Raw genomic sequence first — 115,343 nt, 5'->3', positions numbered from 1 at the left:
CGATTTACCGGTGGGATCCCCTATACGGGCGGTAAAGTCACCCAATATTATAATGACCTGATGTCCTAGCTCCTGGAACTGTCGCATTTTATGCAAAACCACGGTGTGTCCCAGATGTATGTCCGGGGCTGTGGGGTCCAGACCTAATTTTATCTTTAAAGGTTTACCGGTGGACACAGAACGTTTAAGCTTTTCCACCAGTTCCTCCTCAGGCACAATTTCCACCGCGCCCCGCCGGATTATTTCCATTTGCCTTTCCACGCCAACCATTTATTGTATCCCCTTTCAATAAATCCAGTACATTATACCAAGGGCGGCAGCGGGTGACAAGAGCGCTCAAAAACAGCTCATCCGGGCTAAACAGCCCTCCGGTGCGGCGTATTGACTTTTTCGATGTGCCGTTAAAATATTATGTTATAATGTTTATTATACCTTTTTTAAGGGGGACAGAATATTGGCGGCAACACGGAGACGAAAGAAGTTAAGGCCCGGCAGATTTGTCTTGTTTATAATACTGCTTTTCACTTTTATATGCGGCGCGGCCGCGCTGGGACTGCTGGCGGTCAGCGTTAAGGATTTACCGGCCTGGGATGAAAGCGGATTATTGTCCTCAAACTCAACTCTTATATATGACAAGGACAATAAACTGATAACCAAAGTGGGAATTGAAAACAGAGTCCCCATATCCTTAAGCGACATACCGGAAAATGTACAGGAAGCTTTTCTGGCCGCCGAAGACCGCCGTTTTTACCAGCACTTCGGGGTTGACCTGCAAGGCATAATCAGGGCGGTTTTTGTGGATCTGACCAAGGGAGGATTGCACCAGGGAGCCAGCACCATTACCCAGCAGTTAATCAGAATGTCCTTCCTGACTCCTGATAAGACCATAAAAAGAAAAATCCAGGAAATAATACTGGCGGTTCAGGTGGAGCGCCACTATTCCAAAGAAGAAATTCTTGAAATGTACTTAAACAAAATATATTTCGGAGAAGGCGCGTACGGTATACAATCAGCCGCCCAGACATACTTTGACAAAGGTGTTTCCGATCTGACGGTGGCCGACGCCGCCCTGCTTGCCAGCATTGTGCGCGCCCCCAGTATTTATTCCCCTTACAGGGACGAAAAGACCGCTTTAAACAGACGTGACACCATTATATCCCAAATGGCTGAATATGGTTTCATCAGCCCCCAGGAGGCATCCGGCGCGGAATCCGAACCAATTAATATTAAGGAAGGCTCGCCGGCCGGAAGGCAATATCCCTATCCTTACTTTGTGGACTACGTTACAGAGCAATTGATAGAAAAATACGGCCCGGAAAAAGTGTATAAGCAGGGATTAAAGGTTTATACCACAATTGATCCGGAAATTCAGGAAAATGCCGAAAAGATAATGGCCAATGACCGCAATTTCCCGCCGGCCATCGGAAACGAAAAGCCCCAGGGAGCGGCTGTTGTTCTTGATCCCCGCAATGGAGAGATTAGAGCCCTGGTGGGAGGCAGGCAGCATACCAATAAACTGGGCTGGAACAGGGCAACCCGGGAACCGGGACGGCAGCCCGGCTCATCCTTTAAACCAATTATCGCCTATGCCCCGGCCATTGAATTAAAAGGTATGGGACCGGCTTCGGTTATAGACGACGCTCCTGTAAAATACGGCAACTACGAACCGCACAACGACAGCCGTTCATACAGGGGACTTATTACCCTGCGAACCGCCATAACCTATTCGGTTAATATTGCCGCGGTGAAACTGCTGGTAGACCATGTCACCATACCCGAGGCCATTAATTTTGCCCACCGGTTGAATATAGACATCGACCGCAATTCGGTCGGCGCCAGCTTGGCCCTGGGAACCGAAGAAATAACTCCGCTAAAGCTGGCGGCAGCTTACGCGGCTTTTGCCAACCAGGGCATATACACGGAACCGACGGCCATATTAAAAGTGGAAGAACCGGACGGAACGGTGCTGGAGGAGCACACGCCCAAACAGAAACAGGTCATGAAGCCCACCACGGCCTATTTAATAACCGATATGTTAAAATCAGCCGTGCAGTCCGGCACTGGCACCGGGGCCAAAATCAGCCGGCCGGCCGCGGGCAAAACCGGAACCACCGATCAGGGCAAGGATATCTGGTTTGCCGGCTATACCCACGAGTTGGTGGGAGTGGTATGGATTGGTTTCGACGACCCCAAGCCAATGCCCAGGAGTTACGGTGGTGTTTACCCCGCCCCCATCTGGCGTCAAATAATCGGCAAGGCGCTGGAGGGCAAGCCGGTAAGCAACTTTGAAAGACCCCCGGGAATAGTTTCCGCCAAGGTGGACAGCAAGTCAGGGCTGCTGCCGGGACCCAATACCCCTCCGGAGCATATGGTAACGGACCTTTTTGCCAGCGGAACGGTTCCCACCAAGATGGACGACACCCATGTACCTGTGGAGGTATGCGCAACCAGCGGCAAACTTCCCACCGAGTACTGCCCGGACAGGGTAATCAGGACTATGATTAAACTTCAATACAACGTTCCTGATAACGTGGCCGATTACAATGAAAGGATGCCTACGGACTTCTGCACCATTCACTCTCCCGGCGCCGGCGGGCAGATACTTCCGCCGGACAGTCAGACTGTGAAGCCAAACCAGGAAATCCCCTGGAATATTCCAGGCCAAACCGAAACCGGCACCCAGTAGCTAAACCGCGCCGGCGGCGATAATAATTCCAAAGGCATGCAACCAACAAAAAAGACCCCTGATTTATCCAGGGGTCTTTTCTTACCTTGGCGCGGTCTTAAAAGACACGGCTGTAAGCGAGATTCTGTTTTTCAAGCAGTTATCTATCTAAGAAAGGGTTCTTTTATATAAGAATCCTTCCTTCCCCCTATTAAGGGGGTGCCCCTACCCGTGACTTAAAGTCACCTATTTGGGTTGCACGCCGGCGGAGTTTACCCTTGCACTCACCGGTCGCCCGGTGACATGGTTTCTGTGGCACTTTACAGCTACCGGAAACTTTCATGAGTTCCTTTCGCCGTCGTCAGGTCGCCCTGCCCCGGCTTGCGCCGGGCACCGTTTTACATATTTGAATATGTGCGTGTCTCGACTTTCCTCTGCTCCCTATGGGAACAGCAACTGCTCACCGTACTTTTAAAGCGCAAAGAGAATTATAATATATTATTGAATAGAATTCAACAGGCAATTACAGGCACCATTAACCCCCGCAATTATCCCTGAGTTCCGGCTGTGAACTCCCTGGCCACAACATCTCCGCGCTGGCCGAGAACGCCTATATCCTCTCCGTTGAAATTAACATTAACATCACCCGCATTACCCAGTTTAACCCATATTCTCTCCTGGCCATGAAAACTTTTACTCTGGCCCGGGGCCACTTCACCCGTAAACTGTGTTTGACCGTCCACAACCACCAGCATCCAGCTGGCCCTATCCGTTACATTAAGGGTGATGTCAACTCCCTCCGGCTGCACCTCGGCGGAAGGCGCCTGATTTTCGGACTCACCGGGAATATTTTCTTTATTCCCGTTTGGAGCCGGAGTCTGTTCCTTTTCAGCCACATAATTTTCCTGCCGCCCGGACTGTCCCGGTTCTTTTTCCTGCAAGGACGGGAGTATGGCAAAAACACCCACGACAAGAACCACTCCGGCCAGCAACAATCCCAGGACAAGCCGTTTGCCGTTCCCACTCTTCACAGGTGGCGGCGCTTCTATTACATCAGGCTCAGGTTCTTCCTCCACCCTTTGCTCATTTAGATAAGCCGCAATAACTTCATTGGGGTTCAACCCCAGATACTGCGCATAATTTTTTAAAAAACCTTTTTCATAGGCCTTTCCCGGGAGAACTCCATAATCTTCGTTCTCCAGGGCCTCAAGGTATTTAAGGCGAATTTTGATATCAGCCTCCACATCGTTAAGCGAAAGACCCCTGGCTTCCCTGGCTGCCTTCAGGGCTTTCCCTATTTCCAACCCTAACACCTCCATTCACCGGAATACCATATTCGGGTAAGCCGGCAACAAATTCTGCGACAACATCCACCGCCCTGTTAATATTACCCGTATCAACTGACAGATGGTAGCTGGAATCAGGTCCATTGGGATACTTGTACAATGGATCATAATAATCCAACAGCAATATTTCAACCGCATCTTCATATTTCTTTTCCCGCAGGAGGTTAACCAGTTTATCCGCCTTTGCGTTCCCCAGATATCTGGTGATGGATTGTATCGCTTCCACCAGGGACTGCATATTGGCGTCGGACCCGCTGACATATTCCTTCACGGAGCGGTGTATTCTTTCCTGAATTGAGGCATAGAGAAGTATATTATAGCCCATTTTCATTGAATTTATGACCGATTGCGGCACCAGCAGCCTGCCCAGTCTTTTGCTTTCGCATTCAACCACAAAAACGCCCTGTTTTGCCGAGGCAACAAAATTCTTCACAATCATGCTCTCAAATTTTTTTTGGGAAGGGGAGAGCGGCATTCCTATCTTGCCGAACACTGAACCCCTGTGGCAAGCCAGCCCTTCCAGATCGAGGACCGGAAGGCCCCTGGCTTCAAGGCCTTTTAATACCTCAGTCTTGCCCACGCCGGTAAGACCGTGTATTACCACGGCCCTATGGGGCAACTCCCTCTCCAGATAGCTATTAATATACTTTCTATAGGATTTATAGCCCCCCGCGACCCGGTATACGTTAAAACCCATCAAATCCAGCATATAGGTTACGAACTGGCTGCGGAGCCCCCCCCGCCAGCAAAACAATACAACATCCCTGCCATTTGAGGCTTTCTGCTCATATTCCCGCAGCATCGCCGGCAATCTCGGGGAAATCAGATTCAATCCCAGCCGCCTGGCCTTTACGGGATTTTCTCTCTTGTATACCGTCCCCACCATGGCTCTTTCTTCATTGTTTAAAAGAGGTATGTTAACAGCTCCGGGAATTGTGTCTTCATTATATTCATTCTCAGAGCGGACATCCACCAGAGTAGCTCCCGGCATATTAAAAGCGTCTTCAATTTTTATGTCTTTAGCCATTAATGTCAACAACTCCAAACAACGGGTAAACCAATCAACCCCGCCAAACGGAAAATAAACCGTCTCCGGGGTTTAAAAAGTATTCGGATTCAGTATTTATTACACGTTAATTTTAGCATATCCTCAATGATAATACAAAATTCCCGCCAGGTTCTAGTAAAATATTATGGTTTTGGCTTTATCTGCAATTGTCCTTCGACAGAAAAAATAAAATTCCTTTAGTTTCCTGAAATATTTTTATTTCCAACTTTATTGAAGGTCTGTTCGTACTGCTCCATGGTCATCAGAACCGCTCTGGGTTTGCTTCCCTCGAATGAGCCGACAATACCTTTCCTTTCCATAATGTCTATAATCCTGGCGGCCCGGGCATAACCTATGTGCAGCCGGCGCTGCAGCATGGATATTGAGGCGTGGCCTGTTTCAATAAAAATCTCCACCGCCCGGGGAAGCAGTTCATCCTCCGGTTCATACGCCGCCGCCGCTTCCGGCTCACCGGCGGTAAGGCTTTCGAGATAAACCGGAACGGCCTGTTTTTTCCAAAAGGATACAAGCTGTTCAACTTCCCTGTCGGACAGATAGGCCCCCTGAATTCTTACGGGCTTGGCGGCGCCCACCGGAAAGAAAAGCATGTCTCCCTTACCCAGCAGCTTTTCCGCTCCCCCCATGTCCAGTATGGTGCGGGAATCAATCTGGGACGACACGGCAAAGGAAATCCTTGAAGGAATGTTGGCTTTTATCAACCCCGTAATAACATCCACGGAAGGGCGCTGGGTGGCAATCATCAGATGGATGCCCGCCGCCCTGGCCATTTGGGCCAGCCTGCAAACGGAATCCTCCACATCGGCGGGAGCCACCATCATCAAATCAGCCAGTTCGTCGATAATTACAACTATGTAGGGCAACGGGCTCCGGGACGGTTCCCGGCCGGTTGAAGAATTGTTGTAGCGGGTGATATCCCTCACCCCCGCGGAGGCAAACAGCTCGTAACGGTATTCCATTTCTTTAACCGCCCAGCGCAGGGACGTGGCTGCTTTTTTAGGATCGGTAACCACCGGGGAAATAAGGTGGGGTATTCCGTTATAAGTTGCCAGCTCAACCATTTTGGGATCGATGATTAAAAATTTAAGCTGTTCCGGAGTGGCTTTAAAAAGCATGCTGGCGATTAAAGTATTCAGGCAAACACTTTTACCGGAACCTGTGGCTCCGGCTATAAGCAGGTGCGGCATCAAAGCCAGATCCGCCACCACCGGGGTTCCCGCAATATCTTTGCCCAGGGACACCGTCAGCCGGGAGGGAGCCTTCTGAAACTCATCGGTTTCCAGCAGTTCCCTCAGATGAACAGTGGAAATTTCCCTGTTGGGCACTTCTATGCCCACAGCCGCCTTGCCGGGTATGGGAGCTTCTATACGCACATCCGGCGCCGCCATGGAAAGAGCCACATCATCGGCCAGGCTGACAATCCTGCTGACCTTTATCCCCGGCGGAGGCTGTATCTCATATCTGGTAATAGCCGGCCCCCGGGAAACCTGGGTGACTTTCGCTTTAACCCCGAAGCTTTCAAGGGTCTCCTCCAGTATACGGATATTATCGGTAATATCCTTGCTGGCCTTGACATTCCTGGCAGTGGAAGGTCTTGACAAAAGCGACATGGGGGGAAGATGATATTCCGCTCCCCGGGCCGGATTTCTCTCCTCAGGCTCGTAATAGCCTTCGGAAAACTGCTGGTTCCAGCGACTGTCCGGCGTCTTCACCAGGCGCAATACCGGTCCGCCGTTAACAGGCTTAACCGCCCCGGAGCCGGTTTTTTCGCCGGAGGATTCTTCCCCCCGGTGCTCCCCAGACGATGCTTCTCTTGTCTCCACCTGCTCATCCCCGCAAAAATCAATTATTATGGGATGAGGGCCTTTTTCCTCCTCCGGCTCCTCAACAAATAAAAAATTGATTAAAAAAGTCTTTATCCCGTTAAACAAGGTTTGCAATCTGTTTTTTATCCTGATATACAGATCATTTAAACGCCAGTTGAAAACCAGCATAATCCCTATCAGGGCAAAGGCGGTTAATATGATTACCGTCCCCGCCAGCCCGAAGGAGCGCCACAGCAGCATTGAAATCAACGCGCCCAGCAGTCCTCCCCCCTCGCCCCGGAGTCCGCTCCCCCAGCTCTTGCCTCCGGGAACGAAAAGGTGTATTACCGTTAAGGACACCATGAACAGCACTATGCCCCCGTATACCTGCTGGGGAGTGCCTTCCCGGGGGGATTTTTGGATCAGCCTTACACCCAGATAGGCCAGCAGCACGGGAAAAAGGAAACGCCCCTCACCGGTGGATATTCTCAATAGTTTTTCAACGTAATAAGTAACCAGGCCGACTTTGGGGTTAAAGAGACAGACCACCCCCAAAAGAGCCAGGGAAAACATAACGATACCGGCAATTTCAGAATTAAATCTCCTGTTAAAAGGCTTTGGTCCGCTCACTATAATTACCTCCTTTGGTAAATTATAGCACAGCGGACCGTTAATTATTTGTCATAAATTTGAAAAACCAAAATTAAACAGCTTTTTTTAATAATTTTTACGTACCCGCCCCTGAAAAAGAAAAACCCCTATAACCCTGAAGTAAACCCCGGGAATAAACCTTTTTCGGGAAGCTATGGAGATGGTTCAGGGAAGCCTTGGGACGATTCAAACATCCTCGAAGGGTAACAAAGGACCGGAAGGAAGACGATGGAACCGTCGATGGCGCGTGCGTGGCACGGCGCCTGGCACCGGAAACGTCCCCGTGGCGACCCCCGTGGCGACCCCCGTGGCGACCCCCGTGGCGACCCCGTGGCGGAGGTGTCTCCCGGCGAGGTGTGGTTTTAGAAATAAAAATATATTAATACAAGCAAGCCCAATATTATTCTATAGTAGCCAAAAGGTTTGAAGTCCTTACTGGAAATAAAATTCATGAAGCCCGCTATTACCAATAATGCCACTATAAAAGAAACAACAAACCCAACAATCAATACTTGCAATTGAGACGAAGTTAAGGCAAAGCCAATTTTAAGAAGGGAATAAGAGGTGGCTGCGAACATTGTGGGAATAGCCAGGAAAAATGAATATTCAGCGGCCACAACCCGCGAGACTCCCAATAGCATTGCGCCGATTATAGTGGCGGCGGACCTGGACGTTCCGGGAATCATTGCCAGGCATTGAATAAATCCTATTATAAAAGCAGTTTTATAATCCAATAAATGGATATCCCTAATGCGAATGCGCTTTCTCCTGTTTTCAATGAAAATCAAAACAAAACCGCCTATTAGCAATGCAATTGATACGGTAACAGGGTTAAAAAGCTTTTCCTCAATATGGTCTCCTAAAGCCGCGCCGATTAATAGCGCCGGTAAAACCCCCACAATGGTTTTTTTCCAAATTGCAAATACCTTTCTTTTCTCTGTTACGCTTGATTTGCTAAAAGGAAAAAGCTTATGCCTGAAATAAACCACAACAGATAGTATTGCTCCCAATTGTATTGCCACATCAAACATATGCGCAAAATTTCCTGTAAAGCCTACAAACTCGTTAACCAATATTAAATGACCGGTGGATGATATTGGTAAAAACTCGGTAATCCCTTCCACTATACCAAGTATTACAGCTTTGAAAATATCAATCATTTGACTGGTTTCCTTTCACTGTTTACTAAGTCCCACAAAATAACCCCGGAAGCCGGCCCGGCGCCGCGGCTACCCCCAATGACCTTTTATAAAAACAAAACAATTATAGCATACGGACTATATAAATGCATTAACGTCCTTGGGTGATACTTCAGGCAGGTATGGCAAAAAACAACACGAAATATTAAAGAATGTTGAAAAATACGTGATGAACCCGGGGGATAACCATGACAGATATAAACCAGGAAGAAAAGCAAAACTTAAGAGGATTTATTTTTGTAATCGCTGCCGCGGCGATGTGGGGCGTATCCGGCACCGCGGCCAAATTCATGTTTAATAATAATGTCAGCCCCTTCGATCTGGTACAGCTCCGTCTCGCTTTTTCTTTTTTAATACTGTTTGCCTATCTGCTGGTTGCCGATAGAAAATCCCTTTATGTCCCCAGGCGGCACTGGCCCTACATGGCCGTATTCGGTTTTTTCGGGGTAGCCGCCGTTCAGTTCACATATCTTTTTACCATTAGCCAAACCAATGTGGCCACAGCCATATTTTTACAATACCTGGCGCCTGCCTTTGTACTTATTTACGGATTGCTGAGGGGCCGGGAAAAGCTGGCGGTGTTTAACGGTTCGGCTCTGGTACTGGCCCTGTCCGGCGGCTTTCTCATAGTTCGCGGCAGCATGGGCGGAGGACTGGCGGTAAACTCCTGGGGACTGGCCAGCGGCATAGCTTCCGCTTTGTCATTCGCCTTTTATACGGTATATGGAAAACGGGGCCTGGAAACTTACAAGCCATGGACATTACTGACATGGGGCTTCGGCGTGGGCGCGCTGGTCTGGGGATTTTATAAAGCGCCCTGGTTAACCCTGATGAACTACAACTGGCAGACATGGTTGTTTTTTTTGTATATTGCGATTTTTGCAACCATTCTGCCCTTTGGTTTTTTCTTCAAGGGCTTAAATTATCTTTCACCCGTCAAAACCGGCATAACCAGCACCTTGGAGCCGGTGGTGGCGGCCTTGGCCGCATTTATTTGTCTTGGTGAGATACTTACATCTGTTCAGATCATTGGCTGCATATTGATACTGGCCGCTGTAATCCTGATTCAGCTAAAAACTGAAAATAATCCACCGGAAAAAGAAGCAAAATTATATTAACAGTGTAAAAAAGTTGTCTTGTCTATAATGGGTCAAAATATTTGACGAAACTGTAAAATAAAAAAGTTGATGTTAAAATTGCAAATAAATGTTTACCTATACTTTATTATTGGTTATAATACAAAAAAAATAAAAGGAGTGTACCGCATTGGCTTTTGAAATTTATAAACCCAGGGGAGAAAAACAAGAGAAAGCACCTATCGTGTCTTTATCTAAAACTTCTGTTGTTTTAAACAATATTGCAAGGGAAAAGCTGGCCGCCGATAGAATTGAACTGGCTTATGATAAAGACACCAGAACCATCCGGATCAGAGCGGTGGATGACGGCGGCATGGAAATCAGAAAAACAAAGGTGTTTGGTAAGGGATTCTTCAACCAGTTTGGAATTACCCAAAAAGGAAAGTTCGAAGCAAAATACAATCCTGATGAAAAAGCTTTATATGTACAGATATCCTAACCCGCTATGAAGGCGGGTTTTTTTTATCCCTCAAAATCTCCGGTATAATGGAGGGGATTTTGAATATTATTTAAAGAGCATGAAGTAGCCTGTGGGAGATATCCGGATATACAATTACTAATAGTCACCACCTGAAGATTTTTGATTTTTTTCAACCGTTTTTCCTAGTTTACTTTTTGTTCATAATCTGCTAGAGTATCTTTAAAGGGGGGAGACTATACTCCGTGGACTCTGAAATAGGTTTGTTGATACTGGGTACGGTGCCTTTGGTTATCGTGGTAGCAACATTCAAAATGATTTTTGGAAAAGGAAGAATCTGGTCAGATATTGGTTGAATATAAAAATAGAGGCTTTTATATCCCCGTTAATTGCTAACGGGGATTATTTTTTTGTCATCCTGTTTACCAATAAAAGGAAAATAATTATCGGTGTAGAATGTTAAATACTGGTATTAAAAAATGAGGAGGGAGTACCTTATGGAGTATTTCGCGCGTTACAAAAATATTGTGGAAAATATACAACAACTGGCAGGCAATATTACGGCCCTGAAACAGAAAGAATGGGAGGAACTCAACCGGCTTAACGAAGAAAGAGCCCAATTAAACAACATCATTATCAATGAGGTGGAGGCAAGGGCCGGGGAACTGGAAGAAGCTCTGGCCCAACTGGCGGATTATGTGGAAAAAGCCAAAAAAGCGGTTGCGCACACCGCCGGCCCCGACAGCACCACCGAAGACATATTGGCCCTTGAACCGGTACTGTTTAACTTTCAGTCCCTGCTGGATGTCGCTTCCCCCCAAATGACGCTTTCCTTTACCGGGGCAGAATCTCCATCACCCGCAGCCAGAGGCGACACTGAAACCGCCGGGGACCTCCAAACCCCGCAGGAAACCTCCCGGGCAGGCCTGTGCCACAGCGAAGCCCTGGAGGCGGAAGCCGCGGCGGCTATAGACCCGGCCCCGGTGGAAAAAGGCGAAACCCCGCCGCCAATTGAAAAAAAATTCCCGCCGAAAAAAACACATCAAAATAATCCGGCGGCTAATAAGCCGGTATTATCGAATAAAAAGAAACAAAAAGCAAAAAACAACAAACCCGTAAAAGAACCTGCTAAAAATCATTCCCTCACCATAATCCCCACCAAGATAGTACCATACGAAAAAGGGGATATTTTACTGGAAGAAATAAAGCGTAATGTGGAGGCCATAAAACAGGGCAAACGATGAGCACATTCAAGCCATAATACCCCATACCGCGAAACTCCCCGAATAGTGTATAATATTTTGGGGTGTTGACATCTAAGTCAGCTATGAACTGGAAGAAATAAGAATAAGCAATTCTTCCTCCCTGGCTCACCGGGAATTAAAAAATTCCCGGCTCAGGGAAGATTTTAATACCCAGCTGCTGGCGCTTTTAAGAAACGACGTGATAATAGCCAATCCGGAGCCCGGGGAGATAATTCAGCCGGAAGACATACTGATAGTGTTCGGCAGGGAGGATAAACTGCGGGAACTGGAAAAAGAAGCAGCGGGAATGGTAAAATTATAATTACTCCACTAAATGGCCGGGGGAGGTAAAATTGTTGGTCAAAAGAATATTTTTCTGCATTTTTACATTATTCGCATTTATCATGGCCGTGACCCCGGCCGTAGCCCGGGAGGGCATGAATCTGGAATGGGAGAAGTATTTCGGCTCCCCCAAAATAGACATGGCTTACGCGGCCTGCCAGACCTCCGACGGAGGATACATAGTAACCGGCAAATCCCTCCCGGCGAATAATTCCGAAGCATCATACTATAACGCGGCACTCCTGAAGCTGGACTCCCTGGGGCTTTTGCAATGGCAAAAAATTTACGGCGGCGCCGGGGACGACTGCGGCTCGGCGGTGCTGCAAACCTCCGACGGCGGTTACCTGATAGCCGGAGAGACACCCAAGCCCTACTCCGTCCTGGCCAATACGGATGTATACCTGGTAAAAACCGATGCCTCGGGCAACAAGCTGTGGGAAAGAAATTACGGCGGAGATAACGACGACACGGCCGCCTGCATCAGTAAGACCCGGGAAGGGGACTACGTCATAACCGGCGAAACCGGCTCCCCGGAAAATGGCAATGTTGATGTATATCTGATAAAAATAAATAAAGACGGCAATAAAATATGGGAAAGGGCTTTCGGAGGACCTGACACCGACTCCGGGGCCTGGGTCAGCCAAACCGGGGACGGGGGCTATATAGTGGCCGGCAAAACCTTTTCGGCGGCAGGCGGCTATAACGCCTATCTGCTAAAAACAGATCCTGAAGGCAATAAACTCTGGGAAAAAAACTACGGCGGCCCGGGCTGGGATACCGCCGGCATGGTGGAGCAGACTTCCGATGGGGGCTTCATTGTGACCGGACAAACATCATCTTTCAGCAACGGCAACTTTGACCTCTACCTGCTTAAAACCGATCAGTTGGGCAATAAACTGTGGGAAAGAAACCTGGTCATAAATGACTGGAGCACAGGCAAATGGGTCCGGCAAACCCCTGAAGGCGAATACCTGGCAGCCGGCTGGAGCACTTCCGCAAATTCCCCAAACCCCTCCTTTTTACTGGTCAGGATAAGCGCCGGCGGGGAAAAGCTCAAGGAATATACCCTGGAAAACCGTAAATTTAACGAGAACTTCCCGGTGCGGCAAACCGCGGACGGCGGATTCATCATAGCCGGCTGGTGGGCGGATACCCTGAAAAGCAGCGAAACCAGCAATGATGACTTTCAATATTACCTGGCAAAGCTGGCGGCAAAAAACTGACCCGGGCAGAATTGCGCGTGAGTTCCCGAGGAAAAAATTATAAAGATTGTATAGCGGCTATTTTGATTTTTTTTGACATTGTTTCCATTTGGATATATACTATGGTATATATCTTATATATTTTAGGGGGGTTTTTATGGACATTGCTAAAATATTTGAGAATGGCCGGAGCCAGGCTGTACGATTACCAAAAGAATACCGCTTTAAGGATTCCGAGGTATTTGTTAGAAGAATTAACGATATAGTACTGTTGATCCCCAAAGATAGCGCGTGGAAGAATCTTGAGTCCAGTTTAAAAAATTTCTCAGACGACTTCTTATCTGATAGAAAGCAACCAATCACACAAGGACGGGATGATCTTTAATTGAGATATATGCTTGATACAAACATATGTATTTATATAATCAAGAAGAAACCCATCAAAGTAGTAGAAACTTTAAAAAGGCTGGACATAGGGGATGTATGTATTTCTACAATTACACTGGCTGAACTTGAATACGGGGTTGAAAAAAGTCAACACAGGGAAAAAAATAAAATTGCTTTAACCAGCTTTTTATCACCCTTAGAAATACTGCCCTTCTCCGAAAAAGCTGCTGCTATTTCCGGGGAAATTCGCGCGACGCTTGAGAAAAAAGGGCAGATTATTGGGGCTTATGATTTATTAATTGCCGCGCATGCGCTTTCTGAAAGTCTGATTTTAGTAACCAATAATACTAATGAATTTAAAAGAATACCCAGTTTAACACTGCAAAACTGGGTTGATTAGATACTTATTATTATCTGTTGAAACTGGTCCTTAAAAAATATCGCGCTTAAAAGCCTGCTATTATTTTATTGTGGTCATGAATTCATCGGCTTTGGGCGGACGCCTTGAAAAGCAGTGTAACCGGCAATGATGATTTTCAATATTGCCTGGCCGGACTTTCGGCAAAAAATTGACGCAGGCAAAATTGCGCCTGCGCCCCTACGGCTCTGCGTCATCAAAACCAAAGATGACAGCCTTGCCCGTGCTGTTTTCGTCCCCGAAATCCTTTACAATAGGTCCGTAATCTTCAATGTTCTTTTGTATCTCCGAACTTATTTCGTAAGTTTGTTCGCCGTCAATATGTCCCCTCACGTTATACGATAGAAAAAATTCATCTAATTCATTAAAATCTATTTCTAATCTTACGTTGTCAGAAATGTTTCCAAAATTCGTAGCGGTTCCATCCTTATAGTATATTAAAGAGCCATCTTCTACATAGATAGCTTGGTCATAGTTCTGGTCAAGCTGGCCTATAACATTGGAATCATCCTCCAAAATTTTCATATAATCCGCGAAATGGGCCTTATCCTTAATAAGTTCTGTGGCCATCCGAACTTTGAGCTGTAGCTCCGTCTGACTGGAAGCAACGGTATAGGATTTGCTCACATAATAGTCGAAGGAGTATCCCACGGCCAGCACTATAACCAATATTGCCATAGTAATCATCAATTCGACCAAGGTGATTCCCTTTTCTTCTTTAAGAAATGAAGATATTATTTATGTCCCCCCTTCGATAAAAGAAGTCATGGTCACATGACGCTCTCCATTTTTATAAAAGACCACCACCGTTACTTTGTATCCCTGTATTTCACCGTCTACATAGGTCACTTGGTCAACAGAAAAATTTCTGTCCCGGTTTGGGTTTTTTGTAAGTACATTCTCACTGCTCACATACTCCGGGTCGCTGTCATAATCATCCATGGAATGGTGCAGTCTTTCCAGTTTTTTCTCCGCCTCGGCAGTAGCTTTGCTTTTCTGTCCGCTTTCAGAGATACTTGTAATGTTCTGCCCGAAGAATGCCGTAAAAGCAATAGTAAGTATAACAAGCACCGACATGGCCACCAATAATTCCACCAGTGTAAGGCCCTTGTTATTATGAAGCCATTTCATATCCTAAAATCACTTCGCTTTTGTCATAGTGTTTGATTTTTCCGCTTCAAACCGCCTGCCTGGCACAATGACACTTAAACTTTTGTTACTTTGCATAAAGCACAAAAATCAAAATGGACCCGCCTTTTTCCTATCTTGGCGCACCATCCCTGATACGCTATATTTTTATCCACTTGCCTCTGTCCCGCCAGGTTGTATCTGACGGCTCCCGGGGCGGTTCCGGTTCATTTAAGAATAATGAGGGAGGGCCATCCGGACCCCAGAGCAGCGAATTTAAAAAAGCCGTATCGGCGGAAGTACCGGCTGTTATCCGGGAAGCGCCATCCATAGTGCATTTTTTAACCACAGCAGTACCCTTAATCTTTCCACTTCCTGAAACCGTCAGGCTGGCATTTGGCGAATATAACAGCATGGGATTGGCATCCGCCGCTCCGGTCACTGATACAGCGGAACCGCCTGTTACAATACTGCCGTCTATATTATTGCTCCCGGCAATAGAAACACTGGCGTTTTTCGCATAGATTGAGCCTACAAACCGTGTGGCTCCCGCAAAATTTAAAGTGCCGCCGCCATTGAAAAACATGATTAAAGAATTATGATCGCCATCGAGGTTTAATTTACTACTCCCATTTAAGTTGAAGGTTTCTTCAACGTACAATATAAGCTTTCCATCTCCGACCAATACAATTTTCCCCTGTTGAATATCCAGTTTTTTCACCCGGAGTATCCGTGTCCCGCCTTGCAAATTAATACTCAGCATTCTATCACCAGTAACCGCAATGGTGTCGTAATAACCGTCTTCATCTATTTCCCAGCTCCAGGGCAGCCCGGTGTCCATCTGGACCTGGGAAGAAGAACCGCCGGGATTTTCAGTTGCTTCAAAATTCACATCGCTTGCCGGCCCGGTCACCTTTCGGAACGGCGGATTAAAAGTATAGCCCTCCTTGGCGGGGGTGACAATCACCGTTCCCTGCTGGTCTCCTGTATACACAGCCCACGTCCCGTGACCGGCCGTCCACGAGGGATTATTAACTGTCTCAACGCTGGTTTTCGCCTTATCGCCGGGAATGCTGGGGCTCAAGTAAATGGTTACCTCACCCACTCCTTTGCCGGTACTGTCCTGAACCCGGCCTGAAATACTTCCCGGTTCTGTTCTCAGGGTGCCTTTGGAGGTCAAATTGTCCGGATAGCCAGGAAAAGCAGGAAGAGGATAATTACGGTATGACGGAAGGTTAATAATCTCGCCATCCGGTATGTTTGTATCCGGTCCCCGCTCCCACCCGTCAAATTTTACAACCTGATGCCAATCGGCTCCGGGTCCAATATATAGATTACCGTTATTGATATAACAGCTATATGCGAAATTCACACTATTGGACGCTGTGGCGTTTGTCGCCACATTTCCAATTATACCGGCACTTCCATTTAAGGTTATCAATTCATTGGAAAACAGCGCCCATAATTTATCACCTTCACCGCCCCCGGCATCACCGCCGCCTCCATCGGAATCATCGATTTCATTCCTGGGAATGGCATATTTTAATTCGTTCTGTGCTTCTGCGGCCCCGGCTACTCCATTTCTTACAATGCCGATGGAGTCAATAATAAATCTGTCAGCATCATCCAGTTCGATTCCAAATTTAATGTTATAATCATCCGTTAATTCCTCGCTAAAGGAACCGTCAAGCTGCCCATAAAATTCCACCTTGTCTTCCGGCTCCATATCATTACAATGACCGCTTTTAATAAGGCTTATGGCCATTTCAACACCTGAGCGCGCGAAGAAATAGGCCTGCGTGTTATTTTCATCACTTTTAGCGTGCGAAGTATCCCTGGTGCTGGCGTACCATACGGTAGTACCCAGCAGGGACGCCACAGTGATAAAAATTAAAACTGAAACCAGGGCTATTCCTCTTTGATTATTAATATTAAAATTCAATTTATACACCTCCATTACCGAAGGTTAAAAATTAACATTAAAGGCATTTTCCCAATTGCGCCGGCAGACCCGGGCGGAACTTCCACGTTTGCTGAATAATGGCCCTGAATTATTTTCAATGGTTTCCAAAGTCCGAAAACTATTTTCTTCTGTCCTGTTTTTTGCGCTATCAAAGCGGAATGAATTCCCGCTCTCCAGTGTGTGATTCCGGCAGAACCCTTTGGCGCGTAGATTCCCGTAAGAATTATCGGTACCGTCAAATCACGTCCCAGCCTTACGGCCCCGACTATTTTGGAGCTTTTGGCGTACAAGTAAGTGGTTTTAAAAGGGCCTCTTTCTAAAAACGCCCCCTGCCGTCTTTTTCGGTAGGAGGCGCTCTTTTGACACTTATTTCATTTTAAACATTCCGTCAAGTAGGCTGAGTAAGTTAAAGGATATGATTTCCAGTCAATTTTCCAACCGGAATTTTAGACGGCAGCAGGGGAAGCCGGCTCCATTCGGCATAAGGTGGTCGGCACCATCCCTTCCACCGTCTTGGCCAGACAGGAGAACCGTCCCCTTGTCTTTCCCTTGTCTTTTTCCCGTCTCTTCAAAATTAGTGACCGTCAGCCGTGATCGATGCAAATGTATCACCAGTTGCAAGATCCGTGGGTGCTCCGGTACCAATTGCTGTAATCTCTGCTACACCGGAATCATTAACACCATACGTATAATCGGCAGCAGGCGAGCCATCGGGCCATTGTGTTAATATTTCCTTCGCATCATCTGTTTCAACATCAGCTATTGCTACATTATGCAATGCTGCATACTGAGCCACTGCGCTGTCAATATTCTTTAGATTTGCTTTTACAGCGGCATATGTGGCAGCATCCTTAGCCCCCGTAAACTGCGGAATTGCAATCGCCGCCAAGATACCAATAACGACTACAACCACCATCAGTTCCACCAAAGTGAAGCCTTTACGGTTTTTCAGTTTATTGCTCATGTTTTTGAACATTAAATTCACCCCCTCGCTAAAATTTTCTAAAAGCGAATATTCTTTGCCATAACTTACTATAATTGTTATACCGTCGATAAATTATTTTAGACGGCTATAAAAAATTTTTTCATAAAACAATAATTAAGTCATATTTATGGTAATTATCAGGGATATTTCTTTATACCAAAGCAGCATATTGTTTTTTATCACAATTTTATTCCCCTTCCCCGCCCCCTTCCTCCAACTTCATTTGCTCAAACATATCCTTGAGCATCTGCACCTTGTCCGGGGTTTCCTCCGCCCACAATATGTAAATTGGGTTGTTTTTATCCCCCGACAAATTGCTAGAAATGCCCATGTTGCCCACCGACACTCCGCTTAACTGGCTTAGCAGGCTGCGCAGGGAGCTGGCGGCCTGGTTGGCCCGGTCGCCCTTGATGATTGCAATGGGCGCCTTTATCTTCAGCCGGGTCTGGTCTATGGCGGCCAGGGCGGAGCGCACTTCCTTTTCCACGGCGGGAGGGCAGATAATCATAATCTCCCGGCTTAGTTCCGGGTTTTGGTAGGGGATTGTTTTTATTTCCTTGCCGAAATCAAATTTTTTCAGTCTCTCCTCGGCATCCCTGGCCGCCACGTTCTTTAACTGGTAGACAAAGGTTTTTTCCCTGGCCGCCTGGGGTAAATCCACCTGTTTCAGAAACCCCTCCACCTGGTCCCAGTGGCTGAATAATTCCCGGTCAAACACCAGCAGCCTGTTATCCAGCTCTATGTAACGGTTCAGTTTAAAGCCGGCTTTTTCCAGCAGTTCCGCCGCCCTGACCGGCGATATCCAGCTTAAGGTGGCGGACCTGTAATCCAGGGAGGGAACATTATCCTCGGTGTCCACGGTGTAAATCAGCTCACTCACTTTTTTAAGGGTCTGGGCCGTGCCCTCCACCAGTATAAAGTTGGGGTTGGCCTTGCTGATGATGCTTTTATGCGGATAGCCAAGCTCTTCCAGGGCTTTCTGAATTTCCTCCCCGGGCATGTACAGGGTATCATAACGGGTGTAGATCATCTGGCTGAAGAAATTTTTCTGAAGGCTGCCGATATCTCCAACCACGATAATACCGCCTTCCTCCAGATAATCCATACCCTTGCTGTTAATGATGATTTCCATGGCCTGCCTGGGGGTGACGTCTTTTAGCTGAATGGTCACCTGCTGGTTCTCATCCCCGGCGATTATTATATTCACACCCATTTGAATGGCCAGGGCGGAAAGGGCGTCCTTCAAATCCACCCCGCGCAGATCAACGGAAACGGGATTTCCATCGTAGGCGGCCAGGGTTGCCGGGTCCTCACCGGAATACTGGGAAAAATCAGCATCAGGGTAGGCCGCGGCACCGGCAATATCGGCAAAAGCACCGCCGGCCTCCTCCGGAATATAACTGGCATCCGCGCCGGCGGGGGTGGCGCAAAAACCAAAGGCCGAGGATAGAAGCAGGCTGATGGCCAGTGTAATCCTTAAGGCTGTGAGCATCATTCAACACCTCCGCCTTCCCCGGTGGCGGACTGGCTTTTATCCTCCTCCGCCGCCTGTCCGGAGGCGGAGCCTGCTGTTTCTTTTGGCCCGGACTGGTTATCCCCGGTATTGGCCGCTGGTTTGACATCGATATTTTTCACCCTGCCGTTGAAATCCAGGCGGATTTTCCTGTCCCCGGCCTTTAAATACACAGCGTCGCTTTTAATGCTGTCCACCGTCCAGCCGCCTGCCACCACGGCGCCTTTCCGGGCAACATAGGATATATTCCCAGCCTCGATAATGGCCACGTTATCTTCCCCTTCGCCCGTTATCACTCCCTTTAGCGCCAGGGCGCCGGTAAAAGGGTCCCGCACCCCGGCCCGCTCCCCGGTAACCCTGGTGTTTTCCGGCAGATACGAGTAGACGGGCTGCTGGGAGGCCGCCGGATCATTATTCGCCGGGGTATCTTTTCCGGGATTCATTGTCAAAAAAATTATTAGGGCAATGATGACCACAGCCAATCCGGCCCCGGAGACAGCCACAATTCTTTTATTTTTAACAATAAAATCTTTTATTTGTTTGGTGTCGAGCTTTATTTCCTTCTGCAGCAATCCGCGCACCTTGTTTCTCTCCCCCTGCGGGTGACACTCCGGGTAACGCCGCCTGCCCGCTTCTTGATGTTATTTATTTCTGTAATAGGTTTTGCAGGTTATATCCGCCCTGAGATTGGGCAATTCATCCTGGCCCTTGCCGATCTTCAATTGGTCTATGGTGATGATCCTTCCCCCGTACTGCAATTCTCCCAGAAGATCCACCAGCCCCTGGTATCGTCCCTGAAAGGATACCGTGAAGGGCATCTCCGTATAGCCCTCTTTGGAAGACCGTTCTCCAAAGGTTAACTGTATGAACCCGGAACCGGTGTTATCGGCGATCCTCTGCATATATTCAATCAGTTCATCCTCGCCGGCCCCGGTGGGTATTGCCTGCTCCAGGGCCTGCAGTTGCAGTTGCAACAGGGCGGCGTGGTCCCTGGTGTTTTCCAGCTGCCGCAGGTGCTGCCTGGTCCGCTCCAGGGTCTGCCCTTCGGCGGCCCTTTCCTGCCGGGCGGCCTGCAGCAATCCCAACTGGTGATAAAGCAGAAATAACATCGCCGCCGCCCCTATGATCCCCAGCACGGCCCAGGGAAAACTCACAGCACTTTTTTTAACCGCCACCGGTCAGTCACCCGCCTTTCCGGAGGCCGTGGAACCCTGCCCTTCAGGCCGCAGCCCGGCCTTAATTTCAAAATCAATAAAGGTTTGCTCACCTTCAGCCTTCTCGGTGCTGGACTTGCAATAAACCTCCCCAAAAGCCTTAATATTCTTCATTGCGTCTATGAACAAAGACACCGAGGGCTGATCGTAGGCTTGTCCCTTAATGGTAACTTCACCTGCGACGGCACCTTTGGCACTGGTTTTAGACTGACTTGAGGACGGGGCTTTAGCCCCTGTCTGACTGGAGCCGGCAGCCTGGGAAATCCCGCCCACGGCTTTGTCCGCGGCCTGGGCCGCTGCTTCAAAGGGGGTGGGCTGCTTCTGGTTTTTCCCCGGCTCCTCGCTGTAAAAAAAATCAATAATCCAAACATCCGCCGGGAGATAAGCCCCCATTTCCCACAGCACCCCCGACCAGTCCACTGGATTGCCCCGCACTTTTTGCGCCAGTTTCCCCGCTTCGGCGGCGCCGGCCTGCAGGTCCGCAAAATATTTCAAATTTGTTATACCCGCCTCCAGGGTTCCGCGCTCCTCCCGCAGCTTTTCGGCCCCGGCCCTGGCGTACAGGGTGAACGCAAACAGCGTGCCGTAAACAAAAATAAACAGACCAATAACCGCCAGACTGATCAGCATCAATCGCTGCTTATGGCGTTTTTGTTCCTGGGCGGCCTTAAGTTCCGGAAGCAGCAGGTTGATTCTAATGTCCACGAATTATGCCTCCAATCCCCGCAGGGCCAGGCCCGTGCAAAGGGTAAAGTGCCGTATATCCGGCTCCGGGGCTATACCCCGCAGCCGCTCCAGGCCATCGCTCCTGTCCCCGGGTGAAAGCGGCTCCACCGGAAGCTCCAGCATTTCTTGCAACATGGCGGCCAGCCCGGGTACCCGGGAACCCCTGCCGCTTAAAAATACCGACTCCACGGCCTCCGCTCCGGGTTGGATCTGATAGTAACCGATGGAGGAACGCAGCTCGTTGGCCAGCACGATTCCCCACTGCCCGGGTAATACCCCTCCCTCAGGCCCGTCCCGGCGGTCATCATCCCCCGAGGTGGCGGCCACCAGTTCACTGGTCTCCGGCAGTCCCGCCAGGGTCAAGTCCATTTCCCTGGCCAGGGTTTGCAGGGAGTGGGACAGCACCCGGGAAAAACGGGGCACCCCTCCGGAGGACAGCACCAGGGTGGTAAGACCGTTGGAAATATCGGCCAGCAGCACCGTGCGGGATAAATATTCCCCCGGCAGCATGCGCACCAGGGCTAGGGCGGAGGCATCCACCACCCTGGGCTCCAGCCCGGCCTGCACCACCGCCCCTATATTCCTTTCCAGCATATCCCGCCGGGCGGCTATCAGCAGCACCTCCAACTCCGGGCCGCTCTGCCCGGCAGTTTCGCCTATTATAGAAAAATCCAGCACCATCTGCTCCATGGGCAGGGGGAAATAATCCCCCGCCTGGTAATGCAGGGTCTGGGAAAGTTTTTTCTCCAGTATTTTGGGAAAGGTGGCCAGGCGCATGAGCACGCCCTGGTTGGAAACTCCCAGCACCACCTCCCTGGTGCTAATGCCGGCCTTTGCCCACAGCCGGGACAGAGCCCCGGCCACAGCCCCACCGTCAGCCACAACCCCTTCCGCCACGGCTTCCGCAGGTATTTCCAACTGGGCGGCGGCCACTGGAGAAGCGTTGCGGGCCGTACCCTTTAGCTCCACCACCCGGATAACACCGGTATCCAGCTCCAGACCCACTCCTCCGGCAGATTTGAGCAATGTCATTTATGTACACCATCTCCTTACTAGATAAGGGGACACGCTTTCCGGTTACCTTAATTTCCTGCTTTATTAATACAATTGGCCCGGGAATGTGCCCGGCCCGTGCCGCAACACGGACAGCCGGATATAATCCCCGCGGTCCTGTCAGGATAGAATTTGCTTTAACTTTTTCAGCGCCCCGGCCAGTACCCTGGATACCCTGCGCTGGCTTAAGCCCAGCTCGTCGGCTGCCTGGGACTGGGTCATATCCCGGTAATACAGTAACGTCACCACCCTGCGCTGCAATTCCGAGAGCTTATCCAGGGCCATGGCCAGGGCAATACGGTCCTCAACGGGCAGTTTAAAGGTTTCATACCTGAGGCTGTGCACCTTGGATATATCAATTTCGTCCAGGGAAACCAGTCCGCAGCGCATTATTTCAAGCACGCCCTGCTCCCGGATGTTCATGGCGCCGGCAATCTGGCCGATGGTGGGGACATCGCCGCTCTCCCGGAAGTATTCCTCCATTACCAGGCTCACCCGCTTCTGCAAAGCCGCCGCCCAGACGGGCCGCCAATAAGACGCCTCCTTGCGGAGATAATGGCGTATTTCACCCATTATGCAGTGGCCGGCATAGGTTGCAAAGGACACCCCCCGGGCCGGATCGTAGCGGCCGGCAGCCTTCAGCAGCCCCTCAAACCCGGCCTGCACCGCGTCCTCCCGGGGGCCGCAGGGGATATAAAAAGAAGCGAAATGCTGAACAAGCCCGGCGCCGGACCGCACCACCTCCAGCAGGCGCTCCTGATCCCTGCAGGACAGGTAAGAGGCCATGGCCGTCTCCAGAGGAATTCCGCCGGATATTTTTAATTTTGCCACTTCCTGCACGGCATCACTTCCCCATCGATGTAACCGTGGTGAAAATAGGCAGATATATAGCTATAACGATAAGGCCTATCACCAATCCGACACCTATAATCATCAGCGGCTCCAGCAGGGAGGCAAGGGCTTTGCTCATGGTGGACACTTCCTCCTCGAAAAAATCCGCCACCCTGCCCAGCAGGTAAGCCAGTTGGCCGGTTTCCTCCCCCACGGCCACCATGCTGGTCAATATGGGAGGGAAAAATCCGCTTTTTTCCAGGGGCACAAAAATATTCTTTCCTTCCTGTATGCCTTCCCCGGTCTCCTTGATGATATCCGCCATCAGCTTGCTGCCCGAGGCCGGTCCCGCCGCCTCCAGGGCCTGGATGACCGGTATGCCGCCGGCCAGCAGGGTGGCAAAGGTCCGGGCAAAACGGGCCACGGCCACTTTTTTTAAAAGGACGCCGAATACCGGCAGGCGAAATTTATAAAAATCCCATATTGAGCGGCCCCTCCGGCTGCGGGTAAAGGAATAAACGCCCAGCCAGGCCAGCACCAGCCCCAGCATGTATAGATATGAGTAGCCCCGGACAGTGTCGCTTAAAAACATAACCATCTTTGTGGGCAGTGGAATAGGCGTGCCCTCCGGTATAAAACCTTTAAATATGGGCACTACCACCACCAGCAGGGCTGTCACAATAATTACCGCAAAAATTAGTATCACCGACGGGTAAATGGTGGCGGACCGGACGCTGTCCTGTAAATTTTTATCCCGCTCCAGCTGGGTGGACAGGCGTTCCAGCATTTCTTCCATGGCCCCGCCCACCTCGCCGGCCCTGATCATATCCACAAACATATCGGAAAAAACATCGGGGTAAGCCCGCAGGGATTCCGAAAAACTTACGCCCCCCTCGATACTGCGGGCCACCTCCCCGGCAATCATGCCCAGCAGGGGATTTTCCTGCTCCCTGCTTAAGGTGTACAAACTGCGGGTAAGGGGTATTCCGGAGGACAGCATGGCCGCCAGCTGCCTGGTAAAAAAACTCAAATGGCTCAGCTTTACCTTGCGGCGGCCCCCGAAAAGGCTGTTTAAGGCCGACTCCCTAACCTCGGAGACCTCCAGCACCAGGTAGCCCATGCTGCGCAGCTTGCTGACCGCCGTCCACTCCTGGTCCGCGGTTATTTTGCCTGTAAGGGTGGTCTGGGTCTTGTCCATAACCTGGTATGAATATAAAGGCATGGAATACTCCTTTCAACGGGAATAATCCGGCTTTAGAAAAAACCCCTTTTCATGTAACGATCCATTTCAATCCTGTCCACGCAGCGCTCCACAGCCACATCCATGGAGATTCTGCCCCTCATGACCAGTTCCGCCAGGGCCTGGTCCATGGTCTGCATACCCGCTTCCTTGCCGGTCTGCATCGCCGTATATAGCTGGTGCTCCTTCCCCTCCCGGATCAGATTCCGGACCGCGGGATTTGTAAGCAATATCTCCACGGCGGCCATCCTGCCGCCGCCGTCGGCCCTGGGCAGCAATTGCTGGGCCACCACGGCCTGCAGGGAGTCCGCCAGCTGTTGCCTGATCTGGTTGCGGGACGCGTCCGGAAATACGTCAATGATCCGGTGCAGGGCCAGGGGCGCCGTCTGGGTGTGCAGGGTGGAAAACACCAGGTGACCTGTTTCCGCCGCGGTGAGGGCAATGGATATGGTCTCCATGTCCCTCATTTCACCCACCAGTATCACGTCCGGATCGTGGCGCAGCACATGTTTTAAGGCGTTGGCGAAGGAATGGGTGTCTATGCCCACCTCCCGCTGCTTGATAATGCTCTTCTGGTGACTGTGCAAAAATTCAATGGGATTCTCAATGGTGACTATATTCAGGGCTCTTTGCTCGTTAATCAACCGGATAATGGCCGCCAGGGTGGTGGATTTGCCGCTGCCCGTGGGTCCGGTGACCAGCACCAGCCCCCGGGGCAGATAGGCGAGCTCCCTCACCGCCGGAGGCAGCCCCAGGCTTTCCAGGGTCGGTATATCCATGGTGACCACCCGGAAATTTACCCCCAGGGAGCCCCGCTGCCACATGATGTTGCCCCGGAAACGGCTCAGGCCCGGAACTGACAGGGAAAAATCCAGCTCCAGCTCGCTTTTGAGGCGTTCCACCTGGCTCTGGTCCAGCAGCGGCAAAACCAGTTCCTCTATATCCCGGGGCATCAGTTTTTGCTCGCTCATGGGGGTTAACTGGCCGTAGACCCTGACCACCGGCGGCATGCCCGCCGCCAGGTGCACGTCCGAGCCGTTCATCTGCACCGCATCCGTAAGTATTTCCTTTATTGTTGAATATTTTTTTTCGCTCACAATACCACCCTCAGCATCTCTTCCAGTGAAGTAACGCCCCGCATGACTTTTAGCAGGCCGTTTTTACGCAGTGTGGTCATTCCGCCCTCCACCGCCGCATCTTTTATTTCCTGGGCTGATTTTCTCTCCAGGGTCATGCGGTATATTTTTTCATCCGCAAATAAAAATTCATAAACCCCGAACCGCCCCCGGTAGCCGGTATTGCTGCAGCGAAAGCAGCCTTTGGGACGGTAAAGCAGCGCCTTACCCTCCCCCTGGGGCAGGGGGAAGTCGGGTATCTTTTCCAGTTCACTGCGGGACAATTCGTAAGGTTCCTTGCAATTTGGACAGAGTGTCCTGGCCAGGCGCTGGGCCACCACACAGCTAAGTGAAGAGGCTATTAAAAAGGGCTCCACACCCATTTCCAGCAAACGGCTGATGGCGCCGGGGGCATCATTGGTATGCAAAGTGGAAAAAACCAGGTGGCCGGTCATGGCCGCTTCAATGGCCGTGCGGGCGGTCTCCATGTCCCGGATCTCCCCCACCATGATTATGTCCGGATCATTACGCAATATGGAACGCAGTCCGGAGGCAAAGGTAAGCCCGGCCTTGGGGTTGAGCTGAACCTGGTTCATACCGTCCAGCCGGTATTCCACCGGGTCCTCCACGGTAATGACATTTTTCCCCACCCTGTCCACCTCGTCCAGACTGGCGTAAAGGGTGCTGGTCTTGCCGCTTCCCGTGGGGCCGGTAACCAGCACCAGGCCGTAGGGGCGCCTGATCAGGGACCGGTATTTTTCCAGCATATCCGGCTCCAGTCCCAAATCCACCAGGGAGAGCATTTTACCCGAGCGGTCCAGCAGCCGCATGGTAATCCTCTCACCAAAGGTGGCGGGCAGCGAGGCTACCCGGATATCAATCATCCTGCCCTCTATCTTTAAAGACATCCTGCCGTCCTGGGGTATCCGCCGCTCTGCAATATCCAGGTTGGCCATTACCTTTAACCTTGAAACCAGGGAAGCGTGCATGCGGCGGGGCGGTTCCATGATGTCATGGAGAACGCCGTCTATTCTAAAGCGCACCCGCATGTATTTTTCATAAAGTTCTATATGCACGTCACTGGCCCCGGCGGTTACCGCCTGGGTCATGATCATATTTACCAGCTGTACGGCGGGTCTTTCCGAGGAAGTCACATTATCGGCGTTAAAGTCTTCGGGAAGCTGGCTTTCCTCTTCCCCCGGCTCCACCACCATGCTCTCCCGGCTGTATTTTTCTATGGCCGCCTCCAGTTCCGTATCCGGCACCACCACCGGGGATATATCATAGCCGGTCATGATGCGCAAATCATCCATGACCATGATATCCGAGGGCTTCTGCATGGCCACTATTAATTTATCCCCGTCGAAGGCCACCGGCAGCGCCTTGTAGCGCCTGGTGGCCTCGGCGGAAAGGGTGGCCACCGCGGCAGGGTCTACCTGAAATGATTCCATTGATATAAAGGGTACACCGGCCCGGCTGGCCAGCACCCTGGTAATATCGTCCTCGGAACAGTAGCCCAGCTGCACCAGCGTTTTGCCTATCATTCCGCCCTTGATACTCTGTTGCTGCAGCGCCTTCTCCAACTGCTCCCGGGTTATAACCTTTTCATTCACCAGCATAGAACCGAGAAAGTTCTGTTTATTATTGCATTTCATGTTTTCAAGTCATCCCGCCCCGGTGAAAGTTATGTACATAAGCACTTTATCGAACAACCTGATATGCTTTTTGCTGCTCCCATCCTCATTAACCGGCTGTTTATTGGGTCTTTAGGCCCGTTCCCTGGCAGGTCTGGTACTTTTGTCCTATATTAACTGACTTAATTATAATACCATAAATTTAAATTTCAATGATATATTGACAATCTTAAGGCAAAATTTACACGTATTAAATTATTGTTTAAAAATCATGTCTTTTTATATCGAATTAAGTTAATCCGGCGGTCATATTGAAAAAAGAACTGAATTAAAATATACTGTTTTCAGCACAAATTGAATCAGGCATTACTACTATTTATTACCATGGGGGCAGGTTGATACGATAATGTCGGGTTATGACGGTATCATTTTGTTTTTCACGGGAATGCTCGGCTTAATTGCCGGCAGCTTTATAAATGTGTGCATTTACCGTATTCCCCTGAAGGAATCAATATTGTTTCCCCCTTCCCATTGCCCCAATTGTCAAAAAAAAATAAAAATATACGATCTGCTCCCGGTGATCAGCTATCTGTTATTGAGAGGACGTTGCCGTTTCTGCGGGGAAAGAATTGGCATACGTTACCCGTTGGTGGAAATCATCACCGGAATGCTGTTTATGGCACTGCTGCTAAAATTTGCTCTTACCCCGGTATTACTGAAATATGCGGTATTAACCTGTATATTGGTTATTGTGACCTTTATCGACCTGGAGCATTATATTATTCCCAACGGGGTGGTGCTGGCGGGGCTGGCCGCCGGGATTTTGCTTCATTATCCGGCAGGCGACGTTACGTTAATGTCCTCTCTTTACGGAATACTATCCTCCGCGGGATTTCTACTGTTTGTTTATATACTCAGCCTGCTGATATTTAAACAGGAAGGCATGGGTCTGGGCGACGTGAAGCTTTCGCTGGTAATGGGCCTTTTCCTGGGCTGGCCCCTTTCAATTATGGCGATTTTTTTGGCCTGCTGCTTTGCCGGCGGGCTGGGTATCTTTCTTTTGCTGCTAAAGAAAAAAGCCCGGGGCGACATCATACCCTTCGGACCGTTTCTTGCCATGGGCGCCTTAACGTCCCTGATGTGGGGAAAACAAATAATTGAATGGTACGCAAAAACAATATTGCATATTAGTTAAATAAAAAGGCCGCTGATTGACAAAACTCATCAGCGGCCTTTTAACATCTAACCCCCGGGAGGGGCGAACTCCACAATAACCGTGCTTTTCTTGTTCAATTTAGTGCCGGGAGAAGGGCTCTGTTTCACCGCCAGTCCGCTGCCCTGGGGATTCAGCACCAATCCCACTTCCTCAAGCAACATCCCGGCCTTTTTAACGGACATGCCCTTTAGATCGGGTACCATCACCTGGTCCCGGGAGGCGGTGGGCGCCACGGCCGAAACCTTTATCTGCACCGCGCTGCCCCGCCCCAGCGGGGTTCCGCCTGGCGGCTTCTGTTCAAACACGTAGCCCTGTTTCCCTTCCACCCTGGCGTATAATCCGGCGGCCTTCAGCGCCTGGACCGCGTCATCCAGGGGAAATCCCACAACATTGGGCGCTGATTGTTTGGTTGGGGTTTCCTGCCGGGGAGTCCCGGCTGCTTCACTCTTTTGATAACCCTTGGGCACCGGAAGACTGGGGTCTTCGGGAATACGCAGATAGCGAAGGGTATCCCTGGCCACGGCCTGGAAAACCGGGGCCGCCACTTCACTGCCGTAATACTTGCCTCCCTTGGGCTCAGCCACCATTACCAGCACAGCTATCCGCGGGTCGTCGGCGGGAGCGTAGCCGGCAAAGGAGGATACATATTTGCCCTGGGCGTAACCCCCATGTGCGCCGGGAACCTCGGCGGTGCCGGTTTTTCCCGCCACCCGGTACCCCTCCACGAAAGCAGCCTTGCCCGTGCCTTCCGTAATCACGTTTTGCAGCAATCCGGACAACTGCCCGGCGGTGGCGGCGGATATAACCTGGCGGACCGGCTCGGGCTCAAAGGTCTTTACGGCCTTCCCCTCACCGTTTTCAACCGATTTGATCAGATGCAGCTTCATCAATTGCCCGCCATTGGCCACCGCGCATAAGGCCCTGAGTACCTGAACCGGGGTCACGGCCAGGGACTGGCCGATGGAAATGGTGGCCAGATCCAGCTCGGTGGCCTTCTCCTTGGGTATAATGACCCCTTTTTCCTCCCCCGGCAGTTCTATGCCCGTGGGTTGTCCGAAGCCGAATCCGTTAATATATTTGTAGAGTTTATCTTTTCCGGTTCTGAGGCCCACCTGAATGTACACGGGATTGCAGGAGTTCATCACTCCCTCGGCAAAGGTCTCGTCCTTGTGTCCGGACCTGTCCCAACAGTAAATCCTGATTCCCTTAACCGTTATATACCCGGGGTCGTAAAACCGGTCCCCCGGTCTTACGGTGCCCTCTTCCAGGGCGGCGGCCGCGGTTATAATTTTGAATGTGGAACCGGGCTCGTAGTTATAGAGTGTGGCGGGGTTTTTATCCCATACCGACTGGGGGTATTTGCTCCAGTTTTCCGGGTCGAAGGTAGGCCTGGTGCCCATGGCCAGAATCTCACCGGTTTTGGGGTCCGCAATCAGTATCACCGCCCTGGAGGGCTGGTATTGCTGCACCACCTTGTCCAGTTCCCTCTCCACAAAAAACTGTATGGCCTGGTCCAGGGTAAGCACCAGGTTATCCCCCTGCACCGGCTGAATGCGCCTGTAGGCCGTCTGGGGAAGCTGGCGTCCCGCAGCGTCCGTCTCTATAAGAAGCTTGCCCTGAACCCCCCGAAGATAGCTGTCAAAGCTTTTTTCAATACCGTTCAGCCCCGTATTGTCGTCACCCACAAAACCCAGCAGGTGAGCGGCCATCCCCGGCTGCCGGTATGATCTGCGGCTTTCCGGCTCAAAGCTGATGCCGTTTATTTCAAGCTCTTTTATTTTTTCCGTGGTTTCCGCATCCACGTTTCTCTTCAGCAATACATAATGACCTTCTGTTTTTAGCTTTTTCAGCACCTCTTCCTGGGCCATCCCCAGCAGGGCGGCCAATTTGGGCGCTTCCTCCTCCGGGTGCTCAAGCAAGGTCGGGTCCAGCGCCACGGAATTAACCGGAACACTGGTCACCAGCTCGTTATGATTGCGGTCGTAAATATTTCCCCGGACCGGTTCCAGAATTTCTTCCTTAAGCCTCCTGCTGGACGCCATCTCGCTGAGCTCGTCCCCCCGGACCAGTTGAATCCAGCAAAGGCGCCCCAGGAGAGCGGCGAAACAAAGCACTGCCAGGACCAGAACCACAAAAAGCCTGTATCTTTCTGAATTAGAATTCATTCTGTTATCACCAAAATAGTATTATTCCCAGCGGAACCCGGGCAGCAAATCGTTTTCCAGATGGGCGCGGTCGTTAAGCAAAACCAGAATGGCCTTTTCCCATTCGGGAAAATCGATAATGTTCAGAGCCGCGTTGTCCTGCCTTATCCGCCAGTTCTGGTTCAAATCCATTCCCAGCACGGTGGCCACCAGTGCCCTGATGGGGCCGCCGTGGCAAACCACAGCCACCTGCTGATTTACATGGGAAGATGTAATCTGCTTTAACTCCCCGGTAACCCTTTCCACCAGGTCGGACATGCACTCCCCCTCCGGCGGCCTGGTGCCAAGGGGGTTTTCCCACCATTTCTTCAGCAGCCCGGGATAATCCTTTTTAATTTCCTTAAAGGTCATCCCCTCCCAGCGGCCGAAATTAATCTCCCGCAGGCCGGGCAGGGCTTTTACCTTCAAACCTCTGGACTGCGCGATTTCCCCGGCGGTCTGGATGGCCCTTCCCAAATCACTGGAATATACAGCGGATATTTCCTGTTTATTTAATCTTTCGGCCAATGCCCTGGCCTGCTTTATTCCATTATCGCTCAGGGGAACATCCCTGTGCCCCTGGAATTTCATTGCCGCGTTCCAGACAGTTTCACCGTGCCTTATCAGCAAAACCCTGCAATTCATCAATTACCTCCCATAATTTCCCTCAAGGCCGCAATCAGCCTGTCGTTTTCCTCCCTGGAGCGCACAGCCGTCCTGATATGGCATCCATCAAGGCCGTAAAAGTTGGAGCAATCCCGGACAAGCAGCCCCCTGCGGCCCAGGTCAATAATTATCTCCTGTACGTTTTTGCCGGAGCGGGACAAATCCAGCAGCAAAAAATTAGCCGCCCCGGGCAACGGCCTCACTCCGGGGATGCCGGAAAGAGCAGCGGTTAAATATTCCCTTTCCGTCCGCACCACATCCAGGGTGGCCGCCATATGCCCTTTATCGGCCAGGGCCGCCTCAGCCGCCACCTGGGCCAGGGCGTTAACCCGCCAGGGATCCCTCTTGCGGTTCAGTTCCGCGGCCAACTCCGGTTGAGCCACCAGTGCCCCCAGCCGCAGGCCGGGGATGCCGAAGAATTTGGTCAGGGAATAAAGGACCACCAGATTGCGGCTGCCAACTGCCCTGGGCATCAGGGTGAAGTCCCGCCGCCGGGCGACGAAATCCATGAAGGCCTCGTCCACCACCAGCATGGTCCCGGTTTTCGAAGCCGCCTCAAGCAGGGGGGAAAGTTCATCGTGCCGGAACAGCCTGCCGGTGGGGTTATTGGGATTGCAGATGAAAACCGCCTGATAACCAGCCATTTTATCAGCCAGTTCGGTTAAATGGGAATAAATTTCCCCTTCCACCGGCAGGCGGAAGTACTCTGTTTCCCCGCCCGCCGCCCGGATGGCGGCGGAATATTCGCTGAATGTGGGGGCCACCACCAGGGCACTGGTAACTTTCAGGGCGGTGGGCAGCATGTAAATAAGTTCCGCTCCCCCGTTGCCCGGCACAATGCACTCCGGCGGCACTCCCAGGTACTCTCCCAGCAGGTTGAGAAAAACCCGGCAGTCCGGGTCGGGGTAATGGCGTATTCTCCACAGGTTTTCGGCAATGGCCCGGAAAACCCCCGGAGAAGGCCCCAAAGGATTAATACTGGCGCTGAAATCTATAAGTTCCCGTTCGGGCAGCCCGTACTCCCTGGCCGCCCGGGCCAGATTTCCACCGTGCTGGTGTTGTTTTAAAAGCATATTTATTCACCCGGACCCTTTCAGGTTACATTAATATTAAAATATAGGCCATAAAAAGTTCAAACCTAATTTATACACGGGGAAAAACATAAACAGCACCGCCACTTCCACAATTTCGTTGGTTGCGCCGTAGGTATCCCCGGTTAAACCGCCAAGCTGGCCCACCAGGCGCCGGCACAGTAATTGGGTGAGCAGGCCCCCCAGGGCGAACAGAACAATTCCCCCCGGGCCCCCGGCGGCGCCGGAAAATATCAATGCTGTCAGGGAGGCCACCCATAACTCGGTCTTACCGGAAAAATTGGCGTGGCTTTTACCAAGGCCTTCCGGCCGGGCATATGGAAATCCCGTCACGGCACAGGCCATTGACCACCGGCTGATGACAGGCGCTATTATAAGCAGTCGCGGTACAAGTTCCCCGGGCAGGGACAGCACCAGTGAAAATTTAAGGAGCAGCAGGCAGACCGCCCCAAGGGCGCCAAAAGCCCCTACCCGGCTATCCTTCATGATCTCCAGCTTTCTTTCCCGGGGGCGCCCGCTGAGCACCCCGTCCATGGTATCCATAAAACCGTCCAGATGCAAACCGCCGGTTGCAATCACCAGCGCCAGCACGGCAATAGCCGCCGTGGCCGGAGGAGGAAAGACAAGGGCGGATAAAAAATACACTCCCGCCGAAAGCCCCCCCAGCAAAAGTCCCACCAGGGGAAAGAACATTACCGATTGCCCCGCTGCTTTTTCATCGTAAGGAACTTCCCTGACATGAATTCTGGTGAGCATCTGCAGGGCAAGGAGAAATTTATTCATGGATTGTCAGCGCTCCATTTAATACGTTATTCCGGAACATAAATACCATAAATTATTGTGTTTTTCCATTTTTATAGGCGGAGCATTTCCCGATAAACCTTGCCGCGGCCTCCGGGTGACCGGCAAAATGTATGTGCAGATAGGAGGCAAGAACATTGTCCTGCGCATACCCGTCCACACCATCGCCCTCCATACCTTCTTTCACAAGACGGTAAGCTCCGGAGCAGCGGCAATCCATCGACAATGTGGAATAATGAAATTCATGCCCCTTCAATACCCCTCCCACTGCCGACAGTATGCTGTCTTTCAGGGCAGTGGCGGTTACATAACCCAGTCCCGCGCGTCTTTTTTGCATCCGGCACTCCCCGGGCACAATCCCCGCCATGGGATAGCTGTTACCCTGGAAGTCCGTTACTCCCCGGGACAGGTACATCAACCCCCCGCACTCGGCGTATATGGGCATGCCCCTGGCCCAGGCCTCCCGCAGCCCCCGGATGAAATCCAGGTTGGCGGACAGTTCCCGGGCGAACATTTCCGGGAAACCTCCCCCTATGTAAAGGCCGTCAATTTCCCTGGGAAAGCCGCCCTCCAGGGCGGAACAGTACACCAGTTCCGCGCCCATTGAGGCAAGCAGGTCCAGTCCGTCCCGGTAGTAAAAATTAAAGGCGCTGTCCATTACCACTCCCAGCCGCACCTTGCCGGACCCGGGGGGGGAGGAAAATATTTTTTTCTCCGGCCGATAAACAGGCCGGACACCCCGGGCCAGCTCCAATATGCCGGCCGTGTCGAGCCCCTCCAGTATCCTGGCCGCCATGCCGTCCAGCAGCTGGCGCAAATTATCCCTCTCCGCGGTGGGTAGCAGGCCCAGGTGTCTTTCCGGCAGCTCCAGCCCCTCCCAGCGGCCGGCCCAGCCTGTCACCGGCAACCCGCAGCATTCCTCAATGGCTTCCCTGAGAAGCTTGTGGTGCCTGGCTCCCCCCACCCGGTTTAAAAATACCCCGGCCAGATTGACCTCCGGGTCAAAATTTTTATATCCCAGCACCAGGGCGGCGGCGCTCCGGGCCATGGACCTGGCGTCAAGCACTAAAATAACCGGGGCGTCCAATATTTTAGCCACATGGGCGGTGGACCCCTCCGCTCCGGAACCCCTGCCGTCGAACATGCCCATTACGCCCTCAATGACCGATATGTCGGCATCCCCGGAGGAGCGTGCGAACATTTCCTTAATTCCTTCCTCGCCCAGAAACCAGGCATCCAGGTTTCGGCTCACCCTGCCGGTGGCTGCGGTATGGTAGCCGGGGTCGATATAGTCCGGGCCCACCTTGAAGGGCTGGACCTTCAGGCCCATCCCCGCCAGGGCGGCCATCACCGCCGTGGCGACGGTGGTTTTGCCCACGCCGCTGTGCACCCCGGCAATAACCAGCCGGGGACAGTTATTCATAGGAACTACTCCTTTTAATGTTAATCTCTGCCGGGATTCCTTTTACTTAATAATAGCATAGTTCTTGTGTTTATTATGCGCCCTTTGCCCGTGGGCGGGGTATCGCCCCGGCCCCCGTGAGCCCCGGCGGCATTTTTACGCGGAACTTATAACCTGCAGCACAAGAATGCCGCACAATAGCGCCAAAAGGCTTGAAAGATACATCAAATCCACCGCGGCCCGGATGTGAAAGGGCTGTAGCGGCTGAACCGGCTCGCCCATGTGGTGGCGAAACGACTCCCGGCCCCTGTATATGTTCAGTCCTCCCAAACGGACCCCCAGCGCGCCGGCCACGGCGGATTCCGGAATGCCGCTGTTGGGGCTGGGATGCTTTCCGGCATCCCGGAATACCGCCCGGATGGCTCCGGCCGGGTTTCTTCCGCTAAGCCAGGCCGCCGCCACCAGCAGGAGCCCGGCCAGCCGGGCGGGGATGTAATTGGCCAAATCGTCCAGCCTGGCGGAAAACCTGCCGAAGTACAGATAACGCTCATCCCGGTAGCCCACCATGGAATCCAGGGTATTCACAGCCTTATAGGCCATGGCCAGGGGCGCGCCCCCTATAAGCGCGTAAAACAGGGGGGACACCACGCCATCCACTATGTTTTCCGCCACGGTTTCCACCGCCGCCCTGGTCACCCCCGCCGGGTCCATTTTATCCGTATCCCTGCCCACAATCCTGCCCACCATGTCCCGGGCCGCGGACAGGTTTCCCTCTCTCAGGGGCTTTAAAACATCCCCCGCCGCCCCGGCCAGACTCCGGGCGGCCAGGGTGGTGGATATAAGCCATATTTCAGCCGCGGCTCCCAGCCATGGATGAATTGCGTATACCAGCCGCAGCAACAGGAATGTAGCCGCAAAACTGACACCCACCACCGCCGCCCCCATAAGGGCGCCGGAACACAAAGCGGCGCCAGGACTTTTGAACCTGGGCCGCAAAACCCTGTCCGCCAGGGATATAAGCCTTCCGATGAAGACCACCGGGTGAGGCAGGCGGGGAGGATCTCCCACCAGAAGATCGATTATATAGGCTGCAGATACCGCAATAGCCAGATTCATGTAATATAACACCCAACCTTGTCATCTGGGAGGCAGGCCCAAAAGAGAGTATATTTTCTCCATGTCCAGACTTCCCCGCACAACTTCACCCAGCCGGTCATAATCCCGCTGCCTCTGTTCCCAGGCGGACAGGGAGGCGGTTTCATCCAGCGGGGGAAGTCCCTTGCGCTGACGCAGGGAATTAATTATACTGCGCCGGAAGGAAGCCGTGTCAAAAACACCGTGAATGTAGGTTCCCCATGCCAGGCCGTCCGGCCTGGCCGCTCCGTCCCAAAGGCTCACTTCTTCTCCCAGTCTTTTAATCACCTCAAAGGCCGGAACGACCTCGCTCCCCGTCCTGGTTACCCCCATGTGTATCTCGTATCCCGTCACCGTCAAATCCCGGGCCCGCTCCAGTAAATGTCCCGGCCCGCAGGCTCTGGCCTCCACCTGGGTGGTTATTTTTTCCCGGGCGAAGGTGGTGGATATATCCAAAAGGCCCAGCCCCTCCAGATGAGGTATACTGGACTCGGTGTGCAGGGGATCGTTAAGCTCCCTGCCCAGTATCTGAAAACCGCCGCAGATGCCGACAACCGGAACCCCTTCCCGGGACAGGGCGCATATCCTCTCCGCCAGTCCCGACCTCTTTAAATAAGCCAGATCTTCAATGGTATTCTTGCTCCCGGGGACAATTACCAGGTCAGGCCTGCCCAGGGGCGTTCCCCGTCCTACATAGCGGAGGTGCACGTCAGGCTCGTCCTCCAGGGGATCAAAATCGGTAAAATTGGAGATGTGCGGCAGATGTATCACCGCTATTTCCACATCCCTGTCAGCCTCCCCGGAAGAGCGCCGCATGGTTTCTTCGGAAACCGTGTCCTCCTCCTGTACCCTGAAACCCTGGAAATAAGGCACCACTCCCAGCACCGGCTTGCTGATTTTGGCCTCCAGGAAATCAACCGCCGGCTGAAAAAGTTTCAGGTCACCCCGGAATTTGTTGATAATAACTCCCGCTACCCGATCCCTGTCCCGGGGGGAAATCAGTTCCAGGGTTCCAACCACCGAGGCCAGCGCCCCTCCCTTGTCAATATCCGCGGCAAGCAGCACCGGTGCCTGGGCCTGCCTGGCCACCCTCATATTGACAATTTCCGTTTCCTGTAAATTAACTTCCGCCGGGCTGCCGGCTCCTTCTATTACCACGATGTCGTTTTCCGCCCTGAGGCGCTCCAGGGCCTCACAGGCCTTAATCCAAGCCTCCTGGGCATATTCCCGGTGATATTCCTGGGCGCACTTGTTGCCCACCGGCCTGCCCAGCACTATCACCTGGGACGAGGCGTGCCCGGTGGGTTTAAGCAGTATGGGATTCATATCCACACTGGGCTCGCGGCCTGATGCCTCGGCCTGCACTACCTGGGCCCTGCCCATTTCACCGCCGTCCCTGGTGACGAAGGAGTTAAGGGCCATATTTTGTGATTTATAGGGCGCCACCCTGTACCCGTCCCGGTAGAAAATCCTGCACAGAGCGGCTACCAGCACGCTTTTGCCCACATGAGAAGCGGTACCCTGAACCATAATGGTCTTGGCAGTCATATTTTAACCTCCTATAAAGGTAGGGGGACACACCTTCCCGGTTACTTGCATTTCCCTACCTTTTTAACTATTTCGAAAGGAATGTCCCCAATTGTTTACCGCTTTTGATTTAATCTCCATGGCCAGCCCGGCCGTCACCAGATAGACCTGGTCAGCCCTGGCGGCCAGGCTGCGATTGGCTCTTCCGGCCACGTCCCGGAAAAGCCGGCCCAGCGGGTAAGCGGGAACAATGCCCAGCCCCACTTCATTGGCCACCATGATTACATGGGCCTTGCCGGCCGCAGTAAAAGCCGCCAGTTCCTCCACCCGGCCCTGGATGTATTCCTCCTTTTCAGGCTCCCCCGCCCCGGCAAAGGGAATATTATCATCCAGCAAAAGATTGGTAAGCCATACCGTCAGGCAATCTATCAGCAAAACTCCCGGCTCCGCGCCATGCCTTTGCACTGCCTCCGGCAGCAGCAGCGGCTCCTCCACCGTATTCCACCGTGCCGGGCGCCTTGAACGGTGTTTCTCAATACGCCTGCTCATTTCTTCGTCTCCCGCCGCCGCGGTGGCCACATATGTCACCGGCATCCCCAGCTGAAAAGCCAGGCTTTCAGCGAATTCACTCTTACCGCTGCGGGCTCCGCCCAGAACAAGTATGAATTTTCCTCTGTTCAACCCGTAATTCTCCTTTAAAAAATAAACCCCGGCCTTTTCGGACCGGAGTCATCTCCATCACCAAAAATAAGCCATCCCCCATACTCGCGTGGAGTCTACCGGCTTCCACAGGCAGGTGCTCTGGCTTTACGGACCGCTTCCTCCCGCACAATCCGCGGAAACAAGGCCAATCCGTTCACAGTGGCGGAGACCGCTCAGGCTTTGCACCTGATTCCCCTATTAAGCCCCAAAGGGCGCCTGTGGAAAAAAGTAAAGTTTATTAATTTCATCCGCTTAAATTTCAGTCATATCATTTTAACGATTTATTCAACATCCACTATTGAAATCCTCCCTGTGCAGCACAATATAAATAATAATTCCGGGGGACCTCAAAAAGATATATTACTTTAACTCGCCCCCGGGGGCGGATGGAAAAAGCCCGCCACTGCGTAAAATAGCAGGCGGGCCGGCATTATGCATCTTCAAGGTTCTCCAGGTAGTCCTTAATTCGCCGGACCAGTTCATCGATCAGGTGCGGCAGGGGCTCGGACTTTAAGCCCACCATTTCAATCCCGCTCCTGTTAAGGGGTATCAAAAATTTCCGCGCAGGGCTGGAAGCGAGGGCTTCCGCCATCCTGGGAGTAAGTTCTCCCAGCATGCCATGGGGGAATAAAATGCTCACAGGCCCGGTAATTATATCAACCCTGGCAGCATTGTATGCAACCGCCCCCTCACCGGTGGCGCCTTCATTGGCCCCTGCCCTGAGCATAATGGATGTGGCCAGGGCATTGGTGCCCAGGGCTAGAAATTCAACATTTTCAGGCAACTCCCGGCGCAATTTCTCCACAATATGTTTTCCGATACCCCCGCCCTGGCCGTCAACCACTGCAATTTTCATCATCATCGCCTCGGTACAACATTATAACACTTCAGTTATTCCAACAAAAGCCTACAACATATTATGTTGCAACAACAATATCGGCACAAAAAAATGTTGACTTATACTGTATGTTGTAAATTAACAAAACAATACTAATATAAATTGATTTTTTGCGTCGCAACATTAAATAAGGCCATTATCCCCAACATGTGCATATAGTTGTGGATAATTTATTAATTTGCGGAATCCTGCTTGATATTACCCCTAAGTTTCATCTCCAGCTCAACAATTTGACTGTTTTTCCGGAGCAGCCAGCGGGCATACCGGTAATTGGCGCAGTGCAGTTTCTTATTTTCCTTTTCCAGCCTGCTGGTAAGATTGGCCTTTTCTTTTTCCAGTTTTTCTATTAGATTCATCAGCACTCTTCTGCTCAAACGCAGCTGTTCCACCTTTTCTTCCAGTTCCCTGGCCCTTTTCTGCCAGTAATCGGTTTCATAAAATTCGTTCATAATTCAACCACCCCTGAAATCCCGTGTATGTTCATAATATATGCTTTCAGGGCGTAGGTTAGACTTTTGCGGCTTGCGGCGGGGCGATGGTTAATGTTTACCTGCCCCTGAAGTTAAATGCATTTGCCATGCGTTTAACCGCTTCTTCAAGAATGGCTTCCTCCTGCACCAGGGCTATCCTGACATACCCTTCCCCGTTGTCCCCGAAGGCCACCCCCGGGATAAATATCACACCGGCCTTGTCCAGCATCTCCAGGCAGAACTTCCAGGAAGAATCATATCCAGGAGGCAGCGGGGCCCATACAAACATGGACGCCTGGGGCTTGGGCATATTCCAGCCCAGTCCGGCCAGACCGTCCACCAATATATCCCTTCTCCTCTGGTAGGTCCTGGCATTTTCCTCCACGCAATCCTGGGGTCCCTCCAGCGCTGCGATGCCCGCCTCCTGCACCACCCGGAAAACGCCGTAATCTATATTGCTCTTAACCCTTCCCAGAGCCTCCAGCACCGTGCTGTTGCCCACCGCGAAACCTATTCTGCAACCGGCCATGTTGTATGTTTTGGACAGGGAATAAAACTCTATTCCCACCTCCCTGGCCCCGGGCACCTCCAGAAAACTCATGGGTTTGAAGCCGTCGTAGGCCAATTCCGAATAAGCCACATCGTGGCAGACAAGTATGTCATATTTCCTGCCGAAGGCCACCGCCTTTTCAAAAAAATTCCTGTCCGCGTTGGCCGCCACGGGATTGTTGGGGTAGTTCAGCCAGATCAATTTCGCCCGCCGGGCCACATCCTCCGGAACAGCCTCCAGATCCGGCAAAAAAGAGTTTTTCTCCAGAAGCGGCAGGGGATATACCTCCCCCCCGGCAAGCCTTATCCCGCAGGAGTATATGGGATAACCCGGGTCCGGGATCAGGGCGATGTCCCCGGGATTAATATATGCCATGGCCAGGTGGGCCAGCCCGTCCTGGGACCCCATCAGCACCAGAACCTCGCTGTCCGGATTCAGCTGAACCCCGAACCTCCTGTGGTACCAGCCGGCCAGGGCGCGGTAAAGCTCGGGCATGCCCTCCAGGGGGTAAACGTAATTCCGGGGATTGTCCAGGGCCCTGTGCATGGCCTCAATTATATGCGGAGCCGGAGGCCGGTCCGGGGTTCCCACCCCCAGATTAATAACCGTAATCCCCCGTGACTCCACCTTCTTTTTCAACACTTCCATTTCGTTAAATATGGCCGAACCCAGCCCGTCAACGCGATCCGCGGTGCGCATGCCTTACTCCCCCTTGACAATTAATTAAAGGTCTAATTATAACGTCTGAAAATATAAGCGAGCCTTATCCCCTGCCTTTAAGGACGGGGTCTTACAGGCTGTTAGCGATATAAAAACGGTAAATTTCAGCGGCAGGCAGCCGGCCTTTTGCTCCTGATAATTATCAGAACCGGCCCGCCAATTTTTTTAGTTCAAGGACAACATTATAATCAACGGTTGCCTCACCCAGCATATTGTGCTCCCGGTGGCTGCTTCCGTGGTAATCCGATCCCCCGGTGGCCAGCAGTCCCCACTGCCGGCAAATCCTGGCGTAATGCTCACTGACCGCGCTGTCGTGGGCCGGATGGTATACTTCCAGGCCCTGCAGCCCTTCCTTGGCCAGGGAAGGAATAATCTGATCACAGCCGGCCATCCCCGGGTGGGCAAAAACCGCCACTCCCCCGGCACTGCGAATGATGCGCACCGCCTCGGAGGGGGAACATTTATATCTGGGCTCAAAAGCCGGCTTTCCGTTGCCTATGTATTTTTCAAAGGCCTGCCCCATTGATTCCACCGCTCCGGCCTCCAGAAGAGCCCTGGCTATGTGCGGCCTTCCCACGGAGCCCTGGCCCGCTATCTCCAGGACCCTTTCAAGTTTCAGGTCAATCCCCAGCCGCTGCAGCTTTTCCACCATTCTAAACGCCCTTTTCAGGCGGGAATCGCGAAAAAAAGACAGGCGGTCCAAAAACTCCTTATGGCCGGTATCTACCAGATAGCCAAGCATGTGAACCTCCCTGTCTCCAAGCTGGCTTCCCAGTTCAATTGCCGGCAGCACCTCCACACCGTGCCTGGCGCCGGCCAAAATAGCCTCCTCCACTCCTTCCAGGGTATCGTGATCGGCTATGGCCAGAGCCGCCAGGCCAAGGGCGGCAGCCTTAACAACCACTGTTTCCGGAGCGTCGGAACCGTCGGAAGCAGTGGTGTGAACGTGTAAATCCGCTATCAACCTAGGCACTTCCGCATTTCACCGCCTTATTATCGTAGCTGCACCTTTAGTATTTAGAGTAAATTTTCGACGAAAAACAGACTGTTCCTTTATATTTGCCAACTTTGCTTAATATTCCCCGGAATCGGCCAAAAGTCCGCTCCCGTCACAAAACAGCCCTTTCACAGTAGGGAATATGCATAAAATTATCCTGCCCGCCAAAAAATATCCAGAGCCACCATGTAATTCCCGCTTATAGCTTCCGGCGGCTTGACAAAACCACCGAGCGGATGCCGCATTGACTAATATCAACGACGGCGTTTATCTGCACTATAAAAAATATTATCTCACGGAAGGATAAGACATTAATATGGCGTATAAAATGCATATTGGCAAAAAAGGAATGTAATGGTATTTGCAAACAAAATAGACAGGGGGAGAGTATATGCAGGTTAATGCAAATATATTCAGAGAATATGACATCCGGGGAGAAGCCGATCGTGATCTGACAAATGAAACCGTTATTTTGTTGGGAAAGGCCTTTGGTACCACCGTGCGCAGAAAAGGGCTAACGGATGTTCTGGTAGGCATGGACAACCGCCGGAGCTCCCCCAGGCTCAGTGAAAGCATTACCGTAGGACTGCTCTCCACCGGGTGCAATGTTATCAATATCGGCACAGTGGTAACGCCCATATTTTATTACGCCAGGGTAAAATACGAAATTGAAGCGGGAGTGATGATCACCGGCAGCCATAACCCCTCGGAGGATAACGGCTTTAAAATAGCACTGGGGCCCGCCACTATCCATGGGGAGGAAATACAGAGCCTGCGCCGGCTGATCGAAACCGGTGATTTTGAAACCGGGACCGGCCAAATTTCCTCCAGGGATCCGGTACCGGATTACAAACAAATGCTCCAGGAAAAAATCTCGCTGGGGAATAAAAAACTCAAAGTTGTGCTTGACTGCGGCAACGGCACGGCCTCCTACTTTGCCCAGGATATAGTAAAATCCTGGTATTGTGACGTGGTGCCTCTTTTCTGCGAGCCTGACCCGGATTTTCCAAATCACCATCCGGACCCGGTAAAAAGGAAAAATTTGCAGGGACTCATTAAAACAGTGCTGTCGGAAAAGGCGGATGTGGGAGTGGCCTTCGACGGGGACGCTGACCGCATAGGGGTTGTGGATGATACGGGAGAGGTCATCTGGGGGGATCAGTTTATGGCGTTGATGTGGCCGGAAATACTTTCCAAACACCCCGGAGCCCCGGCAATCATAGAAGTAAAGTGCTCCCAGACCCTGGTGGACGAGGTCCGGCGCCTAGGCGGAAAACCTGTTTTCTATAAAACCGGGCATTCACTAATCAAGGCCAAAATGAAAGAGTTAAACGCCCCGTTCACCGGAGAAATGTCGGGCCACATGTTCTTTGCCGACGAGTATTACGGATACGACGACGCGTTCTATGCCACCGGCAGACTCCTGAGAATGATGTCCAACTCCAGCCGCCCCCTGTCAGCCAGTGTCAAAGACCTGCCCAAATACTACTCCACTGCGGAAACCAGGGTGCCCTGCCCGGACGGCGTTAAATTTAACGTGGTTAAACGGCTGCAGGACTATTTCCGGGACAAGTACGAAGTGATTGACGTAGATGGTGTGAGGGTTCTTTTCGGAGACGGTTGGGGACTGGTGCGAGCCTCAAATACCCAACCCGTGCTGGTGGCCCGCTGTGAAGCCAAAACCCCCGCCCGGCTGGAGGAAATATCCGGGATAATGAAGGACGCCATGGCAGGCCAGCCGGAAGTGGGACAATTTGAATGGGAATATTGAAGCTGTCTTAAAATGAAAATCCTTGCACCAGGTGCAAGGATTTTCTATTATTAACATAATATTAAACTATTGTATTGTTAACTAAATAGCGCCTTAACCAGGTGTCCCCCGATATATAAGGCAGTCAGGGAAAAAAACGAATAGCAGGCGGCCTTTACAGTGGAAGAATCTTCTTTTTCCAGCCAGCGCACAGCTTTGTCCGCCGCGGTTGAGGAATAAACCGCCGCCCGGCTTTGCCTTTCGCGCCATGCTTGTTTTTGAACGGCCTCCGGCAAATATACGTTTTGCAACAATATCCCGGCTCTGCCCCGCTTTGCGGCGGAATTGGGATAAAGGTTGAAGGACCACCTTATTTTAAAATCACCGCTGAATATTTTTGTCTGGCTTGCCGTAGACATTTTTACCACCCTTCCCTTCCGCACATATGTTCTATCGTTATAATAGCAGAACATCTGTTCCAGGTCAATGGCTTCTGAGGATTTTTTATATTTGGCCGTACCACGCAGGAAGGACCGGCCGGCCGTCGAACAATAAATATTATGCATGACGGGAGGTATATTATTTGTTTCCGCAAACCCACGTTTACTTTGCCGAGAGGGTGCTGGGAAAGTTAAATGACGCTGTCGCCCTGGGCAGCATCTTCCCGGATATGGCTATCGGCGCAGGGGTTAACCGAGACATCTCCCACAGCAGCGGCAGGGAATTGCTGGACTTTATGCGCCACGATGCTGTCATGATTGACTTCGCCAGGGGCAATATAACCCACGGCGTGGAGCCGGACGGGCTGGATTACTACGGGGACGAGAAAAACCCCCCCTATGAGAGGGGATACTGTTTCGAAAAAGGGCGGCGTTTCATAGATCCCACCATTGAGGCCTGCAATATACCCGGTGAAATGGGCTGGTGGAAGGCGCACAACATCGTGGAAATGGGTATTGAGCTGCATGTAAGCCAGAAAAGGCCCTATGGTGAAATACTGCGCCAGGCCTTTGACAACGGGGAATTAATAGATGAAATAGGCCGGCAGTCCGGAGCTTTTTTCGGCCGGGATCCGTTGCCCTTTTACGGCCGTATTGCCCATTTTCCGGACTATATAGACCTGGAAAAATCCACCCCGGAATCCCTGGCCCGCAAATATGACTTCCAAATGTACTACAAACACCGAATCAGAATAAACCTGCCCAGGGTGGCAAGGCTAATAGACGAGGCCGCCCAGTGGGTGGAAAGCGACCTGGAGTTTTTTTTCAGCGACATAACTGAAAAGGTAAAGAAAATGATGCTGGGGTTAAACGCCCTGTAAAACACCCCCCTTCGCCCTCGCTTCGCCGGTAAGGAAGGCTCGGAATGGAGACTTTCCGGCGGGAAAGTTAAAATTGGAGATAGCTGTATTAAGCATGCCGGACTATAAGTATCTTTACCAAATAACTGAAAACGTCACTCCGCTGGATAAGGACTGCGGAGAGTTATGCGGCAGCGTGTGCTGCCGGCCCCATGGCAATAAAGCCCTGGGCATGTACCTCTTTCCCGGGGAGGAGGTAATGTTCAGCGGCGATGAGCCGTGGCTGGAATATGAAAGACATGACCCCGGGTTGTACGACTTCCCCGATAACTGGGAATACCCGGTTTTTTTTGTTAAATGCGCTCCTCCCTGCCCAAGAAAGGCCCGCCCTTTAAGCTGCCGCCTGTTTCCCCTGGCGCCGCACCTGCTGGAGGACGGCAGCCTGCTTATTATACACGAAACCATGAAACTGCCCTACCGGTGCCCTCTTATTCTAAAGGATTTCCCCTTAAGAAAAGATTTTATTGACACCGTGACCGAAGTCTGGCGGGAACTGCTGAAGAATGATAAAATTTACAGATTGGTGCAGGAAGATTCCCGTGACAGGGAAAGAAATTTAAAAAAGCTGCCCCGGGTTTTCCGCCTGCAGCGCCTGCCCTGAGTGAGAAGCGGGAATAGAAGGGATTTGCGTAGCGCAAATTCCCGCAGGTATCCCGCCTCCAACCTCTCACTTCTCCCAATAGAAACCGAGCATAAATGCTAATCAATAAACTAAAAGGAAAAGAAAAGGATTTCTTTCTTTTCTGTTTATCGGGGTTTTTTCTGGGGATTTACACCGGCCTCTACGACCCTACTTTCAATAACTACATTTCGGATGTTTTCCGGGTAACCGAGTCGCCCCGGGGCGGGCTGGAGTTTTTCAGGGCACTGCCGGGGTTCCTGGTGGTGATTTTTGCAAAGCCTGCCTGTTTTCAACTTACGGCTTATTTAAGTCTGTCCAGTTACTCTGGTTGCCCCCGGCCTTTTTGGCCCGGTAAAGAGCCTTATCGGCGGCTTCAATAATATTTTCCGGCAACTCGCCGGAGCAGGGCCGCACGCAGGCCACGCCAAGGCTGATGGTCAAATGTCCGGTTGGGGTGCGGGGGTGGCTAATGTTTAACTCCTCAACTACCTGGCGCATGCGGCCGGCAATCCGCCGGGCGCCGGCTATATCCGTGTCCGGCAGAATGGCGGAAAATTCTTCGCCCCCGTAGCGGGCGACTAAATCACCCGGGCGCTTAACAATATTGCTTAAGGCGGTAGCCACCTGAACCAGAATATCATCTCCGGCCTGGTGTCCATAAGTATCGTTAAACATTTTAAACTGATCGATATCCACCATGATTAAACTTAATAATTCACGCTGCCGAACAGCGCGTTTCCATTCTCTGGAGAAAAACTCGTCAAAGTATCGCCTATTGGGGATATTGGTTAGGGAATCCAGGTAGGAAAGGCGTTTGAACATCTTATTGGATGCGGCCAGCTTATCTTTCTGCAGCTCAATGGTCTTCTGATTTAGAAAATCCTTAACCCTGCCGGCATATATTATACGTGATACAACCAGAGCTATAACGGTCATAAAGCTGCCATTGAGAAATGCCGAAAAGGCCACAACCCAATTGTATTGAAAACACCAGACCATTATGCTTAAGACCGACCAGGCCACGGTATAAATAAAAAAACTCTTCGCCAAATTTATATACAAAAATGCGGCGGAAACCAGGATCGCCATAAGATATGAAGACGCTATGCCAGGTCCCGCGGACTGTATAAGACCGGATAAAATCGCGTACCCAATGAGATTTGCCAGTACAAACCAGGACTCGCAAAAATAATGGCGGCGGGTAATGGCATGGGGTGATTCCGGTTTCCCGGACATGATTAAAAAAGCTGCGGAGACCACCAGTAATATGATTCTTATCAGCATCACATACGGAGCTATTTCAAGGGCCTGCGCCAGGTGGACTTTTTTTGTATATACCAGTTGAATAAAAATGAGTATCAGGGTAAAGGCAATTAAGAGCCAGGCAATGATACGCAGCCGGTAAATATTTGCATAAGTTAAGGTCCTTGCAATAATCTCCCTGTCTTCCCCGGGGACCACGGGAAACAAATCGGCAAATTTATTTTTAAACCGGACTTTAAAATGGCGGGGCTCCAAATATATCAGCCTTTCTTCGGGTGCCGAACTAATATTCCGGAAGGAAAAGCGTCTGACAACCCTTGAACTTCATGAGTTTTCAGACGCTCTTAATGCAAAATGCAGTTTTTCAACAGCCCCCTTGGCGGGGGTTTTTCTAAGCCTGCCTTTACTAATTGATATCGGCGCTTAATTTAAAAACTTTAACAAACGCCGTTGAAACGGTCCGCACTACCTGCCGGTGTACTGCTGGCGGAGTACCTTTTTGTCAAATTTGCCCACGCTGGTTTTAGGCACCTCATCAATAAATACAACCCTGTCGGGCATCCACCATTTCACTATTTTACCATCAAGAAAGTCCAGAATATCCTGCTCGGACACATTTTCTGTCCGGTCCGGTTTAAGCACCACGCAAGCCATCGGACGCTCGTCCCATTTATCGTGGGGAATGGCGATGACAGCGGCCTCTGCCACCGCCGGATGGGACATGATGGCGTTTTCCAGGTCCACCGAGGAAATCCACTCCCCGCCGCTCTTAATCAGGTCCTTGGTTCTGTCAGCCACCTGCACGTAGCCTTCTTCGTCAATGGTGACTATATCGTTGGTTTTAAACCAGCCGTCGGGGGTTATTACCTCCTTGCTGCGCTCGGGATCCTTGTAATATTCACTGGTAATCCACGGGCCCCGCAGTACCAGCTCGCCCATGGTTTTACCGTCCCTGGGCACATCGTTGCCCATATCGTCGATAACCCGCATTTCCAGTCCGGGTACAATGGTACCCTGTTTTAGCAGTATTTTGTTTTTCTTATCCTGCGGCCAGTCCTTCATATAGGCCTTTAACTGGCAGCTCAGCACCAGGGGGGTGGTTTCGGTCATCCCGTAGGCATGGGTTATATCCAGGCCCAGCTTTTCCCTGTAGCCGTTCAGCAGCGCCTCCGGCAAGGCGGAACCGCCGTTTATTATTTTCCTCAGGCTGCTTAAATCATAGTTTTGCTTGCTAATCAGGGCATAAACACCCATCCATATGGTGGGCACCCCCGCGGTTATGGTAACCTTTTCATTCTGCATCAGGTCGCAGAGCACCTTGGGGTCCGGCCGGGATCCCACAAATACCTGGGTGGCCCCCACCCAGGTGGCGGAAAAGGGAAGTCCCCAGGCATTCACGTGGAACATGGGCACCACCGGCATTATCACATCGGATTCGGAAAGCCCCAGGGCGTCCGGCATGCACTCGGAAAGGGAATGCAGCACCAGCGCCCGGTGAGTATACATTACCCCCTTGGGATTGCCTGTGGTGGCGGTGGTGTAGCACATGGCCGCCACCGTTTCCTCATCAACGTCCCTGGAGAATATGTATTCCGTTCCGGCCTCGGCCAAAAGCTGCTCATAGGAATATACCGGGGAAAGGGAAGTCTGCGGCAATTCCTTTTTGTCCGTCATAATCACATAGCTTTTAACCGTGGTAAGCTGTTCCTTGATTCCTTCAAGCAGGGGAATCAGATCCTCATCCACGAAAATAACCTTGTCCTCGGCGTGATTTATTACATAAATCAACTGTTCCGTAAACAGGCGAAGGTTTAAGGTATTTAAAACAGCGCCGGAACAGGGAATGGCAAAATACAGCTCCAAATGGCGGTGGTTGTTCCAGGCCAGGGTGCCCACCCTGTCACCTTTACCGACACCCAGTTTTTGCAACACATTGGCAAGCCTGCAAACCCGCACGTAAAATTCGCCGTAATTGTACCTGAACATTCCGGAATAATCCCTGGATATGATCTCTTTTTTAGGAAATACATTTCTGGCCCTCTCCAGCATGGTGTGAAGCAGTAACGGGTGTTGCATCATTTCTCAAAACACTCTCCTTTAATTAATTAACTGACGGAAACCAGACAACACAGCCGCAAATCCTTTCTCATCACTCTCCGTAATATTATTATGAATTTACATAACATTATAAAATATTTCTAATATTAAGACAAGTAATATAACGAACAAGCTGTTCCAAAAAATAAAACCAGTATCTATCACTGGTTTTATTTTCCATGCTCTATCAAAACAGGGCTGGATAGCCATGCATTACTATCCTTAAAATTTTGCGACACCCGGGAACCGTCCCCTGTCGCATTTCTCCGGCCGTTGCAATGGGTTGACTCGACCCTTAGGGCGGGGTTTATACTGGTTAAAAAGGTGGGATAGCGGTGGAGAATCGATTAAAAATAAGCGATTTTGCTAAATTAACCGGAACTACTTTAAAAACCATTCTCTATTACCACAAAATTGGTTTACTGCAAGAACCGGAGCGCTCTCCGGGGGGATACCGTTTATACGGGCCGGTGGAACTTTCCCGTATGCGGTTAATCAAACGCTTAAAATCCCTGGGTATGGATCTGACACGTATCAAAGAAATGCTGGGAGACACACAAAATAAACGAACTTTACGGGAAGCCTTGCAGTCCTTGCAGGTTGAGCTTCTAAACCAGATAAAAAGCCTTGAAGAGCGGGTTGCAAGGATCGAAGCTTTGCTGGATAAAGACCTGGCGCACCTAGATGAGGATGTTTGCGGCTCCCCTTCTTTTCAAATGCTCACAGAGATACTGGGGCCGGATCAAATTGAAAAATATGCCCGAACCTGCCCGGAACTCTTCGACCAGCAGCAGAAGCTGCGCAGCATCATGGATGATTTCCGGTGGGGTGATTATCAGGATACTTATCAAACCCTGGCCGAGTATTTTAAAGCGCACCCTGAGCACTATCAGACCTCTTTGAATTTTGGAGCGCGTCTTGCCAGGCTGGCCCATCTGGACGAGGATGATCCGGAAATTGAAACCCTTGCCCGGGAATCCGCGGAGTTTATCAAAAGCATACCTCAGTTGGAGGAGATGTTGTGCAATAAGCCGAGACCGAAACATGACGGCTTACTCAATGGGATGGTATCCCGTGTTCTTTCGCCGGCTCAAATGAAACATAAGCAGCTCCTTGAAAAGTATCTTAATTCCAAACCCTGAGGGTTTGAAAAGCATGGTTCACCAGTACCATCCTGGATTACCGGCGGCCATGAACATCCCGGCGGTATTAAAGGACCCGGATCATAAAGCAAATACTGTTGACAGCCAAGATGGAATGGAGAGAGGAGGAGGCACTTCTATGGAAGGCAACATGTCCAGGTTTAAAACTATTCTTATGCCGTTAATTATTATGATTGTGCTGGGAGCTGTCTTATTTCTTCCGGCAGGTTCGTTTAAGTATTGGGAGGCATGGATTTATTGGTTTGAATTCTCTGCAATGACACTTTTTATTACTGTCTATTTTCTGAAGAAAAACCCCGGGCTTTTATCCAGACGAACGAAGTTAAGGGAAAAGGAAAATACAAGAAAGGTCCCGGCCTTTTTAAACTTTTATTTAGCAGGTTACCTGGTTCCCGGCCTTGATTACCGTTTTCACTGGTCAAATGTGCCTGTTTGGATGATCATTGCGGCGAATGCCATTGTTTTCTTGGGCTATCTGTTCATTTTCTTTGTTTTTAAGGAAAATAGCTATGCTTCAACTATCATCCAGGTGGAAAAAGAACAACAGGTCATAACAACCGGACCTTACGCCATTGTTCGCCATCCGATGTACGTGGGGCTGTTGTTAATGCTGTTGTTCACCCCTCTTGCGCTGGGTTCCTACTGGGCAATAATACCTTTTCTTCTCTGTATACCATTAAATGTAATAAGAATAATAATCGAGGAAGAAGTGCTGCTGCGGGACCTTCCCGGGTACAAGAATTATTGCTTAAAAACACGTTATCGTTTGATTCCATTAATTTGGTAAACATTTTCGAAAGGGTGACAGCCTTGGAGATTTTCAGCCGCATCGCCGAAGAAAAGATAAGGGAAGCCATAAGGAATGGCGAGTTCGAAAATCTTCCCGGCCAGGGGAAGCCTTTGCGCCTGGATGACCTTTCCTCTGTGCCCCAGGAACTGCGGGCGGCCTATGTTATTCTCAAGAATGCCGGCATTCTGCCCGAGGAACTACAACTGCAAAAGGATATCGTCTCGCTGCAAAAACATCTGGACTGCTGCTATGGGGATGAAGAAAAGACCGGGCTGAGGAAGAAGATCAACGAGAAGATGCTCCGGTTCAACCTGTTGATGGATAAGAGGAAAAGCAAATCCCCCGCCTGGTGAAGCTAAGGGAACAAACTGTACGGCAAACCCGACCGGTAGCTTTACCACTGGAAGAACACACAAGCAATGTGTGAACTGCCCTCCCTTCGCTAACGCTTTAGGAAGGGGCTTCCAAGAGCATAAGCAAAGTCACGGAGCTTCCTGGTTCATTGTAAGCTCCAGTGGGCCTAACTCCCCAGGCATCGATTCGGCCAGTTCCTGACCTACTACCCAACGTTTTAGTTTCTTTAGGCCGGACTTGAACCCGGTAAGTCATACTGGTACCGCAAAATGTTGACAAAATGCTTATAAAATCAAAAAGGCCTGTTCGATGTTGTTTATAATTGTACTCCTCGGACGAAGTAGCGTCACCTGGCTACTCCGTCCATCCTTCCAGCAGTTTTCTCAGTCCCAAATTTTTTGATTACAGTCCCATACTTTTTGAAAACCCACAATCCTTAAAACCAAATTTTGCGACACCCGAGAACCGTCCCCTGTCGCAGTTATTTCAGGTCCACCACTGTTACTCCCATACCGCCCTCGCCCATGTCCCCCAGCCGGAAGGTCTTCACCCTGTGGTGTCCCTTTAGTTCTCTTTGAACCGCGGTTCTCAGGGCTCCGGTTCCCTTCCCGTGCACCAGGTAAACCTTGGGCAGGCCTGCCAGATAAGCGTCGTCCAGGTATTTCTCTATTTCCGGCCAGGCTTCGTCAAAGGTCATTCCCCTCAAGTCCAGCTTTGTGGAAACTTCCCTGGCCTTGCCGGATACCAGCGCCCCCACCTGGGAACATCCCCCGCCGGCGGCCCTGGTCTCCACAACCTGTATTTCGGAAAGGGGAACGTTTACTTTGATTATACCCACCTGGACATGCACCTGATCACCGTCCGGCGCCGCCAGCACGAACCCCTTCTGGTTGTATTTGGGAAGAAAAATTTCCTGCCCGGGGGTTACATCCCCGGGCCTGATGCCGGAGGGCTTGCTCTTGGGGGACGGTGCCTTGGCATAAATCCTGCCCTGCATTTCCTTTAATTTCTGCCGGGCCTGGTGTATGCCCATTTCCCTTTCCCGGGCGGCATCGCTGGAAATCCTTTCTCTCAGCTCCCGGACTGTCTCCTCGGTTTCCAGCCTGGCGTTTCTTACCAGCACCCGGGCCTCTTCCCGGGCCTTATCCAGCACGGTTTCCCGGCGCTGGATGAGGTTTTGCTCCATTTCCCGGTAACGGGCCAGCAGGACTTCCGCCTCCCGGCGAAGCTTTTCCGCCTCTTCCCGGTCCCTCTCCGCCTGCTGTCTTTCCCTTTCCAGGTTATTCATCAGCTCCGCCGCCTTAACCTGCTCAACCCCCACAAATTCCCTGGCCCTTTCCACCACGCCGGGATTCAGCCCCAGCCTGGAGGCAATTTCAAAAGCGTTGCTGCGACCGGGCCTGCCTATCAGCAGCCTGTAGGTGGGCCTTAAGGTAACCGGGTCGAATTCAACACTGGCGTTCTCCACACCGTCGGTGGAGTAGGCAAAATTTTTCAATTCACTGTAATGGGTGGTGGCCACTGTTTTGGCCCCGGAAGAATGAAGTCTTTCCAGTATGGCCTGGGCCAGGGCGGCTCCCTCGGCGGGGTCGGTGCCTGCTCCAAGCTCATCCAGCAGCACAAGGCTTTCCGGTCCCGCCCCCGCGATTATGCCCACTATATTCTTCATGTGGGATGAAAAGGTGCTCAGGGACTGCTCTATGCTCTGCTCATCCCCTATATCGGCAAATACCTCCCTGAATATACCCGTTCCGGTGCCGGGCCCGGCGGGTATGTGCAGGCCGGACTGGGCCATCAGGGTAAGCAGCCCCACGGTTTTCAGGGTCACCGTTTTACCCCCGGTATTGGGGCCTGTTATAATCACGGTATTGAAATCCCTGCCCAGGTGAATGCTTACGGGAACCACATCCCCGCTGAGCAGGGGGTGTCTGCCCTGCCTTATGTCCAGCCGGGTGCCCGGCAGCATCTGAGGCTCCCAGGCATTCAGCTTCAGGCTGTACCTGGCCTTGGCCATTATCAGGTCCAGCCTGCCCAGGGCCTCCAGGCTGGCGGAAAGGTCATCCGCCCGGGAGGCCACCCCGGCTGAAAGTTCGGCTAAAATTTTGGCAATCTCCTGCTTCTCCGCGGCCTGCAGCCGGCGTATTTCGTTGTTGGCCTCCACCACCGCCATGGGCTCGATGAACAGGGTCGCCCCGCTGGCGGACTGGTCGTGAATAATTCCGGGCACCTCGGATCTGTATTCCTGCTTCACCGGAACCACATAGCGGTTGTCCCTGATGGTTACTATGGGGTCTTGTAAATATTTTTGATAGGCCGGGGAGCGGATTATATTCTCCAGCCTGGCCTTAATCTGGGCCTGCAGGTTTACAAGGCTCCTGCGGATCTGGGACAGCGCCGAAGAAGCCCGGTCGGCTATCTCCCCGCCGGGAAGTATCGATTCGTTTATTCTCTGCTCCAGTTCCCCGAAAAGGCCCAGGTCGACGCCTATTTCATAAAGCAGAGGGTATTTTTCCTGCCTCTCCAGCAGAAATTTTTTAACCCTGCGCCCGGCGGTGAGTGTCCTGCCCACGGCCAGCAGTTCCTCCGGTTCAAGCACCAGGCCCCGCCGGGCCTGCTCCACCTGCCGGCGGACATCATACCAGCCGCCCACCTCGGCGGTGGGCTCCAGCCGCAGGAGTTCCCTGCCCTGGGTGGTCTCCGCCTGCCACCGGCTTATGGCGTCGATGTTTGTGGAGGGCGCCAGTTCCAGGGCTTTTTCCCGGCCCAGGGGGGACACCGAGTATCCAGCCAGCTGCTCAAGAATTTTATCGTATTCCAGCCTTTTTAGTGTTCTTTCCTCCATCGGTACTTCCCCTTTTGATTTTGCTATCAAGCCCATGGATGGCCCGATGTAAAACTGACTGAGTAGCAACTATCCTTAAATATATGCAAAATACCCTTTGGCGGGCGCGGTGTAAAGGTGTGGCGGAACGCCTTCGCGGCGCCCCGGCCGGAAGCCTTACAGTACTCCCCTGTAATAGTGCCCCTTGGTAATTCCCTGGGGGCTGAGACGAATCAGGGCTTCCCTGGCCAGGGCGGCCTGCCGCTCCCGGGCGCCGCCTCCCTGGTCCATAACCCTCCGGTAGGCCCTGACGGCCTCCGCCACGTACTCCGGTGATTCCCGCCGGGCCTCTATGCGCAGATATTCCAGGCCAAGGGCGGACAGCCCTTCCACGTCCTCTATAAGGCACAGATCCCGGGAATTAAAAATGTGCATTCTGCAATAATTATCGGTTTCCACCGGAAATTCCGCGCCGGTCCTGTCCCTTAAGGAAAGACTGTTACCCCTGCACGGACCCGGACAGTTTTCAGTTTTTTTCGACTCCCCCAGCAGGCTGCCGGCGGCGCAGTATTCTGAAATCATCAGCTCCACGGCTCCCTGCATCAGCACCTCCGAAGGATACGGGGCCAGTTTCCCCACCTGCTCCATGGTTAATTCCGGGGACAGGGTAACCCTGGCGCAGCCCAGCTCCAGCAGATACTCCAAAGAACTCCGGTTGAACACATTGAATCCGAAATCGGACACCACCCTGATATCCGGAAAATGAGACCTTACAAGCCTCAATATGCCGGAGTTGCCCGCCAGCACCCCGTCCGGGGAGAGCCCCGCCAGGAATTCCAGGCGGCGCAGAATTTGCTCCAGGTCCGCGTCTGCGGTAATCCTGGGAGTGGAAAATATAAAAGCCGCGCCCCGCTCCCTGCAATAATTCAATCCCTCTGCCAGGTGGCTGTTTTTTACAACCGGCTTTGTGCGGAAATTGTCTCCGCCGAAATACACGGCATCCGCCCCGGCCTCCACCGCGGCTTTGAGGGAGGCCATATCTCCCACGGACACCGAGAGCAGGGTCTTTCCTTTGCCCTCCCGGTGTTTTTCATGGTACAGGCCCGATGCCTTCAGCCGTTTTTCAAAGGCCGCCTTTTCCAGGGGCGGCCTGCGGCGGGATTCCAGCAGCCGGTTCTCCAGTTCCGCCAGGGCCGCTCTCCGGGCCTCGTTAATTTCACTGACGGGATATATTACCTCATCCCGGATATCGGCGTCAAGCTCTCCCAGGGCAAAGGGTGTGTTTCCCAGCCTGCCCAGCTGGTTAAGCAGAAATTCCCTGTCCAGCGGGCGTTTTTTGGCGGGCTGCCCCGGGGAAGGGGTGGCCGCCGCCGCCCTGCCCCCCTGCCCGTCCTCCACCGTAAGCTGCAGGGGCAGGCCAATTCCGGCCTGAACCGTAAAGCGCAGGGGAATTTTTTTAACCCCGCCCGGGGTTGTAAAAGTCCTCCTGGCCTCTTCGATGAGCTCCGCGTCGTGGGTTTTAAAAACTCTATCCCCGGGCTTTACCTTGCCGGGGACGGACAATTTCACGGAGGCTCCGGCAGGAGCTTTATCCACCCTGGCGCCCCCCAGAAATATGTCGCCCACCTCAAAGCCCACCCGGCCGCCCTCCGTAACCCATACTTCCAGCCCGTCCCCTTTGCGCAGGGGCTCCTCCAGGGCGATTTCCACCAGCCGGTCGTCCCGGTTATACCCTTTTACCCTGCCCAGCCTGACGCCCCGGTTGTTGGGGCGTTTGTAGCTCATCATTGCGGCGCCCTGACGGCCGAAAAAGTACCCGCTGGAAAAATCCCTGTTGAATATCTGGGCCAAATCCCTGTTCTCTTCTTCGCTTACGGAATAAGGCCCGCCGGAAAGGGCCCGGTCCAAAAGTCTCCTGTAAATCCTCACCACGGTGGCCACGTATTCCGGCCGTTTCATACGGCCCTCGATTTTGAAGGAATTGATTCCGGCCTTTATCAATTCCGGCAGGTGCCGGCTGATGTTCAGATCCCTGGGGCTTAAAAGGTATTCCCCGGGCGGGCTGTAACCGGCAAGGGTCCTGCCCCGCCCGCCCACCAGTTCGTACTGCATCCGGCAGGGCTGGGCGCAGCGCCCCCTGTTGCCGCTCCTTCCCCCGATCATGCTGGACAGCAGGCACTGGCCGGAGTAACTGATGCACAGGGCCCCATGAACAAAGGCCTCCAGCTCGGCCCCGGTGGCACTCTTGATCCCTTCGATTTCCTTAAGGCTCATTTCCCTGGCCAGCACTATCCTGTCAAAACCCGCCTCCAGCAGTTGCCGCACCCCGGGAGAATTATGGGCCGTCATCTGTGTACTGGCGTGCAGGGGAAGTTCCGGCAGTACCCGCCTCACCAGCCTGGCAAGCCCCAGATCCTGCAGTATGGCGGCGTCAGCCCCGATGCTTTGCAAGTAATGCAGGAATTTTAAGGCGGATTCCATTTCGGTATCCGCCACCAGTGTGTTCACCGTAACATATACTTTAACGCCCCGGACATGGGCGTACTCCACCGCCCCGGCCAGTTGCCCGCGGTCAAAATTTGACGCCGACAGGCGGGCGTTAAATAAAGGCCCGCCCAGATACACCGCGTCGGCTCCGTTTTCCACCGCCGCCACCAGGGCCTCCTGTCCGCCGGCGGGAGCCAGCAGTTCGGGTTTCGAACTTATTCTCATGGTTGTTATTCCGGTATCTCCTTTATCAAAGGTTTAGGGGCCTCAGCGAAAATTCAAGCCCGGCATTTGGAATAGAGCCGGACCAGCTCAATTCCGGCCCCTTTTATGCCTTATCAGGCCGGCGCAGGCTATTATTTCAACGCCACCGGCCTCAATTTGGTCCAGGAGCAGGTTCATGCCCAGGGAATCACTGGCCATGTGCCCGGCTATAACCACGTTGATGTGATTTTTCTCAGCTTCCTTGCGGTGCTTCTCGCCGATATGCATGGTCACCAGGGTGCCCACCCCCGCCTGGGACAGCTTGGCGTAGGCGTCCTCGGACCCGCCGGTGCCCCCGGTCATATCCACCATTATTTTGCCCGCCCGGCGCTCCTTTGAACCCAGCACCAGGGTGGGGCCGGCGCTGGTCAGGGATGCCTCGGCGTACTCGTGCTCCTCTTTCAATAGTTTTAGCAAATCACCCAGTGTTTCAGGCTTTCTGTCATCGATTTTTTTCTGCAAATATGTATTGACCATGTTGTCCGCCACGGTATGGGTGCTCATAAGGGCGAAATCCAGCAGCCTGGCCGCATCCACCGCCCTGTTGTGATTTAGGGGCATAAGAGCCCTCTTCACCTCGCCTATCCTGGGGGCCATTATACCCTCGGCCACGTTGACGGGCACTCCGAACTGGGCCAGGGTGTCCTCCTGCAGGTGCATCACATCATGCAGGGCGGCCATGGCCTTACCCTCGGGATGATGGGAAATTATCAAATCTATGGGCCTGCCCCTCTGGACCAGGCGGTCGGCCAGCAGAACCTCGCCCACCTCCATATCTATGCCCACCAGGGCGCACTTCACTTCCTTCTCCGGGTCTCCCGCCAGAATCCGGGTGTCGGTGTATGGATTGGCCAGCCGGTCGGTGTCGTAATATTTCCTGTCCTCTTCCTTCATTTCCTCGTATTTCTTTTTTTCTTTCTCCAACTGTTTTTTAACCTTGTCAATACCCCGGGGATCGTTCTCCATGCCCTTGGCTATGACCAGTTCATATATTTCTCTTATCTTCATCCTTCCCTCTCTCCTCTCCATATTTTAAAATGTTTTATCTACCGCGCCTCTTACGCCCTGGGGCGGCATTAAATTTTATTTCCGGGATATGTAACTGCTGTCCTTTATATAAAACCTGAACGGCAGCTCCGCTCCCCGGGTGACGCCCACCCTGGTGGTGGCGATAATTCTGTCCCGGCCTATAAACTCGCCCTGGCAGACAGTGAGCTTTCCTCCCACCATATCGTCGCCATTGTTTTCTTTGCTTATACCAAGGGACTGCACCAGCATGGCCGGGCCCCGGCACAGCTCCTTAAGCCTTTCCTTCCCCCGCCTTTCCCTCATCAGCGGAATGCCTTCCAGCGGCTCCAGCGCCCGTATGAGCACCGCTTCTCCCACCCCTTCGGGGGCCGTGACTATATTAAAACAGAAATGCATACCGTAAATAATATATACATAGGCATGCCCCGGAGGCCCGAACATCACCCTGTTTCTGGGGGTCATCCCCCGGCTGGCGTGGCAGGCCGGGTCGCCCTGGATGTAGGCCTCGGCCTCCACTATCCGCCCGGCTGTCACCCCCTCCGGAGTTTCGTGCAGCAGCACGTGGCCCAGAAGTTCCTTTGCCACCAGCACGGTATCCCTGGCGTAAAACTCCCTCGGTAATATATGCTTCACTGTCTTTCACCAATTCTCCAAAAGGAATTTATCATTAACCCTTGAAAAGTCCCGGAATACGTCCGCCGCATAGCCGCGGCGGTTTTATTACCCGCTACCTGCGCAAAATTTTCAACAGCTCCGGCAATTCCAGGGTATTCACCACGTCCCTGGACTCCAGCCCCCCCCGCCGGGCGGTGGCAACGCCGTATTCCATCTCGTCCAGACGCTTTAAGTCGTGGGCGTCCGTGTTTATGGCTATCTTAACCCCGTATTCCCGAGCCAGCCGGACATTTTCATCGTTTAAGTCCAGGCGGTCCGGAGATGAGTTGATTTCCATTATTTTGCCGTGCCTGGCGGCCGCCTCCAGCACCCTTTCCACGTCCACGGCGTAGCCCTCCCGCTGTCCCAGCATTCTCCCGGTCAGGTGGCCGATTATATCCACGTGTTCGCTTTCCACAGCCTGGAGAATGCGGGAGGTGATGGTTTCCGGGTCCTGCCTGAAGCCGCTGTGCACCGAGGCCACCACCACGTCGGCGGTTTCCAGCACCTGGTCCGGCAAGTCCAGCCCGCCTCCGGCCAGTATGTCCACCTCAATTCCCTTTAGTACGGTAAAGTCGGTATATTCTCCGTTCAGCCCGTCGATCAGCGCGTACTGCTCCTCCAGCCGTTCCGGGGTCAGCCCCCGGGCTATCTTCAAAGACTGGGAGTGGTCGGTCACGGCAATGTAGCTGTAGCCCTTTTCCCTGGCCCGGGCCGCAATTTCCCCGATGGAATTGCCGCCGTCGCTCCAGTTGCTGTGCAGGTGCAAATCACCCTTGATATCCCCGTTTTCCAGGAGTTCCGGAAGGGCGTGGGCGTCAGCCTGCTCCACCTCGCCCCTGCCCTCCCGCAGTTCGGGAGGGATATACTGAAGGCCCAGCCGGCTGTAAATATCGCCTTCGGAGTGGGGGATGAGGGCCTGGTGTCCGTTGCCGGACAGCCCCCCGGGCTCCAGCTTAAACCCCTTGGACAGACTCAAATTTATTAATTGTTCCAGATGTTTTTTACTCCCGGTGTTCCAGAGCAGGGCGAACCAGAATTGCTCCGGGCTCACCACCGCCACTTCCACCGGAATTCCCCACCAGGTGGCCACTTTAATTATATTCCGTTTTCTCTCCAGTATTTCCCTGGTCCTGGGATAAAGGGCCACGGCGTCCAGCACCTGTTCCGGCTCCCTTGAGGCCACCAGTATGTCCAGATCGCCAACGGTCTCCCGCCAGCGGCGGACGCTGCCGGCCACCTCAACCTTTAAGGCCTCCGGCAGCATTTTAATAAACCCGGTCAGTTCATCCGCCAGCTGCCTTGCCAGTCCCAGCAAAAAACTGCCGGCCCGGTTGCGCAGTATGTCAATATTCCTTACTATCTCCAGCTCGGTTTTAGCGCCCATACCCGCCAGGGCTCTTATCCTGTGCTCCCTGGCCGCCTGGAGCAGCTGGTCGAGGCTGGCCGCCCCAAGCTGCTGGTAAAATATACTGGCCCGCTTTGCCCCCACCCCCGGGAGAGCCATGATTTCCAGAACTCCCCCGGGTATTTCCCGGCGAAGCCTCTCCAGCTTCTCCATTTTTCCGGTGGCCACAAGCTCGCCAATTTTAGCCAGTATGTTTTTGCCTATACCCGGCACCTTTGCCAGCTTTTTTTCCCTGTATAACCTCTCCACTGGCTCCGGCAGCCCGGCAATGGTTTTGGCGGCGTTGCGGTAGGCCCTTAGCTTGAAAAAATCATCGCCTTTAAATTCCAGGAGATCTGCCAGCTCGTAAAAAGACCAGGCAATTTCCATATTGTGCAAAATAAACACCTCAAACAAAAATTAGGTACGGCTTGGGTACATTCCTTATTATCATTTCCCCCGGGCCTAAAGAATAGCCTTGCCCGGCAATTCAAAGCACTTTTCCTGTAAAATTTAAGCTCTTCCCCCGAAGAGGAAGAGCCGGAATACACATTATTTTATTCCCCGCCGGATTCCCGGTGCGGCTCTTTCCCCAAATTGACGCTTTCCTTAAGCTTCAGGTAATCGTCGGCAATATTAAGCGCGGCAAGCACCGCCGCCTGTGACATATTCAGCCGGGGATTGCGGGAGTTGATCTCTCTCATTTTCCTGTCAACCATGGACGCCAGTTCCTCCAGGTGCTCTACGGGTTCCTCTCCCTTTAAATTGTACTGAACGCCGAAAATATCCACAACCACCCTGTTAACCTCACCGGGCATGAAACCACCTCCCATGGGTTTAACAGTGCTAATTTCTGCAAAAAGATTTCATATTCCTGCCGGAGTCCCATAATTAACACTAACTTCTTAACTGCGCGCCAAACTTTTTGGCCAGATTCTCCCGGATGGTGTTAATCAGTCCGGCAGCCTCGTCGTCCGTAAGGGTCCTGTCCTCCGCCCTGAAGGTAAGTGAAAAGGCCAGGCTCTGGAAGCCCTGCTGCACCTGCTCGCCCTGATATACGTCGAACAGCTCCACCCGGCGAAGCAAATTGCCCCCGGATTTTTTGACAACCCCTATTATTTCCCTTACCGGCACCTGGAGTTCAACCACCACCGCCAGGTCCCTCTCTATGCCGGGGAAACGGGGTATCTGCCTGTATTTGCCGGCTTTTCCCGCCAGCGAGGCCATTATGCCGAAATCAATTTCCATGGCCACCACCCGGCCGGGAAGTTCGTAATTTTCCACCACATCGGGGTGTACTTCCCCCAGCACGCCCAGTAATTGCTCTCCCGCGGTCAGCCTGGCAGCGCGGCCCGGGTGGTAGGAAGGGTCATCCTTGAAAGGTTCGAATGACGTCCCCGAAATCCCGGCTTGAGCCAGCAGGGACTCCAGCACTCCCTTCATATAATAAAAATCCTTTTCCAGGGAAGGTTTGTTCCATCCCCTGGAGGTGCCGCCCATTGCCGCGGCGGACAGCACCTGCTTCTCTTCCGGCAAAGGAGCGTCCCCCCGGGACAGGTACACTTTACCCAGCTCAAAAATGGAAAGACTGGTCACCCTCCTGTTGGCGTTCCTGCGCAGCACCTCCAGTAACCCGGGCAGCATCACCGTGCGCATCACGGAATGCTCCTCGCTGAGCGGGTTCTGCAGGGCCAGTACGTTCCGCAGCGGACTCTCCGGGGCCAGATTTACTTTATTGAAAACCTCCTGGGATGTAAAACTGTACGTGATAACTTCACGAAAACCCAGGGACGCCATTGTGTCCTTGACCTTCATGGCCAGGGACTGCTCCCTGGTCCTGGCCCCCTGGGTGGTGGGGCCGTAGGGAAGGGTGGTGGGAACCCGGTCATAGCCGTGCATCCTGGCCACTTCCTCGATAAGGTCCACCTCCAGGGAAACGTCGGGCCTGTGCCCCGGGACAGTCACCATAAGCCCCTGATGGTTTTTCTGAACACCGAACTCCAGCGCGGTAAGTATCTCCCGGCAGGCATCGGAATCCACTGCGGTTCCCACCAGGTGTTCAATTCTATCCGGCCTCAAAATTATGGTTTTGGGTACGTGGGGCGCCGGATAATTATCCACGGCGCCGGAAGCCACCTGCCCGGCCCCCATTTCCGCCAGCAGACTGGCCGCTCTCCGGGCCGCCCTGAGACAGCCGGTCAAATCTATGCCCTTTTCAAACCGGGAGGAGGATTCCGAACGCAGCCCCAGCACCCTGGAGGTTTTCCTGATACTGATGGGATTAAACCAGGCGGACTCAAGCAAAACATTACGGGTGTTCTCGGTAACCTCCGTGGCCAGGCCGCCCATCACCCCGGCCACCGCCACCGGTCCGCCCGGGTCGGCTATCACCAGCATGTCGCCGTTCAACCGCCGCTCCACGCCATCCAGGGAAACCAGAACTTCCCCTTCCCCGGCCCTGCGGACAATGATCCGCCCATCCTTTAGGGTATCGTAGTCAAAGGCGTGCAGGGGCTGCCCCAGTTCCATCATCACATAGTTGGTTATATCCACTATATTGCTAATGGGCCTTACCCCGGCGGCCCTGAGCCTTTCCTGCATCCAGCCCGGGGACGGCCCCACCTTTATGCCGGTGAACAACTTGGCCACGTAACGGCGGCATAGTTCCGTATCTTTTATATCTATTTTAACCCTGCCTTCAATGCCGTCACCCGTTTCGTCAACGTCAATATCCGGGAGGCGGAGCTTTTGGCCCAGCAGGGCGGCTACCTCCCTGGCAACCCCCACCATGGACATGGCGTCGCCCCGGTTGGGGGTCAAATCCAGCTCTAAAATGGCGTCATCCAGCCCTATCACCGGTTTGATGTCCAGACCCAGGGGAGTTTCCGGGGGCAGTATCATAATGCCGTGGGCCTGGTCGGCGGGCATTGTCTTGGGGTCCAGCCCCAGTTCCTGGCCCGAGCAGAGCATCCCCCTGGACTCCACTCCCCGCAGCTTTGATTTTTTAATAACCAGCCCGGCGGCCAGGCGGGCTCCCTCCACCGCCACAGGCACCACGTCGCCCGCCCTGATGTTGGTGGCCCCGGTGACAATTTGCAGGTTCTCCGGCCCGCCGGTGGTTACAGCGCACACGGTAAGACGGTCCGCGTTGGGGTGGGGCTCAATGTTCAGTATTTTGCCGGTAAACACCCTTTCTATGCCGGCGCCCAGCTCATGCACACCTTCCACAGCTATGCCGGACAGGGTGAGCCGGTCCGCCAGTTCCCCGGGAGAAACCGTCACATCCACATAATCTTTCAGCCATTTATAAGAAACTCGCATTTATAATATCCTCCTCAATGACCGCCCCGGCGGGCCGCCGATTACCCTACAAATAAAATAACGGCTTAGAACTGCTCCAAAAACCTCATGTCGTTGTCAAACAGCAGTCTCATATCATCTATGTCGTATTTCAGCAGGGCGATTCTCTCCACCCCCATGCCAAAGGCAAAGCCGGTAACCTCCTCCGGGTTGTAGCCGGACATTTCCAGCACCCTGGGGTGCACCATGCCGCAGCCCAGAATTTCCAGCCAGCCGGTGTGGGAGCAAACCCTGCACCCTTTTCCGCCGCACATGCCGCAGGAGATGTCGACCTCGGCGCTGGGTTCCGTAAAGGGGAAGAAACTGGGCCTGAATTTGGTCTTTGTCTCCGGCCCGAACATCTGCCGGGCAAAAACCTGCAAAACCCCCTTAAGGTCTCCGAAGGTGATGCGGCTGCCAATGGCCAGTCCTTCCACCTGGTGAAACATAGGTGAGTGGGTGGCGTCGTCGTCTCTCCTGTAAACCTTCCCCGGGGCGATAATTTTCACCGGAAGACCCGGGGCGGTGCGCTCCATGGTTCTGACCTGCACCGGGGAGGTGTGGGTGCGCAGCAGCACCTCAGGGCCGATAAAGAAAGTGTCCTGCATATCCCTGGCGGGATGGTCCTTGGGCAGGTTCAACGCTTCAAAGTTATAATAGTCCAGCTCTATTTCAGGACCCTCGGCCACGGAGAACCCCAGGCCGATAAAAATATCTTCAATCTGCCGGGAAACAGTGGTCAGCGGGTGAAGGCCCCCGGTATCAAACACCGTTCCCGGCAGGGTCACGTCTATATTCTCCCGGGCCAGCCTGGCGTTCCTTGCCATGGCTTTCAGCTCGGACAATCTTTTTTCAAGCTCGGACTCCACTCTGGCCCTGACTTCGTTGGCCAGTTGCCCGATAACCGGTCTCTCTTCCGGGGATAGGGCCCCCATGCCCCTTAGCACACCGGTTAGCTCCCCTTTTTTTCCCAGAAAGCGCACACGGATTTCATTCAACTCTTCCATGGCGGAAACCGACTTCAATTTCTCCAGAATACCGGCTTCCATTTCACGCAACTGCTTTTGCATTGCGCCCACTCCTCCCATACGCCGTATTATGCCCATAAAATATTAAAACCGCCCCCCAAGGGACGGATCTTAACCGTGGTACCACCCTAATTTTAAACCGGCTTTTAAAAGGCGCCATAGACTCATCCGGGCATCCGGTTCATATTGCAAAACCTTGATACCCGCTCCCCTGTAACGGAGGGAAACCGGCTGCACCTACTGACGCCGGAGCGCTTTCAGCTTGCGGTTCAGGGGTGAATTCAACGGGCCGCGTCCCTTGGAAAGGCTTTCAATCATGGCCTTCCCTCCCTGTAAGGAGCCATCCCTCTACTGGTCCCCTTCACAACCGTTGGCATTATTTAAGCAAACAATACATATACACATTCTACCGGTGAATTAAAACTCAACCGGTAAAAACAAACATGTATTAAAATGTATACATCTGCATGTAACAATATTATTTATAACCGGCACTATTGAAACAACTACACATTTACCCCACGCATTCTATTCCTTAATCAACAAACTCCGGGGCTTGTTTGCACCTTCTTTTAGTGAAGTGCCAATCTGCGGTAGATCATATAAGCACTAACAGAGCCTGTTGCCTCGAATAGCCTCCAAAAAAATTCGGCGGTTAATAACACTTAACCACAACCTTTCACCATTTTTGGGGACCCTTCGCGTATGATTATATCACAAGCCAAAAACGAAAACAAGGAAGATCGCTTAAAAATCACCGGTCCGCTAGCAATTTTACTGCCAGAAATGATTTCCATTTTTACAGCCTTTCACCGCCGGCATGCCGGGTTAAAGTTTTGGAACGGCCTCCCGGGAGATGCCTTATCATAATATGGACAAGTCGCTAATATATAGTAATGTTAGCATTTAACCGGGGGTAGCGGGATGGTTTTTAAAGTAACCTACGGACAATTAAAGGTAATCTGCTCGACGGCTTTGATTTTACTTATATCCTGGATTGTCATGGGACACTGCGTCCGGCAGGGTCCCGTACGCCAGGGCGTAAACGGCGCTATTTCGGTGGATATTTCCTTTCTGGCTCCCATGAACCGCACCGGGACCATGGAACATTTTACCATCGTTAGCCGGCCGGGGAACAGGCCGGTGAAATTCAGCAGCCGGTGGATATCCCGCAACACAGTCCGCCTTACCGTGGATGAGAGCCGGTATCCCCGGGGCTTGAGGTACTACTACAGCTTCCGCAAGGCCCCGGCCCTGATACCGCCCTTCACAGTGAGCGGCGGCGGAAACTTCGGCGCCAGCATTCTCCCGGAGTTGGTGGCGCTGGAACCTGCTGAAAAGGTGCCCACCACGGGGCCGGTAACCCTGGTTTTCAATACGCCGCTGGAACCGGACAGCTTTTATCGCAGCGTTTCTATTAACACCCCCGGTAAATTCAGCAGCGCCAGATCAAAATGCCCTGAAAGCGGAAAACAATACGATGATTACAGCCGCTGGGTGTTCACACCTTCAGCCAGGATGAAAAACGGCCATAAATACCGAGTAAGCATATCCCCCGGGCTTGTTTCCCTGGGCAACAACAGGCTTAAAGTTGCCGTGGAGAAACATTTCACCACGGCGCCGGCCCTGGTGGCCCTGGATATTTTCCCCAACCCCATGTCCCCCAGCGTCTGGCTGTCCAGAAGCATCAAAATAATCACCAATCTTCCATTGAAAAAAGCGGATATAAAAGTGTCGGACATAAAAGGAAAAGTAACCTTAAACGGAGATACCGCCGTCTTTGAGCCCGGGGACCTGCTGCTCCCGGCCAGGCGCTATCAGGTGGACGCCCTGCTTGAATCGGAACACGGGGAAGAGCTGAAAATCAGCTACCATTTTAATACCACCAACCTGGGCAGCCAGCGCTGGCTGGATATTAAACCCGGCAATCCCTGCGTTATCAAGGTAATGGAAGGAAATATAAAACTAAAGGAATATGATGGGTGGATGTCCCTGGCCGGGGATAAAATTCCCCGGGTGACCATGTATGAGGAGAAAAGGGGCAGTTCCCTGGAGTATGTGCCGGACCACAAGAACCCTGTGCCCTATATCAGGCTGAACGCCGACATTATGCTGCACCCCCTGGCCGGGGCGGGAGAGGACAACCACCAGCAGCTGGGGCTGCCCCGGGCTTACGGCTGCATATATCTAAGCAGGGACGCCATCAACTGGATTATAAACAACATGCCCGCCAAAATAATGGCTGTTGTTCATTAACGCCTCCTAGCTCCTTTGTCTGGATATTTCGTATAACATTATAGAAGCGGCCACCCCCACGTTAAGCGACTCGGCCCGCCCGGGCATGGGTATGGTGACGGTGACCCGGCGGCGTACGGCATATTCGCCCCCGGGACCCCGGGCCTCGCTGCCCAGCAGCAGGGCTACCGGCCCCCTGAGGTCAATACCGGACAACGCATTCGGGGCTCCGGGATCTCCCACCAGCAGGGTTAACCCTCTGCTGTCCAAAAAAAGCGCCACATCCCCCGCCTCAAGATTGTGCAGCACCGGCAGGTGAAAAATTGACCCCATGGTGGAGCGCAGGGTTTTGGGATTATACAGGTCCACCGTGCCCCTGGTGAGCAGCACCGCGTCGGCGCCGAAAGCGTCGGCGCTGCGAATGATTGTGCCCAGGTTGCCGGGGTCCTGAACCCCGTCAACCACAACTATAACAGGGCTGCCGGACCTGTCCCCCGCCGCCAGTTTTTCCAGCCGCCACCCGGGCATGGCGGCCAGCGCAATAATGCCCTGGGGGGATTCCGTTTCCGCCAGTTCATTAAACAGGGCCGGAGGTAGTTCCACAGTTTTTATCGCCCTTGCTCTTAGCAAGCCCGTTAATTGCTCCCTGTCCGGCCCGGAAAAGCCGGGGGAGGTCAGCACCAGTTCCAGCGGCCAGCCGGATTGCACGGCCTCCGCCACGATCCTGGCCCCCTCTATCAGAAATTTTCTATCCTTCTCCCTCTGCTTTCGCCTGGACAGACGTTTTATATTTTTTATCAGGGGGTTCCGGCTGCTGGTTATCGGTTCCATTTTGAGGCCTCATTTTTAAATTTATTTATAAAAAGGGCTGCAACTTTATCCCGGGTCTTTGGATATCAAAAAAGCACGGTGTATTCACCATGCTTTTGTATGCGCCGGGCCTTTTTAACCGGCTTATGGGCGCGCCGTAAAAGTCTGTTAGCCTATTTTGGTTTTGGCCATCTGCACAAGCTGCCCAAAGGCGTTGGCGTCGTTTACAGCCATGTCGGCCAGCAATTTGCGGTTGATGTCCACTCCGGCCTTTTTCAATCCGTTCATCAGGCGGCTGTAGGTAATGCCGTTCATGCGGGCGGCCGCGTTGATGCGGGCTATCCACAGCTTGCGGAACTCCCTCTTTTTATTCTTGCGGTCGCGGTAGGCGTAGGTCAGTGATTTTAAAACCTGCTGGCTGGCTATCCTGTACAGCTTGCTTTTCGAACCCCGGTAGCCCTTGGCAAGTTTTAAAATCTTTTTGTGTCTATGACGTGAAACCACACTGCTTTTTGCCCGTGGCATAACATCTCCTCCTAAAGATTAATTTCAATGTATCGGCTGCGGCCATTTAGTATGGCAGTATGCGCTGCAGTTTGCGGGCGTCCACGTCGCTTGCCACCACGGCTTGCCTGAGATGGCGCTTGCGCTTTGCGGTTTTCTTGCCCAGAATGTGACTGGCGAAGGCATGGGAACCTTTGAATTTGCCCGTGCCGGTTTTTTTGAATCTTTTAGCGGCACCGCGGTGCGTTTTGATTTTCGGCATGATAATTTCCCCCTCTAGGAGTCCGTTGAAAAACTGCGCCTGGCGTTTAAGGTAAGGGGACAATGTCCCCAACGTATGCTCGCCGTACAGTATTTACAGTATTAATTGGGGACATTCCTCTGACCCTAAAAGCTATGCTATAAAGGGAGGTGTGTCCCCTGACCGCTATACTACCAGTACGCCCCGCGCTGTACGTCTTCGCCTTTCGCGCCATGCTTGTTTTTGAACGGCCTCAGATATACTTTTCATCATTTACTAGTCCTGTTTGACATCCAGCTTGGGCGCCAGAATCATAATCATGTTTTTACCCTCTAATTTGGGGTGCCTCTCCACATTGGCCATGTCCTTCAGCTCCTCGGCCAGCTTCACCAGAAGCTGCTGGCCCAGACCGGGATGGACAATCTCCCGGCCCCGGAATATGATGGTAGCTTTCACCTTATCGCCGTCTTTAAGGAACCGGGCAGCGTTTTTGGACTTGACGTTGAAATCATGATCCTCAATGTTGGGCCTCATTTTCACTTCTTTAATGTTAATGATGCGCTGTTTCTTTTTAGCCTCTTTGTCTCTTTTGCTCTGCTCGTATTTATGTTTGCCAAAATCCATGATACGGCATACGGGAGGCTTCGCCTGGGGTGCTATTTCAACCAGGTCCAGTTGTTTCTCTTCCGCCACTCTCAATGCCTCGCGAAGGGGCATAATGCCTAGCTGATTACCCTCGGGATCAACCACCCGGACTTCTCTGGCCCGAATTTCTTCGTTAATGCGGACATCTTTGGAAATACATATCACCTCCCCGAAAAAATAAAAAGCGGGTGCAATCCACCCGCATAAGGACAAAAGAAAATAAATTCCTTTTAACCTGACCATGCTGACAGCTCAGGGCGTCGCGTGGTGAGAAGCGGATGGCTTCTGCTTGTAGGTTCTTTAAACCAAAAAGAAGTATAACATATCTCGAAATATAAGTCAAGAAATACAAAATATAACTCTCTTTAACACTGTTTGTTTTTTATCTCCTCTGATATATCCCGGATGAAATGGTCCAGTGGCTTTGCCCCCAGGTCGCCCTTGGAGCGGTGGCGCACGGAGGCAGTGCCGTTTTCAGCCTCCCGGTCCCCCACCACCAGCATGTAAGGTATTTTCTGGTTCTGGGCCTCCCGGATCTTATAGTTCACCTTTTCGTTGCGGTCGTCCAGATCCACCCTTATTCCGGCATCGTCCAGCTTTTTAACCACGTCCCGGGCATAATCCAGGTGACGGTCCGTAATGGGCATCACCCTTGCCTGCAGCGGAGCCAGCCAGGCGGGGAAGGCTCCGCCGAAATGTTCGATGAGTATCCCGATAAACCTCTCTATGCTGCCGAATATGGTGCGGTGAATCATCACCGGGCGGTGTTTCTGGCCGTCCTCGCCCACATAATTGAGATCGAAACATTCAGGCATTAGAAAGTCCAGCTGAATGGTGCCGCACTGCCAGGTTCTGCCCAGGCAGTCCTCCAGGTGGAAATCTATTTTAGGCCCGTAGAAAGCCCCGTCCCCCGCATTCACCTTGTACTCCATGCCTATGGATTTTAACGCGTCCTCCAGGGCGGAGGTGGCCATTTCCCATACCTCGTCGGAACCCATGGCTTTTTCCGGTTTGGTGGATAGCTCCACCTTGTACTTGAAGCCGAAAATACTGTATATTCTGTCTGTCAGGTTGATGACCCCGACGATTTCATCCCTTATCTGGGAAGGCAGCATGAAAATGTGGGCGTCATCCTGGGTAAAATTGCGCACCCTCATCAGTCCGTGCAGCGCCCCGGACATTTCGTGCCTGTGCACCAGCCCCAGTTCACCCATCCTGATAGGCAGCTCCCGGTAGCTGTGCAGGCTGCTCTTGTATACCAATATGCCGCCCGGACAGTTCATGGGCTTCACCGCGTAGTCCAACTCGTCTATTTTGGTAAAATACATGTTTTCCTTGTAGTGGTCCCAGTGTCCGGAACGCTCCCACAGGGTCCTGTTCAGTATAATGGGGGTCCTTATTTCATGGTAGCCGGCCTTTTTATGCTCTTCCCGCCAGAACTTTTCCAACTCATTGCGCAGAATCATCCCCTTGGGATGGAAAAAGGGAAATCCCGGCCCCTCCTCCTGAATGCTGAACAGGTCCAGTTCCGCCCCCAGTTTGCGGTGGTCCCTGCGCTTGGCCTCCTCGATCCTGAAAAGGTGCTCCTCAAGCTGGGACTTCTTGGGGAAGGAGGTTCCGTAAATACGCTGCAGCATTTTGTTCTTTTCGTTGCCCCGCCAGTAAGCTCCGGCCAGGTGGGTCAGCTTCAGCGCTTTAAGCCTTCCCGTGGAGGGCACGTGGGGCCCGGCGCAGAGGTCGGTGAAATCCCCCTGGCTATAGCAGGAAATATTCGCGTCCGGCGGAAGATCATTTATCAATTCAACCTTGTAGCTCTCCCCGGCCTTTTCAAATCTGTCCAGGGATTCCGCCCTGGACAGGTCGAATCTCTTGAAGGGCAGGTCCGCCTTGATAATGCTCTCCATCTCGGCCTCTATTTTGACCAGTTTCTCCGGGGTGAATGTCTCCGGGGAATCGAAGTCGTAATAAAACCCGTCGGCTATGGCCGGGCCGATGGCCAGTCTGGTGCCGGGGTACAGCTTCTGCACCGCCTGGGCCAGCACGTGGGAGGTGCTGTGACGGAATACCTGGCGTCCCTCTTCGCTGTCGAAGGTAAAAAACTCCACCCTGGCGTCATGCTCCAGCGGTACGCCCAGGTCCACCAGTTTGCCGTCCACCGACGCCACCAGGGCCTCCTTACCCAGCCTGCCGCTGATGTCTCTGGCTATGTCCAGCAGGGTGGTACCCTTTGCATACTCCCGTACCGAGCCGTCTTTTAAATTAACCTTGACCATTCCTTTAACCTCCACAATTAATTTGAAATGACAAAATACCCGGGCAATTTCAGGCAAATAAAAAACTCCTGTCCAAAAGGACGGGAGTTCCGTGGTTCCACCTTAATTGGGCATAAATAGCAAGCCCCTCTTTACGACGGTATACCGGCCGTCACCCGTCATGCCTTAACGTCCAATGATGGACTTTCCGGCGGCAGTTCCGGGGTGGTCTTCAATCCGCTTTTAACCCTGAAAGCGCTTCCAGCCCCTGGCGCTTTCTCTCTGGCAAGGCTGTCGGAGGCGAATCTACTGTCCCCGTCATCACCTGGATATTTATACATGAGTATTATATTGTAGAAGAATATCCTTGTCAACACAAGTTAAGGGGCCAGGCCCTTAACTTGTTAACTTATTTCCCGCCCAAACAAGTTAATAAGTTAATAGCCAGGCACCTGGGCCTTCTTGGTTGATGTAGTTTATTATTGTGCGGTAGGGAATCTTGAATTCCGGTATGCCAACAGAGCCCGGGGTATATTCGTAGGCCTGGAAATATATTACCAGGTCCGTTGGAGTCAGGTAGAACTCCTGCTGTATGGTAATTCCGTTAAATTCGTTAATCATCGGGATGTCCTGCTCCTTGAACTGCTGGCTGATTAGTTTGTTTAATACTATGATGTAATCTGTGCCGGGCCGGAAAAGATCCCTCAAGGTATATACCTTGCCGGTATTCAAATCCACGGTTATGGATTTTACCATGGTGGTGCCATGGGCGGCGTGTTCAGGATACATGTAATTTTCAAACCTGATACTTAAGATACCGTTTTTATTTACTTCTATCTCGTAAGTTCCGATCATTTCCTCAATTTTTAGCCCGGCGGAATCCGGCCAGACCCGCTGTTCGGCCATCAGGGTATAAACGGTTTGCTCAATTGCCCGGTTAATCTGCTCCTGAACTTCTTGGTCCGGCAGCCCGGTTACCTGGGGATAAACAATTTTTATGCCGTTCTGCTGGATTGTTTTTTCCACAATCCGGGCACTGATGCCATTATTCATATAATAAAACCTCCCTGGCCAAAGCCTGCTTCTTGTAACTATGCTATTCCGGTAAATGTTCGTTTGGCACCCGCGCAATAAAAATACAACCCGGGGTCAGCCCCGGGCGCTTATCAATCAGCTTTGCAGTTGTCTTGAAAATTTTGGAACCTTCCAATTTTGGCGCCTGTTGCGCAATCTATCTCACCAACCAGAGGATACCCACCTGGGCCAGGCCGATGATGAACCCCAGCACTCCGCCCAGTATCTCTATGTGCTTTAATTCCCGGTGTGAAACGGAAAGCAGTATCTGCTCCAGCCTGTCCAGGGGGAAAGAGTTTACCTTTTCCTCCACCATCTGGCCGATATTAAACCTTTCCTTGAACCGGCCTTCGAATTTTTCGGTGATTTCCGCGATTAGCGAGGGCAGGTGCCTGTGCAGTTGCTCGGTCACGGAGTCCGATATGACGGTTTTAACCGAAATTGGTATAAACGCCGGCAGCCTGTCCAGCACCCTCATCCTTATGGCTGTGGCCAGTGAATCCTCTATGCCGTCCAGCACTTCCCTGGATTTTATGAAACCCAGCATATCATCCGCCGAAAGCAGCTCCTTTTCAATAACCTCTCCTATGTTTTTAGCCAGTTCCCGGCGCCTTTTGGGGACCACCCCCTGAAGGCTGTAGCCGAGGATGTTAACCGGCTGATAAGGACGGAAAATAAGTTTGACCGCTATCAAGTTGGTAAGCCATCCGATCAGGGCGCCAACCAGGGGAAGTACCATAATCTGCCACAAATTCAAGTTGATCCACCTCCAAAGGACATTTTACCACAAAAAGAATAAGGCCGTTCCCGAAACTCTCGCCGGCAATCCGGTTGTATAAACCAATAATATACTTTTTTAACATATTATAAAAAAGCACCGGCAACGGTGCTTTTTAAAAAATCATCGGTTTTAGTTTTCATCCAGGGTGCCTTTGCACAGTTCGCAGTCGGTGCATTCCTTCACCCTGTGCAAAAAAACCTGTTTAATGGTCTCCAGGGTATTCTGGGGCCGCTCCCCCTTTCCCAGGTGAAATATTATTTCCCTGGGAGCCAGGGTGATGAGGGTGCTGATCAACATATCCTCGTAATTTATCTCGCTGTCCACCAGTTCCATCATGAACCCTTCCAGGTACTCGCTGTTAATCACCTGGTACTGGCCGTCAAACAATTTAAAAACCCCGTTGGGCTTAATCAGCACGTGAACCAGGTCAAGACGGGGATCCTGTATTTCCACAAAATATTTCAGAAGTTGAATGAACTCATTGTATTCCCTCTCCATCAGGAAGTCGTCAACCGCCCGGTCCGCCGCCTCCTGCAGCTCGTTTACGTATTCCTTCAAGCGGAAGCGGATGAAGCCGTCAATGACTATGTCATCGTTGCTGCGCAGGAACTCCAATATTTTGTGAACTATTTTGTTTCTCCTGGCGATGCGGTAAAAAGACTGGCCGTCTTCCCCGTGATTGATGTAGCTGGAGGCATACCGGTAGATTGTTCCGCGCTCTTCTTCGTTGAAATAATAGTAATTTTCCCTTATTATATCGGTTAGCAGCAATTTTTCCCACTGACCCAGTATCAGGTCGGAAAGGGCTTGAGCCACATATCTTTTAAAGACGGCCAGGGCATCTTCGTTGAACCTCATCGGGCTGCGGTTGGACACCTCGCACGACAGGAAGGTTATTTTGCCCGTGGGATTTTCTTCCAGCTTTACCTTCAGACCCTGGTTTTCCAGGAAACGCAATTCCCGGCTCAACGTGTCTTTCAGTTCGCCTATGTTTCTGGTGGCTCCGATGGATATTGCCTGAGCCAAGGTATCACTCCCTTCCCGTGTGCTATATTATATGAAAGCAAAAAAAACGGTATACGATTAAAGTATGCTTTTAAAGTATAAACATATTGTAATTTCAAAATGCCTTGAAAAATATATTATGAAACCAGCAATATGGATTGCGAGAATAATTTTGCTTGTTTAAATTACTAAAATTACGGGGTGAGCGGATGAAGGAAAAAAAAGAGATAATGGAAATTGTTTCCTCAATGGCCCGGCAAGCGGGCCTGGTAATAAAAGAGAGGCTGGGGGGAAATTTCAGCACCCGGTGCAAAGGAAGTCCCGCGGATTTTGTAACGGACGTGGACAGGCAATCCCAGGAAATAATACTGGAGGGGCTAAAAAAATATTTTCCGGAACATCACGTGATAGCAGAGGAAAATGCATTCAACGACTTTTCCCCGGAAAACGCCAACGTTTGGTATGTTGATCCCCTGGACGGAACGACCAATTTTGTTTTTTCCATACCCTTTTACGGGGTTTCCATAGCCCTGGCGGAAGGGGGCAAACCCTCCCTGGGAATTGTTTACGACCCGCTGCGGGACGAAATGTTCACCGCCGTCAGAAACGGCGGAGCAATGCTTAACGGTTGCCGGATACATGCCGACGGGACCGTGCAAACCCTTGACCGCAGCCTGCTGGTAACCGGGTTTCCGGTAAGCCGTGAATTTAAGGAACTGATGGCCGATGCTTATACCGGGGGCATTTTGTTCAACAGCATGAATATCAGGGCACTGGGCTCCGCGGCCCTGGAACTGGCCTATGTGGCCTGCGGCAGGCTCACCGGCTCCTGGGAGGTAAAACTGAAGCCCTGGGATGTGGCGGCAGGCGCCCTGCTGGTGGAAGAAGCCGGGGGAATGGTAAGCGGTATCAGGGGTGAGCCCCTGGAGCTCACGGAATTTGTGGACATTGTCTCCAGCAATGGCCTCATTCACGGAGAATTCATCCGGGCACTGGGATTCGGAAGCTGACCGGAACACGGCCATCCCATTCTCTGAACCGCCCGTACCCTTCGCTTACTTCGCAAAAAAGAAAGGAGCGGGTCTTGGAGACTTCCCGGCAGGTAAGCTAAATCAGCACATTATATCGGCATTAATTGGAATACTTCTTTCCCGAAAATTTTATATACAAGGTTTTAGACAGCCCGGGAAGGTGTGTCCCCTTACATGAGTTGGGGACATTCCTTCACGATAATATTATAGGTAAGGGCTTTTAGACCGCATAGAAGGTGTGTCCCCTTACCTTATCACGGAGGACATAAAAATGGGTTCAAAAAACAATCTATATCATTATGGAAAATTTTACCCCCGGCTGGCGGAATCCGTATTCGTGGCCCCCGGGGCCAGGATCATCGGCAGGGTGGAAATAGGCGAGGGTTCCAGTGTCTGGTACAACACGGTGATCAGGGCTGATGCCGACGGGGTTAAAATAGGCAGGGAAACAAACATCCAGGACGGCTGCGCCCTGCATGAGGATGAGGGCTTCCCCCTGGTCCTGGGGGACCGGGTGTCGGTGGGCCACAACGTGATACTGCACGGGTGCACCATTGAGGATGAGGCACTGGTGGGAATGGGCGCTATCGTGATGAACGGAGCCAGGGTAGGCGCCGGGGCGGTGGTGGGAGCCGGCGCCCTGGTACCCCAGGGTCATGAAATTCCCGCCGGTCACCTGGCCGTGGGCTCACCGGCAAAGGTGGTACGGCCGTTATCCGACAAGGAAAGGGCGGGTTTTGCCCAAATGGCGGCACGCTACCACAAGCGGGCCAAATTCTGCATGAACAGCGGCCCCAGCCCCGACGGATTTAAAACCGGGGGATTAACCTAATTATAGACGATTCCGCTAATTACAGGGACGATAAACCATCAGCGCCGGACCTTGATTCAGAGGTCCGGCGCATTTTAAAGAAATTATCTATATACCCATTATGGCCACTTCGTCCCTGTCAAGACGATGCCTGATGTGCTCCATCTGCCGGCGCAGCTCCACGTCCTCCCCGGCGGCCCTTTCAATCTGCCGCAAAAGGTCGATGGTCCTGCGCAGCATGGAGAATATGTCCCCTTCCTGCAGACTGCTGCGGGCCATCAGTTCCTCAAAGGCGGCGCCATCGTACCAGGCGGAGGACAGTGGTCCGGGAAGATGCGACCATACGCAGAAATTTTCTGGAACTCCCTTTTTTAAAAGATATTTGCGCAGTTCCTCCACGTGGTCCAGTTTAATCAGACCCGGCTCCACGTATTCCTCCCGGCCGGGTATATAGTCCACACCGGAAAGTATGGCCACCACTTCCTGGGGCGCCCTGTCCCGGATATAACCATTGAATATCAGTTCCGTCACCAGTATTTCCTGCACATGAAGATACAGGGCAAAGAGCCCCCTGGGCAATAGTTCCCTGCCGTCCACGTAATCCAGCGCCTCCAGCAGGTCCCACATATTATTAAACTCCATCTCGAAATCCCTGGAATGCCGGTCCAGTACCTTCAGCCGGCGGCTCAGCCGGGTCCTTTTCTCAGTGTACAGATCCTGTTTTTTACGGGCATCCACGCACAGATGGTGCTGGCATTTTTTGGGCGCCACTTTGAGTATGGCCCTGATTTCCTCCCGGCGCTCCCTGGAGCCGGGCCTTCCCCTCTTCCTCCTGCGGCTCAGTGAACGCAGTTCGTTTTTTAATTTTGCCCTCAGCAAAAAGCAGGAAGGCTGGTATATATTCTCGCAGAAACAGTTTCCCAGCTCCGCGTTTTTACCCTCCAAAGCCTCCAGTTCGCCCTTTAAACGCCGGCTTTCCCTGTTGTTCTGATATGCCGCCAGGTTTTGCTCCAGAAACCGGTTTATCTCCTCGTCGGTTTTCCAGTAGAGCAGACTCAATACTGTGTTTGGAGATATGGCCAGGCGTCCCCTGACCGGTTCCACCTCGTCTTCCCTGTAAAATCCCGTCTGTTCCGGAAAGCGGTCGTCAATCCTCACAAAAACGTGGCCAATGGGATCAAATCCCCTGCGGCCGGCCCTGCCCGCCATCTGGTAAAATTCACGGTTCAACAATCCCCGGAACTCGCGGCCGTCCCATTTACGGCATGAATCGAACACTGTACTGGCGGCGGGGAAATTAACCCCCACAGCAAAGGTTTCGGTGCAGAACAAAACGTAAATCAGCCTGGATTCGTAGAGCCTCTCAACCAGGTCCTTCAGGGCCGGGGACATGCCCGCATGGTGATAGCCGATGCCCTGAATCAGAATCTGTTTAAGATTGTGCCTGCGGTGGCCAAACAAACCTGTATTCTGGACTTCCGCCTCCCTGATGATTTCCGCGACCTTTTCCTTTTCCCCGGGCAGCAGGAAATCCCATTCCCTGCTGATTTCTTCCGCCAATAACTCGGTTTTGCCCCTGCCGAAAGCAAAATACAGTGCCGGCAGGTGATCCTGGATGGAAAATACAACTTCCGTAGCTGAAGGCTTACCCCCTGCTTTAGCCATAAGCTCCACCGTCAACATGTCTTAAGGTATTCATTCTAGGACCTGCGACCTCTCTTCTCGTAGTCTCCCGCAGCGCCCGCCAGTTCGGATTCCGCCCAGCGGCCTTTGCGCCTTTCCACTTTTTCCTTGATATATTCATGGGCTTCTTCTTCTTCCAGAACATCCCCCTCGGCGGAAATCCAACCCAAATTCAGGGGCACGGCCCGGCGCCTCTCCTCAATAATCTTAACGGTGCGCCCCCTGATATCGGCGATCCAGTTAGCTATCTCCCGGATATTGGGAACGGTGGCCGACAGCCCCACAATGCGCATATGCCCGGGTGCGAATATTATACTTTCCTCCCAGGCGGTTCCCCTTTCAGCATCATCAAGGTAATGCACTTCGTCAAAAATTACATGGGTGGTTTGATCCAACATCTCCGGGTTGGCAAAACACCAGTTGCGAAAAATCTCCGTTGTCATTACCAGAAGAGGCGCTCCCTCGTTGATGGATAAATCCCCGGTTATCAACCCCACCTTGTCTTTGCCGTACTGGGCTACAAAATCCCGGTATTTCTGGTTGGATAGAGCTTTTATAGGGGAAGTGTATACCGCCCCCTTTCCGGAGGCTATGACCTTCTCCAGCAGTTTTTCCGCTATCAGGGTCTTGCCGGTGCCGGTGGGAGCGGCCACCAGCACGTCATATCCCGCCAGCAGGGATTCGATGGCTTCCACCTGGAAAGGATCCAGTTCCAGTGGGCCTGGCGGGGGAGGCTGCACGCGATCCCGCCGGAAGACTTTCCTTTTGCGCTTCTGCGGAACCCTCTCTGCGCTTTTGGACAAAAGATATTCTCCTTTCAACAATGGGTTACATTATAAAATTATACACCAAAATAAGGTATTTGAGTCAGGTTACTTGAACAGGCCAATTTTTAACATGTTAATAAATTATTAAATTTTGTTATTGGAAAAAAGCCTTTCGGTTATATAATAGAGTAAAAGATGCGGTAATTGAAAGGAGGAGAGGCCCGTTGAACCCAAAAAACCAGATGGATTATCGCTTTAACTACAAAGAGAACGGCAAAATTATCAGTGTTGAGATTAAATGCTGCGGAAAACACATCGGTGAGATTAGATTTAAAGACGGAGAGGAAAAAGTCTGTCCCATTTGCGGCATACGGCACGAACTGCGTATGGACTACAATCACTTCCACCTCACCAGACATAGCCCGGAGGAAAATCAAGTACAGGAAAAGGTGGTTTAATTCCCGAAATACCGGCAGCCTGCAGACCCGCAAAAAAAGGGAACGGCATAAAGATAGAATACCCGGCTAAAACCCGGCCTCAAGGCCGGGTTTTAACTTATTTATCCTCAAATGACCCGGCTTAATACCCTTAACCAGTTGCCGCCCAGAATCATTGCCACTTCCCCGTCATTAAACCCCCTTTTACCCAATCCCTCAGCCAATGACGGTATTTTGGTAACGTCTTCCAGACCGGGGGTCACCTGTTCTATGCCGTCAAAATCAGATCCCAGTCCCAAACAACCCACACCGCCAACCGAGGCCATATGTACCGCGTGGTCCAACAAACGATCCAGGCTTGGTTTATCCGGGCAAATAAATTTGGGATAAAAATTCAGGCCTATAACCCCTCCCGCCTCCGCCAATTCCCTGATCTGGCGATCCGACAGGTTCCGGGGATGACCGCAAAGGGCGCGGCAATTGGAATGTGAAGCAATCAGCGGTTTATCGGTATTTTTCAAAACATCCCAGAATCCCTGGTCCGCCAGGTGGGAAACATCCACCAGCATGCCCAGACGATTCATCTCCTTTACCACTTCCAGGCCCCTCCTGGTTAAACCGCCTCCCGACCTCCTCTCCCCCACACCGTCCGCCAGTTGGTTCCTGCCGTTCCAGGTGAGGGTGATGGCCCGGACCCCCAAACGGTAAAACATACGGAGCACGGAAAGCTCCCCGGACAGGGCATCGCCGCCTTCAATTGAAAGCAGGGCGGCTACCTTGCCATTGTCTACTATTCTATTTATATCGGCATATGTCCTGATTTCTTCAATTGATTCGGTGTTGGCTTCCAGTTCCCTGTAAAAAAGGTCTATTATGTCAAGCGCCCTGATGGTGGCCCAGTGGCGGTATTCCGGGCCCACGCAAGCTGCGAAAAATTGCACGTTGACCCCCGCCCTTTTCATCCTGGGCAGATCCAGGTGGCCCCGGCCGCTTTCCTCTCCCAGCCTGCGATTCTGGTATTCCATGGCGGTAAGGGTGTCGCAGTGGGCATCCACTATTAACTTTTTCATGGTAAAACCACTCCCGGAACAGTCTGGGCTTCTCCCAAAACTTTGCCCTGCACTTGGGAAGCAAGAAGTGAAACGTTGGAGGTGAGAGGTGAGACTCTTGCGGGAATTTGCTTTAGCAAATTCCTATCCCCGCTTCCAGCTTCCAGCTTCCAACTTTCAACTTTCAACTTCGGGCCTCGCGCCTCTCAAGCCGGCCTGTACGCCTGAAAAATAAAAAGCCCGATTAACGGCCATCGGGCATTTCCTTGTTTATATTATCTTGGTTCTACGATTAGCTTTATGGCTGTCCTTTCTTCTCCGTCAATTATTATGTCCGTAAAAGCAGGTATGCAAATCAGATCCACCCCGCTGGGCGCCACGAATCCCCTGGCTATGGCCACGGCTTTAATTGCCTGGTTTAGAGCCCCGGCTCCAATGGCCTGAAGTTCCGCACAACCTCTTTCTCTGAGAACACCAGCTAGGGCACCGGCTACGGAATTTGGATTGGACTTTGCTGAAACTTTTAAAACGTCCACTTGGTAGAACCTCCTTAACTGTAATGACTGTGTTGTGTGATATGTTCTCTGTAAAATTAATATTCGCTAAGTAAATAATAATTCCTGTTCGGGATTAAAAATTTTAACTTTGTATTCACACTATTTAGTTTATTCGAAATTCTGGATGCGTCTTATGTCCGTTGCCCTGCCTGTGGCTTCATCCACCTCCACAACAACGGCGTTTAATTGATAATAGGTATTGGCAACCTCAAACCGCCTGGGCAGCTGAGTGGTAAATTTTTCAATGACCAGCTCTTTTTTTACGCCTATCACGGAATCCCTGGGGCCAGTCATGCCGATATCGGTAATGTAGGCTGTCCCTTCGGGAAGTATCCTTTCATCCGCCGTCTGCACGTGGGTGTGCGTACCGCAAACCGCCGACACCCTGCCGTCCAGGTACCAGCCCATGGCCACCTTTTCCGAAGTGGCTTCCGCGTGAAAATCCAACAGTTTAACCCGCACCTCCCCTGCCAGGCCTTCCAGCAATTCATCAGCCTTTCTGAACGGACAGTCCAGCTCAGGCATAAATACCCGGCCGGAAATATTCATCACGGCCACCCTGACACCGTTTTGGGCCATAAAAACATTAACCCCCAAACCCGGTGCTCCGGGGGGGTAGTTGGCCGGCCTGACGATTCTTTTTTCCTGGGCGATATAGTTAAATATTTCTTTATGATTCCATACATGGTTTCCCATGGTAATTACGTCGATACCCAGGGCAAAAAGCTCTCGCCCCACCTCCCGGGTTATGCCGTTTCCGCCTGCTGAATTCTCTCCGTTGGCAATGGTCATATCCACTTTAAATTCTTTTATCAGGCCGGATAAATTTTCTTTTACCGCGCGTCTTCCCGGCTTTCCGACTATATCTCCGATTACCAGTAATCGCAAAAGGGTCCGCCTCCCACCTGCAGGCTAAAGATGACACAGGCGCTGTCAAGCTAATTGACTACTTGTTAAATACCAGTACCCTTCCCTCTTCCCTGAAGGCAAACAGATCCTTGTCCCCCGCAGTGCCTTTAACACTTTCCAGCATATGTTCGATAATCTCTTCCTGTATAATCAAATCCTCTTCAAACAGGGCGTCGTTTCCCTCCATCACCAGGTCGTTCTCCATTAACTGGTGGATGAGTTCCACGATCAGGGCGATTTCCTCCTGCACCAGCGTATCCACGTCACGCTGAACTTCCACCATGGTGAGATTGTGGCATGTCTGGCAGTTGATCTTCGTTACCCTGACTTCCTTGCCCTCCAGGATGTTGAAAACTTCTATGCTGTTTATAAGATTATCCTTAATACTGTCCAGTTTTTCTGTTTCCACCACGCCGGCTGCAATAAAAGTAAATTTCAATACATGCTCACCGGGGTCGTATTTAATGGTGGCAACCTCCGGATACCGCACCAGTATTGAAATCAACAACCCCACGCTGTCTGTAACATCTTCCCTGCCTTTATACTGAAGGCCCAATATTGTCACCTTCCTCAACCTGCTTGAATATAAAAGAATTCTGTTTCGGGTTAGGGATTCCTGCCTGATATAAAGTCGTTTCTCTTAAAATATTTTTCCAGGAGTAAGAAAACGGCCCCGAAGGGCCGTTTGAGACCGTTGAAAAACTTCGCCTGGCTTTGTTAGGCGCAATCCGTCCAGTATATTTGGGGACATTCCTCCGAAGGAGGTGTGTCCCCTGACCTCTGTACAGCCGGTACGCTCCGCGCTGGACGGCTCATGCTTGTTTTTGAACGGCCTCTGTTCGTGTTTTTTTATTTGGCGTAGTCGACCACCCGGGTTTCCCTTATGATGGTTACCTTGATCTGTCCCGGATAGTCCAGTTCGCTTTCAATTTTTTTAGCAATCTCCCTTACCAGCCTGACGGCGCCCAGGTCGTCAATCTTGTCGGGCTTGACCATTATCCTTATTTCCCGTCCCGCCTGGATGGCGTAAGATTTTTCCACCCCGTCGAAGGCGCTGGCAATCTCCTCCAGCTTTTGCAGCCGCTTGATATAGTTCTCCAGGGTCTCCCGGCGGGCTCCCGGCCGGGCGGCGGATATGGCGTCCGCAGCCTGGACCAGCACTGCAACGATGGTTTTGGGGTCCTCGTCGCCGTGGTGAGCCGCGATGGCATGCAAAACATCTTGATTTTCCCTGTATTTTTTAGCCAGGTCCACGCCGATGGTCACGTGGGGGCCTTCCACCTCGTGGTCCACCGCTTTGCCTATATCGTGCAGCAAACCGGCCCGTTTGGCCAGATGAACGTCGGCTCCCAGCTCCGCAGCCATAAGTCCGGCCAGGTGGGATACCTCAATGGAGTGTTTCAGAACGTTTTGGCCATAGCTCGTCCTGTATTTCAGCCTGCCAAGAAGAGTTATCAGTTCCGGGTGCAGTCCGTGCATGCCTGTTTCAAAGGTGGCCTGCTCGCCGGCCTCCCTTATCTGCACCTCCAGTTCCTTCTGGGCTTTTTCCACCATTTCTTCGATCCGGGCCGGGTGAATGCGCCCGTCCACAATGAGTTTTTCCAGGGCCATCCGGGCCACTTCCCGGCGGATGGGGTCAAATCCGGAAAGTATTACCGCCTCGGGGGTGTCGTCAATAATAAGGTCTATTCCGGTAAGGGTCTCAAAGGCTCTGATGTTCCTGCCCTCGCGTCCGATGATCCGGCCCTTCATCTCGTCGCTGGGAAGGGGGATAACCGCCACGGTGGTCTCCGCCACGTGGTCCGCCGCACAACGCTGAATAGCCAGTGAAATTATATCCCTGGCCTTCTTCTCGCCTTCTTCCTTGGCCTTTTCCTCAATATCCTTGATAAGCTTGGCAGCCTCGTGCTGGATTTCTTTCTCCACATCCGCCAGCAATATTTGCCTGGCCTCGTCGGAGGTAAGCCCGGAAATCCTCTCCAGTTCAGCCATTTGCTTGCCGTAAATCTCGTTCAGGTTGGCCTTGACTTGTTCGATCTCCATATCCTTTTTGTTTAAGGCCTCTTCCTTCTTCTCAATGGCGTCCGTTTTGCGGTCAAGCACCTCTTCCTTTTGAACCAGCCGCCGTTCCAGCCGCTGCAATTCGCCGCGGCGCTCCTTGTTTTCCCTTTCCATTTCGTTGCGCAGTTTTAATACTTCTTCCTTGGCTTCCAGTAACGCTTCCCGCTTTTTGGCCTCGGCCGCTTTTTGGGCTTCGTCGACTATCTTGCCGGCCTGAGTTTCAGCGGAAGCAATTTTTGCCTCAGCAATGGATTTTCTCACCAGATATCCTGCAATAAAGGAAATCAGCACTGCTGCGATAATAATTGCTATAACATTGCCCTGCATGAAAAAAAATTCACCTCCTGCCTTCCATACTGAATGATTTTGTTAGTCTTAATTGCAATAAAAAATACCGAGTCTTTAACTCGGCAGAAAATGAATCGGTACTACATTTTTTTGTCCGGCAGTGGGCGGGAGAAATTCAAAACCCAATAAGAGTTTGCCTCCAGCAAGCAAGACATAGCTTTCTCCGAATATTTCGAATAAAAGCGCGGGATATTAAATTTAGTATATATAAAACCCGCAAGAGTTGTAGCCCAATTCTATTTTCTCCCAAAAGTAATTGTACATTTTTTTCGGAGAACTGTCAAGAACATTAAGGAACCGCGGGTTCTTCCAACTGCCGGCATACCCGGGAAATGATGTCTCCGTCAAAACCCCGGCGCCATAAATACGATGATATCCTGGCCATGCTGAAGCCTTCCCCCAGGACTGCCTTCTTCCTGCCGGCCAGTGCCAGGGCCATACGGTATTCTTCTTCAGGGTCCAGTAACGCCAACTGCGCTTCCACTATATCACGGTCAATTCCCCTGCTTCTTAATTCCCGGGCCATCAGCGCCCTGCCGGCGGGTTTTCCGCTCAGGCGGCGCCTTATGTAACTGCCGGCATAAGAAACATCATCTATCAGACCATATTCACATAGAAAATCAATGACCTTGTCCACCATGACCGCGTCCAGGCCCCTGCCCCGCAGCTTCTCCGCCAGTTCGTGCCCGCTGTGGGCCCGCCTGGAAAGAATACCGAAGGCCAGGGACTTGGCCCGGTTAAAATCATCTTCTTTAGTCACCTCAAAACACACCAGCCCGATCAATTTTCCGGTTGCGGGGTTATTGCCTTTCACAGCCAGCCTCCCCGCCCCTTTGCCGCGAACCCACCCTTTAACGCTTACTGCTCCGCCGCAACCCCGGCAGCCTCGGGGGCCCTTGACGGAAGGCCGTATTTATCCCTGATTCTTTGCTCTATCTCATCCAGCAAATCAGAATGCTCCTTGAAATACTCCTTCACGTTTTCCCGGCCCTGCCCCAGCCTGTCGTCCCCATAGGCGTACCATGCGCCGCTCTTGTTCACTATGTTCGCCTCCACGGCCATATCCAGTATGGTGCCCTCCCGGGAAACCCCGGCGCCGTACATAATATCAAAATCCGCCTGTTTGAAGGGCGGGGCCACCTTGTTCTTCACCACTTTTACCCTGGTTCTGTTGCCGACCACTTCGCTTCCCTGCTTTAGCGCCTCTACCCTGCGCACCTCCAGCCTGAGGGAAGCGTAGAATTTCAGCGCCCTGCCGCCGGGGGTTGTCTCCGGATTGCCGAACATAACCCCCACCTTCTCCCTTAACTGGTTGATGAATACATTCACCGTGCGGGATTTGCTGGTAATACCGGTCAGCTTGCGGAGAGCCTGGGACATCAGCCTGGCCTGAAGCCCCACGTGGGCGTCACCCATTTCGCCGTCTATTTCCGCCTTGGGAACCAGGGCCGCCACACTGTCTATCACCACCACGTCAACGGCACCGCTGCGCACCAGCACCTCGCATATTTCCAGAGCCTGCTCCCCGGTATCCGGCTGGGACACCAGCAGATTGTCAATATCCACCCCGATATTCCGGGCATAGGTGGCGTCAAGGGCGTGCTCCGCATCAATAAACGCGGCTGTGCCTCCCATTTTCTGGGCCTCGGCAATTATGTGCAGGGCCACCGTGGTTTTACCCGAGGACTCCGGGCCGAATATTTCTATAACCCTTCCCCGGGGGACCCCCCCCAGCCCCAGGGCTATATCCAGGGATAATACCCCGGTGGGAATAACGTCAATGTTAAGTTTGGCCGGGGAGTCCCCCAGTTTCATCACGGCTCCCTTGCCAAACTGTCTCTCGATCTGGGTCAGGGCGGCCTCCAACGCTTTCTGTCTTTCCATGGACAATAAAAAAACCCCCTTTTCGGAAATGGGCAAACAAAAATTATCCGGTGCGAGAATCGAAAATACACTATCCACAGACAGCAACGCCTGGTCACAGATGTTGCCAGCACATCTTTATTTTACCATGGCGTACATATGTTTGTCCAGCCATAATTGCCAAAAACAAAAACCTGCCGGCCGCCATTCCCCGCCTTGTCCCGGCTGCTAAAACAAAGAGCCGGGCCCTTACCCTGCTCGCAGGCATGGGGACCACGGCCCTTCCAAACTCCTTGTTAAATTAACCCGGCCATCAGCCGCCAACCCTGCTGCGGGCCGGCTCCACGCTTATCCGGCGTCCTTTCACGGTGCTGTGGTGTAAATAATTTATAACGCAGCTGGCCCATTCTTCATTAACTTCCACGAAGGCAAACTTTTCAAATATGTTTATGTCCCCCACAAGGTTGGGCGGAATGCCGGTTTCATCCGATATGATCCTTACCAATTCCGCGGGCCGGATATTGTCCTTCCTGCCCATGGTCACGAACAGACGCACCATTCCGGGCTTGGCCCCGGTGTTGCCAAAGCCTGCGGTTTCCCCGACATTCTCCTCGCCCACGGGGCCAAAGGACATCTTCAGCGCCGCGGCGGCTATGTCCACCGGGTCATAGTCATCCAGCAACGGGTCCACAATTCCCCGGTAATATCCCAGCTTTCCATCCTCGATTATATGCCTTAACTTCTCCACCAGCCCTTCCTTCTGCCGCTCGGTCACATCCGCCAGGCTGGGCAACTTCTCCCGCCGGATGCGTGTTTTGGTAAGATTTTCGATTAAACGCAATTGCCTGTAATCCCTGGGCGAGACAAGGGTAATGGCCATTCCGGACTTACCCGCCCTGCCGGTGCGGCCTATGCGGTGAATGTAAAACTCCACGTCCTGTGGTATATCGTAATTGATCACATGAGATACATTCTCTATATCCAGCCCCCGGGCCGCCACGTCGGTGGCCGCCAGTATCTCCACCTGGCCCCCCTTAAACTGTCTCATAACCTGGTTTCTCTGGTACTGGCTCATGTCGCCGTGCAATCCGGCCACGGGCAGTCCCCTGGCCTGCAGGCCCGCCACCAGTTCATCCACACCGCGCTTGGTGCGGCAGAAAATTATGGCCCTGTTCAGTTCCACAACGTCCAGCAGTCTGGCCAGGGAATCCAGCTTCTCCCTCTCCCTGGTCTCATAGTATACCTGATCGATCTGGGGAACTGTAAGATTATTCCTGCTAACAGTGATAAATTCGGGGTCCCGCAGGTAACGCTGGGCCAGGGACAGCACCTCCCGGGGCATGGTAGCCGAAAAGAGCAGTGTCTGGCGCTCCTGGGGAGTGGCTTTTATTATGGATTCCACGTCGTCGATAAACCCCATGTCCAGCATTTCGTCCGCCTCGTCCAGCACCACCATGTTAACGGTGGAAAGATTCATTGTTTTCCTGTTGAGGTGGTCCAGTAAACGGCCCGGGGTACCTATGACCACATGCACCCCCTGGCGCAGGGATCTTATCTGCCTGTCGATGGACTGCCCGCCGTATATGGGCAGGGTACGTATCCTGCGGTGTCTGCCTATGCGGGAAATCTCCTCGGCCACCTGAATGGCCAGTTCCCTGGTGGGCGTGACCACCAGGGACTGCACCCCGGCCCGGGTGTTCACCTTCTCCACGATGGGTATGCCGAAGGCCGCGGTTTTACCTGTCCCTGTCTGGGCCTGGCCGATAACGTCCTTGCCTTCCATCAGCAGGGGTATCGCCTGGGCCTGGATGGGAGTGGGTTCTTCAAACCCCATATCCGTGAGGGCCTGGCCTACACGCCGGCCCACTTTTAATTCTCCAAAATCAATAAACTCTCTGAAAGCTGTCATGCAACAACTGCCTTTCTACGTAATATAAAATTATTTTCTGGTTAAATACTCATGTAGCATTTCCAGGGCTTCCCGTACTGTTTCCGTGCGTATTTGGCTTCTGTCGCCGCTTAGCCGCAATTCCCGGTCCATGGTGAACTCCGGGGTGGACAGTCCCAGGTATACCAATCCCACCGGCTTCTCAGGGGAGCCTCCTTCCGGACCCGCGATTCCGGTTACGGAAAGCCCGATATCCGCCCCCAGCAGATTTCTGGCGCCAAGAGCCATAGCCCTGGCCACCTGGGGGCTTACCGCCCCGTATATTTTCAAATCCCCGGCGTCAACCCCAAGCACCTTTTCCTTAACCTCGTTGTGATAAGCCACCACGCCTCCCCTGAAGTAAGCGGAGCTGCCGGGAATATCCGTAATCCGGCCGGAAACCAATCCCCCGGTGCATGACTCGGCCAGGGCCAGGGTCAGCCCCCTTTCCTTCAGCAAGGCGCCAATTACAGCGGCACCGTAATAATCGCTATGCAGCGCTCCCATCATCATCACCTGCCAGACGGATGTTACGTAAGTGAAAATTTGCGGCATTCATTAAGACTCAAAGGTCATACCTCAATATGGTCCGGAAGGCGAAGCCGGACCGCGCGGACCGTACCGGCGGCACTGCCGGGCAAAAGTTTTACGAGCGGCCTCCCGGATGGATGATTGTGGACCAACTGTTATTAATTCTCCACGTTGTTTAATTCACCTGCAAATTATATTTAAAAGGCCGCAAAAATCAACCCGGATGTGATGTACCACGACGTACCCCCACCAGCGGAATGACTTTACGGCCTTTTTATATTATTGACGGAAGGAAGGCAAATTATTCCTGCCCATCAGGCAGCCCCGGTCCTCAATATTTCCCTCAGCCTGTCGCCGTTGATTTTTTCCTGTTCCAGCAGTATTTCAACAATTCCGGAAAGGACGTTTTTGACCCTGGACAGATAATTCCCGACCCGCTCCTCCTGGCCCCTGAGTATGCCGGTGACTGCCCGGTAACGAATAGCCTGGGGAAGTGTTTCCGGATCCACCACGCCCAGTTCCGACATGCCGGCCCTGATAATCTGGTCCGCCACGCCGTTGGCCTGCTGGTAATCATTTGCGGCGCCGGTGCTGCGGCTTCCCAGTACAAGCTCCTCCGCCAGGGCGCCGGCAAGCATCACGGCAATCTGGTTTTCCAGGTAATCCCTGGTATACAGATAGGTGTCGTCCTCCGGGGTTTGCCGCATATAGCCCAGGGCCTGTCCCCGGGGAGTGACTGTCAGGGCTGAAACGGAGCCGGGCCTGACATACTCGCTCATCAGGGCGTGGCCGGCCTCGTGCACCGCCACCCTTTCCAATTCCAGGGTGGATGGGCGCCGGTCCAGCTTCTCGCCCATCATAACTTTGTCCACAGCCTCGTGAAAATGCCTCTGGCTTATTTCCGTGAGGCCCTCCCGCATGGCCAGGATGGCTGCCTCATTGGCAAGACTTTCCAGGTGCGCGCCACTGAAGCCGAAGGTTTCCCGGGCAATGGAGTTGATGGATACATCCGCCGCCAGGGGTTTGTTGCGGGTATGAAGTTTGATAATTTCCACCCGTCCCTCCCTGTCCGGCAGTTCCACCTTCACCTGGCGGTCAAAACGGCCCGGCCTTAACAGCGCCGGGTCCAGCATGTCCACCCGGTTGGTGGCGGCCACCACCAGCACCCTTACCTTGTCGTCCGCCCTCAGTCCGTCCATCTCCACCAGAAGCTGGTTTAAGGTCTGGTCATACTCCAGGTGACTGGTGGTCTGCCCCCTTTTACCACCCAGTATTTCCACTTCGTCGATAAAAATCAGGGCATTGTTCTTCCCTATCTTTTGGGCCGTTTCCCGGGCCGTTTGAAACATTTTCCGCACCCGTTGGGCTCCGACCCCCGCGTACATCTCTATAAATTCGCTTCCGGAAGTGGCTACAAAGGCAGCATCGGTATAACCGGCGGCAGCCTTGGCCAGTAGCGTTTTCCCGGTTCCGGGGGGGCCCGTGAGCAGTATCCCCTTGAGCGGCCGGATACCAAGGGCTCTCATTTTACCGAAGTTTTTTATGAAATCCAGTGCCTCCTGAAGCTCCTTAATGGCGGTAGCCTGACCTCCTATATCGGAAAAGGATATATTCTGGAAAATGGTAGCGCCGCCCTGGTTAAAATTTTTTGCAACCAGCCCCCGGGTGCGGGCGATAAAGTATAATCCGGCCCCGGCTGCCCCCAGTAAAATAAGAGGCATGATGTCGTACCCGGACATCCCCATAAAAATAACCGCGGCCAGGCCAAACCCAAGGCCTATTTCTTTTATCATCCGCTCCCTACCCCCTTTCCGGTAGACCGGGATATTGATTCTCCGGGCTGTTAACCGGTATTATTTCGTAAAGGTAATAGTCTCCGTGTTTTATCTGCAGATATACTGCTTCCCGGTCCATAAACACACTGGCCTGGGCTCCTGAAGCAGCAGCCTGGCGGGAAACATACTGCTCCATTTCCCTGTAATTGCCTCTGGCCATGGCCTCATAAACGGCAAACTGGCTATGATAGAAAATATCTTCCAGCTGCTTGTCACGGTTGTCCAAAAGTTCAATTTTATATTCTTTTTCACCCAGCACTTCTTTTAACGAGTTATCCAGTTCATGATAGGTCTTTCCCAGATTATCCACGTTTTTTAATTTTATCCGCACCGTAACCGGTTGATCTTTATCGCTCAATTTATAACTTTCAACAGCCTTATTACTGCTAAGAATTTTATCCAACGGCTCGTCATAATTGTATTTCTCGTAAAGCCAATGACCGCCGGCAAAAACCAGCAGCCCCAAAATCACAGAAATAATCACTATATGAACACGGAATCCGTTCCACTGCATGTTAACCTTCCTCTCACTTTAAGGTAAGGGGACACACCTCTCTTTAACAGCCTGACTTTGAGGCGAGGAATGTCCCCAACGCATGTAAGGGGACACACCTCTCTTTAACAGCCTGACTTTGGGGCGAGGAATGTCCCCAACGCATGTAAGGGGACACACCTCTTTTCAACAGCCTAGCTTTGAGGCGAGGAATGTCCCCCGACGGATGTAAGGGGACAACCTATTTGTGCTGGTTATAATCCTTACTGTTTAACCATATTCGGGAAGAAATGTCCCTAAATAATGTTAGATAAAATTTTAACCCATGCTTAGGGGCTAACAATGCATAATTATAGCACGAAACCGGCTGTTTTTGGTCAGGAAATCAATGTAATCACTTCCACATCACACTAACGCACCTGCTAAAACACACATAGTGAAGCTTAATCGTAACAAACAAATATCCTTCTAAAACCCGGCAGCTATTCACAATACCGCCGGGATAGTGGGCAAAGACCTGGAAAGATTCACTTATCTTGATTCTCTATAAAATATACTTCTAATCTCCGGTCCCATCCTCGCCGGATGCCGGGGGCAGGTTTTTATCACAGAGGATTAAGGTAAGGGGACACACCTCTTTTTATAGCCTAGCTTTTGGGATGAGGAATGTCCCCAACGTATGTAAGGGGACACACCTCTTTTTACAGCCTGGCTTTTGGATGAGGAATGTCCCCAACGTATGTAAGGGAACACACCTCTTTTTACAACCCGGCTTTTAGGATGAGGGTGTTCTCACAACTTATGCAGGGGAGTACTCCTCTATTAACAGGCTAACTTTGGGGCTGGGAGTGTCCCCAACTTATGAAAAAAGCCACCTTTACCAAAGGCAGCCCTAATATCCTCCCCTTTTTATCACCGACCAGCTTCGGTTAAAATAATCAACCCCCGACCATATTGTAAATATAACTGCAACCCAGGTGGCAAGCTGGCCCAACATTATCCACGAAGTTTTTATTTCCGGCGGAGCAACCGGCGCCCCCGTGGAAAGAAGGGCTATAAGCAGGGGCAAATCTTTCAGAAACAGCGCGGAGATGGCCACAATCTGCGTAACTGTTTTAATTTTCCCCAGTTTCCCCGCGGCAATTATCTCACCCTCGGAAGCCGCCAATGCCCTCAGACCGGTTACGGCAAACTCCCTGCCGATTATCACCACCGCTACCCAGGCAGGTAGCCGGTGCAGTTCCACCAGGGCAATAAGAGCGGCTGATACCAGCAATTTATCCGCCAGGGGATCCATAAGTTTGCCCAATGTGGTAATAAGTCTTCTTTTCCGGGCTATATATCCATCCAGCCCGTCGGTGCTGGCCGCCAGTATAAATACCCCGGCGGCTATATAATCACCATAGCCGACCCTCAAAGATATAACCGCCAGAATAACCGGTATAAGAAATATTCTGACCAGGGTCAACCTGTTGGGCAAATTCATTTAGCTCAACTCTCCCCTCAGGTCGTATTCATAAGCCTTGTTAACCCGGACCTTTACCAGGTCGCCCGGCCTTGGGGCTGACTTTACCGCGGTAAAAAGCACCAAGCCGTCTATATCCGGCGCATCCATTTCACTTCTTCCCCTGTATAAATTCGACCTTCCCGAGGGTTCCTCCTCCACCAAAACATTTATTACCTTACCCACCAGGGCGGAGTTCTGCTCCAGGGAAATTTCCTGTTGCAGCTTCATGGCCCGGTGATAGCGCTCTTCTTTCACCCGGGCGGGAACCTGGCCTGACATGTCTCCGGCCGGGGTACCCTCTTCCCGGGAGTATTTGAACACTCCGGCCCGTTCAAAACGGACCTCCTTCATAAAGCTGATTAATTCCTCAAAATCCTCCCCGGTCTCACCGGGAAAACCCACCATGAAGGTGGAACGCAGGGCGATACCCGGCATTGCCCTGCGCAGTTCCGCAATCAATTCTTTTATTTCCTCCGGGCTTCCCCGCCTGTTCATCAGTTTCAGCATCCGGGGGCTGGCATGCTGCAGGGGCATGTCCACGTAACGGCATATGTTTCTATTGTCGGCCATGACCTTTATCAATTCCCCGGTAAATCCTGTGGGATAGCAGTACATAAGGCGTATCCAGGGAACGCCCAGGACGGCCAACTCCCTTACCAGGCCGGCCAGCTTCCTCCGGCCGTATATATCCATACCATAGGCAGTGGTGTCCTGGGCCACCAGCACTATTTCCCTAACCCCTTGCTCCAGAAGGCTTTCAGCTTCCGAAATTACCGCTTCCAGCGGACGGCTCCTGTAATCCCCGCGTATATTGGGGATGGCGCAGTAAGAACAGCGGTTGCTGCAGCCGTCGGCAATTTTCAGGTAGGCGGAATAAGGCGGCGTGGTCAGTATTCTGGGCATGTCCGGGGTATGCGCGTATGCAGGGGAAGCCACCCGGCAGAATCGCTCCCCCTGCAGCGCCAGTTCCACCAAACCGGCGATATCCGGCACAGCCCCGGTACCCAATATTCCATCCACCTCGGGCATTTCGTCCAGTAAAATTTTTCCGTAGCGCTGGGAAAGACAGCCCGCCACCAGCAGGGCTTTCAGCCCCGAGGTTTCTTTTAAACGCGCCGTTTCAAATATTGTATTGATAGCTTCTTCCTTGGCCGGGGTGATGAAACCGCAGGTATTAACGATGATCACGTCGGCGTTGTCCTGCGCCCCGGTAATTTCGTAGCCCGCCCTGTTTAACAACCCCAGCATTATTTCCGTATCCACCAGGTTTTTCGAACACCCGAGACTAATTATTCCAACCTTCGAGGCCATAACAGCCGCCCTCTCAAAATTAATAAGTTCTCATATTTACAAACTGCAATGGTATCTCCCAGTCCCGGTCTTTAATTATTTTAATAATTGCCTGCAGGTCATCCCTGTTCTTGCCGCTGACCCGGACCTGATCCTCCTGAATGGAGGCCTGAACTTTAAGCTTGCTTTCCTTAACCAGCTTTATTATGCTCTTGGCAAGCTCCTTATCCAGCCCCTGCACCAGCTCAACCCTTTGCTTGACGGTATCGCCGGCGGCTTTCTCGATTTTACCGTAGCGCAGGGATTTCAGGTTTATTCCCCGCTTCACCATTTTGGCCTCCATAATCTCCACCACGTTCTTCAGTTTAAAGTCACTGTCCGAGTATATCATAAGCTCCTTGCCGTCATAATCAATGCGGCTTTTGCTGCCTTTGAAATCAAACCTGTTGGTGAGTTCCCTCTGGGACTGGTTTACCGCGTTGCTTACCTCCTGCAGGTCTACTTTGGAAACTATGTCGAAAGTGTTCTCTTTTGCCAAATTAATCACCCCTGTTACCTGTTTATAAAATATAGCAAAATGCTAAAATCAAAACAACCTAAAAGCCAACCGCCCCACAGGCGCCCCGATGACGGGCTCCCCGGCCTCCCGACCGGAATGTCGGAAAATAAATAGTGAATATGGGATAAAAAGAGCAATCAGGTACATTATGCATTATCTGCAATCCATATGTCCAGTTTTTTTCCCGAAGGTTAGGAACATTCCTTGCTGAAAAATGATAAAATTCACAGGATTTTAAACAACCCGGCCCGGAATTGTCAAAGGAAAAGGATTTTGACAACCTAAAAGGTGTTCCCCCTTCCTTAAACACACAAAACCCGCGGTAAATTGATCCGCAGGTTTATTTTACAAATTATTACACCCACTCCCCACCTGGATAAACATGTGGTAAAGCGGCAACACCAGAGAATGTATATTTTATTTTTAAAGTGGAGAACATTTAGTACATTTGATCAGCCAGCAGGTATTTTAATATACCCTTTCTGAACTGCGGATCCTCCTTGGCTTTAATATTGTCCATGGATTTTGTATGCATGGTTAAATCAATAATAGAAGGTTTATATACCCTGTTTTTCTTCCTCACGTACCTGTTTTTCGCCTTCTCATTGGTTGCATACTTTTTACATATATCACTGCAGTATAATTTGTTAGGGTTGGTAAGATCAAATATAGATCCACAGACCTGGCATTTCCTTTGTTTCATACGCCCTCTTTCCTTCTCCAAAAATTTATACTGCCCACTTTTAGGGTATTAAGAACAACATGCTGCTAGCCACAAAATGACATTAATATTATTTTTTCTACATTTATGTTACTATATTAATTTTAAATATTCACATGCCATTCTTCCTAAAAAATAGGGACTATAGTTCTAATTTCAAATAATTGTAATACTCCGGGAGTTTGGACAAGGAATCCGAATAAGGGCAAAATTACAAAGAAATAAATTAATATACCAAAAGCACCAATAACTGTTCAGGTGAACAATTTAACAATTAGGACATTATATGCGCCATTTAATCCAGTGGAGTAATAAAAGCATACTCACCGCCCAAGCCGGCCGGGGAACTGGTTATTTTTATATGTAAACTTTCCCGGCATAAAATCATAAGATATTATATCTTTTATTTTTGAGATTTAACAATTTTTTAAGGTAAAACCGTCAATACAGGCAAGAAACATTTAAAACAAGCCGGGGAGGTGTGATTATGTCTGATGAAAGCAAGGATGGGCAAAATTCCAGTAAAAAACAGGAATCACCCAAAGAATCTGAATTATATCTTGTCCCTATATTAATGTATTAAATAAGCTAATTCAGCTCGCGTCTTTCACCAGTTACCAGATAAATTACCGCTTCCCCTATATTGGTTGCGTGATCGGCTATACGTTCCAGGTATCTGGATACATAAAGAAGATATGCGCCTTGCACCACCACCTGAGGGTTTTCCTCCATACACGCCAGGGTGTCCTTAAAAACATGAGAAAATATAAAATCCACCTGATCATCCATGGCGCACATTGCTTTAGCCTTTTCAACATCCCTGTTTACGTATGCGTCCAGTCCGTCCTTAACCATCTGTCTGGCCATCCTGGCCATGCGGGGAATTTCCTGAACCGGCCGCACAATCATGGGATGACCTGTTAGACACATGGTGGATCTGGCGATGTCCACGGAATGATCCGCCATTCTTTCCAGGCTTAAAAGAATTTTTATACCCGTAATGGCCACCCGGAGATCCTTGGCTATAGGCTGCTGGGTGGCTATTATTTTTACGCATTTATCCTCTATTTCAAGAAATAATTCGTCAATGCGCTCATCCCCCATGATCACGCCTGCCGCCACGGTAACATCCTGGTTCATAAAGGAATCAACCGAATCGAAAATAGCCTGCTCCACCAAACTGCCCATGCGCAGTATATCGTTCTGTATCTCCCTGAGGGATTTGTCAAAGGCATATCTACTCAAATTGAATACCCCCTGGACTAGATATTATAATTAAACCGTTTTTCATATGCATTACATTTTACACTATCAAAGACTAAATTGACTATTGGATAACAGCAGTAAATTTACAACATTATCAGGTTCACCTCTGCATCTTACAGCGGAAGATAAGCGGTAAACGTGCTTCCGCGTCCCAGACTGCTGGTGACCTCAATACTACCTCCATGCACCTCCAATATATGCTTTACTATGGCCAGACCCAGGCCGGTGCCGCCGCACTCCCTGGAACGGGCCCGATCCACCCGGTAAAGCCGCTCAAAAACCCTGGACAGGCTCTCTTCGGGAATGCCTATACCGGTGTCGGTCACCCGGACAAAAATTCTCTCCCCGTCACGGCCGGCCTCCACCGAAATCCTGCCGCCGGTATGAGTGTATTTAATTGCGTTGTCCAACAGATTGATAATAACCCTGGTAATCATGTCCTCATCAGCCATAACCCGGGGCAAATCCTCAGCCATTGATGTTGTAAGCTCAATATCTTTATCACTGGCGCTCTGCCCCAATATGGAAACCACCTTTTCAACCACGTCCTCCAGCAAAATCGGCTCCTTTTTGGGCAGAACCTTACGGTTTTCTATATTTGAAAGGGCAAAAAGATCATCAATCAATCTTGTCAGGCGTTCTGTCTCCGCGCTCATAATTTTAAGGAAATGTTCGGCGGCGTCCCTGTCATCCAGCGCGCCGTCCAGCAATGTTTCCAGAAATCCCTTGATAGAGGTCATTGGAGTTCTCAGTTCATGTGAGACATTTGCTATAAACTCATTCCTCAACTGCTCCAGCTGGCGCTTTTCGGTAACATCCCTGAAGAGGGCGACCACGCCGCCCCGGTCGCTTCCCTTTAAGGGGGTGAAATGGACACTGTATATTTTGGGGTCCGGAGTCAGCACCTGTATCTCCCTGCGCAGGTCCAGCTGATTTACCAGAGCTTCCTTTAAATACTTTTCAAAATCATAATGCCTTACAACCTCCACTATTTCTTTGCCTCTGCTGGCCTGGCCGGAAATACCCAGCGCCCTTTCCACCACCGGATTTACCAGTAAAACTCTGCCGGCGCTGTCCACAGCCACCACGCCGTCCGCCATACTGTTCAATATGGCGTGCATCCTGTTTTTTTCGTCGGTAATATCTTCCACCGTGTGTTTTAAACGTGAGGCCAGGAGATTGATGCTCCTTGCCAGGTCGCCTATCTCGTCGTTTGTGTATATTTTTATTTCTTTTTCCAGGTTGCCCCTGGCCATTTCCTGGGCCGCCTCGGCAATCAAATTGAGGGGAAAAATTACCCTTTTCAGCATAATCCAGGCCAGCAGCACGGCAAAGGGAAGGGACAGCAGCGCCACCCCGAAGGCATTTTCTCTGGTCACGGGGTACAATTTAAGTAGTGCGAAAAAAACAAAGATTAATAGAAAATAGCTTACTATTGGCCGCCAGCCTATGGTCCTGGCCAGTTTTGCCGTGCTGAATTTCATTATTATTCTATACTCCCGACCAAATTATTTTTACAATTGTAACATAAAGGTGATTAATGAAAGATAAATTTGTGTTAAATTTAGGTTTAGCAAAATTAAAACAGAGGACACCTACCGGCGCCCCCTGCTCTTCTCAGGTTAAATATTATTTTGGCCCTTAACGACGGTTCGCCCTTGGCCTGGGAGGACGCTTCTGCTCCCCCTCGGGTGCAGCCTGGCTGGCTGCCTCCAACTCCCAGGGCTCCGGAGGTACAGCTTCCTTCCGGGATAGCTTCAGACGGCCCTGCTGGTCATAGCCGATGGCTTTAACCAGAATTGAATCTCCCTCTTTAACCACATCCTCGGTTTTGGCCACCCTGTGGTGGGCAAGCTGGGAAATATGAACAAGACCTTCCTTGCCTGCCAGTCCCAGCACACCGGGAATAACCTCCACAAAGCAACCGAAATCCGTTACCCTGGTAACCTTGCCGTTGTATATCTCTCCGGTTTCCACATCCTTGGTCAGCGTCTCTATGATATGGAGGGCCTTTTTGCCCGCATCGGGATCCACGGCGACGATGAACACCCTTCCATCGTCTTCAATATCTATATCGGCTCCGGTTTCCTCAACAATCTTCCTGATGATTTTGCCGCCGGGCCCGATAACATCCCTTATCTTGTCAGGCTCTATACTGGTATGAATAATCCGGGGGGCGTAGCGGGAAAGCTCGGTCCTGGGCTTATCGATTACCTCCAGCATTTTCCCCATTATGTGCATTCTGGCCTCGTGGGCCTGAGCCAGCGCCTTTTCCAATATTTGCGGGGTGACCCCGGCGATTTTAATGTCCATTTGCAGGGCGGTAATACCGTCCTTGGTCCCGGCCACCTTGAAATCCATATCTCCCAGATGATCTTCAATACCCTGTATATCCGTAAGCACCGCTATATCGTCATCTTCCTTAATCAGGCCCATGGCCGCACCGGCCACGGGAGCCTTGATGGGTACCCCGGCGTCCAACAGGGCCAGGCAACTGCCGCAAACACTGCCCATAGAGGTGGAACCGTTGGATTCAAGCACCTCGGAAACGATTCTTATGGTATAAGGGAAATCCTCCACCGACGGTATCACAGCCTCAAGGGCCCGCTCAGCCAGGGCGCCGTGACCTATCTCACGCCTGCCCGGGGAGCGCATGGGCTTGGTTTCGCCCGTGCTGTAGGGGGGAAAATTGTAATGGTGCATATACCTCTTGGTTTCCTCCACACCCAGTCCATCCAGCCTTTGTTCTTCAGAAACCGCGCCAAGGGTAAGCACCGACATCACCTGGGTCTGTCCCCGGGTGAACAGTCCCGTGCCGTGGGTGCGGGGCAAAACGCCAACCTCAACGGTTATGGGTCTGACCTCATTCAATGCCCGTCCGTCTATACGTATTTTATCCTTGGTGATGAAACCCCTTACAACTTTCTTTTCCACTGTTTCGACTACTTTTTCAATATCCTTTTCCTGCTCGGGAAAAGTTTCCGAAAACTGCTGTATTAACTCCGCCTTGATCTGGTCCAGCAGGAACTCCCTCTGCTTTTTGGGCATCTTTGTATCAATGCATTGCTTTACCGCGGCGCTGATTCTTTCTTTAGCCGTTCCGGAGACCGCTTCCTCGATGGCCGGAGGAACCTGACCGGGTTCAAAAACAACCTTCTCCCTGGCTAATCCCAGGGATAGCGCCTCTTCCCGGAACTTTTCTATAAAATCAACAATTTCCTTTACTTTCCCGTGTCCAAAGGATATGGCTTCCAGCACAACATTTTCCGGTACCTCGGCGGCTTTCGCCTCCACCATCATAACCGCGTCCCTGGTGCCTGCCACCACAAGGTGCAGGTCGCTTTTTTCCGACTGCTCCAAACCGGGGTTGATTATAAGCTGTCCGTCAACCCGCCCCACAATAACCCCGGCAATGGGACCCCCAAAGGGTGTGTCGCTAATATGTAAAGCAGCCGACGCGCCCACCATTGCTGTAATTTCCGGGGCATTATCCTGGTCCACCGACATAACGGTGGCCACTACCTGAACTTCATTCCTGAAACCCTTGGGGAAAAGAGGCCGTATGGGCCTGTCGATAAGTCTTCCGGATAAAATGGCCTTTTCGCTGGGCCTCGACTCCCTTTTTATAAAGCCTCCCGGTATTTTGCCCACAGCATACAGCCGTTCCTCATAGTCCACGGTGAGAGGAAAGAAGTCTATTCCCTCACGTATATTTTGAGCCATTGTGGCAGTAACCAATACCACTGTATCGCCGTAACGGACCAAGACAGCTCCGCTGGCCTGTTTTGCGACCTTGCCCGTCTCCAGGGTCAAATTTCGGCCGCCGATGTTAATTTCCCTCTTTAAAACAACCTTTTCCGACATAAAAGGCCAAACCTCCATGTATCCATGCAATTTTTTACAGCTGTTAGTTATTCTACATATTTTATAGTATTTCCTGCACAGTCGATAAAAAATACCCGCATAAGCGCCAGACTGAAGATAATAAGTGTTCCAGCCTTCTTGAGGTGTCCTTATCCTTCCCCTTGACATTTTCAGGCCGGTCCGGTTCAATCCGGTCCGCTTATCATTTTTCACAAAGGAGTGTTCCCAATTTATTAAAAAAAAGAGCGGATAACCGCTCTTTTTCCAATAAAAATTATTTACGCAATCCCAGTTTTTCGATGATGGAGCGGTAACGGTCAAATTTACGGTCCCGCAGATAATTTAACAGGGCACGCCTCTTACCCACCATTTTCAACAGTCCCCGCCTGGAATGATGGTCCTTTTTATGGATCTTCAGATGCTCGGTAAGGCTGTTAATTCTGTTGGTGAGTATAGCTATCTGTACTTCCGGCGAGCCGGTATCGTTTTCATGAATTTTGTGTTCCGAAATCACGGATTGTTTTGCTTCCACCGACAGTGCCATTTTTATTTCACCTCCCAACCCCGGGTTAATCGCTGCAGGCCAAGCAAACCGCCGGAGTAACGAATTCCCTAGCCAACAGTTCAGGGGATTATTTCCCTATAATTGTTATTACCAAGCGACCGCCCGGTATGTCCTTGGCAACTATATCAAATATTCTTCCCGATTTGGCAAAAAAACCACGGAATCTTGTGGCAGTGGGGATGCGCCCCGGTATTCCGGTGGCTGCGCCGATTATGTCCTGCACTGTAATTTTGTCCTGGCGCATATCCTTTAAACGTTTTCTGGCGTGTTCAGTGATAATTACACGCATACTGCTACCCTTTTCAATATGCACCTGACTGCGCCGTCCTGTTTTCTTCTTCCTGGGCCAGAAAAGCATAAAGCGCATCCTGAAAGGCCGTCAGCCTTGAATTTTCCAGATTGGACTGGCTATAAATGTCTTCCAGTTCCTTTTTTAGCCGCTGAAAATCCTCACTGAGACAAATCATGGCTATATGGTTCAGCCATTTCTTTATTTCCTCTTCCGGGGAATCAAATTTAGGAACTCCCATGCCAACGTCTCCTTTCATGCTGATGGGACGTGGACCGTGTAATTATAGCATATTTTTACTGCCGAGTAAATCCGCTAATGAGATGTTAAGGTTATATTTAGATTATATTTGTTTTTTCGACCTGTTATGCCAGGAGGCCGCCTTAAACTTTTACCCGGCATTTGAAAGGAATGTCCCCAATTTACTGTTGAGACTGTATTCTGGCTTTACTGATATCAATCCTTATTTGTTCCACCAGTTCCCCGGGAGAGGAAAAACGTTTTTCTTCCCTCAGCCGGCCTGTGAAATATACTTTAATTTTCTTGCCGTACAAATCTCCGTAAAAGTCCAGCAAATGCACCTCCAGGTTGCGCCTCAGGCCTTCCCCGTGAAATGTGGGCTTAACTCCTATATTGGCCACACCCAGATAATTGTCCCCGTCCACCCTGACCTTTACCGCGTATACGCCGTTGGCGGGAACCAGTATATCGTTTTCCAGGTCAATGTTGGCAGTGGGGAAGCCCAGGGTTCTGCCCCGCATTTCCCCCGGCACAACCTCGCCGTCCAAAAACGGGCAATAACCCAGGTACTTTCTTGCTTCCACAACCTCGCCGTCTGCAAGCAGGCCCCGAATCAGGGTGCTGCTTACGGGAGTTCCCTCTATGGTTACCGGAGGGATAACGTTTACCTCAAAGCCGTAATCCCTGCCCGCCTTGATAAGAGTTTCCGGATTGCCTTTGCCGCCCCTGCCGAAAGTATAATTATAGCCTATACATACGGAACAGGTCTTCAATTCCCGGCATAAAACCTCGGCAATGAAAAGGTCCGGGTCCAGAGACGCAAACTCCGGTGTAAAGGGAACCAGCAGCAATACTTCCACCCCCATGCCGGCAATCATCTTTTGTTTTGCCTGCTGGTTCAGCAACATGGGCGGCGCGCCCTCAGGGTTTAAAACCTTCATGGGATGCGGATAAAAGGTGAATACCCCGGGAACTCCGCCTTCTTTCCCGGCCTTGTTCACCAGCTCGGAAATAAGGTGCTGATGTCCCAGGTGCAGCCCGTCAAAATTTCCTAAACCTATATGTAAATTTTTATACCTTTCCCCTAATCCCTGCCAGGTATCGAATATGTCCAAAGCAACCTTACCCCCATAAATCAACTAAGTCAGGAGGCCGTTGAAAAAATGCGCATGGCACCTTAACTCAGACTCGCCGTCCAGTGCGCGCTGTACGGCTTCGCCTTTCGCACCATGCTTGTTTTTGACCGGCCTCATCATTCACCTAATACTTTTACAGGTTTAAATATAAGCCTGCCCTCGGTGTAATCGGCCGCAGCCACTGCCAATAGGCCTGCCGACGACTTTAATCTGACCATTTGCCCGGGAGCAAGTTCCCCGGGGGCAGACTCCACACCGGGGGCATATAATTTTGCGCCTGATTTCACCGCTGCCGCAGCCGAATCCCTGACCATCACCGCCGGCATGCCGGCCAAAAGCTCATCCATGTTAATAACGGCCTTGTGGATGTCGCCCGCATGGCTCATATCAATCAATTCCTCCAGGGTGTAGGAATTGTCTATGGTAAAGGAACCGGCCCCGGTGCGCAGCAAAAAACTCATGTGGGCGCCGCATCCCAGTCTGTCCCCTATATCGGTGCACAGTGTTCGAATATATGTGCCTGCTGAACAGGACACGTCAAAGATGGCGGTGTTTTTCCCCGCTCCAAGGTCCCATTTAACAAGTTTAATTGAGTAAATTGTTACCCGCCTTGGCTCTCTCTCCACCTCCAGCCCCCTGCGGGCAAGTTCGTAAAGTTTAACGCCCTTATGGCGCACCGCAGAGGTCATGGGAGGAATCTGTTCGATTTCACCGGTAAAATAAGGAATTACCCTTTTAAAACCATCAGGCGTCAACTCCCCGGTGCTCCTGGTATATACAATCTCACCAAAAGAGTCGCCGGTGCTGGTTTTGGCGCCAAAGGCTATTTCCGCCCGGTATTCCTTGCGGCCGGACAAAAATTCGATAACTCTGGTGGCTCTCCCCAGGCAAAGGAGAAGCACCCCGGCCGCGGCGGGATCAAGGGTCCCGGTGTGCCCAACTTTTTTAACCCCGGTAAGCCGGCGCAGAAAATACACCACGTCGTGGGAGGTCATCCCGGGGGGTTTTAATATATTAATCAATCCATCCATAAATTGGGGACATTCCTTCATTAAATTTCCTTTAACGCGGCAGCCACAACCATTTTTTTAATACCGTCCACATCACCCTCCAGCACACAGCCGGATGCCCTGACATGGCCGCCGCCGCCAAATTTACCCGCCAGTAGGCGAACATCCACCCTGCTTTTGGAGCGGAAGCTCACCTTAAATTTGCCGCTGGTTATTTCCCTGAAGAATATTGCTATTTCAACTCCCTTAATGGTGCGGACAATATTGATTAGCCCGTCCGTATGTTCGTCCCGGGCCGCCATGCTGTTCAGAGTGCTTTTATCAATGGAGGTCCAGGCAACTTTTCCGCAGGGGCTTATTTCCATATTCTCAAGGGCTTTTTCCATGACTCTCAGTATTACCAGAGGTCTTTCCTCATATAGATTTATATTAATCCAGGTGGAATGGATACCTGCTTCCATCAACCTCGCCGCTTTTTTCAGTGTGCCCGGCGTGGTGTTTTCGTACTGAAAAGAACCCGTGTCCGTGCTCAGCGCCACGTAAAGGCTTACGGCAATATCACCGGTAATCCCGGCGTTCAGTAGATCTATAAGATCCATCACGATTTCCCCGGTGGCCGCGGCGGAATCGTCTATATAATTATACCCTGCAAAGTCCCCCGGACCCTTGTGGTGATCTATATTTACAAAAACCATGTCCCTTTCCAGAAGCGACTTGAGTTTGCCCAGACGTTCCGGGACGGAGCAATCAAGTATTATAAAAGTATCATATTCCCCGGACAGGGGCTTCTCACCAATTAAAAACTTACCCATAACCGGTAAAAATCCATATATCTCGGGAACGGGGTCCGGACTTGCCAGGGTTACATCCTTCCCCATTTGCTCCAGGGCGGCACCCAGCGCCGCCACTGAACCCAAACAGTCCCCGTCGGGCATAACATGTCCGCATAAAATAACTTTCCGGGAATTCCTCAATACCCCGGCAATCTCCGTAAGGCTGTTCATTATTTAAAACTCCTTACCCGGAACCACCCCTGGAAGCCGTTGCCAATAACATTCGTAACACATTCAAAGGCAAGGGGACACACCTTTTTATATTGCCTTGATTCTTACCATTCAAGCAGGTGTCTCCCCTGATCCCTGAAATACACGCTCCGGGCCGCCCGGCTTCCTTTTCCGGTTCATATCAGTCTCCCCCCGGGCTTTGGCTCTCTCCGGCCTTATCACCGGAAACCTCCTCCAGAAGCTTGATTAGCCTGGTTCCCCTGGAAATTGACGAATCCAGTTTAAAAGACAACTCCGGGGTGTAACGCAACCTGATACGCCGTCCCAGTTCAGTTCTGACAAAACCCTTGGCGCTTTCCAGCGCCTCTATTGTCTTTTGCTGTTCGTTCGGCTCACCCAGCACACTGATAAAAATTTTGGCGTAGCGCAAGTCGCCGGACACCTCAACCGATGTAACCGTGGCGAAACCGATACGGGGATCCTTTAATTCATACCTGATCATATCCGATACTTCTTTTTTAACAGCTTCGGCCATTCTTTCCGGCCGGTGGGACATAACACCCACCCCCTATGCCAATTCCCTTTTTATAGATTCGGTGGTGTAGGCTTCGATTGTGTCTCCCACATGGATGTCGTTGAATCTATCCAGGGTAAGCCCGCACTCAAATCCCTGCAGCACTTCCCTGGCGTCATCCTTAAACCGTTTAAGCGAATCAAGTCTGCCCTCGTGTACAACAACGCCGTCCCGGATTAAACGGACTCCGGCATCCCTGGTAACTTTACCCTCAACCACATAACAACCGGCAATAATACCAAGTTTGGATACTTTAAAGGTTTTGCGAACCTCAACCCGGCCAAGAATAACTTCTTTGATTTCCGGATCCAGCAGCCCGCTCATGGCTGCCTTGACGTCTTCAATGGCGTCGTATATCACCCGGTAAAGGCGGATATCCACTTTCTCCGCTTCCGCGGCTTTACGCACGTTGATATCGGGCCTTACGTTAAAGCCTATGATAATGGCGTTGGATGCCGAGGCCAGCATAATATCCGACTCGGTTATGGCGCCGACGCCGCCATGGATAATATTGACCTTGACCTCACCGGTGGAGAGACGCTCCAGCGACTGTTTAACGGCCTCCACGGAGCCCTGTACGTCGGCCTTGATAATAAGGCACAGTTCTTTTACCTGTCCCTCCTGAATATGTTTGAAGAGATCGTCCAGGGTTACCCTGGAGGTCTGTTTCATCTCCTCCTGGCGCTTCCTGGTTATCCGCTTGTCGGCTATGTTCCTGGCGGTTTTTTCATCTTCCAGGGCGTAGAATAGATCTCCCGCCTGGGGAACGTCATGGAAGCCCAAAACCTCCACCGGCGTCGACGGACCGGCCTTTTTAATCCGGCGGCCCTTGTCGTCCATCATGGCGCGAACTTTACCGAAAGCGGTGCCGGCAACTATACTGTCCCCTATCCTGAGGGTGCCGTTTTGTACCAGTACGGTGGCTACGGGTCCCCGGCCCTTGTCCAGTTCGGCTTCTATTACGGTGCCCCTGGCCCCCCGGTCGGGATTGGCTTTCAACTCCCCTACCTCGGATACCAGCAAAATCATTTCCAGAAGATCTTCCATGCCTTCCCGGGTTTTGGCGCTGACCGGAACAAAAATGGTCTCGCCGCCCCATTCCTCCGGAACCAGTTCATGCTCGGTAAGCTGCTGTTTTACCCTATCAGGCTCGGCGCCGAGTTTGTCAATTTTATTAATTGCCACAATAATGGGAACTCCCGCCGCCTTGGCATGGTTGATAGCCTCAATGGTCTGGGGCATTACCCCGTCATCCGCCGCCACCACCAGAATGGCTATGTCGGTTACCTGCGCCCCCCTGGCCCGCATGGCTGTAAAAGCCTCGTGCCCGGGAGTATCCACAAAGGTTATCTTTTTATTATTATGCTCAACTTGATAGGCCCCGATGTGCTGGGTAATTCCACCAGCCTCCGTGGCTATGACGTTGGTTTCCCGGATGGCATCCAGTAATGAAGTTTTACCGTGGTCCACATGGCCCATGACGGTAACCACGCAGGGCCGCTCAACCAGCTTTTCCGGGGGATCCTCCTGTTCCTGCTCAAGCAGTGCCTCGGCGTCCAGCTCAACCTTAACCTCTATTTCAAATCCGAATTCCCCGGCCAGAATGGCCGCCGTGTCCACGTCGATTTCCTGGTTTATGGTAGCCAGCACACCCAGCACCATGAGCCTTTTGATCAGCTCGGCGGGGCTTTTCTTCATTTTTTCCGCCAGTTCCTGGACCGTGGCGGATTCACCGATTACCACCGGTTTTTTCTCCACAACCGGAGCAGGCTGAGCTTCCCTGGAAACCTGCTTGGGAGCCTTCTTCTTGGAATGCGCCGGCCGCAGTTTTCTTTCATCAAAATCATTAAAGGTTCTGGCTTTTTCCCTTCCCTTGCCCTGATTTTGATTCTTGTTCTGGTTTTGCTGCACCCTGTTCCGGGATTTTTCTGAAGCTTTCACCTTATCCAAATCTTTGGCCTGCTCCGGAACTTTGGGCACCTTCAACTGATCCGGTCTGGGCCTTGCGCCCCCCGGACCGCCGGCCGGCCTCTGCCCCTGGGGTCTGGCCGGAGGCCTGTTCCCCTGGTCACCGCCGCCGTAAGGACGGGGCCCCTGACCCTCGCGCCCTTTAAAGGGCGGTTTGCCATCGCCCTGGGGTGGACGGTTTCCCTGAAACTGGCCCCTGTCACCGCCGGAATAGGGTTTTCTGAAATTTTGTTGACCGCCCTGACCGCCCTGGGGACGTGCTCTGCCCCCGTACCCGCCACGGTCCTGCCCGGAAGGGGTTCTTGTCTGGGCCGGGTTTCCCTGACGGGGTGCGTTGTTAATATTGTTAGCCGCCGGATAGGTCCGGGCTGGCGGATGTCCATCCGGCCTTCTGGCCATTTCATTTTGTTTTTGCTCTTTAGGCGCCGGGCCGGTCTGGGCTGCGGCAGCCTCTTTTTCCGGCTGCTGCCTTTCCGCCGGCGCCTGATGAATTCTGGCCGGCTCTTCCGCCGGGGCGCCTTTATCCGCCGGCACCCCGGGTGGCCTCCCGGCTCCCTTTGGCGGCTGCGCCGGCCTTCCTTGCATACCGGGTCTGCTCGGTCTTTCCTCAAACCTTCTGTCCGGCGGTCTTGAGGGTACTCTGTCTACCAAACCCGGCCCCCTGTCCATTTTATGTCCCCCCTGTTTGTGATCGGATCTTCTCCGCGAGTCATTTGAGGGCTGCCGGGTACGGTCATACTGCCCCGATTGTTTTGGCGGCGCTGACTCCCGTTGTAACGGCTGCTTTGGTCCCCCTGCTCTTTGCGGGGATTGCTCCCCCGGCGAATGCCCCTGGGCGGCCTGATATCCGGATTGCGGCTCACCCGGTTTCGCGGTTTTATTGCCCGCTTCCCTGGCTGGGCCGAATGTTTTCATTATATGTGCAATTTGGTCGTCTTCCAGGGCGCTTGCCGGTTTTTTTTCCTCCAGGCCGATATCTTTCAGCTTATTAATAATATCCTTGCTTTCTATGTTAAGTTCCTTCGCCAGTTCATAAATACGTTTTTTGACCATACAATCACCTCCATAAATGGTCGAGGGTGGCCGCCAGATTTTACGCCTGTTATGTGCAACCGTCCCGGCCACTACCACAAAGCACTTATTTTAATCAAGCGCGGTGAGTTAACGGCTGACAGCTGCCGTGGCCACCCACGACAAAAAAGTTACACCCCTCCCTTTTCCAATGCCTGAATAATGCCCCGGGCCAGATTCCTGTCGGTAACAGCCAGCACGGATCGGTGAGGCTTCCCAATGGAACGTCCCAGTTCAACCTTCAAGCCGTATTTAATCAAAGGTATACCGGCGGAAGCGGTCAATTCCTCGAAGGGCTTCGCTGTGCGCCGGGCCGAATCTTCAGCCAGCAGCAACAGGAAGGCCTTTTTCCGGGAAATGGCCGAACGTACGGCGGCGTCCCCGGATTCTATCCTGCCCGCCCGGCGCGCCAGACCCAAAAGATAATATACCGCATCCGCCATTAATCCTTCAACTCCTGTAGTAATGAATCGATTATCTCCTGGGCCACGGTTCTTTGCAGGGCTTTATCAAGCCGCTTGGCCTTAACGGCCTTTTTAAGGCATTCCTTGCTGGGGCACACGTAAACGCCCCTTCCGGAAAGCTTGCCCGTGGGATCTATCTCAACGCTGTCCTGGGGAGTCCGTACCACCCGGATTAATTCTTTTTTTGGCTTCATTTCCTGACAGCCCACACACATTCTCAGGGGAATTTTTTTTACCCTGGGCACGGTAACCCTCCCTACTCAGCATAATCTTCCTGATAGTATTCGGTGTATCCCTCTTGTTTATATATTTCCTCCATTTGCGACTCGCTCTTGATGTCTATCTTCCAGTTTGTAAGTTTTGCCGCCAGCCTGGCGTTCTGCCCCTCTTTCCCGATGGCCAGGGAAAGCTGATAGTCCGGCACTATAACCCGGGCCACCTTTTCTTCCTCCCAAACCTCCACGGCCACAACCTTGGCCGGGCTTAAAGAGGCGGCCACGAATTTGGACGGGTCGGGATCCCACTTGATTATATCAATCTTTTCCCCGTTCAACTCGTTGACAATGGTCTGCACTCTCATGCCTTTGGGGCCCACGCACGCTCCCACCGGGTCTACATTTTCATCCCGTGAATAAACAGCTATCTTGGAACGGTAGCCGGCCTCCCGGGCAACCGCCTTTAATTCAATTACCCCTTCGTGGAGTTCCGGAACCTCCATTTCAAACAACCTTTTCAAAAGCCCCGGATGCGTCCTGGAAACCATTATCTGAGGTCCCTTGGTGGTTTTTCTCACCTCAATTATATATGCCTTTAACCTCATCCCCTGGTGATAGTTTTCCCCGGGCATTTGCTCCGACGGCGCCAGCACCGCTTCGGTTTTACCCAGCTCAATATACACGTTTTTCTGCTCCACCCGCTGTACCACGCCGTTGATTATGTCGCCTTCCCGGTTGGCAAACTCCTCGTAAATAATGTTGCGTTCCGCCTCCCGGATGCGCTGCACCACCACCTGCTTGGCCGTCTGGGCCGCAATGCGGCCGAAATTGCGGGGAGTTACCTCGGTGTCCACCACGTCCCCCAGTTCGTAGGAAGGATTGACGCTCCGGGCCTCTTCCAGGGATATTTCCAGCCGGGAGTCATCCACATTGTCTACCACAACCCTCTGGGAGTAAACTTTAAAATCTCCCGTTTCCCGGTCGATATGTACACTTGCGTTTTGCAGCGAGCCAAAGTTACGTTTATATGCGGAAAGCAGGGCAGCCTCAATGGCCTCCAGCAGAACCTCCACCGTTATGCCTTTTTCCTTTTCCAGATCCTTTAATGCTTCCAAAAACTCGGTGTTCATCCGCACCGCCTCCAAAAAACTAAAATTCCACAGCCAGCTTTGCCGATGCTAACTGTTCCATTGGAATAAACAATTCCGAACCGTTAATGTCCAGGTTAACACCCCGGGAGCCGGCATCGGTTATAATACCGGTGAACTTTTTACTGCCTTTCACAGGCGCAAATGTGGTTATGTTCACCTTGTGACCGCAAAAGCGCTCAAAGTCTTTAACCTTTTTCAGCGGCCGCTCAATACCCGGGGAGGATACTTCCAGGGTATAGGAATATGGCACCGGATCCTTTTCGTCCAGAAATACATCCAGTTTTTCAGAAACCGCCTGGCAGTCATCCAGGCCGACGCCACCCGGCTTGTCGATAAACACTCTAAGGTAGTGGCGGTTTCCCTCCTTGACAAACTCCACGTCCACCAATTCTATACCCATACCGCCAATCAGCGGGGCAATCAAATCTTCAATCATTCCGGCTATATTGCTCCGGGCCATTTATTTTTCCCCCTTTGATCTAGAACGCATATAAAATATTGTATAGTATAATACGAAAGAGTGGGTGATACCCACTCTACTTGCGAAAAAGATCTTTCTACCTGGCCCACAAAACCACGTATAGTATACCACAAGGGTTTTGTCCTTGACAAGTAAAACCCCTTAAAAGCATTTTATACGCCCGGCAGGTTCGGCATACATCTCCGTTATGAGTCCGGCCGCCTCCCGGGCCGCATCAGGCTTCGCCAGGGTCAACGCCGACCTGGACATTCCCTCCAGCCGGGCCGGATATTTGATACTGTCGGTAACTTGCTTTACCAGGTCCCCGTCCCTGCTTATCTTCACCGCCGCCCCGGCAGCCACGAGAAACTCCGCATTTCTCTCCTCCTGACCGGGCAGAGGGTCGTAAATAAACATGGGCAGGCCTTTGGCCATGGCCTCGGCGCAGGTAAGTCCGCCGGCCTTTCCAACCATCAAATCCGAAGCGGTCATAAGCTCATTTACATTGTCCACATAACCGAAGACCTTTACAGGGTTGACCAGGTCCCCGGCCAGCCGTTCGATCTTCCACCGGAGCTGCTGGTTTTTACCGGCCACCACCAGCAGCTGGCAAGAATCGGTTCCCGTACCCAGCGCTTTCACCGTTTCAGCCACAGAGCCCATTCCCAGCCCGCCGCCCATTACCAGTATGGTGGGCAAACCCGGGCTAAGCCCCAATTTTTTCCTAATCCCGGTTTTGTCAAGCCGGACGGAAAACTTTAACTCAATGGGTATTCCCGTGGGATAAACCTTTTCAGGGGGTATATGGTAATAGCCGAATTCCCCCACCAGTTCCGGAGCGGCCGCCAGGTAACAGTCCACTTCAGGAAAAACCCAGTAGGAATGTACCGTGTAATCCGTCAACACCCCAGCTATCAAAGGGCTGAACCTTTTCTGCCGCCGTTGGGTGGCCAGAATGCCCAGGGGAAAGGGATGAGTACAGATAACCGCCTGAGGCTTTTTTACCTCCAGAAAGTCAATGAGTTTGGCGGCGCTGAACCTGTTCATAATTCTGGTAAACTCATTTTTGGCGAAGCCGGACAGCGGCTGGCCCTTTTCCGCCCGGCGGTATAAATACCCGTAAACCACAGGGGTTATTTTTATCATTTCCATGTATGTTCCCAGCACCACTTTTTCCAGAAAAGGGCTGGTGTAGCGGAAAGTATCCAGCACCGTGACTTCGGCCCGGGGATTTTTTTCAAGAATGGCCGATTTTATCGCTTCGGCAGCCTGCATGTGGCCTGTGCCGGCTGTTACCGAAAGTATTACCACCCGTTCCAGCATTGCCATCATCAGGTCTCCTTACAGGGAAGCGGAGATTATTTCCCGCACTCTTTTTACAACTTCCGTCTCCAAAAGCATCACAACCTCGCCGTCCCGCCTGTGCCGCAATTCCACCTTGCCTTCCGCCAGCGACTTGCCCACGGTGATACGCAGGGGATACCCCACCAGATCGGCATCCTTGAATTTTACTCCGGGTCTTTCATTACGGTCGTCTATAACCGCCTCAACTCCTGCTTCCACCAACTCGCCATAGATCCTCTCGGCGGTCTCCACCTGCCGGCTGTCCTTATTGCTTACGGGTATAACCACCACATGGAAAGGAGCTATGGATACCGGCCAGAGTATTCCATCCTTGTCGTGGTTTTGCTCTATGGCGGCGGCCATGGTCCTGGTAACGCCCACACCGTAACAGCCCATGACTATGGGATGGCTTTCACCCTTTTCGTCCAGATAATCGGCGCCCAGTACCTTACTGTATTTGGTGCCCAGTTTAAATACCTGGCCCACCTCTATGCCCCTGGCTTCCTCCATGGGCGAGCCGCAGTTGGGGCAGGCGCAGCCCCTTTTAACCAGCCTTATATCGGCGCACTTTTGCCATTGAAAATCCCTGCCGGGATTGACACCCATCAAGTGGGCGCCGGTTTTGTTGGCCCCGCAGACGGCATTGGACATTGCCTCAACTTCCTGGTCCGCCACTATGGGAATATCCTTTAAGCCAACCGGACCGGCAAATCCCACCGCCGCGCCGGTCAGTCCCTCCACCGCCTCGGGTCCGGCAATTTCCAGCCGCAGTACGTCCAGAACCTTTTGCAGTTTAATCTCGTTAACCTCCCGGTCGCCCCTGACCAGGGCGGCGGCCATTCCCTTTTCCGTCTGGTATAGTATTGTTTTTATTATCCTCTCCGGCCCTATTCCCAATCCTTTAGTTACCTGTTCCACTGTTTTTTGGCCGGGGGTGACCACTTCCTGCAAGGGCCCGGGGCTTTCTTGCACGGCCGGCAGCTCCGGCGGGCTCACCGCCCGCTCAACATTGGCGGCGTAGCCGCAGGGCTCCGCCGGGCAGTATACCACCGTTGCCTCGCCGGATTCCGCCAGCACCATAAATTCATGGGTATCGTTGCCGCCGATGGCTCCCGAATCGGCCTCCACCGGACGGAATACCAGGCCGCAGCGGCGGAATATATTGTTATAGGCCTCATACATTTTTTTATAGCTTACATCCAAACCCTCTTCATCCCGGTCAAAGGAGTACAGGTCCTTCATAATAAACTCCCGGCCCCTCATCAGCCCGAAGCGGGGCCTGCGCTCGTCCCGGTATTTGTTCTGCATCTGGTACAGCAGCAGGGGAAGCTGTTTATATGAGCTGACCTCCCCCCGGACAAGATCGGTTATTATCTCCTCATGGGTGGGCCCCAGGCAGAAGTCCCTGCCGTGCCTGTCCTTCAGGCGGAAAAGCTCCGGGCCGTATACGTCCCAGCGGCCCGACTCCTGCCACAGCTCCGCCGGCTGGATAATAGGCATCATAATCTCCTGGCCGCCCATCCGGTTCATTTCCTCCCGGACTATCTGCTCAATTTTTCTCACAACCCGCCAGGCCAGCGGTAAAAAAGTGTACACCCCGGCGGCGGCCTTCCTGATAAACCCTGCCCTCACCATCAGCTGGTGGCTGACCACCTCCGCCTCGGCCGGCGTCTCCCGCAACGTTGGAATCAACATCTGTGAAACCCGCAAAAAATATACCTCCTTAGCGCCAGGCTCTTAACTTATTAACTTATTAAGTTTGTCACGGTTACGGCTCTTTGTTAAGCAGTCGGAATTTTAGCAGAACCGCGCCCCTGACAGGATCCCGCGCCTTTGTACTTAAATTGCAAAAAACGTATAAACAGCCTGTCCCAGATTACAGCATGAGGTCGCTATGTATTATTTTCCTCTTTAATTATTTTCTCCACCTCGCGGACAAGTTCCTCCACCAGCTTATTCTCCGGAACCTTTCTAATCACCTGTCCCTTTCGGAAAAGCAAGCCCTCACCTTTTCCCCCGGCGATGCCCACGTCGGCATGGCCGGCCTCCCCCGGGCCGTTCACAACACAGCCCATTACCGCCACCTTGAGAGGCTCTTCCACTCCCGAGAGCAATTCTTCCACCCGTTCGGCGATGGATATTATGTCAATACCCGTGCGCCCGCAGGTGGGGCAGGAAATAAGCTCCACCCCCCTGCGGCGCAGGCCCAGGGATTTCAGTATTTCATAGCCCACCCCGACCTCGTGCAGCGGATCTCCCGTCAGGGACACCCTGATGGTGTCTCCTATGCCCATGGACAGAAGCGCACCTATGCCCACGGCGGACTTTATACTGCCGGAGCGAAGGGTTCCGGCCTCGGTGACTCCCACATGCAGGGGATAGGCAACCTTAACGGCCAGCAGCCGGTAGGCATCTATCATCAGCGGCACGTGGGAGGCTTTAAGGGATATTTTAATTTCCCCGTAGCCGAGCCTTTCCAAAAGTCTTATATGCCTTAAGGCGCTTTCCGCCAGGGCTTCCGGGGAAAGCCCGCCGTATAGCTTTAAAAGGTCCTTTTCCAGGGAGCCTGCGTTGACCCCTATGCGAATGGGTATTTTCCCCGGACGGGCCGCTTCAACCACCGCCGCCACCTTTTCCAGGCCCCCTATGTTGCCCGGATTGATACGCAGCCCGTCAACTCCTGCTTCCAGGGACATGAGGGCCAGGCGGTAATCAAAATGAATGTCCGCTATCAACGGAATAGTTATCCGGCGCTTAATTTCTTTCAGGGCCGCAGCCGCCTCCCGGTTCGGCACCGCCGAGCGGACAATCTCGCAGCCCGCGGCGGCAAGTTCGTTTATTTGCCGGACAGTTGCAGCCACATCGGCGGTGTCCGTATTGGTCATGGATTGAACGGAAACGGGAGCGTCCCCTCCCACCTGTACGCCGCCGACTTTAATGGCAATTGATTTCCTTCTGGGTATCATGTTATCAGCCCCGATAATAGCCGGCTCTTAAAGGCCGGCCGGATTGAGAGGTAAAAGGTTGGAATTCCATCAATGTCCCCGCTTCACCTCTAACTTCTGATTTCCCGCTTCTCACTTCCCGGCGGGCCGGACTTCAAAGCAGCTGTAGAATGTCATTATAGGTTATTACCACGATCAGCATTAATAGTAAACCAAAGCCCACCAGGTGAATGAAATTCTCCTTGCGGGGATCCACCGGCCTGCCCCTCAGGCGTTCAACAATTAAAAACAATATTCTGCTGCCGTCCAGGGCGGGGATGGGAAAAAGATTGAACAACCCGAGGTTTATGGAGAGAAGGGCTGCCAGGGTAAGCAGGGGATAAAACCCCATTTGCACAGCCTTGCCGATTTCCGCCACAACCCTGACCGGGCCGCCAAGATCCGCCCTTTCCTGTCCGATTATCATCCTGCCGATGAATTCAATAATCATAACCGAAAACCACAATGTTCTCTCGGCTCCTGCCGCAAGGGCAGTCCCCAGCCCCACCTTCTGCGGTTCATAGGCCGGGTAAATACCGATTTTACCCAGACCGTTGGCCTGAGGGGCAGGTACAACCGCAATACTTAATTGTTTGCTGTCCCTGCTGATGGTAAGACTTACATTCTTACTGGGACTGCTGTCAATCTTGTCCCTTAATTCTTCCCATTTTTCTATTTTTTTCCCGTCAATGGCCACAATACGGTCTCCGGGCTGAATGCCGGCGCGTTCAGCCGGCTGTCCGGGCACCAGCTTATCCACCTGGTTGGTGGGGGAGGGCAGCCCCTGGAACAGATAAATCACTGCCAGCAGTAAAATAGCCAGGACAAAATTCATCAGCGGACCGGCCAGTATCACAATGATCCTCTGAAAAACCGTCTTTTTGTTAAAACCCCGCTCCTCGGTTTCAAAATTCTCCTCATCCGGGTCCATACCGGCCATGCGCACAAAACCGCCCAGAGGCAAAAGCCTGAGGTTATAAGTGGTTTCCCCCCTGGGAAAACCCACAAGTTTCGGCCCAAAGCCCAGGGAAAATTCATGGACCTTGATTCCCACCAGCTTTGCTATGGTAAAATGACCCAGTTCGTGAAAAAAAACCAGCAGGCCGAAAACAAATATTGATGCCCAGAAAACAGAGGACCAAAAACTAATCATTCCAACCACCTTTGCTACTCAGTGAAAATATAGGCGACCCTACCGTCGCAGTTGTTTATTCCATTATGTAAGACCGGCATATTTCCTGGCTTCCCGGCGGGATTCCAGGTCTGCCGCAAGTATTTCCTCCAGGTCCGGCCCGGATATGAGGCGATGGTTTTCTACAACCCGGGACACAATGCCATAGATGGAAGAAAAATTAATCTTACGGTTTAAAAAGGCTTCCACCGCCACCTCGTTGGCGGCATTTAGCGCCGCCGGCATGGTGCCCCCGGCTTCCCCGGCCTGAAAGGCCAGCCGCAAAAGCGGAAAGCGGCTGTAATCCGGCGCCTGGAAGGTCAGCGCCCGCAAATCAAACCAGTTAATCCGCGGCAGGTCGTTGCTCAGACGTTCCGGATAACCCAGGGCATACTGTATGGGCAGGCGCATGTCCGGCAGGCCCAGTTGGGCCAGAACGGAACCGTCAACAAACTCAACCATGGAATGAATAATACTCTGGGGATGCACCAGCACCCTTATCCTGGAGTATTCAACCCCAAACAGCCAGTGGGCTTCTATAACCTCAAGCCCTTTATTCATAAGGGTGGCCGAATCAATGGTAATCTTCTTTCCC

107 protein-coding genes, 1 other RNA gene, 1 riboswitch and 1 other annotated feature (2 of these 110 cut by a window edge) are annotated in these 115,343 nt (G+C 52.1%); of the genes, 19 read left to right on the top strand and 89 right to left on the bottom strand.

Features of this window, described 5'->3' with window-relative positions; all coding sequences use genetic code 11:
* Positions 1-270, bottom strand: partial view of a tyrosine--tRNA ligase gene (tyrS, locus tag DCCM_RS04510; protein ID WP_104371252.1) — the 5' portion only. The gene continues 951 nt to the left of window position 1, outside the view; only the first 270 of its 1,221 coding nucleotides appear in the window; its start codon is at positions 268-270; its stop codon lies off the left edge, out of view.
* A gap of 184 nt (positions 271-454) precedes the next feature.
* Here tyrS and DCCM_RS04505 point away from each other — a divergent pair, with 184 nt between their 5' ends.
* Entirely contained in the window at positions 455-2,686 is a 2,232-nt protein-coding gene (locus DCCM_RS04505) for a transglycosylase domain-containing protein (RefSeq protein WP_104371251.1), read from the top strand.
* A gap of 108 nt (positions 2,687-2,794) precedes the next feature.
* Here the strand turns inward: DCCM_RS04505 and rnpB are convergent.
* From rnpB to DCCM_RS04480, 5 genes are all read right to left on the bottom strand, one after another.
* Positions 2,795-3,133, bottom strand: an RNA gene (gene rnpB, locus DCCM_RS04500) — RNase P RNA component class B.
* An 80-nt stretch (positions 3,134-3,213) separates the two neighbouring features.
* Positions 3,214-3,969, bottom strand: a complete 756-nt coding sequence (locus DCCM_RS04495; protein ID WP_165792011.1) for a helix-turn-helix domain-containing protein — start codon at positions 3,967-3,969, stop codon at positions 3,214-3,216.
* Entirely contained in the window at positions 3,914-5,038 is a 1,125-nt protein-coding gene (gene mnmH, locus DCCM_RS04490; protein WP_104371249.1) for a tRNA 2-selenouridine(34) synthase MnmH, read from the bottom strand. Before mnmH ends, DCCM_RS04495 begins: the two co-directional genes overlap by 56 nt.
* Positions 5,039-5,256: 218 nt before the next feature.
* Entirely contained in the window at positions 5,257-7,455 is a 2,199-nt protein-coding gene (locus DCCM_RS04485) for an FtsK/SpoIIIE family DNA translocase (protein ID WP_104371272.1), read from the bottom strand.
* A gap of 440 nt (positions 7,456-7,895) precedes the next feature.
* The gene (locus DCCM_RS04480) at positions 7,896-8,693 is read right to left on the bottom strand and encodes an undecaprenyl-diphosphate phosphatase (RefSeq protein WP_104371248.1); all 798 of its coding nucleotides are present in this window, start codon (positions 8,691-8,693) and stop codon (positions 7,896-7,898) included.
* A 227-nt stretch (positions 8,694-8,920) separates the two neighbouring features.
* On the opposite strand from DCCM_RS04480, the gene DCCM_RS04475 reads away from it, so the two are divergent.
* From DCCM_RS04475 to vapC, 7 genes are all read left to right on the top strand, one after another.
* Positions 8,921-9,850, top strand: a complete 930-nt coding sequence (locus DCCM_RS04475; RefSeq protein WP_104371247.1) for a DMT family transporter — start codon at positions 8,921-8,923, stop codon at positions 9,848-9,850.
* Positions 9,851-9,998: 148 nt separating this feature from the next.
* The gene (locus DCCM_RS04470) at positions 9,999-10,307 is read left to right on the top strand and encodes a hypothetical protein (protein ID WP_104371246.1); all 309 of its coding nucleotides are present in this window, start codon (positions 9,999-10,001) and stop codon (positions 10,305-10,307) included.
* A gap of 476 nt (positions 10,308-10,783) precedes the next feature.
* On the top strand, positions 10,784-11,530 hold the full coding sequence (locus DCCM_RS04465; protein WP_104371245.1) for a hypothetical protein: 747 nt from the start codon (positions 10,784-10,786) through the stop codon (positions 11,528-11,530).
* Positions 11,531-11,618: 88 nt separating this feature from the next.
* Positions 11,619-11,852, top strand: coding sequence for a cation:proton antiporter regulatory subunit (locus DCCM_RS04460; protein ID WP_104371244.1), 234 nt, complete (start codon positions 11,619-11,621; stop codon positions 11,850-11,852).
* A gap of 34 nt (positions 11,853-11,886) precedes the next feature.
* Positions 11,887-13,095, top strand: coding sequence for a hypothetical protein (locus DCCM_RS04455; RefSeq protein WP_104371243.1), 1,209 nt, complete (start codon positions 11,887-11,889; stop codon positions 13,093-13,095).
* A 136-nt stretch (positions 13,096-13,231) separates the two neighbouring features.
* The gene (vapB, locus tag DCCM_RS04450; protein ID WP_104371242.1) at positions 13,232-13,459 is read left to right on the top strand and encodes a type II toxin-antitoxin system antitoxin VapB; all 228 of its coding nucleotides are present in this window, start codon (positions 13,232-13,234) and stop codon (positions 13,457-13,459) included.
* A gap of 9 nt (positions 13,460-13,468) precedes the next feature.
* A complete protein-coding gene (gene vapC / locus DCCM_RS04445) occupies positions 13,469-13,861 on the top strand; it encodes a type II toxin-antitoxin system tRNA(fMet)-specific endonuclease VapC (protein WP_231702655.1) in 393 nt (130 codons plus the stop codon).
* Positions 13,862-14,059: 198 nt separating this feature from the next.
* Here vapC and DCCM_RS04440 read toward each other — a convergent pair whose 3' ends face one another.
* The 13 genes from DCCM_RS04440 to DCCM_RS04375 all read right to left on the bottom strand — a co-directional run bounded on the left by DCCM_RS04440 (position 14,060) and on the right by DCCM_RS04375 (position 27,302).
* Positions 14,060-14,614: a PilW family protein gene (locus tag DCCM_RS04440; RefSeq protein ID WP_373855395.1), complete on the bottom strand. Its 555-nt coding sequence runs from the start codon at positions 14,612-14,614 to the stop codon at positions 14,060-14,062.
* 3 nt (positions 14,615-14,617) lie between these two features.
* Positions 14,618-15,010, bottom strand: coding sequence for a type IV pilus modification PilV family protein (locus DCCM_RS04435; RefSeq protein ID WP_104371239.1), 393 nt, complete (start codon positions 15,008-15,010; stop codon positions 14,618-14,620).
* A gap of 157 nt (positions 15,011-15,167) precedes the next feature.
* Complete coding sequence (locus DCCM_RS04430; RefSeq protein ID WP_104371238.1) at positions 15,168-16,949, bottom strand: DUF7305 domain-containing protein; 1,782 nt, start codon at positions 16,947-16,949, stop codon at positions 15,168-15,170.
* A 595-nt stretch (positions 16,950-17,544) separates the two neighbouring features.
* Positions 17,545-17,946: a competence type IV pilus major pilin ComGC gene (locus DCCM_RS04420; RefSeq protein WP_231702650.1), complete on the bottom strand. Its 402-nt coding sequence runs from the start codon at positions 17,944-17,946 to the stop codon at positions 17,545-17,547.
* Between the two features lie 196 nt (positions 17,947-18,142).
* Positions 18,143-19,450, bottom strand: a complete 1,308-nt coding sequence (locus tag DCCM_RS04415) for an energy transducer TonB (RefSeq protein ID WP_104371236.1) — start codon at positions 19,448-19,450, stop codon at positions 18,143-18,145.
* Positions 19,447-20,049: a hypothetical protein gene (locus DCCM_RS04410; RefSeq protein WP_104371235.1), complete on the bottom strand. Its 603-nt coding sequence runs from the start codon at positions 20,047-20,049 to the stop codon at positions 19,447-19,449. Before DCCM_RS04410 ends, DCCM_RS04415 begins: the two co-directional genes overlap by 4 nt.
* A 60-nt stretch (positions 20,050-20,109) precedes the next feature.
* A complete protein-coding gene (locus DCCM_RS04405) occupies positions 20,110-20,643 on the bottom strand; it encodes a type IV pilus inner membrane component PilO (RefSeq protein WP_104371234.1) in 534 nt (177 codons plus the stop codon).
* Between the two features lie 3 nt (positions 20,644-20,646).
* Positions 20,647-21,387 (bottom strand): PilN domain-containing protein, encoded by a 741-nt coding sequence (locus DCCM_RS04400; RefSeq protein WP_104371233.1) that lies wholly within the window; start codon positions 21,385-21,387, stop codon positions 20,647-20,649.
* A gap of 3 nt (positions 21,388-21,390) precedes the next feature.
* Entirely contained in the window at positions 21,391-22,440 is a 1,050-nt protein-coding gene (gene pilM, locus DCCM_RS04395) for a type IV pilus assembly protein PilM (RefSeq protein WP_104371232.1), read from the bottom strand.
* Between the two features lie 141 nt (positions 22,441-22,581).
* The gene (locus DCCM_RS04390; RefSeq protein WP_231702649.1) at positions 22,582-23,301 is read right to left on the bottom strand and encodes a sigma-70 family RNA polymerase sigma factor; all 720 of its coding nucleotides are present in this window, start codon (positions 23,299-23,301) and stop codon (positions 22,582-22,584) included.
* A gap of 4 nt (positions 23,302-23,305) precedes the next feature.
* Positions 23,306-24,514: a type II secretion system F family protein gene (locus tag DCCM_RS04385; RefSeq protein ID WP_104371231.1), complete on the bottom strand. Its 1,209-nt coding sequence runs from the start codon at positions 24,512-24,514 to the stop codon at positions 23,306-23,308.
* A 32-nt stretch (positions 24,515-24,546) separates the two neighbouring features.
* Positions 24,547-25,629, bottom strand: coding sequence for a type IV pilus twitching motility protein PilT (locus DCCM_RS04380; RefSeq protein WP_104371230.1), 1,083 nt, complete (start codon positions 25,627-25,629; stop codon positions 24,547-24,549).
* Complete coding sequence (locus tag DCCM_RS04375; RefSeq protein ID WP_104371229.1) at positions 25,626-27,302, bottom strand: GspE/PulE family protein; 1,677 nt, start codon at positions 27,300-27,302, stop codon at positions 25,626-25,628. The genes DCCM_RS04380 and DCCM_RS04375 overlap by 4 nt, the downstream gene beginning before the upstream one ends.
* Before the next feature lie 385 nt (positions 27,303-27,687).
* Between DCCM_RS04375 and DCCM_RS04370 the strand changes: the two genes are divergently transcribed.
* Positions 27,688-28,476 carry a prepilin peptidase gene (locus DCCM_RS04370; RefSeq protein ID WP_104371228.1) on the top strand — a complete coding sequence of 263 codons (789 nt, stop codon included), beginning with the start codon at positions 27,688-27,690 and terminating at the stop codon, positions 28,474-28,476.
* A gap of 47 nt (positions 28,477-28,523) precedes the next feature.
* Here DCCM_RS04370 and DCCM_RS04365 read toward each other — a convergent pair whose 3' ends face one another.
* From DCCM_RS04365 to DCCM_RS04310, 12 genes are all read right to left on the bottom strand, one after another.
* A complete protein-coding gene (locus DCCM_RS04365; protein WP_104371227.1) occupies positions 28,524-30,662 on the bottom strand; it encodes a PASTA domain-containing penicillin-binding protein in 2,139 nt (712 codons plus the stop codon).
* 21 nt (positions 30,663-30,683) lie between these two features.
* On the bottom strand, positions 30,684-31,325 hold the full coding sequence (cobC, locus tag DCCM_RS04360; RefSeq protein ID WP_104371226.1) for an alpha-ribazole phosphatase: 642 nt from the start codon (positions 31,323-31,325) through the stop codon (positions 30,684-30,686).
* Positions 31,325-32,419: a threonine-phosphate decarboxylase CobD gene (gene cobD / locus DCCM_RS04355; protein WP_104371225.1), complete on the bottom strand. Its 1,095-nt coding sequence runs from the start codon at positions 32,417-32,419 to the stop codon at positions 31,325-31,327. Before cobD ends, cobC begins: the two co-directional genes overlap by 1 nt.
* 36 nt (positions 32,420-32,455) lie before the next feature.
* Entirely contained in the window at positions 32,456-33,220 is a 765-nt protein-coding gene (gene cobS, locus DCCM_RS04350; protein ID WP_104371224.1) for an adenosylcobinamide-GDP ribazoletransferase, read from the bottom strand.
* Between the two features lie 52 nt (positions 33,221-33,272).
* Complete coding sequence (locus DCCM_RS04345; RefSeq protein ID WP_104371223.1) at positions 33,273-34,661, bottom strand: cobyrinic acid a,c-diamide synthase CobB; 1,389 nt, start codon at positions 34,659-34,661, stop codon at positions 33,273-33,275.
* Between the two features lie 135 nt (positions 34,662-34,796).
* Positions 34,797-35,756 (bottom strand): adenosylcobinamide-phosphate synthase CbiB, encoded by a 960-nt coding sequence (gene cbiB / locus DCCM_RS04340; RefSeq protein ID WP_104371222.1) that lies wholly within the window; start codon positions 35,754-35,756, stop codon positions 34,797-34,799.
* Between the two features lie 21 nt (positions 35,757-35,777).
* Complete coding sequence (locus tag DCCM_RS04335; RefSeq protein WP_104371221.1) at positions 35,778-37,322, bottom strand: cobyric acid synthase; 1,545 nt, start codon at positions 37,320-37,322, stop codon at positions 35,778-35,780.
* A gap of 63 nt (positions 37,323-37,385) precedes the next feature.
* Positions 37,386-37,982, bottom strand: coding sequence for a bifunctional adenosylcobinamide kinase/adenosylcobinamide-phosphate guanylyltransferase (cobU, locus tag DCCM_RS04330; protein WP_104371220.1), 597 nt, complete (start codon positions 37,980-37,982; stop codon positions 37,386-37,388).
* A 93-nt stretch (positions 37,983-38,075) separates the two neighbouring features.
* A riboswitch (cobalamin riboswitch) is annotated at positions 38,076-38,238 on the bottom strand.
* Between the two features lie 195 nt (positions 38,239-38,433).
* Positions 38,434-38,859 carry a DUF3842 family protein gene (locus DCCM_RS04325; protein ID WP_104371219.1) on the bottom strand — a complete coding sequence of 142 codons (426 nt, stop codon included), beginning with the start codon at positions 38,857-38,859 and terminating at the stop codon, positions 38,434-38,436.
* A gap of 215 nt (positions 38,860-39,074) precedes the next feature.
* A complete protein-coding gene (locus tag DCCM_RS04320; protein WP_104371218.1) occupies positions 39,075-39,350 on the bottom strand; it encodes a translation initiation factor 2 in 276 nt (91 codons plus the stop codon).
* A gap of 97 nt (positions 39,351-39,447) precedes the next feature.
* Complete coding sequence (locus tag DCCM_RS04315) at positions 39,448-40,620, bottom strand: LL-diaminopimelate aminotransferase (RefSeq protein WP_104371217.1); 1,173 nt, start codon at positions 40,618-40,620, stop codon at positions 39,448-39,450.
* A 163-nt stretch (positions 40,621-40,783) separates the two neighbouring features.
* The gene (locus DCCM_RS04310; RefSeq protein ID WP_307718795.1) at positions 40,784-41,614 is read right to left on the bottom strand and encodes a PHP domain-containing protein; all 831 of its coding nucleotides are present in this window, start codon (positions 41,612-41,614) and stop codon (positions 40,784-40,786) included.
* 415 nt (positions 41,615-42,029) lie between these two features.
* On the opposite strand from DCCM_RS04310, the gene DCCM_RS04305 reads away from it, so the two are divergent.
* Complete coding sequence (locus DCCM_RS04305) at positions 42,030-43,409, top strand: phosphomannomutase/phosphoglucomutase (RefSeq protein ID WP_104371215.1); 1,380 nt, start codon at positions 42,030-42,032, stop codon at positions 43,407-43,409.
* 77 nt (positions 43,410-43,486) lie between these two features.
* Here DCCM_RS04305 and DCCM_RS04300 read toward each other — a convergent pair whose 3' ends face one another.
* On the bottom strand, positions 43,487-43,807 hold the full coding sequence (locus tag DCCM_RS04300; protein ID WP_128739086.1) for a hypothetical protein: 321 nt from the start codon (positions 43,805-43,807) through the stop codon (positions 43,487-43,489).
* Between the two features lie 164 nt (positions 43,808-43,971).
* Here DCCM_RS04300 and DCCM_RS04295 point away from each other — a divergent pair, with 164 nt between their 5' ends.
* Together DCCM_RS04295 and DCCM_RS04290 are read left to right on the top strand one after the other, a co-directional pair.
* Entirely contained in the window at positions 43,972-44,709 is a 738-nt protein-coding gene (locus DCCM_RS04295; RefSeq protein ID WP_231702648.1) for a hypothetical protein, read from the top strand.
* A gap of 73 nt (positions 44,710-44,782) precedes the next feature.
* Positions 44,783-45,349 (top strand): hypothetical protein, encoded by a 567-nt coding sequence (locus DCCM_RS04290; RefSeq protein WP_231702647.1) that lies wholly within the window; start codon positions 44,783-44,785, stop codon positions 45,347-45,349.
* A 315-nt stretch (positions 45,350-45,664) separates the two neighbouring features.
* Here the strand turns inward: DCCM_RS04290 and DCCM_RS04285 are convergent, their stop codons facing one another.
* Together DCCM_RS04285 and DCCM_RS04280 are read right to left on the bottom strand one after the other, a co-directional pair.
* On the bottom strand, positions 45,665-46,888 hold the full coding sequence (locus DCCM_RS04285; RefSeq protein WP_104371213.1) for a GGDEF domain-containing protein: 1,224 nt from the start codon (positions 46,886-46,888) through the stop codon (positions 45,665-45,667).
* A gap of 210 nt (positions 46,889-47,098) precedes the next feature.
* Positions 47,099-48,712: a long-chain fatty acid--CoA ligase gene (locus DCCM_RS04280; protein WP_104371212.1), complete on the bottom strand. Its 1,614-nt coding sequence runs from the start codon at positions 48,710-48,712 to the stop codon at positions 47,099-47,101.
* A 353-nt stretch (positions 48,713-49,065) separates the two neighbouring features.
* On the opposite strand from DCCM_RS04280, the gene DCCM_RS04275 reads away from it, so the two are divergent.
* From DCCM_RS04275 to DCCM_RS04265, 3 genes are all read left to right on the top strand, one after another.
* Positions 49,066-49,872 carry a helix-turn-helix domain-containing protein gene (locus tag DCCM_RS04275; RefSeq protein WP_104371211.1) on the top strand — a complete coding sequence of 269 codons (807 nt, stop codon included), beginning with the start codon at positions 49,066-49,068 and terminating at the stop codon, positions 49,870-49,872.
* A 139-nt stretch (positions 49,873-50,011) separates the two neighbouring features.
* Positions 50,012-50,680 (top strand): methyltransferase family protein, encoded by a 669-nt coding sequence (locus DCCM_RS04270; protein ID WP_104371210.1) that lies wholly within the window; start codon positions 50,012-50,014, stop codon positions 50,678-50,680.
* 23 nt (positions 50,681-50,703) lie between these two features.
* On the top strand, positions 50,704-51,036 hold the full coding sequence (locus DCCM_RS04265; RefSeq protein ID WP_104371209.1) for a DnaJ family domain-containing protein: 333 nt from the start codon (positions 50,704-50,706) through the stop codon (positions 51,034-51,036).
* Between the two features lie 482 nt (positions 51,037-51,518).
* Here the strand turns inward: DCCM_RS04265 and DCCM_RS04260 are convergent, their stop codons facing one another.
* From DCCM_RS04260 to pheS, 8 genes are all read right to left on the bottom strand, one after another.
* Entirely contained in the window at positions 51,519-53,879 is a 2,361-nt protein-coding gene (locus DCCM_RS04260; protein WP_104371208.1) for an endonuclease MutS2, read from the bottom strand.
* 156 nt (positions 53,880-54,035) lie between these two features.
* On the bottom strand, positions 54,036-56,570 hold the full coding sequence (locus tag DCCM_RS04255; RefSeq protein ID WP_231702646.1) for a U32 family peptidase: 2,535 nt from the start codon (positions 56,568-56,570) through the stop codon (positions 54,036-54,038).
* Between the two features lie 87 nt (positions 56,571-56,657).
* Positions 56,658-57,617 carry a Nif3-like dinuclear metal center hexameric protein gene (locus DCCM_RS04250; RefSeq protein WP_104371207.1) on the bottom strand — a complete coding sequence of 320 codons (960 nt, stop codon included), beginning with the start codon at positions 57,615-57,617 and terminating at the stop codon, positions 56,658-56,660.
* 75 nt (positions 57,618-57,692) lie between these two features.
* Positions 57,693-58,271, bottom strand: a complete 579-nt coding sequence (locus DCCM_RS04245) for a DNA-3-methyladenine glycosylase (protein ID WP_104371206.1) — start codon at positions 58,269-58,271, stop codon at positions 57,693-57,695.
* A 94-nt stretch (positions 58,272-58,365) separates the two neighbouring features.
* Positions 58,366-60,069, bottom strand: a complete 1,704-nt coding sequence (gene polX / locus DCCM_RS04240; protein ID WP_307718796.1) for a DNA polymerase/3'-5' exonuclease PolX — start codon at positions 60,067-60,069, stop codon at positions 58,366-58,368.
* Positions 60,070-60,236: 167 nt separating this feature from the next.
* A complete protein-coding gene (zapA, locus tag DCCM_RS04235) occupies positions 60,237-60,497 on the bottom strand; it encodes a cell division protein ZapA (protein ID WP_104371205.1) in 261 nt (86 codons plus the stop codon).
* A gap of 79 nt (positions 60,498-60,576) precedes the next feature.
* Positions 60,577-63,000 (bottom strand): phenylalanine--tRNA ligase subunit beta, encoded by a 2,424-nt coding sequence (gene pheT, locus DCCM_RS04230; RefSeq protein WP_104371204.1) that lies wholly within the window; start codon positions 62,998-63,000, stop codon positions 60,577-60,579.
* 65 nt (positions 63,001-63,065) lie between these two features.
* Positions 63,066-64,088: a phenylalanine--tRNA ligase subunit alpha gene (gene pheS, locus DCCM_RS04225; RefSeq protein ID WP_104371203.1), complete on the bottom strand. Its 1,023-nt coding sequence runs from the start codon at positions 64,086-64,088 to the stop codon at positions 63,066-63,068.
* Between the two features lie 882 nt (positions 64,089-64,970).
* Between pheS and DCCM_RS04220 the strand changes: the two genes are divergently transcribed.
* On the top strand, positions 64,971-66,302 hold the full coding sequence (locus DCCM_RS04220; RefSeq protein ID WP_104371202.1) for an Ig-like domain-containing domain: 1,332 nt from the start codon (positions 64,971-64,973) through the stop codon (positions 66,300-66,302).
* 6 nt (positions 66,303-66,308) lie between these two features.
* Here the strand turns inward: DCCM_RS04220 and DCCM_RS04215 are convergent, their stop codons facing one another.
* The 9 genes from DCCM_RS04215 to ytxC all read right to left on the bottom strand — a co-directional run bounded on the left by DCCM_RS04215 (position 66,309) and on the right by ytxC (position 73,614).
* Positions 66,309-67,112 carry a TrmH family RNA methyltransferase gene (locus DCCM_RS04215; RefSeq protein ID WP_104371201.1) on the bottom strand — a complete coding sequence of 268 codons (804 nt, stop codon included), beginning with the start codon at positions 67,110-67,112 and terminating at the stop codon, positions 66,309-66,311.
* A 147-nt stretch (positions 67,113-67,259) separates the two neighbouring features.
* The gene (gene rplT / locus DCCM_RS04210) at positions 67,260-67,616 is read right to left on the bottom strand and encodes a 50S ribosomal protein L20 (RefSeq protein ID WP_104371200.1); all 357 of its coding nucleotides are present in this window, start codon (positions 67,614-67,616) and stop codon (positions 67,260-67,262) included.
* Positions 67,617-67,662: 46 nt separating this feature from the next.
* The gene (gene rpmI / locus DCCM_RS04205; protein ID WP_104371199.1) at positions 67,663-67,857 is read right to left on the bottom strand and encodes a 50S ribosomal protein L35; all 195 of its coding nucleotides are present in this window, start codon (positions 67,855-67,857) and stop codon (positions 67,663-67,665) included.
* Between the two features lie 255 nt (positions 67,858-68,112).
* On the bottom strand, positions 68,113-68,637 hold the full coding sequence (infC, locus tag DCCM_RS04200) for a translation initiation factor IF-3 (RefSeq protein ID WP_373855394.1): 525 nt from the start codon (positions 68,635-68,637) through the stop codon (positions 68,113-68,115).
* 14 nt (positions 68,638-68,651) lie between these two features.
* Positions 68,652-68,778: a sequence feature (ribosomal protein L20 leader region), on the bottom strand.
* 68 nt (positions 68,779-68,846) lie between these two features.
* The gene (gene thrS, locus DCCM_RS04195; RefSeq protein ID WP_104371265.1) at positions 68,847-70,754 is read right to left on the bottom strand and encodes a threonine--tRNA ligase; all 1,908 of its coding nucleotides are present in this window, start codon (positions 70,752-70,754) and stop codon (positions 68,847-68,849) included.
* A gap of 158 nt (positions 70,755-70,912) precedes the next feature.
* On the bottom strand, positions 70,913-71,110 hold the full coding sequence (locus tag DCCM_RS18290; protein ID WP_128739084.1) for a hypothetical protein: 198 nt from the start codon (positions 71,108-71,110) through the stop codon (positions 70,913-70,915).
* A gap of 52 nt (positions 71,111-71,162) precedes the next feature.
* The gene (locus DCCM_RS04190) at positions 71,163-71,786 is read right to left on the bottom strand and encodes a DUF3298 and DUF4163 domain-containing protein (RefSeq protein ID WP_104371197.1); all 624 of its coding nucleotides are present in this window, start codon (positions 71,784-71,786) and stop codon (positions 71,163-71,165) included.
* Between the two features lie 178 nt (positions 71,787-71,964).
* Positions 71,965-72,564 (bottom strand): DUF445 domain-containing protein, encoded by a 600-nt coding sequence (locus DCCM_RS04185; protein WP_104371196.1) that lies wholly within the window; start codon positions 72,562-72,564, stop codon positions 71,965-71,967.
* Between the two features lie 153 nt (positions 72,565-72,717).
* Positions 72,718-73,614 (bottom strand): putative sporulation protein YtxC, encoded by an 897-nt coding sequence (gene ytxC, locus DCCM_RS04180; RefSeq protein ID WP_104371195.1) that lies wholly within the window; start codon positions 73,612-73,614, stop codon positions 72,718-72,720.
* A gap of 188 nt (positions 73,615-73,802) precedes the next feature.
* On the opposite strand from ytxC, the gene DCCM_RS04175 reads away from it, so the two are divergent.
* Positions 73,803-74,603 carry an inositol monophosphatase family protein gene (locus DCCM_RS04175; protein WP_207655540.1) on the top strand — a complete coding sequence of 267 codons (801 nt, stop codon included), beginning with the start codon at positions 73,803-73,805 and terminating at the stop codon, positions 74,601-74,603.
* A 292-nt stretch (positions 74,604-74,895) separates the two neighbouring features.
* The gene (locus DCCM_RS04170; RefSeq protein WP_104371194.1) at positions 74,896-75,456 is read left to right on the top strand and encodes a gamma carbonic anhydrase family protein; all 561 of its coding nucleotides are present in this window, start codon (positions 74,896-74,898) and stop codon (positions 75,454-75,456) included.
* A gap of 87 nt (positions 75,457-75,543) precedes the next feature.
* On the opposite strand, the gene DCCM_RS04165 is transcribed toward DCCM_RS04170, so the two are convergent.
* Together DCCM_RS04165 and DCCM_RS04160 are read right to left on the bottom strand one after the other, a co-directional pair.
* On the bottom strand, positions 75,544-77,100 hold the full coding sequence (locus tag DCCM_RS04165) for a helicase-related protein (RefSeq protein ID WP_104371263.1): 1,557 nt from the start codon (positions 77,098-77,100) through the stop codon (positions 75,544-75,546).
* A 35-nt stretch (positions 77,101-77,135) separates the two neighbouring features.
* On the bottom strand, positions 77,136-77,921 hold the full coding sequence (locus DCCM_RS04160) for a DEAD/DEAH box helicase (protein WP_231702644.1): 786 nt from the start codon (positions 77,919-77,921) through the stop codon (positions 77,136-77,138).
* Between the two features lie 188 nt (positions 77,922-78,109).
* On the opposite strand from DCCM_RS04160, the gene DCCM_RS04155 reads away from it, so the two are divergent.
* Positions 78,110-78,343 carry a hypothetical protein gene (locus DCCM_RS04155; protein ID WP_307718794.1) on the top strand — a complete coding sequence of 78 codons (234 nt, stop codon included), beginning with the start codon at positions 78,110-78,112 and terminating at the stop codon, positions 78,341-78,343.
* A gap of 107 nt (positions 78,344-78,450) precedes the next feature.
* On the opposite strand, the gene DCCM_RS04150 is transcribed toward DCCM_RS04155, so the two are convergent.
* The 36 genes from DCCM_RS04150 to DCCM_RS03975 all read right to left on the bottom strand — a co-directional run.
* On the bottom strand, positions 78,451-79,392 hold the full coding sequence (locus tag DCCM_RS04150) for a dipeptidase (protein WP_104371193.1): 942 nt from the start codon (positions 79,390-79,392) through the stop codon (positions 78,451-78,453).
* A complete protein-coding gene (locus tag DCCM_RS18410) occupies positions 79,389-79,559 on the bottom strand; it encodes a hypothetical protein (protein ID WP_165792009.1) in 171 nt (56 codons plus the stop codon). Before DCCM_RS18410 ends, DCCM_RS04150 begins: the two co-directional genes overlap by 4 nt.
* 87 nt (positions 79,560-79,646) lie before the next feature.
* Positions 79,647-79,907, bottom strand: coding sequence for a stage V sporulation protein S (locus DCCM_RS04145; protein ID WP_104371192.1), 261 nt, complete (start codon positions 79,905-79,907; stop codon positions 79,647-79,649).
* Between the two features lie 129 nt (positions 79,908-80,036).
* Positions 80,037-80,816, bottom strand: a complete 780-nt coding sequence (locus DCCM_RS04140) for a TIGR00282 family metallophosphoesterase (protein WP_104371191.1) — start codon at positions 80,814-80,816, stop codon at positions 80,037-80,039.
* A gap of 58 nt (positions 80,817-80,874) precedes the next feature.
* Positions 80,875-81,393 (bottom strand): hypothetical protein, encoded by a 519-nt coding sequence (locus DCCM_RS04135; protein ID WP_104371190.1) that lies wholly within the window; start codon positions 81,391-81,393, stop codon positions 80,875-80,877.
* 293 nt (positions 81,394-81,686) lie between these two features.
* A complete protein-coding gene (gene rny, locus DCCM_RS04130) occupies positions 81,687-83,225 on the bottom strand; it encodes a ribonuclease Y (protein WP_104371189.1) in 1,539 nt (512 codons plus the stop codon).
* Positions 83,226-83,535: 310 nt separating this feature from the next.
* Positions 83,536-84,060 carry a regulatory protein RecX gene (locus DCCM_RS04125; protein WP_104371188.1) on the bottom strand — a complete coding sequence of 175 codons (525 nt, stop codon included), beginning with the start codon at positions 84,058-84,060 and terminating at the stop codon, positions 83,536-83,538.
* A gap of 44 nt (positions 84,061-84,104) precedes the next feature.
* Complete coding sequence (gene recA / locus DCCM_RS04120; protein WP_104371260.1) at positions 84,105-85,130, bottom strand: recombinase RecA; 1,026 nt, start codon at positions 85,128-85,130, stop codon at positions 84,105-84,107.
* Between the two features lie 292 nt (positions 85,131-85,422).
* Complete coding sequence (locus DCCM_RS04115; RefSeq protein WP_104371187.1) at positions 85,423-87,018, bottom strand: DEAD/DEAH box helicase; 1,596 nt, start codon at positions 87,016-87,018, stop codon at positions 85,423-85,425.
* Positions 87,019-87,048: 30 nt separating this feature from the next.
* A complete protein-coding gene (locus DCCM_RS04110) occupies positions 87,049-87,591 on the bottom strand; it encodes a CinA family protein (protein WP_104371186.1) in 543 nt (180 codons plus the stop codon).
* Between the two features lie 290 nt (positions 87,592-87,881).
* Positions 87,882-89,360 carry an AAA family ATPase gene (locus DCCM_RS04105; RefSeq protein ID WP_104371185.1) on the bottom strand — a complete coding sequence of 493 codons (1,479 nt, stop codon included), beginning with the start codon at positions 89,358-89,360 and terminating at the stop codon, positions 87,882-87,884.
* Positions 89,361-89,367: 7 nt separating this feature from the next.
* Positions 89,368-89,916, bottom strand: coding sequence for a hypothetical protein (locus DCCM_RS04100; RefSeq protein ID WP_104371184.1), 549 nt, complete (start codon positions 89,914-89,916; stop codon positions 89,368-89,370).
* A gap of 871 nt (positions 89,917-90,787) precedes the next feature.
* Complete coding sequence (gene pgsA / locus DCCM_RS04095; protein ID WP_104371183.1) at positions 90,788-91,381, bottom strand: CDP-diacylglycerol--glycerol-3-phosphate 3-phosphatidyltransferase; 594 nt, start codon at positions 91,379-91,381, stop codon at positions 90,788-90,790.
* Positions 91,382-92,713: a 30S ribosomal protein S12 methylthiotransferase RimO gene (gene rimO, locus DCCM_RS04090; RefSeq protein ID WP_104371182.1), complete on the bottom strand. Its 1,332-nt coding sequence runs from the start codon at positions 92,711-92,713 to the stop codon at positions 91,382-91,384. It lies immediately after the preceding gene.
* A gap of 19 nt (positions 92,714-92,732) precedes the next feature.
* The gene (locus DCCM_RS04085; RefSeq protein ID WP_104371181.1) at positions 92,733-93,230 is read right to left on the bottom strand and encodes a YajQ family cyclic di-GMP-binding protein; all 498 of its coding nucleotides are present in this window, start codon (positions 93,228-93,230) and stop codon (positions 92,733-92,735) included.
* Positions 93,231-93,690: 460 nt separating this feature from the next.
* Positions 93,691-93,975: a hypothetical protein gene (locus DCCM_RS04075; RefSeq protein ID WP_128739082.1), complete on the bottom strand. Its 285-nt coding sequence runs from the start codon at positions 93,973-93,975 to the stop codon at positions 93,691-93,693.
* A 585-nt stretch (positions 93,976-94,560) separates the two neighbouring features.
* Positions 94,561-95,217 carry a phosphate signaling complex protein PhoU gene (gene phoU, locus DCCM_RS04070; protein ID WP_104371178.1) on the bottom strand — a complete coding sequence of 219 codons (657 nt, stop codon included), beginning with the start codon at positions 95,215-95,217 and terminating at the stop codon, positions 94,561-94,563.
* A gap of 134 nt (positions 95,218-95,351) precedes the next feature.
* Positions 95,352-96,722, bottom strand: a complete 1,371-nt coding sequence (pnpS, locus tag DCCM_RS04065; RefSeq protein WP_104371177.1) for a two-component system histidine kinase PnpS — start codon at positions 96,720-96,722, stop codon at positions 95,352-95,354.
* A gap of 157 nt (positions 96,723-96,879) precedes the next feature.
* Complete coding sequence (locus tag DCCM_RS04060) at positions 96,880-99,102, bottom strand: polyribonucleotide nucleotidyltransferase (RefSeq protein ID WP_104371176.1); 2,223 nt, start codon at positions 99,100-99,102, stop codon at positions 96,880-96,882.
* Positions 99,103-99,376: 274 nt separating this feature from the next.
* Positions 99,377-99,646 (bottom strand): 30S ribosomal protein S15, encoded by a 270-nt coding sequence (gene rpsO / locus DCCM_RS04055; RefSeq protein WP_104371175.1) that lies wholly within the window; start codon positions 99,644-99,646, stop codon positions 99,377-99,379.
* A gap of 88 nt (positions 99,647-99,734) precedes the next feature.
* On the bottom strand, positions 99,735-99,956 hold the full coding sequence (locus DCCM_RS04050; protein ID WP_104371174.1) for a hypothetical protein: 222 nt from the start codon (positions 99,954-99,956) through the stop codon (positions 99,735-99,737).
* A 13-nt stretch (positions 99,957-99,969) separates the two neighbouring features.
* Positions 99,970-100,197, bottom strand: coding sequence for a hypothetical protein (locus tag DCCM_RS04045; RefSeq protein WP_104371173.1), 228 nt, complete (start codon positions 100,195-100,197; stop codon positions 99,970-99,972).
* 181 nt (positions 100,198-100,378) lie between these two features.
* On the bottom strand, positions 100,379-101,311 hold the full coding sequence (locus tag DCCM_RS04040; protein WP_104371172.1) for a bifunctional riboflavin kinase/FAD synthetase: 933 nt from the start codon (positions 101,309-101,311) through the stop codon (positions 100,379-100,381).
* Positions 101,312-101,448: 137 nt separating this feature from the next.
* Entirely contained in the window at positions 101,449-102,363 is a 915-nt protein-coding gene (gene truB, locus DCCM_RS04035; RefSeq protein WP_104371259.1) for a tRNA pseudouridine(55) synthase TruB, read from the bottom strand.
* Between the two features lie 20 nt (positions 102,364-102,383).
* Entirely contained in the window at positions 102,384-103,346 is a 963-nt protein-coding gene (locus DCCM_RS04030) for a DHH family phosphoesterase (protein ID WP_104371171.1), read from the bottom strand.
* 181 nt (positions 103,347-103,527) lie between these two features.
* Positions 103,528-103,902 carry a 30S ribosome-binding factor RbfA gene (rbfA, locus tag DCCM_RS04025; RefSeq protein ID WP_104371170.1) on the bottom strand — a complete coding sequence of 125 codons (375 nt, stop codon included), beginning with the start codon at positions 103,900-103,902 and terminating at the stop codon, positions 103,528-103,530.
* Positions 103,903-103,914: 12 nt separating this feature from the next.
* On the bottom strand, positions 103,915-106,941 hold the full coding sequence (gene infB, locus DCCM_RS04020) for a translation initiation factor IF-2 (RefSeq protein ID WP_104371169.1): 3,027 nt from the start codon (positions 106,939-106,941) through the stop codon (positions 103,915-103,917).
* 149 nt (positions 106,942-107,090) lie between these two features.
* On the bottom strand, positions 107,091-107,402 hold the full coding sequence (locus DCCM_RS04015; protein ID WP_104371168.1) for a L7Ae/L30e/S12e/Gadd45 family ribosomal protein: 312 nt from the start codon (positions 107,400-107,402) through the stop codon (positions 107,091-107,093).
* The gene (gene rnpM, locus DCCM_RS04010; protein WP_104371167.1) at positions 107,402-107,668 is read right to left on the bottom strand and encodes an RNase P modulator RnpM; all 267 of its coding nucleotides are present in this window, start codon (positions 107,666-107,668) and stop codon (positions 107,402-107,404) included. The genes DCCM_RS04015 and rnpM overlap by 1 nt, the downstream gene beginning before the upstream one ends.
* 11 nt (positions 107,669-107,679) lie before the next feature.
* Positions 107,680-108,768 (bottom strand): transcription termination factor NusA, encoded by a 1,089-nt coding sequence (gene nusA / locus DCCM_RS04005; protein WP_104371166.1) that lies wholly within the window; start codon positions 108,766-108,768, stop codon positions 107,680-107,682.
* Positions 108,769-108,787: 19 nt separating this feature from the next.
* Entirely contained in the window at positions 108,788-109,249 is a 462-nt protein-coding gene (gene rimP / locus DCCM_RS04000; protein WP_104371165.1) for a ribosome maturation factor RimP, read from the bottom strand.
* Positions 109,250-109,411: 162 nt separating this feature from the next.
* Positions 109,412-110,581 (bottom strand): MGDG synthase family glycosyltransferase, encoded by a 1,170-nt coding sequence (locus DCCM_RS03995; RefSeq protein WP_231702643.1) that lies wholly within the window; start codon positions 110,579-110,581, stop codon positions 109,412-109,414.
* 9 nt (positions 110,582-110,590) lie between these two features.
* Positions 110,591-112,303 (bottom strand): proline--tRNA ligase, encoded by a 1,713-nt coding sequence (locus DCCM_RS03990; protein ID WP_104371163.1) that lies wholly within the window; start codon positions 112,301-112,303, stop codon positions 110,591-110,593.
* 182 nt (positions 112,304-112,485) lie between these two features.
* Positions 112,486-113,559: a flavodoxin-dependent (E)-4-hydroxy-3-methylbut-2-enyl-diphosphate synthase gene (gene ispG, locus DCCM_RS03985; protein WP_104371162.1), complete on the bottom strand. Its 1,074-nt coding sequence runs from the start codon at positions 113,557-113,559 to the stop codon at positions 112,486-112,488.
* Positions 113,560-113,692: 133 nt separating this feature from the next.
* Positions 113,693-114,730: an RIP metalloprotease RseP gene (gene rseP, locus DCCM_RS03980; protein ID WP_104371161.1), complete on the bottom strand. Its 1,038-nt coding sequence runs from the start codon at positions 114,728-114,730 to the stop codon at positions 113,693-113,695.
* Between the two features lie 63 nt (positions 114,731-114,793).
* Positions 114,794-115,343, bottom strand: partial view of a 1-deoxy-D-xylulose-5-phosphate reductoisomerase gene (locus tag DCCM_RS03975; RefSeq protein WP_104371258.1) — the 3' end only. It continues 674 nt past the right edge of the window; only the last 550 of its 1,224 coding nucleotides appear in the window; its start codon lies beyond the right edge, outside the window; its stop codon occupies positions 114,794-114,796.

The sequence above is a fragment of the Desulfocucumis palustris genome, assembly GCF_002933875.1.
GTDB lineage: Bacteria > Bacillota > Desulfotomaculia > Desulfotomaculales > Desulfocucumaceae > Desulfocucumis > Desulfocucumis palustris.
Note: the sequence above shows the minus strand (reverse complement) of the source record. Positions and strands in the feature narration are given on the sequence as shown.

Bases quoted from the DNA above. Each gene is read 5' to 3' on its own strand.
- DCCM_RS04270 (WP_104371210.1), top strand. From the start codon at position 50,012: ATGGAAGGCAACATGTCCAGGTTTAAAACTATTCTTATGCCGTTAATT.
- ispG (WP_104371162.1), bottom strand. From the start codon at position 113,559: ATGATACCCAGAAGGAAATCAATTGCCATTAAAGTCGGCGGCGTACAG.
- DCCM_RS03995 (WP_231702643.1), bottom strand. From the start codon at position 110,581: ATGATGGCAATGCTGGAACGGGTGGTAATACTTTCGGTAACAGCCGGC.
- DCCM_RS04315 (WP_104371217.1), bottom strand. From the start codon at position 40,620: ATGCGCACCGCGGATCGCGTTGACGGGCTGGGTTCGGCCATATTTAAC.
- DCCM_RS04345 (WP_104371223.1), bottom strand. From the start codon at position 34,661: ATGAATAACTGTCCCCGGCTGGTTATTGCCGGGGTGCACAGCGGCGTG.
- zapA (WP_104371205.1), bottom strand. From the start codon at position 60,497: ATGCCCGGTGAGGTTAACAGGGTGGTTGTGGATATTTTCGGCGTTCAG.
- rseP (WP_104371161.1), bottom strand. From the start codon at position 114,730: ATGATTAGTTTTTGGTCCTCTGTTTTCTGGGCATCAATATTTGTTTTC.
- DCCM_RS04280 (WP_104371212.1), bottom strand. From the start codon at position 48,712: ATGATGCAACACCCGTTACTGCTTCACACCATGCTGGAGAGGGCCAGA.
- DCCM_RS04250 (WP_104371207.1), bottom strand. From the start codon at position 57,617: ATGAAGATAAGAGAAATATATGAACTGGTCATAGCCAAGGGCATGGAG.
- DCCM_RS04480 (WP_104371248.1), bottom strand. From the start codon at position 8,693: ATGATTGATATTTTCAAAGCTGTAATACTTGGTATAGTGGAAGGGATT.
- DCCM_RS04260 (WP_104371208.1), bottom strand. From the start codon at position 53,879: ATGGAGGAAAGAACACTAAAAAGGCTGGAATACGATAAAATTCTTGAG.
- DCCM_RS04220 (WP_104371202.1), top strand. From the start codon at position 64,971: ATGGTTTTTAAAGTAACCTACGGACAATTAAAGGTAATCTGCTCGACG.
- DCCM_RS04030 (WP_104371171.1), bottom strand. From the start codon at position 103,346: ATGAACAGCCTTACGGAGATTGCCGGGGTATTGAGGAATTCCCGGAAA.
- polX (WP_307718796.1), bottom strand. From the start codon at position 60,069: ATGGAAATTGCCTGGTCTTTTTACGAGCTGGCAGATCTCCTGGAATTT.
- DCCM_RS04045 (WP_104371173.1), bottom strand. From the start codon at position 100,197: ATGGGAGTTCCTAAATTTGATTCCCCGGAAGAGGAAATAAAGAAATGG.
- nusA (WP_104371166.1), bottom strand. From the start codon at position 108,768: ATGAACACCGAGTTTTTGGAAGCATTAAAGGATCTGGAAAAGGAAAAA.
- pgsA (WP_104371183.1), bottom strand. From the start codon at position 91,381: ATGAATTTGCCCAACAGGTTGACCCTGGTCAGAATATTTCTTATACCG.
- rbfA (WP_104371170.1), bottom strand. From the start codon at position 103,902: ATGTCCCACCGGCCGGAAAGAATGGCCGAAGCTGTTAAAAAAGAAGTA.
- DCCM_RS04165 (WP_104371263.1), bottom strand. From the start codon at position 77,100: ATGGCTAAAGCAGGGGGTAAGCCTTCAGCTACGGAAGTTGTATTTTCC.
- DCCM_RS04385 (WP_104371231.1), bottom strand. From the start codon at position 24,514: ATGCCTTTATATTCATACCAGGTTATGGACAAGACCCAGACCACCCTT.
- pheS (WP_104371203.1), bottom strand. From the start codon at position 64,088: ATGCAAAAGCAGTTGCGTGAAATGGAAGCCGGTATTCTGGAGAAATTG.
- DCCM_RS04150 (WP_104371193.1), bottom strand. From the start codon at position 79,392: ATGAAAAAGTTAATAGTGGATGCCCACTGCGACACCCTTACCGCCATG.
- DCCM_RS04110 (WP_104371186.1), bottom strand. From the start codon at position 87,591: ATGCCGCAAATTTTCACTTACGTAACATCCGTCTGGCAGGTGATGATG.
- DCCM_RS04465 (WP_104371245.1), top strand. From the start codon at position 10,784: ATGGAGTATTTCGCGCGTTACAAAAATATTGTGGAAAATATACAACAA.
- rpsO (WP_104371175.1), bottom strand. From the start codon at position 99,646: ATGGCACTGTCGGTGGAAGCAAAACAATCCGTGATTTCGGAACACAAA.
- DCCM_RS04485 (WP_104371272.1), bottom strand. From the start codon at position 7,455: ATGTTTTCCCTGGCTCTTTTGGGGGTGGTCTGTCTCTTTAACCCCAAA.
- truB (WP_104371259.1), bottom strand. From the start codon at position 102,363: ATGGATGGATTGATTAATATATTAAAACCCCCCGGGATGACCTCCCAC.
- DCCM_RS04170 (WP_104371194.1), top strand. From the start codon at position 74,896: ATGGGTTCAAAAAACAATCTATATCATTATGGAAAATTTTACCCCCGG.
- vapC (WP_231702655.1), top strand. From the start codon at position 13,469: ATGCTTGATACAAACATATGTATTTATATAATCAAGAAGAAACCCATC.
- DCCM_RS04060 (WP_104371176.1), bottom strand. From the start codon at position 99,102: ATGTCGGAAAAGGTTGTTTTAAAGAGGGAAATTAACATCGGCGGCCGA.
- DCCM_RS04365 (WP_104371227.1), bottom strand. From the start codon at position 30,662: ATGAATTCTAATTCAGAAAGATACAGGCTTTTTGTGGTTCTGGTCCTG.
- DCCM_RS04175 (WP_207655540.1), top strand. From the start codon at position 73,803: ATGAAGGAAAAAAAAGAGATAATGGAAATTGTTTCCTCAATGGCCCGG.
- DCCM_RS04050 (WP_104371174.1), bottom strand. From the start codon at position 99,956: ATGCGTGTAATTATCACTGAACACGCCAGAAAACGTTTAAAGGATATG.
- rpmI (WP_104371199.1), bottom strand. From the start codon at position 67,857: ATGCCGAAAATCAAAACGCACCGCGGTGCCGCTAAAAGATTCAAAAAA.
- DCCM_RS04105 (WP_104371185.1), bottom strand. From the start codon at position 89,360: ATGATAAAAGAAATAGGCCTTGGGTTTGGCCTGGCCGCGGTTATTTTT.
- DCCM_RS04115 (WP_104371187.1), bottom strand. From the start codon at position 87,018: ATGACAGCTTTCAGAGAGTTTATTGATTTTGGAGAATTAAAAGTGGGC.
- DCCM_RS04420 (WP_231702650.1), bottom strand. From the start codon at position 17,946: ATGTTCAAAAACATGAGCAATAAACTGAAAAACCGTAAAGGCTTCACT.
- rny (WP_104371189.1), bottom strand. From the start codon at position 83,225: ATGCAGGGCAATGTTATAGCAATTATTATCGCAGCAGTGCTGATTTCC.
- thrS (WP_104371265.1), bottom strand. From the start codon at position 70,754: ATGGTCAAGGTTAATTTAAAAGACGGCTCGGTACGGGAGTATGCAAAG.
- DCCM_RS04100 (WP_104371184.1), bottom strand. From the start codon at position 89,916: ATGCAGTGGAACGGATTCCGTGTTCATATAGTGATTATTTCTGTGATT.
- DCCM_RS04320 (WP_104371218.1), bottom strand. From the start codon at position 39,350: ATGAACGAATTTTATGAAACCGATTACTGGCAGAAAAGGGCCAGGGAA.
- DCCM_RS04475 (WP_104371247.1), top strand. From the start codon at position 8,921: ATGACAGATATAAACCAGGAAGAAAAGCAAAACTTAAGAGGATTTATT.
- infB (WP_104371169.1), bottom strand. From the start codon at position 106,941: ATGGTCAAAAAACGTATTTATGAACTGGCGAAGGAACTTAACATAGAA.
- cobC (WP_104371226.1), bottom strand. From the start codon at position 31,325: ATGAATTGCAGGGTTTTGCTGATAAGGCACGGTGAAACTGTCTGGAAC.
- DCCM_RS04300 (WP_128739086.1), bottom strand. From the start codon at position 43,807: ATGTCTACGGCAAGCCAGACAAAAATATTCAGCGGTGATTTTAAAATA.
- DCCM_RS04190 (WP_104371197.1), bottom strand. From the start codon at position 71,786: ATGAATAATGGCATCAGTGCCCGGATTGTGGAAAAAACAATCCAGCAG.
- DCCM_RS04305 (WP_104371215.1), top strand. From the start codon at position 42,030: ATGCAGGTTAATGCAAATATATTCAGAGAATATGACATCCGGGGAGAA.
- DCCM_RS04015 (WP_104371168.1), bottom strand. From the start codon at position 107,402: ATGGCGGATGCGGTATATTATCTTTTGGGTCTGGCGCGCCGGGCGGGC.
- cbiB (WP_104371222.1), bottom strand. From the start codon at position 35,756: ATGAATCTGGCTATTGCGGTATCTGCAGCCTATATAATCGATCTTCTG.
- DCCM_RS04375 (WP_104371229.1), bottom strand. From the start codon at position 27,302: ATGAAATGCAATAATAAACAGAACTTTCTCGGTTCTATGCTGGTGAAT.
- DCCM_RS04335 (WP_104371221.1), bottom strand. From the start codon at position 37,322: ATGACTGCCAAGACCATTATGGTTCAGGGTACCGCTTCTCATGTGGGC.
- recA (WP_104371260.1), bottom strand. From the start codon at position 85,130: ATGGAAAGACAGAAAGCGTTGGAGGCCGCCCTGACCCAGATCGAGAGA.
- mnmH (WP_104371249.1), bottom strand. From the start codon at position 5,038: ATGGCTAAAGACATAAAAATTGAAGACGCTTTTAATATGCCGGGAGCT.
- rimO (WP_104371182.1), bottom strand. From the start codon at position 92,713: ATGGCCTCGAAGGTTGGAATAATTAGTCTCGGGTGTTCGAAAAACCTG.
- DCCM_RS04370 (WP_104371228.1), top strand. From the start codon at position 27,688: ATGTCGGGTTATGACGGTATCATTTTGTTTTTCACGGGAATGCTCGGC.
- DCCM_RS04325 (WP_104371219.1), bottom strand. From the start codon at position 38,859: ATGAAAATTGCAGTGGTTGACGGCCAGGGCGGGGGTATCGGAAAACAT.
- cobD (WP_104371225.1), bottom strand. From the start codon at position 32,419: ATGCTTTTAAAACAACACCAGCACGGTGGAAATCTGGCCCGGGCGGCC.
- vapB (WP_104371242.1), top strand. From the start codon at position 13,232: ATGGACATTGCTAAAATATTTGAGAATGGCCGGAGCCAGGCTGTACGA.
- DCCM_RS04255 (WP_231702646.1), bottom strand. From the start codon at position 56,570: ATGAGAATAAGTTCGAAACCCGAACTGCTGGCTCCCGCCGGCGGACAG.
- DCCM_RS04215 (WP_104371201.1), bottom strand. From the start codon at position 67,112: ATGGAACCGATAACCAGCAGCCGGAACCCCCTGATAAAAAATATAAAA.
- DCCM_RS04435 (WP_104371239.1), bottom strand. From the start codon at position 15,010: ATGAAATGGCTTCATAATAACAAGGGCCTTACACTGGTGGAATTATTG.
- pilM (WP_104371232.1), bottom strand. From the start codon at position 22,440: ATGACATTGCTCAAATCTGCCGGAGGAGTGGGTCTGGAGCTGGATACC.
- pnpS (WP_104371177.1), bottom strand. From the start codon at position 96,722: ATGAAATTCAGCACGGCAAAACTGGCCAGGACCATAGGCTGGCGGCCA.
- rplT (WP_104371200.1), bottom strand. From the start codon at position 67,616: ATGCCACGGGCAAAAAGCAGTGTGGTTTCACGTCATAGACACAAAAAG.
- rimP (WP_104371165.1), bottom strand. From the start codon at position 109,249: ATGGCCCGGAGCAATATAGCCGGAATGATTGAAGATTTGATTGCCCCG.
- pheT (WP_104371204.1), bottom strand. From the start codon at position 63,000: ATGCGAGTTTCTTATAAATGGCTGAAAGATTATGTGGATGTGACGGTT.
- DCCM_RS04415 (WP_104371236.1), bottom strand. From the start codon at position 19,450: ATGATGCTCACAGCCTTAAGGATTACACTGGCCATCAGCCTGCTTCTA.
- cobS (WP_104371224.1), bottom strand. From the start codon at position 33,220: ATGAATAAATTTCTCCTTGCCCTGCAGATGCTCACCAGAATTCATGTC.